At 66.4% G+C, this 112,192-nt stretch carries 108 protein-coding genes, 1 tRNA gene, 1 rRNA gene and 1 other RNA gene (1 of these 111 cut by a window edge); 41 read left to right on the forward strand and 70 right to left on the reverse strand.

What is annotated here, in order from left to right; translation table 11 throughout:
* Nucleotides 1-175: 175 nt before the first annotated feature.
* Nucleotides 176-297 (forward strand): 5S ribosomal RNA (rrf, locus tag NO978_RS13515).
* A gap of 192 nt (nt 298-489) precedes the next feature.
* On the opposite strand, the gene NO978_RS13520 is transcribed toward rrf, so the two are convergent.
* Nucleotides 490-825: a BsuPI-related putative proteinase inhibitor gene (locus NO978_RS13520; protein WP_257300124.1), complete on the reverse strand. Its 336-nt coding sequence runs from the start codon at nt 823-825 to the stop codon at nt 490-492.
* An 85-nt stretch (nt 826-910) separates the two neighbouring features.
* Here NO978_RS13520 and NO978_RS13525 point away from each other — a divergent pair, with 85 nt between their 5' ends.
* Nucleotides 911-1,570, forward strand: coding sequence for a hypothetical protein (locus NO978_RS13525; RefSeq protein ID WP_257300125.1), 660 nt, complete (start codon nt 911-913; stop codon nt 1,568-1,570).
* Here NO978_RS13525 and NO978_RS13530 read toward each other — a convergent pair whose 3' ends face one another.
* Nucleotides 1,571-4,123, reverse strand: a complete 2,553-nt coding sequence (locus tag NO978_RS13530) for an MMPL family transporter (protein ID WP_257300126.1) — start codon at nt 4,121-4,123, stop codon at nt 1,571-1,573.
* A gap of 121 nt (nt 4,124-4,244) precedes the next feature.
* Between NO978_RS13530 and NO978_RS13535 the strand changes: the two genes are divergently transcribed.
* From NO978_RS13535 to NO978_RS13545, 3 genes are all read left to right on the forward strand, one after another.
* Nucleotides 4,245-5,003 (forward strand): DUF2797 domain-containing protein, encoded by a 759-nt coding sequence (locus NO978_RS13535; protein WP_257300127.1) that lies wholly within the window; start codon nt 4,245-4,247, stop codon nt 5,001-5,003.
* A 61-nt stretch (nt 5,004-5,064) separates the two neighbouring features.
* Nucleotides 5,065-5,469 (forward strand): hypothetical protein, encoded by a 405-nt coding sequence (locus NO978_RS13540; RefSeq protein WP_257300128.1) that lies wholly within the window; start codon nt 5,065-5,067, stop codon nt 5,467-5,469.
* 85 nt (nt 5,470-5,554) lie between these two features.
* A complete protein-coding gene (locus NO978_RS13545; RefSeq protein ID WP_257300129.1) occupies nt 5,555-5,821 on the forward strand; it encodes a hypothetical protein in 267 nt (88 codons plus the stop codon).
* Here the strand turns inward: NO978_RS13545 and NO978_RS13550 are convergent.
* Together NO978_RS13550 and NO978_RS13555 are read right to left on the reverse strand one after the other, a co-directional pair.
* Nucleotides 5,803-6,903 (reverse strand): glycosyltransferase, encoded by a 1,101-nt coding sequence (locus NO978_RS13550; RefSeq protein WP_257300130.1) that lies wholly within the window; start codon nt 6,901-6,903, stop codon nt 5,803-5,805. The two genes, NO978_RS13545 and NO978_RS13550, sit on opposite strands and share 19 nt — an antisense overlap.
* Before the next feature lie 40 nt (nt 6,904-6,943).
* A complete protein-coding gene (locus tag NO978_RS13555; protein WP_257300277.1) occupies nt 6,944-8,008 on the reverse strand; it encodes a glycosyltransferase family 4 protein in 1,065 nt (354 codons plus the stop codon).
* A 94-nt stretch (nt 8,009-8,102) separates the two neighbouring features.
* Here NO978_RS13555 and NO978_RS13560 point away from each other — a divergent pair, with 94 nt between their 5' ends.
* The 3 genes from NO978_RS13560 to NO978_RS13570 all read left to right on the forward strand — a co-directional run bounded on the left by NO978_RS13560 (nt 8,103) and on the right by NO978_RS13570 (nt 9,652).
* Nucleotides 8,103-8,378, forward strand: coding sequence for a ribonuclease P protein component 4 (locus NO978_RS13560; protein ID WP_257300131.1), 276 nt, complete (start codon nt 8,103-8,105; stop codon nt 8,376-8,378).
* A 105-nt stretch (nt 8,379-8,483) separates the two neighbouring features.
* On the forward strand, nt 8,484-8,729 hold the full coding sequence (locus NO978_RS13565; protein WP_257300132.1) for a YhbY family RNA-binding protein: 246 nt from the start codon (nt 8,484-8,486) through the stop codon (nt 8,727-8,729).
* Nucleotides 8,729-9,652, forward strand: coding sequence for a mechanosensitive ion channel family protein (locus tag NO978_RS13570; RefSeq protein WP_257300133.1), 924 nt, complete (start codon nt 8,729-8,731; stop codon nt 9,650-9,652). Before NO978_RS13565 ends, NO978_RS13570 begins: the two co-directional genes overlap by 1 nt.
* Before the next feature lie 116 nt (nt 9,653-9,768).
* Here the strand turns inward: NO978_RS13570 and ffs are convergent.
* Both ffs and NO978_RS13580 read right to left on the reverse strand, forming a co-directional pair.
* An RNA gene (ffs, locus tag NO978_RS13575) (signal recognition particle sRNA) lies at nt 9,769-10,079 on the reverse strand.
* Between the two features lie 85 nt (nt 10,080-10,164).
* Nucleotides 10,165-10,590, reverse strand: a complete 426-nt coding sequence (locus tag NO978_RS13580; protein WP_257300134.1) for a hypothetical protein — start codon at nt 10,588-10,590, stop codon at nt 10,165-10,167.
* A 103-nt stretch (nt 10,591-10,693) separates the two neighbouring features.
* Between NO978_RS13580 and NO978_RS13585 the strand changes: the two genes are divergently transcribed.
* Both NO978_RS13585 and NO978_RS13590 read left to right on the forward strand, forming a co-directional pair.
* Entirely contained in the window at nt 10,694-11,059 is a 366-nt protein-coding gene (locus NO978_RS13585; RefSeq protein ID WP_257300135.1) for a DUF5798 family protein, read from the forward strand.
* 36 nt (nt 11,060-11,095) lie between these two features.
* Complete coding sequence (locus NO978_RS13590) at nt 11,096-12,076, forward strand: PLP-dependent cysteine synthase family protein (protein ID WP_257300136.1); 981 nt, start codon at nt 11,096-11,098, stop codon at nt 12,074-12,076.
* Between the two features lie 26 nt (nt 12,077-12,102).
* Here the strand turns inward: NO978_RS13590 and NO978_RS13595 are convergent, their stop codons facing one another.
* The 6 genes from NO978_RS13595 to NO978_RS13620 form a co-directional block, all read right to left on the reverse strand.
* Nucleotides 12,103-12,513, reverse strand: a complete 411-nt coding sequence (locus tag NO978_RS13595) for a CoA-binding protein (protein WP_257300137.1) — start codon at nt 12,511-12,513, stop codon at nt 12,103-12,105.
* Nucleotides 12,514-12,552: 39 nt separating this feature from the next.
* Nucleotides 12,553-13,185, reverse strand: coding sequence for a recombinase RecA (locus NO978_RS13600; protein ID WP_257300138.1), 633 nt, complete (start codon nt 13,183-13,185; stop codon nt 12,553-12,555).
* A gap of 141 nt (nt 13,186-13,326) precedes the next feature.
* Entirely contained in the window at nt 13,327-14,187 is an 861-nt protein-coding gene (locus NO978_RS13605) for a geranylgeranylglycerol-phosphate geranylgeranyltransferase (RefSeq protein ID WP_257300139.1), read from the reverse strand.
* 46 nt (nt 14,188-14,233) lie between these two features.
* Nucleotides 14,234-17,926, reverse strand: coding sequence for a VWA domain-containing protein (locus NO978_RS13610; RefSeq protein WP_257300140.1), 3,693 nt, complete (start codon nt 17,924-17,926; stop codon nt 14,234-14,236).
* A gap of 418 nt (nt 17,927-18,344) precedes the next feature.
* Nucleotides 18,345-19,337: a glutathione S-transferase family protein gene (locus tag NO978_RS13615; RefSeq protein ID WP_257300141.1), complete on the reverse strand. Its 993-nt coding sequence runs from the start codon at nt 19,335-19,337 to the stop codon at nt 18,345-18,347.
* A 72-nt stretch (nt 19,338-19,409) separates the two neighbouring features.
* Nucleotides 19,410-20,660, reverse strand: coding sequence for a hypothetical protein (locus NO978_RS13620; protein ID WP_257300142.1), 1,251 nt, complete (start codon nt 20,658-20,660; stop codon nt 19,410-19,412).
* A gap of 281 nt (nt 20,661-20,941) precedes the next feature.
* On the opposite strand from NO978_RS13620, the gene NO978_RS13625 reads away from it, so the two are divergent.
* Nucleotides 20,942-24,103 carry a methyl-accepting chemotaxis protein gene (locus tag NO978_RS13625; RefSeq protein ID WP_257300143.1) on the forward strand — a complete coding sequence of 1,054 codons (3,162 nt, stop codon included), beginning with the start codon at nt 20,942-20,944 and terminating at the stop codon, nt 24,101-24,103.
* Between the two features lie 174 nt (nt 24,104-24,277).
* Here the strand turns inward: NO978_RS13625 and NO978_RS13630 are convergent, their stop codons facing one another.
* The 9 genes from NO978_RS13630 to NO978_RS13670 all read right to left on the reverse strand — a co-directional run bounded on the left by NO978_RS13630 (nt 24,278) and on the right by NO978_RS13670 (nt 34,010).
* Entirely contained in the window at nt 24,278-25,081 is an 804-nt protein-coding gene (locus NO978_RS13630; protein WP_257300144.1) for a protein-glutamate O-methyltransferase CheR, read from the reverse strand.
* Nucleotides 25,078-25,599, reverse strand: a complete 522-nt coding sequence (locus tag NO978_RS13635) for a chemotaxis protein CheD (RefSeq protein ID WP_257300145.1) — start codon at nt 25,597-25,599, stop codon at nt 25,078-25,080. The genes NO978_RS13630 and NO978_RS13635 overlap by 4 nt, the downstream gene beginning before the upstream one ends.
* Nucleotides 25,596-26,840, reverse strand: coding sequence for a chemotaxis protein CheC (locus NO978_RS13640; protein WP_257300146.1), 1,245 nt, complete (start codon nt 26,838-26,840; stop codon nt 25,596-25,598). Before NO978_RS13640 ends, NO978_RS13635 begins: the two co-directional genes overlap by 4 nt.
* Complete coding sequence (locus NO978_RS13645; RefSeq protein ID WP_089733111.1) at nt 26,837-27,442, reverse strand: chemotaxis protein CheC; 606 nt, start codon at nt 27,440-27,442, stop codon at nt 26,837-26,839. Before NO978_RS13645 ends, NO978_RS13640 begins: the two co-directional genes overlap by 4 nt.
* Nucleotides 27,443-27,467: 25 nt before the next feature.
* A complete protein-coding gene (locus NO978_RS13650) occupies nt 27,468-30,968 on the reverse strand; it encodes an ATP-binding protein (RefSeq protein ID WP_257300148.1) in 3,501 nt (1,166 codons plus the stop codon).
* Nucleotides 30,961-32,034 (reverse strand): chemotaxis-specific protein-glutamate methyltransferase CheB, encoded by a 1,074-nt coding sequence (cheB, locus tag NO978_RS13655; protein ID WP_257300149.1) that lies wholly within the window; start codon nt 32,032-32,034, stop codon nt 30,961-30,963. Before cheB ends, NO978_RS13650 begins: the two co-directional genes overlap by 8 nt.
* A complete protein-coding gene (gene cheY / locus NO978_RS13660; RefSeq protein WP_089733104.1) occupies nt 32,031-32,393 on the reverse strand; it encodes a chemotaxis protein CheY in 363 nt (120 codons plus the stop codon). The genes cheB and cheY overlap by 4 nt, the downstream gene beginning before the upstream one ends.
* Before the next feature lie 125 nt (nt 32,394-32,518).
* Nucleotides 32,519-33,106: a chemotaxis protein CheW gene (locus NO978_RS13665; RefSeq protein ID WP_257300150.1), complete on the reverse strand. Its 588-nt coding sequence runs from the start codon at nt 33,104-33,106 to the stop codon at nt 32,519-32,521.
* Nucleotides 33,107-33,110: 4 nt separating this feature from the next.
* Nucleotides 33,111-34,010 carry a prenyltransferase gene (locus NO978_RS13670; protein WP_257300151.1) on the reverse strand — a complete coding sequence of 300 codons (900 nt, stop codon included), beginning with the start codon at nt 34,008-34,010 and terminating at the stop codon, nt 33,111-33,113.
* A gap of 148 nt (nt 34,011-34,158) precedes the next feature.
* Between NO978_RS13670 and NO978_RS13675 the strand changes: the two genes are divergently transcribed.
* From NO978_RS13675 to queC, 4 genes are all read left to right on the forward strand, one after another.
* Nucleotides 34,159-34,518 (forward strand): helix-turn-helix domain-containing protein, encoded by a 360-nt coding sequence (locus NO978_RS13675; RefSeq protein WP_257300152.1) that lies wholly within the window; start codon nt 34,159-34,161, stop codon nt 34,516-34,518.
* An 88-nt stretch (nt 34,519-34,606) separates the two neighbouring features.
* A complete protein-coding gene (locus NO978_RS13680; RefSeq protein WP_257300153.1) occupies nt 34,607-35,068 on the forward strand; it encodes a 6-pyruvoyl tetrahydropterin synthase family protein in 462 nt (153 codons plus the stop codon).
* Nucleotide 35,069: 1 nt separating this feature from the next.
* Nucleotides 35,070-35,834, forward strand: coding sequence for a 7-carboxy-7-deazaguanine synthase QueE (locus NO978_RS13685; RefSeq protein WP_257300154.1), 765 nt, complete (start codon nt 35,070-35,072; stop codon nt 35,832-35,834).
* A 17-nt stretch (nt 35,835-35,851) separates the two neighbouring features.
* The gene (gene queC, locus NO978_RS13690) at nt 35,852-36,595 is read left to right on the forward strand and encodes a 7-cyano-7-deazaguanine synthase QueC (protein ID WP_257300278.1); all 744 of its coding nucleotides are present in this window, start codon (nt 35,852-35,854) and stop codon (nt 36,593-36,595) included.
* Nucleotides 36,596-36,628: 33 nt separating this feature from the next.
* Here queC and NO978_RS13695 read toward each other — a convergent pair whose 3' ends face one another.
* The 7 genes from NO978_RS13695 to NO978_RS13725 all read right to left on the reverse strand — a co-directional run bounded on the left by NO978_RS13695 (nt 36,629) and on the right by NO978_RS13725 (nt 42,432).
* On the reverse strand, nt 36,629-36,781 hold the full coding sequence (locus NO978_RS13695) for a hypothetical protein (RefSeq protein WP_257300155.1): 153 nt from the start codon (nt 36,779-36,781) through the stop codon (nt 36,629-36,631).
* Nucleotides 36,782-36,829: 48 nt separating this feature from the next.
* Nucleotides 36,830-37,765: a DMT family transporter gene (locus NO978_RS13700; RefSeq protein ID WP_257300156.1), complete on the reverse strand. Its 936-nt coding sequence runs from the start codon at nt 37,763-37,765 to the stop codon at nt 36,830-36,832.
* An 82-nt stretch (nt 37,766-37,847) separates the two neighbouring features.
* A complete protein-coding gene (locus tag NO978_RS13705; RefSeq protein ID WP_257300157.1) occupies nt 37,848-38,408 on the reverse strand; it encodes an NAD(P)/FAD-dependent oxidoreductase in 561 nt (186 codons plus the stop codon).
* A 64-nt stretch (nt 38,409-38,472) separates the two neighbouring features.
* On the reverse strand, nt 38,473-38,955 hold the full coding sequence (locus tag NO978_RS13710) for an SRPBCC family protein (RefSeq protein WP_257300158.1): 483 nt from the start codon (nt 38,953-38,955) through the stop codon (nt 38,473-38,475).
* A 95-nt stretch (nt 38,956-39,050) separates the two neighbouring features.
* Nucleotides 39,051-39,479, reverse strand: a complete 429-nt coding sequence (gene lrpA1, locus NO978_RS13715; protein WP_257300159.1) for an HTH-type transcriptional regulator LrpA1 — start codon at nt 39,477-39,479, stop codon at nt 39,051-39,053.
* A gap of 103 nt (nt 39,480-39,582) precedes the next feature.
* Nucleotides 39,583-40,518, reverse strand: coding sequence for a thiamine pyrophosphate-dependent enzyme (locus tag NO978_RS13720; RefSeq protein WP_257300160.1), 936 nt, complete (start codon nt 40,516-40,518; stop codon nt 39,583-39,585).
* 3 nt (nt 40,519-40,521) lie between these two features.
* Nucleotides 40,522-42,432, reverse strand: coding sequence for a 2-oxoacid:acceptor oxidoreductase subunit alpha (locus tag NO978_RS13725; protein WP_257300161.1), 1,911 nt, complete (start codon nt 42,430-42,432; stop codon nt 40,522-40,524).
* A gap of 179 nt (nt 42,433-42,611) precedes the next feature.
* Between NO978_RS13725 and NO978_RS13730 the strand changes: the two genes are divergently transcribed.
* A complete protein-coding gene (locus NO978_RS13730; RefSeq protein WP_257300162.1) occupies nt 42,612-42,818 on the forward strand; it encodes a hypothetical protein in 207 nt (68 codons plus the stop codon).
* A 26-nt stretch (nt 42,819-42,844) separates the two neighbouring features.
* On the opposite strand, the gene aroC is transcribed toward NO978_RS13730, so the two are convergent.
* From aroC to aroA, 3 genes are all read right to left on the reverse strand, one after another.
* Entirely contained in the window at nt 42,845-43,990 is a 1,146-nt protein-coding gene (gene aroC / locus NO978_RS13735; protein ID WP_257300163.1) for a chorismate synthase, read from the reverse strand.
* A gap of 182 nt (nt 43,991-44,172) precedes the next feature.
* Nucleotides 44,173-45,411 carry an alkaline phosphatase family protein gene (locus NO978_RS13740; RefSeq protein WP_257300164.1) on the reverse strand — a complete coding sequence of 413 codons (1,239 nt, stop codon included), beginning with the start codon at nt 45,409-45,411 and terminating at the stop codon, nt 44,173-44,175.
* Nucleotides 45,412-45,458: 47 nt separating this feature from the next.
* Nucleotides 45,459-46,745, reverse strand: a complete 1,287-nt coding sequence (gene aroA, locus NO978_RS13745; protein WP_257300165.1) for a 3-phosphoshikimate 1-carboxyvinyltransferase — start codon at nt 46,743-46,745, stop codon at nt 45,459-45,461.
* Nucleotides 46,746-46,840: 95 nt separating this feature from the next.
* On the opposite strand from aroA, the gene NO978_RS13750 reads away from it, so the two are divergent.
* From NO978_RS13750 to NO978_RS13785, 8 genes are all read left to right on the forward strand, one after another.
* A complete protein-coding gene (locus NO978_RS13750; protein ID WP_257300166.1) occupies nt 46,841-47,263 on the forward strand; it encodes a hypothetical protein in 423 nt (140 codons plus the stop codon).
* A 75-nt stretch (nt 47,264-47,338) separates the two neighbouring features.
* Complete coding sequence (locus NO978_RS13755) at nt 47,339-48,520, forward strand: Xaa-Pro peptidase family protein (protein ID WP_257300167.1); 1,182 nt, start codon at nt 47,339-47,341, stop codon at nt 48,518-48,520.
* A 209-nt stretch (nt 48,521-48,729) separates the two neighbouring features.
* Complete coding sequence (locus tag NO978_RS13760; protein WP_257300168.1) at nt 48,730-49,488, forward strand: prephenate dehydrogenase/arogenate dehydrogenase family protein; 759 nt, start codon at nt 48,730-48,732, stop codon at nt 49,486-49,488.
* Nucleotides 49,489-49,490: 2 nt separating this feature from the next.
* Nucleotides 49,491-50,954, forward strand: a complete 1,464-nt coding sequence (locus NO978_RS13765; RefSeq protein WP_257300169.1) for a small ribosomal subunit Rsm22 family protein — start codon at nt 49,491-49,493, stop codon at nt 50,952-50,954.
* Nucleotides 50,955-51,052: 98 nt separating this feature from the next.
* Nucleotides 51,053-51,316, forward strand: coding sequence for an Htur_1727 family rSAM-partnered candidate RiPP (locus tag NO978_RS13770; protein ID WP_257300170.1), 264 nt, complete (start codon nt 51,053-51,055; stop codon nt 51,314-51,316).
* Between the two features lie 10 nt (nt 51,317-51,326).
* Entirely contained in the window at nt 51,327-52,541 is a 1,215-nt protein-coding gene (locus NO978_RS13775; protein WP_257300171.1) for a TIGR04347 family pseudo-SAM/SPASM protein, read from the forward strand.
* An 80-nt stretch (nt 52,542-52,621) separates the two neighbouring features.
* Nucleotides 52,622-53,419, forward strand: coding sequence for a 5'/3'-nucleotidase SurE (gene surE, locus NO978_RS13780; protein ID WP_257300172.1), 798 nt, complete (start codon nt 52,622-52,624; stop codon nt 53,417-53,419).
* Nucleotides 53,420-53,470: 51 nt separating this feature from the next.
* On the forward strand, nt 53,471-53,701 hold the full coding sequence (locus NO978_RS13785; RefSeq protein WP_257300173.1) for a SelT/SelW/SelH family protein: 231 nt from the start codon (nt 53,471-53,473) through the stop codon (nt 53,699-53,701).
* On the opposite strand, the gene NO978_RS13790 is transcribed toward NO978_RS13785, so the two are convergent.
* The 4 genes from NO978_RS13790 to NO978_RS13805 form a co-directional block, all read right to left on the reverse strand.
* Complete coding sequence (locus tag NO978_RS13790; protein WP_257300174.1) at nt 53,702-54,022, reverse strand: hypothetical protein; 321 nt, start codon at nt 54,020-54,022, stop codon at nt 53,702-53,704.
* 610 nt (nt 54,023-54,632) lie between these two features.
* A complete protein-coding gene (locus tag NO978_RS13795; RefSeq protein ID WP_257300175.1) occupies nt 54,633-58,157 on the reverse strand; it encodes a PKD domain-containing protein in 3,525 nt (1,174 codons plus the stop codon).
* A gap of 109 nt (nt 58,158-58,266) precedes the next feature.
* Nucleotides 58,267-59,028: a PHP domain-containing protein gene (locus NO978_RS13800; RefSeq protein ID WP_257300176.1), complete on the reverse strand. Its 762-nt coding sequence runs from the start codon at nt 59,026-59,028 to the stop codon at nt 58,267-58,269.
* 165 nt (nt 59,029-59,193) lie between these two features.
* Nucleotides 59,194-59,265 (reverse strand) — tRNA-Ala (locus NO978_RS13805).
* Between the two features lie 259 nt (nt 59,266-59,524).
* Here NO978_RS13805 and NO978_RS13810 point away from each other — a divergent pair.
* From NO978_RS13810 to NO978_RS13825, 4 genes are read left to right on the forward strand one after another with little or no spacing between them, the layout of a single operon-like run.
* Nucleotides 59,525-59,989: a 30S ribosomal protein S15 gene (locus tag NO978_RS13810; RefSeq protein WP_257300177.1), complete on the forward strand. Its 465-nt coding sequence runs from the start codon at nt 59,525-59,527 to the stop codon at nt 59,987-59,989.
* 4 nt (nt 59,990-59,993) lie between these two features.
* Nucleotides 59,994-61,160 (forward strand): exonuclease RecJ, encoded by a 1,167-nt coding sequence (locus NO978_RS13815; RefSeq protein ID WP_257300178.1) that lies wholly within the window; start codon nt 59,994-59,996, stop codon nt 61,158-61,160.
* Complete coding sequence (locus tag NO978_RS13820; protein WP_257300179.1) at nt 61,157-61,393, forward strand: KEOPS complex subunit Pcc1; 237 nt, start codon at nt 61,157-61,159, stop codon at nt 61,391-61,393. Before NO978_RS13815 ends, NO978_RS13820 begins: the two co-directional genes overlap by 4 nt.
* Nucleotides 61,390-62,043, forward strand: a complete 654-nt coding sequence (locus tag NO978_RS13825; RefSeq protein WP_257300180.1) for a 30S ribosomal protein S3ae — start codon at nt 61,390-61,392, stop codon at nt 62,041-62,043. The genes NO978_RS13820 and NO978_RS13825 overlap by 4 nt, the downstream gene beginning before the upstream one ends.
* Nucleotides 62,044-62,055: 12 nt before the next feature.
* Here the strand turns inward: NO978_RS13825 and NO978_RS13830 are convergent, their stop codons facing one another.
* From NO978_RS13830 to NO978_RS13840, 3 genes are all read right to left on the reverse strand, one after another.
* Nucleotides 62,056-62,487: a plastocyanin/azurin family copper-binding protein gene (locus NO978_RS13830; protein WP_257300181.1), complete on the reverse strand. Its 432-nt coding sequence runs from the start codon at nt 62,485-62,487 to the stop codon at nt 62,056-62,058.
* Nucleotides 62,488-62,559: 72 nt separating this feature from the next.
* Nucleotides 62,560-63,594: a methylmalonyl Co-A mutase-associated GTPase MeaB gene (gene meaB, locus NO978_RS13835; protein ID WP_257300182.1), complete on the reverse strand. Its 1,035-nt coding sequence runs from the start codon at nt 63,592-63,594 to the stop codon at nt 62,560-62,562.
* The gene (locus NO978_RS13840; RefSeq protein ID WP_257300183.1) at nt 63,591-64,007 is read right to left on the reverse strand and encodes a cobalamin B12-binding domain-containing protein; all 417 of its coding nucleotides are present in this window, start codon (nt 64,005-64,007) and stop codon (nt 63,591-63,593) included. Before NO978_RS13840 ends, meaB begins: the two co-directional genes overlap by 4 nt.
* Nucleotides 64,008-64,165: 158 nt before the next feature.
* Here NO978_RS13840 and NO978_RS13845 point away from each other — a divergent pair, with 158 nt between their 5' ends.
* Nucleotides 64,166-64,768: a DUF420 domain-containing protein gene (locus tag NO978_RS13845; protein ID WP_257300184.1), complete on the forward strand. Its 603-nt coding sequence runs from the start codon at nt 64,166-64,168 to the stop codon at nt 64,766-64,768.
* Between the two features lie 324 nt (nt 64,769-65,092).
* Nucleotides 65,093-66,793, forward strand: a complete 1,701-nt coding sequence (locus tag NO978_RS13850) for a methylmalonyl-CoA mutase family protein (protein ID WP_257300185.1) — start codon at nt 65,093-65,095, stop codon at nt 66,791-66,793.
* A 1-nt stretch (nt 66,794) separates the two neighbouring features.
* On the opposite strand, the gene NO978_RS13855 is transcribed toward NO978_RS13850, so the two are convergent.
* On the reverse strand, nt 66,795-68,186 hold the full coding sequence (locus tag NO978_RS13855) for a UDP-N-acetyl glucosamine 2-epimerase (protein WP_257300186.1): 1,392 nt from the start codon (nt 68,184-68,186) through the stop codon (nt 66,795-66,797).
* 183 nt (nt 68,187-68,369) lie between these two features.
* On the opposite strand from NO978_RS13855, the gene NO978_RS13860 reads away from it, so the two are divergent.
* Together NO978_RS13860 and acs are read left to right on the forward strand one after the other, a co-directional pair.
* The gene (locus tag NO978_RS13860) at nt 68,370-68,678 is read left to right on the forward strand and encodes a hypothetical protein (RefSeq protein ID WP_257300187.1); all 309 of its coding nucleotides are present in this window, start codon (nt 68,370-68,372) and stop codon (nt 68,676-68,678) included.
* 60 nt (nt 68,679-68,738) lie between these two features.
* Entirely contained in the window at nt 68,739-70,718 is a 1,980-nt protein-coding gene (gene acs / locus NO978_RS13865) for an acetate--CoA ligase (protein ID WP_257300188.1), read from the forward strand.
* Here the strand turns inward: acs and NO978_RS13870 are convergent.
* The 4 genes from NO978_RS13870 to NO978_RS13885 form a co-directional block, all read right to left on the reverse strand.
* Nucleotides 70,715-71,002: a cox cluster protein gene (locus NO978_RS13870; RefSeq protein WP_257300189.1), complete on the reverse strand. Its 288-nt coding sequence runs from the start codon at nt 71,000-71,002 to the stop codon at nt 70,715-70,717. The two genes, acs and NO978_RS13870, sit on opposite strands and share 4 nt — an antisense overlap.
* A 187-nt stretch (nt 71,003-71,189) precedes the next feature.
* Nucleotides 71,190-73,022: a cbb3-type cytochrome c oxidase subunit I gene (locus NO978_RS13875; protein ID WP_257300190.1), complete on the reverse strand. Its 1,833-nt coding sequence runs from the start codon at nt 73,020-73,022 to the stop codon at nt 71,190-71,192.
* A gap of 135 nt (nt 73,023-73,157) precedes the next feature.
* Nucleotides 73,158-73,535, reverse strand: a complete 378-nt coding sequence (locus NO978_RS13880) for a DUF6684 family protein (protein WP_257300191.1) — start codon at nt 73,533-73,535, stop codon at nt 73,158-73,160.
* A gap of 93 nt (nt 73,536-73,628) precedes the next feature.
* Entirely contained in the window at nt 73,629-74,045 is a 417-nt protein-coding gene (locus tag NO978_RS13885) for a cox cluster protein (RefSeq protein WP_257300192.1), read from the reverse strand.
* A 151-nt stretch (nt 74,046-74,196) separates the two neighbouring features.
* On the opposite strand from NO978_RS13885, the gene NO978_RS13890 reads away from it, so the two are divergent.
* Nucleotides 74,197-75,363, forward strand: a complete 1,167-nt coding sequence (locus NO978_RS13890; protein WP_257300193.1) for a thiolase domain-containing protein — start codon at nt 74,197-74,199, stop codon at nt 75,361-75,363.
* Nucleotides 75,360-75,746: a Zn-ribbon domain-containing OB-fold protein gene (locus NO978_RS13895; protein WP_257300194.1), complete on the forward strand. Its 387-nt coding sequence runs from the start codon at nt 75,360-75,362 to the stop codon at nt 75,744-75,746. Before NO978_RS13890 ends, NO978_RS13895 begins: the two co-directional genes overlap by 4 nt.
* Before the next feature lie 6 nt (nt 75,747-75,752).
* Here NO978_RS13895 and NO978_RS13900 read toward each other — a convergent pair whose 3' ends face one another.
* Complete coding sequence (locus NO978_RS13900; protein WP_257300195.1) at nt 75,753-76,832, reverse strand: alpha/beta fold hydrolase; 1,080 nt, start codon at nt 76,830-76,832, stop codon at nt 75,753-75,755.
* Between the two features lie 107 nt (nt 76,833-76,939).
* Here NO978_RS13900 and NO978_RS13905 point away from each other — a divergent pair, with 107 nt between their 5' ends.
* A complete protein-coding gene (locus NO978_RS13905) occupies nt 76,940-77,878 on the forward strand; it encodes an ABC transporter ATP-binding protein (protein ID WP_257300196.1) in 939 nt (312 codons plus the stop codon).
* 118 nt (nt 77,879-77,996) lie between these two features.
* On the forward strand, nt 77,997-78,770 hold the full coding sequence (locus NO978_RS13910; RefSeq protein WP_257300197.1) for an ABC transporter permease: 774 nt from the start codon (nt 77,997-77,999) through the stop codon (nt 78,768-78,770).
* On the opposite strand, the gene nucS is transcribed toward NO978_RS13910, so the two are convergent.
* The 4 genes from nucS to NO978_RS13930 all read right to left on the reverse strand — a co-directional run bounded on the left by nucS (nt 78,767) and on the right by NO978_RS13930 (nt 82,545).
* Nucleotides 78,767-79,525 carry an endonuclease NucS gene (nucS, locus tag NO978_RS13915; RefSeq protein WP_257300198.1) on the reverse strand — a complete coding sequence of 253 codons (759 nt, stop codon included), beginning with the start codon at nt 79,523-79,525 and terminating at the stop codon, nt 78,767-78,769. The two genes, NO978_RS13910 and nucS, sit on opposite strands and share 4 nt — an antisense overlap.
* A gap of 83 nt (nt 79,526-79,608) precedes the next feature.
* Entirely contained in the window at nt 79,609-80,664 is a 1,056-nt protein-coding gene (locus NO978_RS13920; protein WP_257300199.1) for a PAS domain-containing sensor histidine kinase, read from the reverse strand.
* 46 nt (nt 80,665-80,710) lie between these two features.
* Nucleotides 80,711-81,523, reverse strand: a complete 813-nt coding sequence (locus tag NO978_RS13925; protein ID WP_257300200.1) for an ABC transporter permease — start codon at nt 81,521-81,523, stop codon at nt 80,711-80,713.
* A complete protein-coding gene (locus NO978_RS13930; protein ID WP_257300201.1) occupies nt 81,520-82,545 on the reverse strand; it encodes an ABC transporter ATP-binding protein in 1,026 nt (341 codons plus the stop codon). The genes NO978_RS13925 and NO978_RS13930 overlap by 4 nt, the downstream gene beginning before the upstream one ends.
* A 110-nt stretch (nt 82,546-82,655) precedes the next feature.
* On the opposite strand from NO978_RS13930, the gene NO978_RS13935 reads away from it, so the two are divergent.
* Nucleotides 82,656-83,657, forward strand: a complete 1,002-nt coding sequence (locus tag NO978_RS13935) for a hypothetical protein (RefSeq protein ID WP_257300202.1) — start codon at nt 82,656-82,658, stop codon at nt 83,655-83,657.
* 15 nt (nt 83,658-83,672) lie between these two features.
* Here the strand turns inward: NO978_RS13935 and NO978_RS13940 are convergent, their stop codons facing one another.
* From NO978_RS13940 to NO978_RS14015, 16 genes are all read right to left on the reverse strand, one after another.
* The gene (locus NO978_RS13940) at nt 83,673-84,473 is read right to left on the reverse strand and encodes a CBS domain-containing protein (RefSeq protein ID WP_257300203.1); all 801 of its coding nucleotides are present in this window, start codon (nt 84,471-84,473) and stop codon (nt 83,673-83,675) included.
* Between the two features lie 210 nt (nt 84,474-84,683).
* Entirely contained in the window at nt 84,684-86,144 is a 1,461-nt protein-coding gene (locus NO978_RS13945) for a DHHA1 domain-containing protein (protein WP_257300204.1), read from the reverse strand.
* A 62-nt stretch (nt 86,145-86,206) separates the two neighbouring features.
* Nucleotides 86,207-87,889, reverse strand: a complete 1,683-nt coding sequence (locus tag NO978_RS13950; RefSeq protein ID WP_257300205.1) for an NADH-quinone oxidoreductase subunit N — start codon at nt 87,887-87,889, stop codon at nt 86,207-86,209.
* Nucleotides 87,889-89,454: a NuoM family protein gene (locus NO978_RS13955; protein WP_257300206.1), complete on the reverse strand. Its 1,566-nt coding sequence runs from the start codon at nt 89,452-89,454 to the stop codon at nt 87,889-87,891. The genes NO978_RS13950 and NO978_RS13955 overlap by 1 nt, the downstream gene beginning before the upstream one ends.
* Nucleotides 89,451-91,529, reverse strand: coding sequence for an NADH-quinone oxidoreductase subunit L (nuoL, locus tag NO978_RS13960; protein ID WP_257300207.1), 2,079 nt, complete (start codon nt 91,527-91,529; stop codon nt 89,451-89,453). Before nuoL ends, NO978_RS13955 begins: the two co-directional genes overlap by 4 nt.
* Nucleotides 91,530-91,531: 2 nt before the next feature.
* Nucleotides 91,532-91,837: an NADH-quinone oxidoreductase subunit NuoK gene (gene nuoK, locus NO978_RS13965; protein WP_257300208.1), complete on the reverse strand. Its 306-nt coding sequence runs from the start codon at nt 91,835-91,837 to the stop codon at nt 91,532-91,534.
* Nucleotides 91,838-92,449 (reverse strand): hypothetical protein, encoded by a 612-nt coding sequence (locus tag NO978_RS13970; RefSeq protein ID WP_257300209.1) that lies wholly within the window; start codon nt 92,447-92,449, stop codon nt 91,838-91,840.
* Nucleotides 92,446-92,715, reverse strand: coding sequence for an NADH-quinone oxidoreductase subunit J (locus tag NO978_RS13975; RefSeq protein WP_257300210.1), 270 nt, complete (start codon nt 92,713-92,715; stop codon nt 92,446-92,448). The genes NO978_RS13970 and NO978_RS13975 overlap by 4 nt, the downstream gene beginning before the upstream one ends.
* 53 nt (nt 92,716-92,768) lie before the next feature.
* Nucleotides 92,769-93,230, reverse strand: coding sequence for an NADH-quinone oxidoreductase subunit I (locus NO978_RS13980; protein ID WP_257300211.1), 462 nt, complete (start codon nt 93,228-93,230; stop codon nt 92,769-92,771).
* Entirely contained in the window at nt 93,227-94,297 is a 1,071-nt protein-coding gene (locus NO978_RS13985; protein ID WP_257300212.1) for a complex I subunit 1 family protein, read from the reverse strand. The genes NO978_RS13980 and NO978_RS13985 overlap by 4 nt, the downstream gene beginning before the upstream one ends.
* Nucleotides 94,297-95,967, reverse strand: coding sequence for an NADH-quinone oxidoreductase subunit D (locus NO978_RS13990; protein WP_257300213.1), 1,671 nt, complete (start codon nt 95,965-95,967; stop codon nt 94,297-94,299). Before NO978_RS13990 ends, NO978_RS13985 begins: the two co-directional genes overlap by 1 nt.
* Nucleotides 95,964-96,665, reverse strand: a complete 702-nt coding sequence (locus tag NO978_RS13995; protein ID WP_257300214.1) for an NADH-quinone oxidoreductase subunit B — start codon at nt 96,663-96,665, stop codon at nt 95,964-95,966. Before NO978_RS13995 ends, NO978_RS13990 begins: the two co-directional genes overlap by 4 nt.
* On the reverse strand, nt 96,662-97,072 hold the full coding sequence (locus NO978_RS14000; RefSeq protein WP_257300215.1) for an NADH-quinone oxidoreductase subunit A: 411 nt from the start codon (nt 97,070-97,072) through the stop codon (nt 96,662-96,664). Before NO978_RS14000 ends, NO978_RS13995 begins: the two co-directional genes overlap by 4 nt.
* Nucleotides 97,073-97,272: 200 nt before the next feature.
* Entirely contained in the window at nt 97,273-97,914 is a 642-nt protein-coding gene (locus NO978_RS14005) for an AIR carboxylase family protein (RefSeq protein ID WP_257300216.1), read from the reverse strand.
* 6 nt (nt 97,915-97,920) lie between these two features.
* On the reverse strand, nt 97,921-99,075 hold the full coding sequence (locus tag NO978_RS14010; RefSeq protein ID WP_257300217.1) for a 5-(carboxyamino)imidazole ribonucleotide synthase: 1,155 nt from the start codon (nt 99,073-99,075) through the stop codon (nt 97,921-97,923).
* Between the two features lie 39 nt (nt 99,076-99,114).
* Nucleotides 99,115-101,181 (reverse strand): flippase activity-associated protein Agl23, encoded by a 2,067-nt coding sequence (locus tag NO978_RS14015; RefSeq protein ID WP_257300218.1) that lies wholly within the window; start codon nt 101,179-101,181, stop codon nt 99,115-99,117.
* 218 nt (nt 101,182-101,399) lie between these two features.
* Here NO978_RS14015 and ribH point away from each other — a divergent pair, with 218 nt between their 5' ends.
* Both ribH and NO978_RS14025 read left to right on the forward strand, forming a co-directional pair.
* Nucleotides 101,400-101,801, forward strand: a complete 402-nt coding sequence (gene ribH / locus NO978_RS14020; protein WP_089732964.1) for a 6,7-dimethyl-8-ribityllumazine synthase — start codon at nt 101,400-101,402, stop codon at nt 101,799-101,801.
* Complete coding sequence (locus NO978_RS14025; protein ID WP_257300219.1) at nt 101,798-102,946, forward strand: pyridoxal phosphate-dependent aminotransferase; 1,149 nt, start codon at nt 101,798-101,800, stop codon at nt 102,944-102,946. Before ribH ends, NO978_RS14025 begins: the two co-directional genes overlap by 4 nt.
* A 45-nt stretch (nt 102,947-102,991) precedes the next feature.
* Here the strand turns inward: NO978_RS14025 and NO978_RS14030 are convergent, their stop codons facing one another.
* Genes NO978_RS14030 through NO978_RS14040 form a run of 3 tightly spaced genes read right to left on the reverse strand, consistent with a single transcriptional unit; the run spans nt 102,992 to nt 105,918 of the window.
* Nucleotides 102,992-104,920 (reverse strand): ATP-binding protein, encoded by a 1,929-nt coding sequence (locus tag NO978_RS14030; protein ID WP_257300220.1) that lies wholly within the window; start codon nt 104,918-104,920, stop codon nt 102,992-102,994.
* 54 nt (nt 104,921-104,974) lie between these two features.
* Nucleotides 104,975-105,418 carry an FAD synthase gene (locus NO978_RS14035; protein WP_257300221.1) on the reverse strand — a complete coding sequence of 148 codons (444 nt, stop codon included), beginning with the start codon at nt 105,416-105,418 and terminating at the stop codon, nt 104,975-104,977.
* A complete protein-coding gene (locus NO978_RS14040; RefSeq protein ID WP_257300222.1) occupies nt 105,415-105,918 on the reverse strand; it encodes a Mov34/MPN/PAD-1 family protein in 504 nt (167 codons plus the stop codon). Before NO978_RS14040 ends, NO978_RS14035 begins: the two co-directional genes overlap by 4 nt.
* 114 nt (nt 105,919-106,032) lie before the next feature.
* Here NO978_RS14040 and NO978_RS14045 point away from each other — a divergent pair, with 114 nt between their 5' ends.
* Nucleotides 106,033-107,937 carry a DHH family phosphoesterase gene (locus NO978_RS14045; RefSeq protein ID WP_257300223.1) on the forward strand — a complete coding sequence of 635 codons (1,905 nt, stop codon included), beginning with the start codon at nt 106,033-106,035 and terminating at the stop codon, nt 107,935-107,937.
* 19 nt (nt 107,938-107,956) lie between these two features.
* Here the strand turns inward: NO978_RS14045 and NO978_RS14050 are convergent, their stop codons facing one another.
* From NO978_RS14050 to NO978_RS14060, 3 genes are read right to left on the reverse strand one after another with little or no spacing between them, the layout of a single operon-like run.
* Nucleotides 107,957-109,627, reverse strand: a complete 1,671-nt coding sequence (locus NO978_RS14050) for a phospholipase D-like domain-containing protein (RefSeq protein WP_257300224.1) — start codon at nt 109,625-109,627, stop codon at nt 107,957-107,959.
* Nucleotides 109,628-109,665: 38 nt separating this feature from the next.
* Entirely contained in the window at nt 109,666-110,898 is a 1,233-nt protein-coding gene (locus NO978_RS14055; protein WP_257300225.1) for a HEAT repeat domain-containing protein, read from the reverse strand.
* 54 nt (nt 110,899-110,952) lie between these two features.
* Nucleotides 110,953-111,672, reverse strand: coding sequence for a protein sorting system archaetidylserine synthase (locus tag NO978_RS14060; RefSeq protein WP_257300226.1), 720 nt, complete (start codon nt 111,670-111,672; stop codon nt 110,953-110,955).
* 111 nt (nt 111,673-111,783) lie between these two features.
* On the opposite strand from NO978_RS14060, the gene NO978_RS14065 reads away from it, so the two are divergent.
* Nucleotides 111,784-112,192 carry the 5' portion of an NAD(P)/FAD-dependent oxidoreductase gene (locus NO978_RS14065; RefSeq protein WP_257300227.1) on the forward strand. The gene runs 893 nt beyond the window's last position, so the window shows 409 of its 1,302 coding nt (coding positions 1-409); its start codon is at nt 111,784-111,786; its stop codon lies beyond the right edge, outside the window.

Consider the following 112,192-nt stretch of genomic DNA (forward strand, 5'->3'; position numbering starts at 1 on the left):
GGCAACGAGGCGTTAAGCCCGCGAGCACTAACAGATCATGCCATTAGTCATACCGCATACTGGGACCACCGAACTGTACTCGGAATGGTCCAGGCGCGAACTGGATTGCGCGAACACACGAGTGTAGATGACCGATGACGGTCCGTTGCAACGGTTCGATTCCGTTGGTCGGCGTTAAGGCGGCCACAGCGGCGAGGTAACACCCGTACCCATCCCGAACACGGAAGTTAAGCTCGCCAGCGTGTCGGGGAGTACTGGAGTGCGCGAGCCTCTGGGAAACGCGATTCGCCGCCTGCCATTCATACTTCATTCACGGTTTTCGACGAGCAACAGCCCCGTAGCGAGCTGTGGGTCGTCGAGTGCAGTTAGTAATCCGATGGCTACAGCCACGTCCATAGGTCTCTTCGATAGGAGGTAAACAGACCAGGAGCGACAGCCACGTCACTCACCAGCAGTGCGCGTACACACGACCCAGCCAGCGACGCTGAGTCAGACGGAGAACTCGGCGCTGGCTTCGCAGTCGGCGTTGTTGGCGGCGAGGAACGCGGTGGCAGTGTAGCTTCCGGGTTCGGGGTCGTCCCAGCCGCAGTCGTAGGTGACGGACTCGCCGGCGTCGAGCGACGTGGACTGGAGCATCTGTGCGAACATGCGGCCCTCGGCGAACGACCAGATCTCGGTGTCGCCGTCCTCGACGACGAGCACGTCGTGGGTCTGTGCGTTCGAGAACTGGAGGTCGACGGAACCGAGGTCGTCGTTGGTGACGGTGAAAGAGAACGACACCTCGTCGGCGGACGCGTCGACGTCGAGCTGCCCGGTGAGTGTCATAGCTGGCGGTTCTGTCGGTGAGCGTATAGGCGTTCCGCCGAGTCGCCATCGTTAAAGCTGGTGTTCGCATAACCGGAAGTTGATTATGGAGTTCGACCCCGACAGGCCGCGGGGGATGTTGTCGCGCGCGGACCGCGAGTACCTCCTCGGGTTGACAGAGATGGAGCACGAGCAGTCGAAGCGCAACGCGGAGGCACGCATCCGCAAGCGGGTCACCGAGGGCATCGTGGACTTCTACCTCTTGATTCGCAATCTGGAGCGCAAGGACAGGAAGCAGATATTCGAGAAGGGGATGGACGACCCGGCGTTCCGGTACGGGCTGATCGGGATGCAGACGTTCGCCTACATGGGCATGAAGGAGACGGGAATGGAGTTCGAACACGTCCTCGAGCCCGCAATCACGCGAGCGGAGGAGGTGTACGCGGCGGAGGGGTTCGACAGCACGGTCGACGTGGATGTCACGTTCGACGTGGACGTGACTCTCAGTACGGGCCTCGATTCCGTCGCGGAGCGTCTCCGTGCTGGCGAGGCTGTCGGCCCGAACGAGTTCCTCTCGGTGATGGGTGGTGAGGGGGACGTACTGGAGGACGTCGAGGCGGTGACGCTGGACCTGAGCGCGGGCGGCATCGGGATGGAGCACGGCGAGTTCGTCGACCGGGTCGCCGCCTTCCTCGACGGCGATACGACGTGGGAGAACGAGGAACGGGTCCACATCGCCGTCGGCGACGACGTGGGCTCGACGTAGTCAGTTCGGGACCGACCGGCCCCAGAGCGCGAGCATACTCGGGAGGACGAGCACGGCGCCGACGAACGCGAAGACGATGGCGACGCCGATGACGATACCGAAGCGCTGGAGCGACGGGACGATGGCGAGCGCGAGCGTCGAGAAGCCGGCGGCGGTGGTCACCGCGCTGCCGAGGAGTGCGCCGCCGGTGCCGTCGATGGTTGCGGTGAGGGCGTCGTCGATGTCGCCGAGACGTTCGAGCTCGTCGGTGAAGCGTTCGGACATGTGGATGCTGTAGTCGACGCCGAGCCCGATGCCCAGACTGGTGATGAGCGCGGTCTGTGCGTTGAACGGAATTTCGAGCAGGTACATCACGCCGAGCACCCACGCGAGCGAGAGCACGACGGGCACGATGGTGACGGCGCCGAGGCTGGCGTAGCCGTCGAAGAGACGGTAGCCGACGACGAGCACGGCGAGCACGGCGAGCACGGTCACGACGAGCGTGAGGACGACGGTCTCGAGCAGGCCGTCTTGCACGATGGCGGTGATGACCGGCTGTCCGGTAGCGGTCGCGGTGAGCCCGTCGCCCTGGGCGGGTTCGACGGCGGTTTGCATCTCGTCCCGGACCTGCGGCACGGCAGCGCCACCCTGGATGGACACCTGCAGGCGGAGTGCCTCGTACTCGCCGGCGGCGTTGCGGGCGACGACCTGGCGGGCCTGCTCGGGTGCGGTCCGATAGAGCCCGTCGTACACCGCGCTCAGGTCCTGGTCGGGGACGCCGTCGTCGTCGGTGTCGGCCGCGGCGACCGTCGCGGCGAACGTCTCGTTCTGTGCGGCGACCGTCTGGATTGTCGCGACGGGGTCGAGGATGCGCGGTTCACCGTCGGCGAGCGTGATGACCGTCTCGCTCCCGGCGGCACGTTCGCGCACGGCGACGACCCGGTCCAATGTCCCCGGGTCGGTTACCCGCCCCTCGATGAGCAGTTCGGCGCGGCTGGTGTCGCGCTGCTGGAGGAAGTTGTCGTTGAGGAACGCGGCGTTCTGTCGGATGTTGTACTCGCCGGGCGCGAAGGGTTCGGGAAGTTGCTCCATCCAGTCCGGCGGCTGTTCGGTGAGGAAGTCGCTGCGGTCGAAGCTGGTGTCGATCTGGGTGCCGCCGTAGGCGCCGACGCCGCTGAGGAGGACGGCGACCAGAAGGATGACCACCGGTGCGCGCTTCGCGCCGACAGCCCCGAGCGAGAGGAGTCGGCCGACGACGGGAGTTCCGCCGCCGAAGGGGGCCTTTCGACGGTCCAGGCCGACGCGTTCGAGCAGGGCGTCGACCTCGACTTTGAGTGCGGGAATCAGCGCGCCGAAGACGACGAGCGTGCTGACGATGCCGGCGGCGCTGACGAGGCCGAAGTTCTGCAGGGGTGCGAGGGGGCTGACGAGGTTCGAGAGGAAGCCGATGGAAGTGGTGGCAGTCACCCAGACGAGCGCGATACCGACGCTACCGAGTGCGAGCACCATGCCGTCGCGCGCGCCGGGGTCGGGGTTGCCGTCGCGGAACTCGCGGTGGCGCATGAACACGTGGATGGCGTAGTCGATGGCGAGGCCGATGAGCAGGATGGGGACGGCGATGAGCGTCGTCCCGAAGGGGATGTCGAGCCAGCCCATGAAGCCCTGCATCCAGACGAGGACGAGTCCGATGCCGAAGATACTGAGGACGATGTCGACGAGGTCGCGGTAGGCGACGACGAGCGTGAGGATGACGAGCAGCAGCGCGACGGGGCCGATGATGGCGAAGCTGTCGCCGATGGAGCGTCCGGTCTCGTCCTCGACGATGCCGACCCCGAAGACGAACGCGTCGTCGCCGAAGCGGTCGGCCGCGAGTGCCTGCATGTCGAGCTGGGCGCTGGAGACGGACTCCGAGATACCATCACTGCCACCGGTGTCCTGGAAGGCGACGACGACGGTGGCGTTCGTGCTCGTGGTGCCGGGCTGGTAGTGCGTCGGGAGCAGCGTGAGGGGGTCCTGTCCGCCGGTGGGTACGTCGGTGTCCGGCGAGAGGACGCGCTCGACGAGCCGCTCGACCTCGGAGGCGTTGCGGGATTCCAGTGCGTCGGTCTGTGTTGTGAGATTCGGCGGCGGCCCGCCGGGTCGACCGGCCGCCGCGCGGTCCTGCTGAGCAGCCGCGATGGCGACGACGTTGGCGACGCTGACGGTGCTCGGTTCAGCGGCCAGGGTCGCAGCGACGGAGTCGTTCTCGGCGAGTGATTGCTGGAAGGCGAGTATCTCGAGCAGTGACTCCCGTGTGAGAACGTTGTCGTTCCGGACCACGACCTGCACCGTGGTTCGGTTCGCCGCGTCGGGGTCGCCGAAGTTGGCGTTCACGTAGTCGAGCTTGTCCGCGGCGACCGTCTCCGTCTGGAAGCTGTCCGTCGAGGTGGACATCTCGACCTGTCCCGCGGCGCTGCCAACGATAGCCGTCGCCACGAGCAAGACGAGTATCACGAGCTTGCTGTGCGAGATAATCCCGTCAGCGACTCGAACCGCCACAGACCCCTCCGTTCGTTCCGTTGACTCGTCGTTCACGAACGGGAGTGCCAGTGGTAGCGACAAAGCAGTTACGGTGAACCGGATACAATATAATCCATAATGGATTATACAGGGTGCGAACGACACGGCTTTAGCCCGAACGGCGTTACATCGACGCGTGCAGGTCGTCGGCTATCGGACGGAGACCACGACGGATGCACCAGCGCTGCTGCTGGCGAGCGACGGCACGGTCGAGCGAGAACCGCTCACACCGGGAGCGACGCTATCGTTCTCGCTGGGCGACCGCTGGTGTGCCGGCTCCGTCGACGGCGACGACCACTACGCCTGCGACCGAACCGGAGCACCCTACTGTGACCAGCACACGAGCCGGTGGCCGTGTGCTCGGTGTACTGGCAACTGCGACCGGCCGCTGGCGAACTGTCGCGAGGAGCACGCGGTGTATCTCGCGGCGTTCGCGCCGGACGTGTTCAAGGTCGGCGTGACGAAGTCGGGGCGCCTGGGGACGCGACTCCGGGAGCAGGGGGCCGACCGGGGGGCGCACGTCCACACGGTCTCCGACGGCCGGATCGCCCGGCAGCTGGAGGCCGAGTACGCCGAGGAGATCCCGGACCGCGTGCGCGTGGCCACGAAGGTCGCCGGGCTCCACGCGTCCGTCGACGAGGCGGCGTGGGCCGCCCTCCTCGACGGGTTCGAGGTGCTCGAGACGTTCGCGTTCGACTACGGGCTGGCCCTCGACGCGCGACCGGTGCCAGAGACGCTACTCTCCGGAACGGTCCGCGGTGTGCAGGGTCGAGTCCTCGTCCTCGACCGGGGCGGGACGACGTACGCGGTCGACCTCCGGGAGCTCGTGGGCTACGGGGTCACCCGTGAGGCGACCGACCGACGGCTCCAGTCGAGTCTCGGGTCGTTCTCGTAGGACGAGGACGTGCTCCCCCGCGAGAAAAACCCTTTTCGGGACGGAGGAAGAAGCGAACCGTATGGCAGAAGACGAGGAGACAGGCGAGGAGCCCCAGAACGGAGACGACGAGCAGAAATCCTTCCGTGAGCGCGTCGAGGAGATCCGCGAGCGCCGCGAGGAGGAGTCCGACGACGACCGACGCGAGCGCATGGAAGAGATGATGGGCGGCGGCGACGGTGGCCCGGGCGGTCCCGGTGGCCCCGGCGGCATGGGCGGCGGAATGGGTGGCGGCGGCGGCAACCCGTTCGCCCAGATGATGGGCGGCATGATGGGCGGTGGCCCGGGTGGCGGCATGGGTCCCGGCGGCCGTGACGAGGGCTCGGACAACGAGGAACTCGTCCGCGAGGTCCGCCAGCTCCGCGACGAGGTGCGCGACCAGACTCGCGCGCTCAAGCGCATCGCGGACGCCATCGAAGACGACTAACCGGATAGTTGGGTCGCGAGCAGCGCCGCGGCGCTCGTTCGTTCAGTCGGAACGCACCCGACACTTTTTACAGGCTGGACGGCTGATGGTGTGGACACAGATGTCGCTCTCGGCAGTCGCGCTGTACGTGCTGGCGAGGGAGCTCCCGGAGAGACACACCAAGGCGACGCTGTCGTTCGCCCCGGTGCTCGTCCTCGGGTCGCTCCTCCAGTTCACAACCGGCGACCCGGCGGTCCAGGGTACCGCGCTCGTGGCGGCGACGCTCGCCGGGGTAGGTGCTGCGCTGGTGGTGTCGGACGGGCTCAGAAAGCGGTTGACGTTCGCGCCGGATATCTACGAGACGTCCTCGTAGAGCGACTCCAGGCGGTCGATGGCGTGGTCGATACTGACCTCGTCGCGCCGGTCGAGACAGTTCTCCGAGAGCCGTTCGCGTTCGTCGAGCGCCCGCCGGATTCCCCGTCGGAAGCCGTCGATGTCGCCCCGTTCGAAGTGGTACCCGGTGACGTCGTCGTCGACCGTCTCGGCGAGCGCGCCGGCGTCCACACCGACGACGGGTGTGCCACAGGCGTTGGCCTCCAGCGCGACGAGGCCCTGTGTCTCGACGGGCGACGGGAACGTGAACACGTCGAGTGCGGAGTAGAAGGCTGGCATCTCGTCGCGGTCGAGGAATCCGAGGAAGCGAACGTCGGCGTCGCTGCTGCGTGCCTGCCGTTCGAGGTCGTCGCGGGCGGGGCCGTCACCGCCGAGAACGACCGTCACATCGAGGTCCTCCGCGGCAGTGATGATATCCGACAGTCGCTTCTCGTAGCCGTGCCGCCCCGTGTAACCGAGGAGCGTCCCCTCCAGGTCGTACCGCTCGCGGAACGCCGACGCGTCGACCGGGCGGAACTGCTCGATGTCGATGCCGTTCGAGAGCACCCTGACCGGCGTCTCGACGCCGACGTCGTCGACGAGCGTCCGTCGGGTCGGCTCCGACGGCGTGATGACGAGGTCTGCACGGTTGTAGAACCAGCGCTCGTAGTGTTCGCTCAGACGTCGGAGACCGCCCGTGATGCGGTCCGATGAGGCGATGTAGTTCGCGTACTCCGCGGTCGGCGTGTGGTACGACGCGACCAGCGGCTTGTCCTCGGAGCGGGCCAGCCGGAGGCTCGCGAGGCCGAGTCCGAACGCCGTGTGGGTGTGGATGATGTCGGCTTTCGTCGCCACCTCGGGCACCTGTGGTGCGCCGACGCGAAACCCCTCGTAGAACGGGAACGGGATCGAGCGGACCGGATGCTCGCTGGCCTCGGGCACGTGGTCGTCGGAGTCCGGATAGACCACGTCCATCCAGCCACCGTTGCGGTTCCAGCGGTCCCGCCAGGACTTGATAGTGTAGGTCACACCGTTTACCGTGGGCAGATAGGTATCGGTAAAGGCTGCAACCTGAAGCTCCATTATCGGCCGATTGACCCTTGAGAACTTAAATCACGTGACTTCAGTATCGGTCTCGCAGGTCCCGGTACGTTGCGGCTAGCTCCGCCCCGATCTCTTCGAGTCCGTGCGATTCCGCGGTCTCGCGGGCGTTCGTTCCGAGGCGCTCGCGAAGCGCCGGGTTCGACTCGAGGCGCTCCAGTGCCGCTTTGAACTCCGCGAAGTCCTCGCAGATGAGACAGTCGTGGCCGTCCTCGAAGTACTCGCGGAAGACGGGGATGTCACGGAGCACGCAGGCCTTCTCGCAGGCCATCGCCTCCAGCACGACGAGGCCCTGGTTCTCGACCTTCGCGGGGAAGCAGAACACGTCGCCCGCGCCGTAGGCCATCCGCTTGTCGTCGACCCAGCCGGTGAAGGTGACGTTCTCCGGCGGGTCGGTCGTCCACCGCCGCACGGTCTTCGACGCCGCTGGCCCCTCCTCGTAGGTGCCGAACCAGGTGAAGTCGTAGTCGGTGGCCTGCGCCAGCTCGCAGAACGTCGTCAGTCCTTTGCGCTCGAACACGTTCCCGACTGCGAAGACGACCATCCCGTCGAGACCGTACTCTTCGCGGGTATCCTCGCGGAACGACTCGTACCCCTGGAGCGGTTCGAGGTCGATACCGTTGGAGATCGGCTTGATCGGCGCGTCGACCGGGTACGACTCCAGAACCCCTTTCGTGTACTCGGACGGACAGAGCACGAGGTCGGCCTGGGAGTAGAAATGCTTCAGGTAGACGCCCAGCGCCGGTGCGGCCACGTTCGAGAACCGGAACGAGTCCCGGAAGTCCTCCTTCGTCACGTGGGTGTGCAGGATCAGCGGGATGTCCTGTGCCTTCGCTCGGCGCGCGAGCGCGAGCGACACCGGGCCAGCCATGTTCAGGTGCGCGACGTCGTAGTCGACGAGGAGGTCGTCGCCGTACGCCCACGACGCGAACAGCGCGTCCGGGACGGACCCGTCGGTCCACGGCGACGTGACCACGTCGATCTCGGGGGCTGCCCGCGAGAGCGCTTCGCGCTGCTGGTCTGCGGCCGTGCCCATACCGCTCCGGTGCATCTGGGACTCCAGTTCGAGGTGGCTCAGGACGCGCACTGTCGTGTCGGTCACCCGACGACAGAAAATAGGTTTCGACTCGCGACGGACAACGGTAGCCCTTTGCCGAACCGCCAGAAACCTCGTGATAGCAATGAGCGTCGCTGCGGAGCGGATCGAACGGCTCGACGACCTGGCCCGCGAGGCGACCAGCGCTGGCGACGAGGGACGGGCCCGGTACTACGTGCGCCTGGCGAAGCGTATCGCCGAGCGGAATCGGCTCTCGCTCCCGCGTCGGTTCAAGCGCTTCACCTGCGACGCCTGCGACGCGTACCTCGTACCTGGCACGAACGCGCGGGTGCGCCTGCAGGACGGCCACGTCGTGGTCACCTGTGACTGTGGAGCCCACGCGCGGTACCCGTACGAGTAGCGCCCGAACGAGCGGGAAAACGGCCCCGAGCGGCGGCGCTATCCCGGTTCTCGCGGCTGCTGGGAACAACATTCAAACCGCTGGACCGCGAAGCCGGAGCCACGAATGAGTAGAGAGGACCTTCGGAAGCAGGCGCACGATCTCGACGTGACGGTCTGGGTCGGCAAGAGCGGCATCGAATCGGTGACAGCCGAGCTGGAGGACCAGCTCAAATCGGCCGAACTGGTGAAGGCGAAGTTCCTGCGGGCGGCCCGTGGCGGCACGTCGACGGACGAACTCGCCGAAGAGCTCGCCGGACTGGTCGACGCGGAACTGATAGAGACACGAGGGAACACCGCGGTGTACCATTGATGTCCAAGGCGTTCGCGCTCTTTGCCGGACTGTTCCTGCAGGGGAACGACTACACTGGTGTCAGGGGTGTGCTCTCCGATCTGGGCGTCCCCGACGGTATCATCGGCGTCACCGCGCAGTTCACGAAGTTCGTCATCGCGTTCGTGGCGGTCTACCTGTTCGGGCGGATAGTCGTCATGCCGCTGGCGAACCGGGTAATGGACCGCCGCGGGCTCGACCGGCACGCGAAACTGCCCATCCGGAAGCTCGTCAAGTTCGTCGTCATCTTCGTGGGCATCACGGTCGCGTTCGGTTTCGCGGAGTTCGGGAACTTCCTGAGCGCGCTGGCGACCATCGGTGCAGCGGCGACGCTCGCCATCGGCTTCGCGATGCAGAACATCATCGCGAACTTCGTCTCGGGCGTCTTCATCTTCACCGACAAGCCGTTCCGCATCGGCGACTGGATCGAGTGGAACGACAACTCCGGCATCGTCGAGGACATCAGCCTCCGGGTGACTCGCGTCCGCACCTTCGACAACGAGCTGCTGACGGTACCGAACTCCCAGCTGACGAGCAACGTCGTCAAGAACCCGGTCGCGAAGGACACGCTCCGGCTGCAGTTCCTGTTCGGCATCGGCTACGACGACGACATCGACCAGGCAACCGACATCATCATCGAGGAGGCCGCGGCACACGAGGACATCCTCGCGGACCCCGAGCCGTCGGTCCGGCTGACCGAGCTCGGTGACTCATCCGTCGGCCTGAAATCGCGCATCTGGATCGAGAACCCGTCGCGCGGGGACTTCGTGAAGACCCGTGGCGAGTACGTTCAGGCGGTCAAGGAGCGGTTCGACGCGGAGGGCATCGATATCCCCTACCCGAACCGCACGCTCGGCGGGTCGCTGGAGGTCGACCAGCTGGCGAACGGGCCCGGCGACGACTGAGCGCGGCCCAGCCATCGTTTTCTGCCGACCGACGAGCTACGGGCTCGCGCACGGGAGCGGTACCAACACGACCGTTCGACAGCGTGCACGCTGATCGTGTGAGAATGCGATATGAGTAGTGGACCCCGAGGTTGCCCGGCGTTCACGGCCGGGGAATCCCGGTGGCCTCCTCCACCCCGCGACCCATCGAGCGACGGGTGTCCGACGGTGGGCTGCTCACTTCCGTGCCTGACCCAGTGCCGCCGACCAACGACGGGCGAGCGCCCCTGCGGGCATCGCCCGGCGACCGCCGTCCCCGACGGACGAGGCTTCCACGTCGGCTCCCGGGGCCCGGTCGCGTCTGACCGGACGCCCACGGGCTTCGGTCCCCGCTAAAGACCATACCGCGGGTTTCGAGCAGGGCCTAACTGCCCGACCTAGTCCACTCCACCGTAGCCGCTTGGCTCTTAAGGCCTTTTCGACTCGGTAATCGACCGGCGGCAGCGGGTTCGACGGCGAAAAGAGCGGCCGACTCAACCCCGCAGAACGCCGAGAACGTCCGCGTACCAGACGCTCGTGCCGGTGAAGACGATGCCCAGTACGAGGACGACCCACCGATGGTACGCGAGCCACGTCTCCGTCCCGATGCTCGACACCACACTCTCCTCGACGCCGGTGGCCCACAGCAACGTCAACAGTGTCGCGGCGAACCCGATGACGAGCGCTATCCCGGCGGCGAGATCCGGTTCCGTCCTGGCCTCACGGCCGGCCGCGAGGACGACGATTCCGACGAGTGCGAACAGCGTCAGGTACGTCGGCGCGACGAGCCCGTAGCCGTAGTACGTCTCCAGGGCGGCCACGCCAGACGAGGAGAGCGCGACGTACGGGGTGAACACGGCGATGACGAACCCGATTCCGGCGGCGATGCCGACCGTCGGTGGTGTCCGGACGTCTACCATGTCCGAGCCTCCGGGTGCGGACCGCATAAGCCCGACGAAGGAGACGACGGGCCGGCGCGGTGGAGGCGGAACGCACAACACCCCGGAGTGCGCATGACCGGGTATGGGACTGGGTTCGAAGGCGAAGGCGCTGCAGACCGTCGCCGAGCGCGCGGAGCAGCTCTACGCACAGCTGATGGACGTCCGGGAGCGGCTCGCCCGTATCGAGGACGACATCGACGATTCGAGCGACCGCGTGGTCCGGATCGAGAACGAACTCGAGGAACAGCGCGTCATCCTCGACGCCCTCGCCGAGGACGCGGGCCTCGATATCGAGCGGCGTATCGCCGAGGCCTCCATCACGCACGCCGAGGACGGTGGCGACGCCGCCGAGGGTGCCGACGTAGACGCGACGGCCGACGGAGGGGAGGCCACCGACCAGAGCACTGCCGCCGACGAACCGGTCGACGCCACGGCCGACGACGAGTAACAACACCTATCGGGCGGCGGCAACAATTGCCGTCCGATGACGACGCACGAACGGCCACTGGGGTCGGTACTCGACGCCGTCGGCCGGACACCGCTGGTTGAAGTGCAGGCCGCACCGGGCGAGGTGCCGGTGTACGCGAAGCTGGAATCGTTCAACCCCGGCGCGAGCGTGAAAGACCGCATCGGGAAGTACATGCTGGAGGCGATGCTCGACCGGGGCGAGCTCGAACCGGGCGGCACGATCATCGAGCCCACTGCCGGCAACACGGGTATCGGCTTCGCCCTCGCGGCAGGCCAGCTCGGCGTCGACGCCGTCTTCGTCGTCCCAGAACGCTTCTCCGTAGAGAAACAGCAGCTCATGCGCGCCCTCGGCGCGGAGGTCATCAACACTCCCACGGAGGACGGGATGGAGCGCGCTATCGACCGTGCCTACGAGCTCGCCGAGGAGCTGGACGACGCGGTCGTTCCCCAGCAGTTCGGCAACCCGCTGAACGTCGAGGCGCACTACGAGACGACCGCGCCGGAGATATACGACGCGCTCGACGGCCGGGTCGGTGCCATCGTCGCCGGCTGCGGGACCGCGGGCACGCTGATGGGCATGGCGAAGTACGGCCGCGACCAGGACCCCGACACGTACGTCGCCGCCGTCGAACCCGAGGGGTCGCTCTACAGCGAGTTCACAGGCGCAGACCCCGACGAGGACGAGTACAAGATAGAGGGTATCGGCACCCACGACATCGACACCAACGAGCTGTTCGACCCGTCACTCGTCGACGACGTCGTCCAGGTCGCAGACCAGGCGGCCCACGCGGAAGTGAGCCGCCTCGCCAGCGAGGAGGGGCAGCTGGTCGCCTCCTCGGCCGCCGCCGCGAGCATCGCCGCGCAGGGCGTCGCCGACCGCATCGCGAGCGGCGAGATCGACGCCCCGTACGACACCGTCGTGACCGTCTTCGCGGACTCCTCCGAGCGGTACCTCTCGAAGGGCATCTACCGCTCCTTCGAGGAGTGGGAGGGGTAGCGCACGACGGCAAACGCGTGCGGTGACTACCCGCGCAGGCGACTGTGCTCGACCTTGATGCACTTGTTCTGGACCACGGCGAGCCCTGCGTCCTCCGCCCGGGCGGCTGCATCGTCGTCGGCGATGCCGAGCTGTAGCCAGAGTGCCTGCACGTCATCGCGTTCCAGCACATCGTCGACGATACCGGGAACCTCCTCCGACGGCCGGAAAACGTCCACGACGTCGATGTCGCGGTCGACCTCGTCGAGTGAACCGTACGCGCGCTCACCGAGGACTTCGTCGGCGAACGGGTTGACGGGGACGACCTGGAATCCCTGTGACTGCATGTACTTCGGGACATCGTGGGCAGCCTTGCCCGGGGTGGTAGAGCAGCCAACGACAGCGATAGTGTCGAATTCGAAGATGCGTTCGAGCTCAGCGTCGGTCTGGACGGGCATGCGCCGCTAGAGGCTCGCCAGCGCCAAAAGCCTATCTCGTCACCGGGTCGCAATCCCGGCGGTGTGGAGGGTGGGCTGCTCGCCCTCGTCCTCCTCGACCTCGATGACCGCGTCGAACAGCTGCTTCAGGGTGTTCATCGTCTGGTCGTCGTGTGCAGTCGAGTCGATGACGTAGACGCCGAGTGCGTCGGCGGACTGTACTCGTCCCGTGAACACGTGTAGGAACCGGAAGACGGTCTGGAGGTCGGAGTACATCAGCAGCGTCGAGACGGAGTGGAGCAGGATGCGGTTCTTCCGATGGCCGCGCACGTCGTAGAACTCCTCCAGAAACTCGGAGAGCTTGATTCCGATGCCGGTCATGTCGACCGGTGACGACGCGTACTTGATGCGGGCGTCGTCCTTGACGTTGCCGACGCCGCGCTGCTTGGTCACGCAGTCGACGATACCGACGTCGACCTCGTCGACGTTCTCGACCCGGCTCGCGTACTCCTCGATAATCTTCTCGGCGCTGTCCTTCGTCGTCACTACGATGGACCCTTCATCCTGCGTGGACCCACTGGCAAGGATGTCGAGTGCGATCCGACGTTTCCCCGTCAGTGGCGGCCCCGCAATCAGTAGGTTCGTCCCCGGGTCCAGTTCCGCGTCCGGTAGAACGTCAGCAAGGTCATACATGGCGTGCCCTCGTCACCTGAAGCCTGCACCGCATTTTGTTGTTCGCACTACCCATTCCCTCGTATGGTAGAACGATGCGGTAACCAGCTTATAGTGTTTTTGATTATCTCACCTTTGCGAGGAACGGTGATTCCCGTGTCGCTATCCGAATGCAACAACGGCTCGGCCAACGATGAATGCACCGGCTGCGAGGAACATCCCGTACTTCAGCCGTGACTGGCTCGCGGTCGGGTTCGAGAAACTCTCGTAGGCAGCGTACGCCATCACGGCGTCCGCCGGGGCCACGGCGAGCAGATAGATCACGCTGAACGTCCCCGTGAAGTACGGGACCGGGCTCGCGAGGACGGCGAGTCCGAGTGCACCGGCTGCAACCAGCAGTGCCCGTCGCTCCCCGATGGCCACCGGGAGCGTCGTGAGCCCCTCCTCACGGTCACCGTCGATGTCCTCGACGTCCTTGATGATCTCCCGGCTGGTCGTCGAGAGGGCCGCAAGAGCGAACAGCGTCGCCGAGGTCTCGGCGTTGCCGACCGCCGCCCCGCCGAACAGGAACGTGCTGCCGCCGAGGTAGGCCACGAGCAGATTCCCGAAGCCCGGCGTGCCCTTGAAGAACGTGGTGTAGAACACCAGCGAGAGGAGGTTGAACGCGGCGATGCCGATGGCGAGGAGCGGCAGGAACACTGCGGCGGCGGCCGCCCCGACGAACAACACGACACTCCAGACGAGCGCACCCCGCGGCGAAACCGCCCCCCGCGGGATAGCGCGGTCGGGGTCGTTGATGCGGTCGATATCCCGGTCGAAGTAGTCGTTGACTGCGTTCCCCGCCGCCGCAGCCAGTATGGTGGCGGCAACGGCTCCGGCCGCGTTCGTGGCTGGGCCCGGGTCGAACACGCTCGCGCCGACCGCGACGAACGCACCGATGAACGTCAGGAGACCCGCGACCAGCGCGTTGACCGGGCGTGTGAGCTCCAGCACCCCGGCCAGCCGGTCCCTCGTCGTCGTCATACGCTCCACTCCCGAGGGGGTGGACAAAAAAGACGTGATTGTCGGCTCAGGCCGCCGGGCGGGCGCGAGCGTCCGGACCGAACACGGCCGACGGTAGGCCATCACCCCCGCCCTGAAGGGCCCCCTCGGCGGTCAACGCTCCCGTGATGTCGCCCGGTAGTACGACATTGTTGTTCGACTCGTTGCCGAGCTCGACAGTGCTCTCGTCGATGCTGATGACGTAGCTGTTGTCGTCCGTCGGGTTCGGCTCGTACGTGTCGTCGCCGACGACCTGGCTGCTACCGTCGTCACTCCCGTTGACGACCCACGGACCCTCGTTCCACGCCTCGAAGTGGAGCACGACGTAGTCCGTGTCGCCGTTCGAACTGTTCGTCCGAACGACCATGACCGCGTTGTTCTCGCCGAGGTCGAAGGTGCCGGTGCCGTCGTCGACAAGCTGCGTCCCGGTGTCGTTCTCGTACTCGTCGATGACCTGACTGAAGTTCTGTTGCTTGAACCACCCAGCGTCGAAGTTCGAGTCGTCCGGCACGTCCTCGCCGTCGACGTAAATCTCGTGGTCGGACGTGCTGTTGTCGATCTGGTCGAACGTCCCCTCAGTCCCGTTGCAGGTCACCTCGTCGTACGTCGTACTGTCGTGCGTTTGCGTGTCACCGGTGTCGGAGACGTTGGCACAGTCGTAGGTCGTCGCCTCAGCGGAGAGCATCGTTCCCACGTACTCCTCGACCTGTTCCTCGTCGACGCCAAGCGTGTCGGCGATGTTGATGGTTCTCGACGGCCGCGTTGCAGTCGTCGGATCGTTCGCGTTGCCGGACAGCGTGACGCTCTCATCGTTGATGCTCACCTCGACCGTCGTGTCCTTGTACTCGATGACGTTATTGGTCCGTTCGGTTACATTGCCAGCAATCTCGCGGAACGTCTCGTTGAGTTGATCAGAGTTATCTACTTGTGAGTAGTTCCCGCCAGTTTCGTCGGCGATGTACTCCAGTAAGTCTTCGTCGGTATCCCCGCTCAATCCGACCGTCTGAACGGAGATACTATCAGCGACCTGTCTCGCTTCATATCTGGTTGCGGACTCATCGTCTGGTTGGCCGTCAGTTAACAGTACCATCACCTTCTCGCTGTTGCTCCCACTCAGCAACTCTTGATTAGCTCTGTAGATGGCATCATTCATGGGTGTCCCGCCGGTGGAAATCGTATCGAGACTACTGTTTGCGAGATCGAACTCACCTCCTTCGGCGCTTATGTCGTGGACGACACGCGCATCGTCGAAGTAGTTGTAATTGTCACTAAACTCTACAACACCTACTCTGTCGCCACGGGTCTCGTTTAGGAAGCCGATGAACTGCTGCATTGCATCTACCCTGCGCTGCCTCGGGTCATTGCCGATCTCATACGCCCTGTAGTGGGTCCAGTTCTCAGCACTAATCGTCTCACCTGGGTACCTCCACTCCGGTCCGGAACCGGCATCTTCAGGATCGGCATAGCCGCCATTGGAAACCAACCAAACCTGTCCACCAGGAACAACTTCGGTCTCAATGTCATAACGTTGGAAGAGATGATAATCTTCGGGGGTAAGTTCCTCACCTGAATTGAATTGGTCCACGACCCCCGCGTGGCAGTGATTCCCCGTGAGGCGAGTACATTCGAGTGCTTTCCACGTCTCCCCATCAGGGACCTCCACAGTTTCGCCGCTCGGAATGTAATCTGCATCTTCCCGCGACTCCCAGTGTGACCAACCACTACTATCGAGCTCTTCACTGTCCTCAAGTCGGTAGTTAACATTGTTCGGGTCGTATCCCAATCGAGTGAGCGGATCGCCCATCGAACCAGAGTCGTCGATAACGAACACCACGTCGAGCGGCTCACGCTCGCCGACCTCACGCGTGCGCGTCCGATTGTCGGCGACCATCGAGCCGACGACGGTCAGCCGGGCGTGCGACTGGTTGACGACGAGGGCGTTCGCAGTCTCGTCCTCGTTCACGGGCTGGCAGCCGTTGACGCCCATCGCGTCGATATCGGGACAGTCGTCGTACTCCTCGGGGACGCCGCCGCTGGTGCCTTCCTCGCTGTCGGGCGTGCCATCGCCGTCCCGGTCGAACTCGGCGTTCTGGACGCTGGTGTCGAAGTGGAGTTTCACCTTCTCGTTACCCTGGCCCCCGTTCCCGGCGGTCGTGTCGATTTCGTCGACCGCCAGTGCTCCGTACACCTCCGTCTCCCCACCGATTCCGAACTTGCCGCCCGGGTTCCCCGGACCGTAGACGACTCCCGTGAACTCGCTGCCGCCGAGGAACTCTCCGGAACAGCCGGACTTGCAGTAGAACCAGAAGCCGTCGGACCGGTTCGTGTACTGGCTCCCGTTGTGGACACCGACTTTCGAGCCGTCGAGACGCAACTGGTCGCCGGACTCACCACCCACGAACATCCGGGCCTGACCATCGCCATGCACTCGGATTTCGGCACCGGAGGGGAGGTCGACGTTCCCCTCGACCGCGAAGACGATATCACCGTTGCTCGTGTCGAGGACGAGCGTCGAGTCCTTCGGGACGGAGAGGGAGTCGAGATAGAACACACCGGGAGACTCGAGCGTCTCGGTGTCGCCCATCGAGAGGTTCGTCTGGTTGTTCTCGATGACATCCGTTCGGTTGTTGTGGTTAGCGTCGGCGACCGTGTTCAGCGCGGCCTCAATCTCCTCGTCGACGTCGGGCAGCGGGGGAATGTGCGTTCCGTTGTCGGTCTCACCGTTAATCGTTCCACCACCACTGGCGGACAGTCCCGAACCGGTCGAGTTGTTGAAGTACACGTCGCCGTTGACCAGATAGTTCCCCGTGAGCTTGACGCCGTTTCCGGAGTAAATGGTCCCGTTGACATCGCTGTTCTTGATGGTCACGTTACCGTTCGTGTACACGTTTCCTTCGCCCCAGTTTGCCGGTTGGGATTCGTAGGTGCCCTGGCTGCCGTCGTAGCTGTCGATGATTCCATCCTGTTTCAAGTTGATCTTCCCAGCAGCGGACCCGGAGTAGAATCCCCCGAGAATCGCAGCGTCGTCGACAGTGAACTCGTTCGGCGAGAGGGCCTGGCCGAGCGGGACCGTGTACCGGAGGGTTTGGTTGTCGTGGTCGACTTCCTTGTCAAGCACTTCCTCCCCGAACTCGTCGTCGAGGTACCGCTCCCAAGCCTCGTAGTACGTGTTGTTCTCGAGGGTAATCGTCATCGAGCGAACCCGGTCGATGGTCGAGTTCCCAGAGACGGGGAGACAGAGCTGCTCTTCCATGCTCGGGCCGCCCGATTTGTCGACCTGCCGTGCAGTCACTTCGCCCGAGGCCGTGTTGAGGTCACCCTGCACGTTGACGACCGGGAAGTCGAGGCTCCGGATAGCTCGGCTGTCGACCTGGTCCGTCTGATAGGTCAGGTCCGGGGGTGAGACGATACTCACACCATCGCCGCTGTCACGCCACACGCCGCCGGCCTGATACGCGACGGACTGGCCCTTGTCGTTGCGGTAGACGATGGAGCTGACTTCCATCGTCGCAGTACAGGACCTATGCCCGTTCAACCGGAACGTCAGGTTCCCGTTCGGTTCGATCCGTACGTCGTCCGAGTTCCGTCCGGCCAGGTCGAACGAGGCCACGTCGTCGTCGTCCTGATACGAGAGCGTCTGGAGTCGGACGCTCGCCTCCTGCAGCGACAGCTCGGCGTTGTCGAGCTCGTTCTGCTGCTGGACCTGGTCGGTCGCAGACATACTCGCCATCAAGATGAGACCCGCTCCAACCATCACCATCCCGAAAAGAAGGACCAGCCCGACGATTGCAGAGGCTGCACGGCGCTCAGACGGACCGAAAGGGGGGGATATCGAGGACATGGTTGACTCTACTGAATTGCATGAAAACAGCGGGGCTCGCTGCATAAGTGTATCGGGCGAATCATTTATACTATCACCCTAGCTCGACCGCTTATTTTCACTTCGTTAGCTCTGAAAAGCACAGCAACGGCGGACCCTAGAAAAACGGCGGCCACAAGCTATTAATACAAATTCGAACCTCCTTCGAGAGGCCGCGAGGATTAACTAACGACTTGCGAACTGAATTAACTCGAGATCGCGGTGGAACTACAGGCGAGCAGTCTCCGAAGTGACACACTCTCGACACTCTGCCAAGGGCTTACTCTCGGAGCGCGGCCGGCACTGTGCCCGGCAGTTCGTCCCTGTCGTGGGGCGCGTCGAGCGCCGGACTGGAGCCGACGGGGACGAGCCCCTTCGGGTTGAGGTCGGTGTGGGTCGTGTAGTAGTGCTCCTTGATGTGGTCCATGTTCACTGTCTCCGCGACACCGGGGAGCTGGAACAGCTCCCGGGTGTGCCCCCAGAGGTGCTCGTAGTCGACGAGGCGGCGGACGTTACATTTGAAGTGCGTGTGATACACCTCGTCGAACCTGACGAGCGTCGTGAACAGACAGACATCAGCCAGGGTTAACTGGTCTCCCACCAGATACCGCTGGTCGGCGAGCACGTCGTTCCAGTGGTCCAGTGCGTCGAACAGGTCGGCGACAGCGTCCTCGTGCGCAGCCTGGGCGTCTGCGAAGCCAGCCCTGTAGACCCCGTTGTTGATGGGGTCGTATATCTCGTCGATGACCCGGTCGATCTCGTCGCGCAGTGCCGTCGGGTAGAGGTCGATGTCGTGTCGGCCACGGCCGGCGAAGGCGTCGGCGAACATCTTGATGATATCCTCCGACTCGTTGTTCACGATGGTCTCGGTCTCGCGGTCCCAGAGGACCGGGACCGTGACCCGGCCGGTGAACTCGGGGTCGGCCGCGGTGTACACCTCGTGGAGGTACTCTGCACCGGTGACCGTGTCGGCGGTACAGCCGTCCTTGGTAGGGGTGAACTGCCAGCCGTCTGCCTCGCGGTACGGGTCGACCACGTCCATGCTGACGACGTCTTCCAGTCCGAGCAGGCGGCGTACGACGACCGTCCGATGCGCCCACGGACACGCTCGTGACTGGTAGAGGTGGTACCGCCTCGCTTCGGGACGGAACTCCGCACCGGCCTCGTCGCGAATCCAGTCGCGGAACGTCGTCTCCTGCCTGTCGAACTCGCCGTCCTCGTTGGTACTCTCGTAGGTATCTGTCTGCCACTCGCCGTCGACGAGCATGTGCATACACTTCCTTGCACACGGCGGGGGAAAACGACTCCGCCCCCGATGTATCCTACCGCTTTCTCTCGGCGTGGGTCATCGTAGCTTCCAGTCGCCCTGGAACATCACCCGCAGGCCGGCTTCCCTCGCGAGCGTCTCGATGCGGCCCCGTCGTTCCGCGAGTGACCCCGCAGTCCAGAGGTACGGCCCGGCGTCGAGGGTCACGTACTCGTCCATCGGTTCACCGCTCGGGTGGCGCGGAACCCGGTTCAGTACGGCGTTCCCGCCGTCGTTCGGGACGTACGGGAGCGACAGGCCGGCGTCGAGGTGCTGTTGCTCGAGCAGGTAGTCGGCGGTCGCCTTCATCGTCTCCGCGACGGACGAGCCGCCGACCGCACCGATGGAGCTCCGGCCCTTGAACAGGCGGGCGACGTACTCGCCGTCGTCGCTCATCGGCGCGTGGGTCGCACCATCGACATCGTGGTCGTCGTCATCGCGTGTCACAGATCCGTCCGCGTGACCCTCGGCCCCTGTGCTCGCTGGCTCCCGACCGGCCTGCGTCGCCGCGCCGCCGGGCACCGATTCGATAGACCGTGTCTCCGACGGCGAGTCGTCAGCAGCACTGCCGTCGCCGCCGGCTGTAGACGCCGACTGCTCGTGCCGGCCGCCGGAATCGGAGGCTGTCTCCGAGGGTATCCGCGACTCGTCGGGGGCGACCGTCTCGACGACCTCGTCGACGAACGACGCCGTGGCCGTCCTGACCGGTCCGTCGGGCACGGCAGCCGCGTCCGTCCCGGCGGCCGAGTTCAGTTCAGCCACGAGAGCCTCGACGAGTTCCGTCCGGCGCTCGGCGATGCTCTCGGCCGCGGCCAGCCGTCGCTCACGGCCCCGCACGTACTCGGCGGCTCGTTCGGGTGTGAACTGCCCGAGGTCGGCAGCGTGGGACGGAAGTTCACCCAACGAGCAGGTGAAGCCGTCCTCGCCGTCCTTCTGGCGAGCCACGAAGGCGAACCGCCGACCGTTGGTCAGAATCCCCCACTCGACGTCCGCGGCTTCCATCGCGGACAGCAGCGTCTCGGCGTCCCCGGCATCCAGTGGAGACTCAGATGCCAGTGTGTCGACGAACACCGCGGGGACCCCGTCGACGAGCAAGGCGTAGTCGACGACTGCGTCGGCACCGTCGACTGCGAATGCGGCTTCGACGGCCGGCGAACGGACGTCCCAACCGAGACACTCGAGAAACGGCTCGACGAGGCGCAGCTGGGTGTTTCGCAGTCCGAGCTCCCCGCCGGCTGACGCCGCGCTCCCGGCCCGCTCGACGTACGACGCCAGTTCGTCGGCCTTCATCGTCCCCGCGTACGGCGGTCATCGGGATGTATGTTATCCCTGAAAGAACTCCGACACGGGGGTGTGTGCTATATTTTTATTCGACCGACGCAACGGCCACCAATTTAAAGACGGTTTACTTACCCCAGCGCACTCTGGTGTTTTCATGTGTGATAATCTCCGGTAGCGTTTTATATTCTAGTACCTACCGTATCGCACATATGCTGGGCCCACTCCGTCGACTCGTACCACAATTTATCCGCAAAAGTTACGCGTTGAAGTTCGGTATTGCGCTCCTTATTATGGGTCTGGCAGTCGGGGCGGTGGGGTTCGTCGCGACCGGTCAGATTACAGAGGAGGTGCAGACGAGCGTCAACGACAGGTTGGGTGACCAGGCACAACAGGAGGCACGGAACCTCCAGTCCTGGGACGAGCGTAACCTGGTGATTACACAGACGACAGCGACTGAACTCGAAGAGCCGGTGGGAAGCAACGACCGGTCGGCCGTCGAGTCGGTCTTAGACGAACGGACGACAGAACTGCAGTTCCAGCGAGGGATTCGCGACATGCACTGGGTAAGTCTCCAGAACAACAACGTGCTCGCGACCTCGCACGACCCGTACAACGGGTCCTCGCTCAGCAACATCGAGACTGCGTGGGCGAGCGAACTGAACGGTGGCAGCATGAACACCGTGCCCGAGAACGGCGCGTTCTACACCGTCTACCAGAACCACGACGGCCGGACCGTTGTCGCCTACGCCTATCCGGTGAAGGGGACCAGCGGGTCCCAGGTCATCGTCACGGCGGTCTCGGTCGCTGACTACGGCCGCACCATCCAGAACGACGAGGGCCAGGCGACGATGATCCTGACCGCGAATAACGACGTTGCGTTCGCGAACGACAGCCGTGTCGACGCTGACGGCTTCATCGGGAGCCCGTTCGGCACCGACGAAGACGTCGCGAGCCTCGCAGCCGGAGGTTCCGGCACGTTCACGACGTCACAGCCGCCGGAATCCGTCGCGGCGATGGTCGGAAGCGAGTACGGCGGCGACGAGTACGCCGTCAGCTACGCACAGGTCCCCAACCGGGACATGGTCGTGACCATCAGCTCGCCGACGAACGAGGTGTACGGCTTCGTCAACACGGTGAGCGAGTGGGGCCTGTACGCGACCATCGGTGGGATGGGAATCATCGTCGTGTTCGGGACCATCATCGGTCGGAACACCGCGGCGTCCATCGACCGGCTGACCACGAAGACCGAGCAGATGGAGGAAGGGACGCTGAACGTCGACTTCGAGACGCACCGCATCGACAACATCGGTCGACTGTACGACGGGTTCGCGTCGATGCGTGACGCCCTCCGCGAGCAGATTCAGGAGGCCCGGGATGCCCGCGAAGAGGCCGAACTCGCACGCGCCGAGGCCGAGCAGATGAACCGGCACCTGGAGCGCAAGGCCGACGAGTACAGCAGCGTCATGCAGGACGTGTCCGCGGGCGACATGACCCAGCGGATGAACTCGGAGTCCGACTCCGAGGCGATGGTCGACATCGCGACCGAGTTCAACGAGATGATCGGCGAGATCGAGGAGACCGTCGGGCAGCTCAAGAACTTCGCGAACGAGGTTGCCACGTCCTCCGAGGAGGTCACGGCCTCCAGCGAGGAGGTGCGCTCCGCGTCCGAGCAGGTCACGGAGTCCATCCAGGAGATTTCCGACGGTGCGGACCGGCAGAACGACAGCCTCCAGCGCGTCAGCCAGGAGATGTCCGGCCTGTCGACCACCATCGAGGAGATCGCGTCCTCGTCCAACGAGGTCGCCGACTTGGCCGAGCGGACCGCCGAGACCGGCCGTGACGGTCGCGAGGCCGCACAGGACGCCATCGAGCGGATGGCCCAGCTGGAGCGCGAGAGCGAGCAGGTCACCGAGCAGATCGAGCAGCTCGAGACGGAGATGGAGCAGATCGACGAACTGATCGACTTCATTTCCGAGATCGCAGAGCAGACGAACATGCTCGCCCTGAACGCGAACATCGAGGCTGCACGTTCCGGCTCCTCCGGCGAAGGGTTCTCCGTCGTCGCACAGGAGGTCAAGGACCTGGCCGAGGAGACGAAGGACGCGGCCGAGGACATCGAGCAGCGCCTCGAGCGCATCCAGTCGACCACCCAGCAGACGGTCGAGGGTGTCGAGGGTGCGTCCCAGCAAATTTCCGCGACCACCGACGCCGTCGAGGACACGGTGGACGCACTCGACGAGATTGCCGGCTACGCCGAGGACACCAACACCGGCGTGCAGGAGATCTCGGCAGCGACAGAAGAACAGGCGGCCTCCACCGAGGAGGTCGTCGCGATGGTCGACGACGCGGCGACGATCTCCGAGGAAACTACCAGCGAGGCGGAGACGGTCGCGGCAGCCGCCGAGGAGCAGACGACGGCACTCACCGAAGTGTCCAAGAGTGCGAGCGACCTCGCGAACCAGGCCTCCCGCCTGAGCGAGGCACTCGACCGCTTCGACACTGACGTGGACGCCGACATAAAGTCCGAGGACGGGAGCGCCCTGCTCGGAGACGTGGAGGCCGAGCCCGAGTCCGAGGAACCGACCATCGTCGACGACTCCGACCCTGCGGAGGCCGTCATGGAACTTTCGGACGAGGTCGACATCGACGCCACGGTGGACGACGGGGACGAATCCGGCGGTCTGGGTGACGCACCAGCGACGTTCGAGGATGACGAGCAGCCGTCCGCAGACGCCGAGTCGGACGTCTTCGACGACACCGGCAGCTTCGGTGACGACGACTCCCTCGCCGTCGACGAGGACGTCGACGCCGACGGGCTGGAACTCGACGACGCCGTGCCGGACGAGGAGCCGGCTGCCGACGCGGACTCAGCAACCGACGTGGAGACCGGGACCGGCGACGCCGATGCCGTCGACGAGGACGTGGTCGATTCGGCGGCCGACGCCGAGGACGAAGAGTCGGCCGGGAACGACATCCAGGACTTCGACCCCGACATCGAGTTCGGTGACGACGAGCCCAACGAGACGGGCATCGACGAAGCACCGGAGAGCGACGACGGGTTCGCCGCGGACGCGGACGCGGAGCGGTCGGACGATGCCGACGTGACCCCGGACGCGGAGTCGACCGTCGAGACCGAATCGACCGTCGACGACGAGACCGAGGAGATCGACAAGCAGCTCGACGAGGCACTCGGCTTCGACGAGGGCTCGTTCGACGACCTCGAGGACGAGGGCGAGGACGAGCCTGAGACGGAGACCAAGGAGGTCCCCGGAGTGGAGAACATCGACTTCGGGAGCGAAACGACCGAGACGGCCGCAACCGAAGGGGAGCCGACCGATGCAGACGCGGACGGCGACGACGCCGCAGACGACGACACCGCGGACGACGCGGACGAGGACGGTGCAGACGACATGTTCTCGTTCGCACAGACCGAGCCCGAAGAGGACGAGTAAGCCGACGACCGCGGTCGGTGGTTCCTTCTTTCGCGCACTGCATCCGTGAGTGACGACACCCGTATCTGGGCCCGGTAGCGAGACGGGTGGTAGGTCCGTCACACCGCTCGCGGTGACTCACCCGGCCTCGTGGCCGCCGCTACGGGCTGGTGAACCGGACGAAAGACGGCGTCCTCACTCGCGTTGGTAGATGCGCAGCCGCCCGTCGAGCACGTCGAACGCTGACTTGAGCTGCGGCGGAATAGTCTCGGCCTTGCCGATGACCAGATAGCCTTCGGGCCGGATCGACTGTGCGATAGTTCGGAGGATAGGTCGCTTGTACTCGTTGTCGATGTAGATGAACAGGTTCCGACAGACGACGAGGTCGAAGCCGGACTTCGGATCGTCGTTGATGAGGTCGTGCCGGGCGAAGGTGACCAGCCGCTTGACCCGGTCGGTCACCTCGAAGCGGTTGTCGTCCCGGTCGACGTACGCGTGGAAGTTCGAGAGGAAGCCGAGCTGCTCCTCGATGTCGATGGTACGGGTGCTGTGGTAGACTCCCTCCTGTGCGGTCGCGAGCGCTTCCTCGTTGATGTCGGTGCCGTACACTCGGAACTTCGACTCGTCGATGCGCGGGTCGTCGAGGATGAGCATCGCGAGCGAGTACGGCTCCCGGCCGTCGGCACACGCCGCCGACCAGACGTGGACACGGTTCTGCTCGGCCGACAGCGTCCGCAGCACCGACCGGATCCCCTCCCAGACATCCGGGTTGCGGAAGAAGCCGGTGACGTTGATCGAGAGCGCGTCGAGGAGCTCCTGTGCCTCGGTGGGGTTGTTCACGAGCAGCTCGTAGTACTCGCCGTAGTCCGACGTGTCCGTCCGTCGCATCCGCGAGGAGAGCCGCCGCTTGAGGTAGCTGTCGTTGTAATGACTCGTCGCGAACCCGATCTCGTCTTCGATGTACTGTGCGACCCGACCGAAGTCGGAGTCGTCGGTCACAGCTCCGTCACTCCACGGTCGCCGTCGGCGGTTCGGATCTGGAGCGTTCCAGTCCCGACGTCGAACTCGACGGTCCGACCGCGCTGCCCGCCGACGTCCTCGCCGATGATGGGGACGCCGAGCTTCCCGAGCTCCTCCTTTGCCGCGGCGACGTTACGGTTGCCGACGCCGTCGCCGAAGGACTCGAACTCGAACATGTCGCTGCCGCCAGCGATCTTCGCCTCGACGGAGGTGTACGCAGCACCCTTCTCGACCATCCGGCGGAGCATCGCCCGGATGGCCGTGTCGGCGTACTTGCCGGGCTGTGTGTCCGCGCCGTCTGCTGTGTCGCCGTCCGGCAGCATCACGTGCGCCAGCCCCCCGATACCGGAGTCGGGGTCGTACAGCGCGATGGCGAGACACGAGCCCAGCCCGTAGGACTTCAGCGTCTCCGTCGACTCTTTGCCCCTGACTACGAACTCCGAGATACCGACCTGGACCGGCTCGGGTGCACCGGGTTCACTGCCGTACGTCTTCATGCGTTTTCAACTTCGTCGATGGGGAAATCTGCCTTGGTCTCTGCGTCCTCGATCTTCTCGATATCGAGGTTGTTCAGTGCGCGCTCCAGGTCCGCCTCGTCCGGGATGGCGTAGATGGAGCAGTCGAACTCGCGGTCTTCGGACCTGATCACCGTGTCGAAGACGAACGCGAAGTCCTGGTTCTCGCCGAGCCCGATGATGACCGGGTCGATGACGGCCGCGCCGTAGTCGTGGATGTACTCCGGTGGCGAGTGGTCGATCGTCGTATCGAGCACGTTCGCCCAGCCGTCGATGAAGCCCGAGGCCATGATGTTCCCGAGCTCCTTGATGGCGCTCTCGCCGAGCTCGCCGAACTCGTCCTCCGGCGGGTTCGGGATGGTCGCCTCGACGACCTCCCGGGCGGAGGCCTCGTCGAAGAGGAACAGCAGGTAGCCCGACGGCGTCCCGTCGAGTTCGAAGGCGACGCCGACGAGCATCTCGTCGTCTATCTCCTGCGGGATGGCCGCGAGCGAGGCGAACTTCAGCCGCCGAATCTGCACACCGGTGTCGATGCCGGTGAGGGTCGTGATGTTCGAGGCGGCCTCGCGTGCGCCCTGCTGGGCCATCTCGTCGAAGCCAGCGAGCTTGTCGTACTCGATACCTCGACTGTCGTCGTCGGTGTGCTGCTCGAGGATGTCGGCCATCGACTCCTGCTCGGGGAACAGGTAGTGCTTGAACCCGATCTCGGTGTCGACCGCCTCGATCTGGCTCTGGAACAGCAGCGCGAGGTCGTCGTCCGTCGGAGCCTCCTCGAGGTCGCCCAGGAACGGCTCGGCGGTCTCTCCTTCGATGAACTCCGGCGTGGAGACGTCTATTGCGGTGCCGAGCACGTCGGCCCAGCCGTCGATGAAGCCCGCGTTCATGATCTGGCCGACCTCGGTCGCGGCCGACCGGCTCATGTCGTCGAACTCGTCGGCCGACGCCTCCTCGACGAGCGCGCTGACGACGCGAAGGGCGGCGTCACGCTCGAACAGGATGAGCGAGTGGCCGTCGAGCCCGCCGGAGAGTTCGACCCGGACGCCCACCTTCGGGATGCCGTCCTCGAACTCGGTCCGTATCTCGGAGCCACGCATGAAGTTGAGCTTCGTGATGCCAACTCGGGTCTCCACGTCGGTCATCCGGGTGAGCCGACCCGCCGCGAGTCCAGCACCCTCCCGCGCCATGTCGTAGAAGGTGCCGAGCGCGGTGATGTCGAGTTTCATGTGGGCCTGGCTTCGATCCCGTTGACCATCTCCACGAACTCTTCGAGGTTCGGGAAGGCGTATATCTCGGCGTCGATATCGTAGCTCGGGACGGTCAGATTGGAGTCGAAGAACAGTGCGAGGTCCTCGCCGCCGAGACCCGCTGTCCGTTCGACGATCTCACCGGCCGGTGCGTACACGAGCTGCGGTGTCGCGATGTCGATGGTTCGACCGAGCACGTCGGCCCAGCCGTCGATGAACCCCGAGGCCATCATGTTGCCCAGCTCCTCGACGGCCGAGCGCGCCATCTCGCCGGACACCTCCGACATGTCGTCGACCATGTCCGAGAGCATGAGCGCCGTTATCTTGCGGGCGCTCGCCTCCGGGAACAGGATGAGGATGTGTCCGTGCGGGGGCTCCATCAGACGGACCCTGACCCCGACGCGCTTGCCGGCGTCCATCTGGGTCTTGATGTCCTGGATGTCGATGAAGTTCGTCTTCGTCACCTCCATCTTGGCATCCTCTCCTGTCAGTTTGCTCATGTTGTCGGCGACCCCGTTGGTGCCGACCTTGGCCATCTCGTTGATGAAACTCAGCTTCCGAATGTCGACCATCAGACTCATAGCTTCCTCCAGTGTTTTCGTCCGTTCATAATGTCTTCACGTCAAGGATGTTGACTACCTCACCTTCGCCCAGTACTGTCGCACCGCTCAGCCCGGGGATACCTCCGAGGACACCCTCGAAGGGCTTCACGACGACCTCCTGCTGGCCGCGAACTTGGTCGCAGTGGACCGCCACGGGACGGACCTCGTCACGGATGCGGAGCAGCATGCCGTCGCCGTTTCTCGCCCTGCCCGGCGTTTCGAGCGCCTCGTTCAGCCGGACGAGCGGATACGTGCGGTCGCCGTCGCGGACGACTTCCTGCCCGTCCTCGACGGTGATGTCGGCCGCGGCTCCGATGTCCTGGATGTCCTTGACTGGGACACCGAACTCCTCGTCGCCGGAAGTGACGAACATCACGTCGGCGATGGCGACCGTGACCGGAAGCAGCATCCGGATCGTCGTCCCCTCACCGGGAGTGCTCTCGACCGAGACCGAGCCGTCGAGGTCGTTGACGGTGCTCTTGACGACGTCCATCCCGACACCGCGGCCGGAGACGTCGGTCACTTCCGAGGCTGTCGAGAGGCCGGGGTGGAAGATCAGTTCGTAGGCATCCTGATCCGACAGGTCGGCCGCCTCGTCCTCGGTGAGCACGTCCGCCTCGACAGCCGCATCGCGGAGTCTGTCCGGGTCGAGGCCGCGACCGTCGTCCGTGACCTCGATGGCGACCTGGTCGCGTGCGCGCTCGACCTCGAGCGTGACGTTTCCGGTACGGGGTTTGTCCACAGCCTCCCGTTCGTCGGGGGCTTCGATGCCGTGGTCCACCGCGTTCCGGACGATGTGGACCAGCGGGTCGCCGATGCGGTCCAGGATAGACCGGTCGACCTCGACGCCCTCCCCGTGCATCTCGAACTCGACGTCTTTGTCCTGTTCGCGGGAGATGTCGCGCACGATGCGCGGCAGTCGGTTCGCGACCATCTGGACGGGCACGAGGCGCACGTCCATGACGGTGTCCTGCAGCTCGCCGGTCAGGTCTTCCAGTTCGTCGAGTTCGGTGTCGAGTTCAGCGGGGTCGGCCCCCTCCTCGACGGTCCGGCGGAGCCGGACGCGACTGGTGACCAGCCCCTCGACGAGGTTGAGCAGGCGGTCGACCTGCTCGACGTCGACACGGATGGACTGTATCTCGTCGTCCGCCTCGGCGTCACCGCCCTCGTCCACGAGCGTCTGGATGTCCACGTCGACGTCGAGCGCGGACACCTCGGCACCGTCGTCGTCCGCAGCCGCAGTGGACTCGCCGGTCTCTTGCTCCGGGGCCGGGTCGAAGCCGTCCGCGCTGTCGAGGTCGGCCCCGCCGAAGTCTCCGTAGCTCTCCGTGCTCGGCTGGCTCACCGTCGCGGACTCGTCTGCGCTGGCCCCGAAGTCGCCGGTCTCGACCTCGGTGGCCGGCTCGGCTTCCGCGCCGGGCTCGTCCAGTTCGAACTGCTCGACCTCGACGCGGTCGAGGTCCCCGTCGTTCGCCGACATGCCGGCAGCGATATCCTCCCCTGCTGCGTCGGCGGGTTCGTCGAAGCCGTCGTCGGTGCTTCCTGCCTCGGTGGGTTCATCGAAGCCGTCGTCGGCGCTTCCGGCGTCGGCGAACTCGTCGTCGAAGGAGTCCTCCTCGAAGGGGTCAGCAGACGCGTCGTCGATGCCCGACGAATCGGCAGGGTCTGCGGCGTCGAGCTCGAACTCGTCGGCGTCGTCGAACTCGGTATCCGTGCCGTCGAACCCGGTGTCCGTGTCGTCGAGCGCGTCGGTCCCGAAGTCGTCGGCGGACATCGAGTCGAAGTCAGAGCCGGTGTCGTCCCCGAACTCGTCGACAGCCGACGTGGCGTCCGCCTCGTCGACAGCGTCCGCCGCCGCGGCAGTGTCTGTCCCGGGCTCCGCTTCGTCGACGGCGTCGGTGGCCGTTCCATCGGAGCCGGCATCGGTAGCAGTCGTCTCGCTCCCGGCAGTCGTGTCGGACTCCTCCGCATCGGGGGTGTCCGTGTCGACGGTGAAAGCGTCGGCGTCTGCCGTGAAAGTGTCCGTGTCAGTGTCGGCCGTGACGGCGTCGGTATCGGTGTCGGCGTCTGCCGTCACCGCATCCGTCTCGGTCGCCGCGACCGGGTCGTCCGGTTCGACCGGGGTCTCCGCCTCGCTCTCCTCGAAGCCAGCGACGTCGTCGTCGCTGACGAGGTCGTCGACGGAGACCTCGTCCTGGTCGGTCCCGACGGCGGCCTCGGTGTCGCCTCCGAAGAAGTCGTCGTCAGACTCCTCGAAGTCCTCGCCGAGGAGTTCGTCGAAGCCGACCTCCTCCTCGTCCGCGTACTCGTCGAACTCGAGCTCGTCGAGCTCGTCCTGCAGTTCGTCGAAGCCGACGGGGTCGACCTCCTGCTTGAGTTCCGCGAACGTCGCCGCCGCGTCGTCGACCTCCTCGTCGGGATCCTCGACCGGCTCGGTGTCGGCCGCCGCTTCCCCGGCGTCCTCCTCGTCGAAGGAGACGTCGAGGTCCCCACCGAACTCGTCGCCGAGAGGGTCCTCGGCCGGCTTGTCGCGGGGGTCGAGGTCGTCGCCGAGGTCGAGGTCGTCGAACGAGCCGGCGTCGCCGAGGTCGTCGAAGCCCGAGACGTCGTCCATCTCCTCGACCATCGCGTCGAGGTCGTCGTACTCGTCGAACTCGTCGAGGAGGTCGTCGACGCTCATGTCCTGTGCGGCATCGGCGTCGATCCCGCTCCCGGACCCCTCCTCGAACAGGTCGTCGAACTCGTCGTCATCGGCCTCGGGTGGCTCCGGTTCGGCCCGCGAACTCTCGTAGGCCGCCGTGACATCGTTGATTCGGGCCTGTGCGACTGGCTCGACGGGGTCGAGTGCCGCCGAGATGGCGGCCTCGCCGACGGCGCTGCCGAAGACGGCGTCGAAGGTGCCGTCGTAGTCGCCGGCGGCGATGGTCTCCGGGTCGGGAACCGTCCCGAGGAGGTCGAACGCGTCCGCGAGCGCGTCCACGACCGCACTCCCGTGCGCTACGGAGCCGGACTCGTCGACCGCGAGGCGGACGTGGAACACGTCGTGCTCCTCGTCCGAGAGGTCGTCGGCCACGGTGACCGCGTCCTCGATGGCGTCGTCGGTCGGTTCACCGATGGTGGGGACGCCCGTGGCTTCCTCCTGGACCTCGCGGACGGTCGCGATGGTCTCGGTCGGGTCGGTCCGTATCTCACCGTACGCGCGGACCTCGTCGACCATGGTCTCGAGTTCGTCGACGGCCGCGAATATCTCGTCCATCAGGTCGGCCGTGACCTCGATCCGGCCGGACCGGACGACCTCGAGGAGGTCCTCGATGGCGTGGGCCAGGTTCGAGGCGCGCTCGAAACCCATCGCACCGCTGTTGCCCTTCAGAGTGTGCGCCATCCGGAAGATGCGGTCCATAGCCGCGTCGTCCGTGGGGTCGCGCTCCAGTTCGAGCAGCGCGTTGTTCAGCTCGGTGATGTTCTCTTCGCTCTCCTGAACGAAGTCTCTCTGGTACTCATCCATGCGTCTGACCCTCCTGGGTGAACGTCGAGCAGATGCCCGCCGGGATTTCGTCGCCCGGTAGCACCTGTTCGACGCAGCCCGTCTCTATCGCCTGCTTGGGAATGCCGAACACGGGGCTCGTCTCCTCGTCCTGGGCGATAGTCGCGCCGCCGGCAGCCTTGATGGCTTCGATACCGGCCGCACCGTCTTTGCCCATCCCGGTCAGCGCGACTCCACAGAGCGGGTCTCTCACCCGGTCCGCGGCGGTCTCCATCGTCACGTCTATCGAGGGCCGAACGCCGTGGCGGCGCTCTCCCTCGGTGAGTCTGATGCGCAGTCTGCCCGCGACGTTCGAGGTGACCTCCATGTGGAAGCCCCCCTTGGCGATGACGATGTCGCCGTCGTCGACGGCCTCGCCGTCGCTCGCTTCGCGCACCTCGTAGGGCGTGAAGCGGTCGAGGCGGGCCGCGAGGCGCTCGGTGAACGACACCGGCATGTGCTGGACTATCAACACCTTCGCGTCGAGTGCGAGCGGGAGGTCCCGCACGATTCGCTCGACGAGCTTCGGCCCGCCAGTCGAGGCACCGATGACGACCGTCGGGTGGTCGACGTACTGCCGTGTCGACTCCGCCTCGGCCGCGACCGACCCGCCAGCATCGGCGACCGCGGTCCGCTCGGCCGTCGCCACCGAGGAGATATCGGCGCGCTCGACGGCCTCGCACTTCTCGACGAGTCGATCCGAGAGGCTGGCGATGTCCGGTGACACCTCACCGCTCGGCTTCGTGAGGAAGTCGACGGCACCCTCCGCCAGCGCGTCCAGTGTCGCGTCAGCACCGCTGTCCGTGTGGGCGCTGAGCATCAGAACCGGGGTCGGGTTCGTCGACATGATCTCACTGACCGCTTCGATTCCGTTCATGCCGGGCATCTGTACGTCCATGGTGACGATGTCCGGCTGGTGCTCTTCGACGGCTTTCACCGCCGCTTTCCCGTCGCTGGCGCTTTCGACCTCGTACCCGTTGTCGGCGAGGATGTTGCCGATGACAGTCCGCATGAACTGCGAGTCGTCGACAACGAGCACGCTCGTCATGCAGGTACGACGTCTTTGAGCGCCTTGCGCACGCTCGGTTCCTCGAACGGCTTCGTGACGTATCCGTCAGCGCCGGCTTTCACCGCGAGCTTCATCTTCTCGCGTTGGCCGACGGACGTACACATGATGACCCTGGAACTCGGGTCAAGCTTCTTGATGGCCGCTGTAGCCTTGATACCGTTGCATTTCGGCATCACGATGTCCATCATCACGATGTCCGGATTTTCCTCTTTGTACAGTTTGACCGCCTCTGCCCCGTTGGACGCCTCTCCGACGATGTCATACTCGTCCTCCAATATCTGACGGAGGAGGTTCCGCATAAAATGAGAGTCGTCCACGATGAGCACCCCTGTCGACATTCAGTTAGTACACCAAGCCACGTTAGACGTAGCGCGGATATAAATGCTGTTGCCCGGTTATCAGAGTCGAGAACACGGGATAAACACGCCCTTACTGCCAGTAACCGGACGTTTAGGCCGCCGAGTTACGCCGTGGCGTCCTGCCCCGACGCCTTGATGAGCCCTTTGATGTCCAGCAGACCGATACGTTCGGTCACGTCGCCATCTTCCATTCGACGGATGACTGCGTTCACGAGGGGGTGGGAGGCGTCAGCGGCCTCGACGTGGTCGTCCGGAACAATCTGTCGGAGCGGGAACACCTCGACGCCATCGACACCGTCGACCCGGATGCCGACCCCCTGCTTGTCCGCGGTTCGGTCGAAGACGATGATGCGTTGCCGCTCGAAGGGCGCGGTGTCCGCCTCGATGTCGAAGTGGACGCGTGGCTCGATGACCGCCGTAATCTCGCCACGGAGGTCGATGATGCCATCGATCGCCGGGGACGTCCGTGGGACACGCGTACGCTCGGACTCCTTGACGATGCTCTTTACAGCATCGACACTGACCGCGAAAGACTTCTCGCCGATCTGGAAGATAACGAACCGCTCCGTCTCCTCGTCCTCCTGCTCGCGGGCTGTGTCGTCGGGGTGTTCGGTCGTCGCGTCGGGCTCGAGGTCCTCGGCATCGGCCTCGACCTCGACGTCCACGAGTTCGTCGGGCAGGTCCGCAGACATGATTCTATACGCCTAATACCGCCGGTGGGTAAAAACGTTGACCCCCGCGAGCGAGGACCAGCAGCGCCCAGGTGAAGAGTTGGACCACGGCCAGCCCGACCATCGTCGCGACGCTGGGAAACGGTGACGTGACGCGGGTGAACCGGTGACTCGCGACTATCCCGGCCGGTGTCAGCAGGAGACAGCCCCAGCCGACGACCCGTGGGAGCAGGTCGACGAGCGGGAACAGACCGAACATGGCGAAGGTCGTCCCGGTCGTCAGCCAGTGCGCCCAGCGCAGCCCTGTCGTCGACCAGCGGGTCGGTAAGGTCCGCTTACCCGTCTTTTCGTCCGCCCGACGGTCGGGCCACTGCGTCGCGAGGAGGTTCGCGAACACGTAGACGGTGAACGGGAGGAACGCGAGTACGGCGACCGCGTCGAGCGGACCGCGCGCGACAGCGACTCCGAACAGCGGGAGGACGAGCCCGCCGAGCAGTGCGTTCGTGACCTCGCCAAGTCCGCGAGCGACGAGCCGCGGCCCGACGGAGTACGCCCACCCGAGGACCACGACGACCACGAGGAGTCCAACCCCGCGGGCGGTCACAGCGCCGACCGAAAGGGCGGCCCCGGTGGTCACTGTGCCGACCGCGAGTGCGGTCACAGCCGCACGGAGCGCGGTCTCGGCAGGCAACCCAGTAACCACGAGCGCACCGCTTCCGCCGGAGAACCGCGTCCGTTCGGTGATAGCATCCGTCTCGACGTCGGCGTACTCGTTCACGTAGTGGACGCTGGCAGCGAGTGGGACGAGCGCGACAGCGCCGACTGCGGTCCGGGTGAGGTCGAACGACCCACCGCGACTGGTGCCCGCGCCCACGCCGATCGCATAGACGACCAGGATGAGGAGGAGCTGTGACGGGCGTGACATTTTCCACCACGCAAACAGTCGTTCGCGCCCCGGTAATCCCACCATGGCTCCGTGTTGGTTCGTGTGACCCTAATCCTGCTGGTCACGAAGGGACTAACGACCCACTACCACAAGATTCAATCTTGATAATGAGACTATACTGTTGCAGATGTCTACTGGACGATGGGCTACCCAAGGCACTGGGGTCGACGAGCAGGAGTTGCTCGAGGCACTCGGCAACAAGTACAGCGCGGAGATACTCTGTGCGGCGCAATCCCCCGCGTCGGCACAGGAACTGAGCGACGAGATGGGAATCCCGATAGCGACCTGTTACCGTCGGATCGAGGAGCTCGTGGAGGCGGGGCTGCTCGAGTGCGAGGGCCGACAGCTCTCAGAAGAGGGTCGACGCACCAACGTCTACCGGCGTACCCTGGACGAACTCGCTGTCGACTTCTCCAAGCCGGTTCCCGCGTTCTCCTGTAAGGAACGCTCCGAGGCCAAGAACCGTATCCAGGACAAGATGGAGTGAGCCCCCGCTTGCGGTCCGTTCTCGTGTCTCTGAGTGGCGACTACGGCTGGTTCGGCAGATTCAAGTATTCTCTCAGGAATACCCGGGTATGACTGAAGTAGCCCTCGAACACGACCGTGGGAGCGTCGAGCTCGACGACACCGAGCGAACGCTCTACGTCGGTCGCGACCGGCCCATCCGACTCAGCGCCGGACATCGGATTCGACACCACGACGGGAAATGCTCGCGACCGCACGGGCACAACTACGAGGTGACCGTCCGTCTGACCGGGACGCTCACCGACGAGGGGTGGCTCGTCGACAAGGGCGACGTGACAGACGTGCTCGACGCGTTCGACCACCGGTTCCTCCTCGAAGCGGGCGACCCACTCGTCGAGGCGTTCGAGGCAGCAGGCGACGGCGACGGCGTCGTCGTCCTCGAACACCCGCCGACGGCCGAGGTGATGAGCGCGTACTTCGAGGCCGAACTGGAATCACAGCTCCCGGACACCGTGACCGACGTGGCGGTCCGGGTCGCCGAGACGACGGAGCTGTGCGGTGGCGGCTTCTGAGATGCCCGTCAGTAGCGACGTCACGCGGCCCGACGACGGTGAGGGCGACCTCCCTATCAACGAGCTGTTCTACTCTCTGCAGGGTGAAGGGAGCCTCAGCGGGGTCCCGAGCGTGTTCGTCCGGACGAGCGGCTGCAACCTCCGCTGCTGGTTCTGTGACTCCTATCACACCTCGTGGGAGCCGACTCACGCCTGGATGGGTGTCGACGATATCGTCGACGCCGTCGTCGACTACGACCACGCCGACCACGTCGTCGTCACGGGCGGCGAGCCGCTCCTCCACGAGCCCGTCGTCGACCTCCTGCACGAGCTCGACGCCCGGGGATACCACACCACCGTCGAGACGAACGGGACCATCAACCGGGACGCCCCGATCGACCTCCTCTCCGTCTCGCCGAAGCTGGCGAACAGCACCCCGACCCCCGAGCGCGACCCGACCGGCCAGGGCGAGTGGGCGGAGCGGCACGAGCGGGACCGCATCGACCTCGAGACCCTCTCCGAGCTCGTCGCGGACTACGACCACCAGCTGAAGTTCGTCGTCACGGACGAGTCCGACGTTGACGAGGTCGAGGCGCTGCTCCACCGGCTCCGCGATGTCGCCTGGGTGCCCGTCCACGACGAGAACGTGCTGCTGATGCCGGAGGGCGCGACCCGCGAGCGCCTCGCCGAGACCAGTGAGCGCGTCGCGGAGCTGGCGATGGCTCACGGCTACCGCTACACGCCGCGACTCCACGTCGACCTCTGGAACGACGCCCCCGAAACGTGACCCCATTCACCGTACACATGACCGACGACACCAGCGCAACGAGCGACCAGCACCACCCGACCGACCAGCAACGCGCCGTCGTCCTCGCCTCCGGCGGGATGGACTCCGCGACCGCGGCGTACCTCGCCGCCGACCGTGGCTACGAGGTCTGCCTGCTACACACCAGCTACGGACAGAACACCGCGAACCGCGAGTTCGAGTGCGCCGAGTCCCTCTCGAACGAACTCGACGCAGTCGTCGACTTCCTCCACGTCGAGACCGGACACCTGCAGGCGGTCGGCGGCTCCTCACTCACCGACGAGGAGATGGACGTCGCGGACGCAGACCTCGATGCCGACGAGATACCGTCGTCGTACGTCCCGTTCCGCAACGCGAACCTGCTCTCTATGGCGGTCTCCTACGCCGAGGCGAAGAGCTGCGACGCGCTCTTCATCGGCGCCCACAGCGAGGACTTCTCGGGCTACCCCGACTGCCGTCCCGGCTTCTTCGATGCCTTCCAGACCGTCGTCGACGTGGGGACGAAGCCGGAGACAGACATCGCCATCGAAGCCCCGTTCGTCGAGTGGTCGAAGACGGACATCGCCGAGCGGGGGCTCGAACTCGGGGTTCCCTACGAGCACACCTGGTCGTGCTACCGCGAGGACGCACCTGCCTGTGGCACCTGTGACGCCTGTGCGTTCCGACTCCAGGCGTTCCAGCGGCTCGACGAGCGCGACCCTATCCCGTACGAGGAGCGGCCGAGTTACGTTGAGGAGGCCTGAGATCGGTGGTTTGCTGTTCGGACGGGAGGCCGCTCAGGCCCCGGCGGGGACGGGTACCTCGACGGTTCGGTCGACCGCGAACAGCGCGAACAGCGCGAACAGACCGTACAGTGCCGGTTCGTTCGTGAACACCCCGATGACACCCAGGATGCCGAGCGCCCCGAGCTTCCGTACGTTCACTTGCATCACATGTAGTGGTGGGGTGTGTGGGTTCATAACGGGCGGGGGCGGTTCTCAGTCCGTCGGAACGTCGTCCCCGTGAGCGTCGTCCTCCTCGTCCTGTTCCCGAATCCAGACCGTGATGGCGATGCCGACCAGCGCTATCGCCCCACCGGCGACCGTCAGGACGCCGGGGACCTCCGCGAACAGCGCCAGCGCGAGCACGGCGCTCCCGAGCGGCTCCCCCAGCAGCGAGACGCTCACGACCGCGGACTCGACCCGGTCCAGCAACCAGTTGATGACGGTATGCCCGAAGATTCCGGGGCCGACCGCCATCGCCAGGAACAGCACGTACTCCCGTGGCGGATACCCGAGCAGTGCGTGGCCCTCCGCGACGACCGTCGCGAACAGTACGACTGTGCAGGCCGCGTAGACGACGGTAACGTACGGGAACAGCCGGATGCGCTGGCGGAGCGACCGACCGGCGAGCACGTAGCCCGCGGCCATCGCGGCGGCGACCACCGCGAGGACGTTCCCGAGCAGCGGGTCGGTCGCGGTCGCACTCTCTCCCGCGTCGAGGCCGATGAGTGCGGCTCCGAACACGGCGACGACGATGCCCGTGACCGTCCGTCGGGTGACGCGGTCGCGCAGGAACAGCCACGCGCCGACGGCGACGAACAGCGGCTGGGTCTGGACGAGCGTCGCGCTCGCCGCGATGGTCGTCAGGTCGATGCTCGCGAACCAGAGCGCGAAGTGGGCCGCGAGGGCGACGCCCGCGACGACCGCGAGACCCATGTCCCGGCTCGTGATGCGCCGGAAGTCACCCGGGGACCGCCGGAGCGCGACGGGTGCGACGAGACAGGTCATGAACAGGACCCGGTAGAACGCTTTCACCGAGCTCGGGGCCGCCGACAGCTCAACGAGTGGCGCGCTCGTGCTGACGGCGGCGACGGCGACTGCGAGCCCGACCACCGGGCGGGAGCCGACGTACTCGCGGACGGCGACTGACACGTCAGCCCATCCGGGGAGCCGCATCAAGGAGATTCCGGTAGCGGCGAGCCGAGCGAGTCCACCCGTCCCCCGTCGTGGGGCCCTACTCCGCGTCGGCGGGCGTGTCGAAGTCGTGGAAGTGCTCGCCCTTCTCCTTCGAGAGGACGTTCAACGCGGCCGCGGCCCCGTCACCCGCGGAGATGATCGCCTGCCACTCCTCGGCGCGGACCATCGCACCGGTGGCGTAGCAGTCCGCGACACTCGTCTCCATCGTCACGTCCACGTCGACCACGTCCTCGTCGGTGAACGCACAACCGAGGTCCTCGGCGAGGTCCCGGTCCGCGCCGGTCGCGAGGACGACGTAGTCCGCGTCGACTGCGTCGTCGGCATCCGTGGTGACGGTGAACCCGGCATCCGTCGTCTCGATGCCGGTCACCTCGACACCCTGATGCCGTTCGACGCCGAACTCGTCGACCTGTTCGCGGGCGTCCTCGACGAAGGCGGAGCCGTCCTCGGAGTCGATACCGAGGTAGTTGAACAGGTGTGCCTTGTGCATCCAGGTGCCGTCCGTGTCGTAGACGGTGGTCTCGAGTCCGTTCTTCGCGGTGAACAGTGCGGCGGACAGGCCGGCGGGGCCGCCGCCGACGACGGCGATGTGTGTCATACAGTGGTAATAGACGCCCGCGTCGCGGTTAAAGGTACGCGAGGCGGCCAGCTGGGTGGGTCTATCAGCGCTCCAGTAGCTCTTTCGTCCGGCGGTGCCGGTACCGGAACATCGGCTCGAAGCCAACCCACGCGAACGGGCCGCCGAGGTCACCCAGTCCGCCGAGCGGGAGCCGGTACTCGACGCGGTCGTCGATCACGGTGCGGTCGCCGGCGGCGTAGAAGCTGTGGGTGTGCTCCCAGTGTCGGAACGGGCCGCCACGCATCTCGTCCCGGAACAGCGCCGCACCGGCGTCCTCGGTCCGTTCCGTGATGACGGAGGTCCAGCGCTGGGCCGGCCCCACGCCGAGCGGGCGCATCGCCATCTCGATCTCCGAACCGGTCTCCAGCACCTCGGGGTCCGGTTCGCCGTCAGGCCCATGGACAGCTTCGACATCGAGATTCGCGAAGCCGGGGGTGAGCGCCTCCAGACCGGCGACGTCGGAGTGAAAATCCCAGACCGTCTGGAACGGGGCGTCGACGACAGTGCGACGCGAGTAAACGGGCATGCGTACCTGTAGGGAATCCGAGTGCAAAAGGAGCCCGGTGGCGGCACCGACGGCCTGCGTCCGACCGTGTCCCCGACGACTCCGTCCGTCGGGCGTTACTTCAGGCGTTCCTGGAGGAACGACGGGTGTGCAGCGGTAACTCCCTCGATGGAGAGCACCTCGTCGTGGATGACGTCGCCGAGCTCGTCGCCGTCCGCGGCGCGGACCTCGGCCATCAGCATGTGGTCACCGCTGGAGGTGTACAGCGACTCGACGGCGTCCAGCTCTTTGAGTGCGCGGGTGGCCTCGACGTAGCGCTCGGATGCCACGTCGATGCCGACCAGTGCGATCGACTGGCTGGAGAGCTTCTTCGGGTCGACGTCGGCCGAGTAGCCGACGATGACTCCCTCCTCCTCGAGTTGACTGATGTACTTCCGAACGGTGGGTTTCGAGACCTCGGCTCGGTCAGCGATTTCGGCATAAGAGGCCTGTGCGTCTTCCTCCAGCACAGAGAGGATACGGTCGGCCGTCGATTCGGTGCTCATACAGTAGAGTTTGCGTCGGCGGAAAAATAAGTTATGAATCCGAAAACGGGACGAATAGTTCGCAAAACGCCCCGGGCGGGCGCGGCGAAATCGGGCGACGGCGCTACTTGTGACGCTCGAGCAGGTCGTAGCTGCGCTCCCACTCGTAGTCGTCGTCGAAGTAGCGCTCGGCGAGCGGCTCCTCCGGCATCTCGCCGATGGCCTGCTTCTCCTGCTGGTAGGACGGGCTCTCGTCGTCGACGTAGTAGCGGCCGGTGAGCACCTCGCCCTCGTAGAGCTTGTTCTCCGTCTGGAACATCATCCGGGCGGCCTCCTCGCGGTCGTTGATGTCGTGGTCGTAGTCGTCGGAGTCCTGGATGTCGACGTACGGGACGTACTGCTTCGCGTCCTTGTTCCAGGTCGGGCACTGGGTGAGGAAGTCGATGTGCGCGAAGCCGTCGTACTCGATGGCCTCCTTGATGATCTCCTTGGCCTGGTTCGGGTTGACGGCCGCGGTGCGGGCGACGTAGCCCGCGCCGGCGTTGAGCGACTGCGACAGCGGCCGGATGGGTGTCTTCGCGCTCCCCGACGGCTGGGTCTTGGACTTGTGGCCCTTCGGGGAGGTTGGCGAGGTCTGGCCCTTCGTCAGGCCGAAGACCTCGTTGTTGAACACGATGTAGGTCATGTCGTGGTTCTCCCGGGCGGTGTGGATGAAGTGGTTCCCGCCGATGCCGTAGCCGTCACCGTCGCCGCCGGCGGCGACGACCTCCAGCTCCGGGTTGGCCAGCTTCGCGGCCCGTGCGACGGGCAGCGAACGGCCGTGGATGGTGTGGAAACCGTAGCTGTCGAGGTAGCTGTTCAGCTTGCCCGAGCAGCCGATACCGGTGACAGTCAGGACCTCCTCCGGGTTTCGGCCGACCTCGGGCAGGGCCTGCTTCAGCGCCTTCAGGACGCCGAAGTCACCGCAGCCCGGACACCAGGTCGGCTGGGGCTCGTTACCGGGGGTGAACTCGTCCCGGTCGATCTCTCGTTCCTCTCCGATCGCGTTGAATGCACTCATGGTCTAATCACCTGCTGCTGGTTCGAATCGCACCTGTGCTGTCGGGTCGGCCGAGTCGCCACCGAGGCGAATCTCGAAGCCCTCGACGATCTCGCCGGGCTCGAACGGGTTCCCGTTGTACTTGAGCATCGAGGTGAGCTTCGGGCCGAACCGGCCCAGCTCCTTCTGGAGCAGGCCACGGAACTGCGCCGACGCGTTCATCTCCACGACGAGCGCCTCGTCGACGCTCTCCAAGAACTCGGTCAGTTCGTCCTCGGGGAACGGCATCATGTCGGAGACGCCGATGCCCTTGACGGCGTGGCCGGCGTCGTTGAGGCGGTCGACGGCCTCTTCGACGGTCCCCTGCTGGGAGCCCCAGGTGATGATTCCGAGGTCCGCGGACTCGTCGCCGAAGTACGTCTGCTGGGAGTCGTGTTCCTCGTCGAGCTCCGTCCGGATGGACTCGAGCTTGCGCGTCCGGCGGTCCATCTGGAGGACGCGGTTGTCCGTGTCCTCGGCGATGTGGCCGGACGGCCAGTGCTCGTTGCCCGACGCGAGGTAGCGACCGCCCTTCTGCCCCGGGATGGAGCGCGGACTGACGCCGTTCTCGGTCTCGTCGGGGTCGGACTGGAAGCGCATGAACTTGCCCGACGCCTCGTGGGCGGCCTCCTTCAGCTCCTCCTCGCTGAGCGTCGAGCCGAGCGACGGGTTCGGCTCGCGGTCGAAGAAGCTCTCGTCGACGTTCTTGTTCTCGCCGGAGAGCTTCTGGTCGTAGATGAGGATGGCCGGAATCTGGTACTCGTAGGCGATGTGGAACGCCATCCGGGTCTGATCGTACGCCTCCTCGATGTTCCCGGGCGCGAAGACGACGCGCTGGGAGTCACCCTGGGAGGTGTAGAGGACGTGTTCGAGGTCGGCCTGCTCGGGCTTCGTCGGCATCCCGGTCGACGGCCCGGCTCGCATGGACTCGACGAGCACGAGCGGCGTCTCGGTCATCTCCGCGAGGCCGAGCGGCTCGGACATCAGCGCGAAGCCACCGCCGGACGACCCGGACATGGCCTTCACGCCGGCGTGGCTCGCACCGACGGCGAGCGCGGCCGCGGCGATCTCGTCCTCGACCTGCTCGGAGATGCCGCCCATCTTCGGCAGGTTCTGTGTCATGATGGTGAACACGTCGGTCCACGGCGTCATCGGGTAGCCTGCGATGAAGCGACAGCCCTCGTCGATGGCGCCGTAGGCGATTGCGTTCGACCCGGAGACGAGCACCTGCTCCTCGTCGTGCTCGCCCGAGGGGGCGCGCACGTCGTGCTCGAACTCGTACTCCTCCTGTGCCATCTCGTAGGCATCGCGCAGGATGGAGAGGTTCGCCTCGAGGACGTCCCCGGACATCGCGTCCGTCATCAGGTCCTCGATGTGGTCGAGGTCCATTTCCAGCAGCGCGGCGGTGACGCCGACGCCGGCCGTGTTCCGCATGACCTCGCGGCCGTGCTCCTTGGCCATGCCGCGGAGGTCGATGGGGAACACGTGCCAGTCGTTCTCCTCGGCGCGCTCCTCGAGGTTCAGCTCGGCCACGTCGTCGTCCTCCAGGAGCCCGGAGTCGTAGACGATGACGCCACCCTCGCGGAGTTCGTCGAGGTTCTCAGAGAGCGGTTTGATCTCCTCGTCGCCGTAGACGGCCTCCTCCTTCGGGTTCCGGGCGAACGAGTCGCCCAGCGCGAGCAGGAAGTTGTAGCCGTCACCGCGGGACTGTACCTCGTGCCCTGCCGCTCGAATCTCCACGTACGTGTGGCCACCACGGATCCGAGATGGGTAGTGGCGGTGTGTGAAGATGTCGAGCCCCGACCGCATCAGGGCCTTCGCGAAGTTCTGGCTCGTCGAGTCGATTCCGTCTCCGGAACCGCCTGCGATCCGCCAGATAAGTTCGTCATCAGTCATGCTCAATAATCACGGCCCCCTGTAAGGCCAGTGTAGTAGTGAGTTGGTCGGAGTCGGACTAAAGCCTTTGCTATACATTAGCATGGAATAATAGTGATAGACTGACGGCGCGGCCGTCGTCGCGCCGAACGCACGGTCGAACCGCACGAATTTTAATCCGGAACCGACTCCGTTCGTACATGCCAACCGACGACGAACTACCCGAGATTCCGGTCATCTGCGAGGACTGCGACACCCGGACCGCCGTCCCTTTCAGCGAGGTCGAGGACGCGGTCACCCGGCATAACGAACAGCTACACGACGGCGAACCGGGCGCAGAGGTCGACCCCGAGGTGCTCGACCAGCTGAACGATCTCGTCGCCGAGGATATGGGCCTCCTCGACTGAGACGACGACGACCGCCTGCTGGCGGTCTATTCGGGCTGGCTCGGGTGGTAGTCGGTGTCGTACTCACCGGGCTGGCCGTCCAGCCGGTCCGGGTTGATGCGCCCGCCGAGCAGCATGAAGTCCAGCAGCGTGCAGGCGAGCATCGCCTCCACGACCGGTACTGCACGCGGCGGGAGCACCGGGTCGTGCCGGCCGACGACCTGCACCTCCTTCTCCTCGCCCGTCTCCCAGTCGACCGTCGTCTGCTCCTTCGGAATCGAGGTCGGCGCGTGCCAGGTTATCTCGCCGTAGATCGGCTCGCCCGTCGTGATGCCGCCCTGGAGTCCGCCGTGGTCGTTGCCGACGGGGACCGGGTCGCCGTCCTCACCGAGTTCCCAGTCCTCGTTCCGGTCGATACCGGCGACCTCGCGGGCCTCCCGTCCCAGCCCGAACTCGAACGCCGTCGTCGCCGGAATGGACATGAACGCCTGCCCGAGCCGCGACGGGACGCCGTCGAACCGGGGCGCGCCGAGCCCGCGCGGGACACCGCGCGTCTCGAAGTAGACGCTCCCGCCGATGGAGTCGCCCGCCTCCTGGTACTCGTCGATCAGATCGCGCATCTTCTCGGCGGTCTCGGGGTGTGCACAGCGGACCTCGTTCTCCTCGGTGTGCTCGCCCAGCTCCGCCCAGGAGACCGGCGGGGACTCGATGTCGCCGATCTGGTTGACGTGCGCCCGCACCTCGACCCCCTCGGTGGCGAGTATCTTCTTGGCAATCGCGCCCGCAGCGACCCAGTTCACCGTCTCCCGCGCCGACGAGCGGCCGCCGCCACCCCAGTTCCGCGTCCCGAACTTCGCGGAGTAGGTGAAGTCGCCGTGGCTCGGCCGCGGGGCCGTGATGAACGGCTCGTACTTGCCCGACCGGGCGTCCTTGTTCTCGATGACCATCCCGATGGGCGTCCCGGTGGTGTAGCCGTCCTGGACGCCGGACTTGATGGCGACCGCGTCCGGTTCGCCGCGGCTGGTCGTGATGTGTGACTGGCCCGGCTTGCGTCGGTCCAGCTCCGCCTGTACGTCCGCCTCGTCGAGTTCGAGCCCGGCTGGACAGCCCGAGACTGTCACGCCCATCGCCTCCCCGTGGCTCTCCCCGAACGTGGTCAGCTGGAACAGACGACCGAAGCGATTGCCGTTCATGTCCCCGTCTCAGGGGCGTGGGGATTTAGGTGTTGTAGACCGCGCCAGAACTGACCGTTGAAGTACGATGCCGGGAGCAGGACCGGCGTGACCTGACCGAGACACCTGCGCGTCCAGCGGTTGTGCGACGCAGCGTGCAGGAAGCCTTGCGAGCGTCGCCTGTCAGCCTGAACGGAACTCCCTCAGAAGAGGTCGGAGATCCGAACGGCCGCAACCCCGGTCAACATCTCATCGGGATGTAACCCGCCGTGCATCCCGACCAGCTCCAGCTCCTCGGGCTCGTGGTCGCCCCACCACGTGCCGAGGTCACGGTGGGTCAACACCAGGTCACCGAGCCGGCGAAGGAAGGTCTCCGACGGCTCGACATCGCCGAACAGCTCCCGCTCCAGCGCCTCCGCCCGCGTGAACGCACGGGCGTCGAGAGAGCTGGATAGCCGGTCAGCGGTCGACTGCACACGCCCCCGTTGCAAGTGAAGCTGGACGTTGCGTGGGCTGCCCGCGTAGCGAATCGGCTCGCCGTCGGGGCCTCTCGCCAGCGCATCGACAAGTTCGGCGTCCGCGTCGAGGTCCACGTTGCGCTCGGGGTCGGTGTCGACGTGGCCGTGGTCGGCGGTCACCAGCAACAGCGTTTCCTCGCGCGTCTCGTCGTCGAGCCCGTCGAGCGCGCGCTCGACGACCTCGAACACTTCGCCGACGGTGTCACGGTACTCGTCCGAGCCGGTGCCACTGTGGTGCGCCTCGTGGTCGACGTGCGGGACGTAGCAGAAGCAGTAGGACCGACCGTCGGCAGCGTCGACCGCGGCTCGAACTTGCCCGGGCAGCTCGTCCAGCGAGCCGTAGGTGTGTGCTGTCGCCCCTTCGTAGGTCTCGTCGAACGGGACGACGTGGTGGGCCTCGACGCCCTGCTCGGCCAGTGACGGGTAGATTGCGTCCGCGTCGAACACCTCGTCCGGCCCGAGGCCGGTCGGCTCCTCGCCGGCTTTCGTCAGGAACGGGAGCGCCTCGAACGTCTCACCGGCCGCCGGGTCGTGAACGTTCCAGCCGACGACGCCGTGCTTCGCCGGGAGCGCTCCCGTGTGGAACGTCGTGATGGCAGCCGCCGTCTCGCTCGGGTAGATGGACGTAAGCGGCGTCACCCGCGCCGCCGCGGTGAGCCGGTCGAGGAACCCGTGGTGCGTGCGCTCCCGACGCCACTGCGTCCAGCCGAAGCCGTCGACGAGCACGACGAGCACCGTCTCCACGCCGTCGGTGTCGACGCCGTCGAAGGTGTCCGCTGGCAGGGACCGCCCGGCGTCCGCGCCGAGGAGCGACGCGACCGCCCCTGGCACGTTGGCGAAGCAGTAGCCGTCGTAGTCGGGAAACAGGAAGCCGTCGTCCTCGAACCGGTCCCGCAGCGACACCGCCAGATCCGTCCGGAGCATACCTCGGCAAACGAACGTCCGATAAAAAGAGTCCCGGGTCGTGTGGGTCAGCGGCGCACGGTCGCTCCGAGGCTGGCGAGGACGTCGAAGAAGCCCGGGAAGGAGACGTCGACGTGCTCGCCACCCGCTACCGTCGTCTCGCCCTCTGCGACGAGACCGGCCACCGACAGTGCCATGACGATGCGGTGGTCCTTGCGTCCGTCGACGGCTGCACCCACGAGCTCGCTGTCGTCGCCGTGGACGACGAGTTCGTCCTCGTGTTCGGTGACGCTCGCGCCGAGCTTCGTGAGCTCTTCCGCCATCGCGCTCACGCGGTCCGTCTCCTTGTAGCGGACGTGCTCGACGTTTTCGATGCGCGTCTCGCCGTCGGCGACGGCCCCGAGCGCGGCGATGGTGGGCAGGAGGTCCGGCGTGTCGCCCACGTCGACGGTGGTCCCCGAGAGGGGCGACTGCGAGACGTAGATGGTGCCTGCCTCACGGTCCCAGTCGACCGTCGCGCCCATACCCTCGACGATATCGACGATGGCCGTGTCGCCCTGTGCACTTGGAACCGCACCCTCGAGTGTGAGTCCGTCGGGGGCCGCGATGGCCCCGGCCGCGAGCAGGTACGAGAGCGAGGAGAGGTCCCCGGGGACCGCGTACTCGCCGCCCGCGTCGTACCGCTGACCGCCCTCGACCACGAACCCGGTCTCCGTTCGCTCGGCCTCGACGCCGAACGCGTCGAGCACGTCGAGCGTGATGTCGACGTACGGGGCGGACTTCAGTTCGGTCTCGAGGTCGACCCGGATTCCATCGTCGGTGTTCGCTCCGGCCATGAGCAGGGCGGTGACGTACTGCGAGGAGACGTCGCCGGGGATGGCGACGGTGCCACCGTCGATGGGGCCGGTGACGACGAGCGGAGCCTGACCGTTCCCGCGCGTGCTCTCGGCCCGTCCGCCGAGGTCGCCGATGGCGTCGAGCAGTGGGCCCTGTGGCCGGGAGCGAAGCGACTCGTCCCCGGTGAGCACGGTCGTCCCGTCCACCAGGCCGGCAGCGGCTGTGACGAGTCGCATCGTCGTCCCGCTGTTCGCACAGTCGACGACGTCAGCGGGTACCCCCGGGGACCCGTCGAAGCCTTCGACTTCCAGCCGGCTCTCGTCCGCAGCTATCTCGACCGACCCTCCGAACGCCTCGACCGCGCGAGCCGTCGCCCGCGTGTCGGCGCTGAGTAGCGGCTCCGCCACGACGGACCCCTCGGCGTAGCCTGCGGCGAGGATGGCCCGGTGCGTGTAGCTCTTCGAGGGCGGTGCCCGCGTGGTCCCGTCGACCGTCGAAGGCGAGATGGAGACGTCCATACCCGGTCGTGGGCCGGTCGTGGTATGAGCGTACCGACAGCGGTGAGATTACCGTCGGCGAACTACTCAAGTTCGACGCCACCCAGTGTGCGAACGTGAGTGAGGACGACGATCCGACGGTGATCCGCTCCCTCGCGATTCACGCGAGCGACGTACTCGCCGCGCTGGAGGCATACGAGCAGGGGACCGAGACGGTGCTCCGGGTCACACCGCCGTTCAACGGGCGGATGCGCGCCCGGCTCCACCGTATCGGTTCGGACGGGACCACCGAGGCCCGCGACGAGGAGACCGGTGCGTTCCACCTCCCCCCGCACCGGTTGGTCGACGACGACGCGCCACCCTATCCGCGGGCGGTCGACACGGAACCAGAGGGAGAGTACGACGTCGATACGCACCACGAGCGGCACGTGGCGGCGGTCGAGGAGTGGCGGGAACGTGTCACGACACATCTCGTGGACGATGTTGTGCTGCCGGCGCCCGAGGGGAACCACCGGGTCGACGTGGCGGTGCTCGGGTAGGCTGGACGATGGACGTTCCGTCCGTCGGGTTCTCCAACCGGACTGTTTTTACTCGCCGCGTGGGAGTGTCGCGGTATGGACCCGGACCTCTCAGCGCTCGACGAATTCCTCGACGAGCACGACCTCGACGGTTACGCGTTCTACGACGACGAGTCGAACTCGGACTGCTACTACCTGACCGGCTTCGGCGCGCCCGACCCGTTCTTCGCGGTCTACACACCAGACGAGACCGCGGCGCTCGTCTCGTCGCTGGAGTACGGCCGGGCGAAGAAGGAGGGTCGGCTCGATCGGGTCGCACGGCTCACGGACTACGGGCTCCAGGAGAAGCGACGCGAGCACAGCGCGGAGAAGGCGACCGAACTCGTACAGGCGGAGTTCCTCGCGGACCTCGGCTGTGACTCGGTTGCCGTCGGTCGCGACTTCCCCGTCGGGGTGGCGGACGGGCTCCGGAACCGGGACGTCGCCGTGGTACCGGACGACGAGGGCATCGTCGGCGACATCCGCGCGGTGAAGACCGACGAGGAGGTCGACAACGTCCGGACGGCCCAGCGCGCGAACGAGGCCGCGATGGCCCGGGCCGAGGAGCTCATCGCCGAGTCGACCGTCGACGAGGACGGCGTGCTCCTCCGGCCCGACGGCGAGGTGCTCACCTGCGAGTTCGTCAGACAGGAGATCGAGATCAGCCTGCTCCGGCACGACTGCGCGCTCGACGAGACCATCGTCGCCTGCGGCGAGGATGCTGCCGACCCGCACGACCGTGGCAGCGGTCCCATCCACGCGAACGAGTTCGTCATCGTCGACATCTTCCCGAAGGACAAGGCGAGCAAGTACCACTCGGACATGACCCGGACGTTCCTCAAAGGTGAGCCGTCCGAGACCCAGCGGGAGTGGTACGAGGTGACCGACGAGGCCCGACAGGCAGCGCTCGACGCCGTCGAGGCGGGAGCGACCGGCGACGCGGTGAACCAGGCGGTCATCGACGTCTATCAGGACGCCGGCTACCCGACCATCTTCACCGACCCCGGCACCGAGACCGGCTTCATCCACTCGACCGGCCACGGCGTCGGGCTCGACGTCCACGAGGGGCCGTCGATCTCCCGTGACGGCGAGGAGCTGCAGGCTGGCCACATCATCACCATCGAACCCGGGCTGTACGACCCCGCGGTGGGTGGCGTCCGCATCGAGGACATCGTCGTGGTCACCGAGGACGGCTACGAGAACCTCGTCGACTACCCGGTCGAACTCGTCGTCGACTAGCCTGGCGACCCCGGATAAACAGTTTTAAAACCTCGCTTGGGGAAATCTGGACCATGAACCTCTCCGCCATGAGCCCCGACGGCGCGTTCAACTGGCTGATGATAACCATCGGTCTGCTCGTCGTGCTGACCATCGGCCTGTTCTACTACGCGGGCTTCTTCTGAGGCCGACCGAACCCCTTTTGCCCGCCGGTTCGCTACCCGGTAGCGATGCGAACACTCGTCGTCGGGGCCGGCTCGATGGGCCGCTGGCTAGCCGACGCACTCGACGGGACGGTCGCCTTCGCCGACACGGACCCTGCTGCCGCGCGTGCGGCGGCGGCAGCCGTCGGCGGCACGACCACCGCACTCGACGACACCGACACCTACGACGTGGTCTGTCTCGCCGTGCCGATGCCAGTCGTGGCCGAGGTAATCGCCGCCCAGGCCGTCCGCGCCGAACACGCGCTGGTCGACATCACCGGTGAGATGGCGGCCCCGCTAGCTGCGATGCGGGAACACGGCGCGGCGCTGGAACGGATGAGCCTCCATCCGCTGTTCGCGCCGTCGAACGCGCCGGGGCGAATCGCTGTCGTCACCGACGAACCCGGGCCGCGAGTCGACGCCGTCCGTTCTGCACTCGCCGATGCGGGCAACGACATCTTCGAGACGACCGCCGACGAACACGACGAGGCGATGGAGACCGTCCAGGCGAGCGCCCACGCAGCGGTGCTCGCGTACGGGCTCGCCGCAGAGGCCGTCGACGAGCGGTTCCACACGCCCGTCTCGGACGACCTCCAGGCGCTCGTCGAGCAGGTGACCGACGGCGACGCACACGTCTACGCCGACATCCAGTCCCGGTTCGACGGCGCGGGGGCGGTCGCGGCGGCCGCTGACCGACTCGCCGACGCGGACCGGACCGAGTTCGAACGGCTGTACGAACGGCTACAGGAGGACGCGACCGACCAGGACGTTCACGGAGGTGCCTGACGATGGTCGACAGAGCGGCCGTCGTCTCGAACGCGAAGTACCTCCGGAACGTCCGTCCAATCGACCCCGAGGAGATCTGCGAGTACGTCACCAGTCAGCCTCACCCCGCCGTCGTCCGGCAGGTGCTCCGCGAGGAGGCCGTCGCGCTGGGACTCGTCGAGCGCGAAGACGGTACCTTCGTCCCCGTCTCCGACCGGCAGGTCGACACACCCGTCGACGTCGTCGAAGAACTCCCCGACACCTACGCCGACGCGCTCGACGACCTGCTGATGGAGCGCTACGGCTACGAGTGGGCGACCGGCGACTCCGGCGACCAGCTCCGCCGGACCATCAGACGGCTCAAGGACGACTACTACCAGCGACGGGAGGTCGAGTACGACGCGGACGTGGCCCTCGGCTACGCCATCTACCACCTGCCGGACTTCTACGCGGCGGTCCAGTACGTCCTGAACGACCTCGTCTCGAAACGCCTGCTGCCCCGGAACCTCCGCGTCTTCGATGTCGGCGCCGGCGTTGGCGGCCCCGCGCTCGGCCTCCACGACTACCTCCCCGACGACGCGCTCGTGGACTACCACGCGGTCGAACCCAGTGCCGCGACCGAGGTATTCGAGGCACTGCTCGACGAAACGGGGACGAACTTCCACACGACCGTCCACGGGACGACCGCCGAGGCGTTCGCCCCCGAGGGCGAGTACGACATCGTCCTGTTCGCGAACGTCCTCAACGAGCTTGAGGACCCGGAGGCGGTCCTCCGGCGCTACCTCGACCACGTCGCCGCCGACGGCTCGCTCCTCGCGCTCGCCCCCGCCGATCGGAACACCAGCATCGGGCTCCGCGGGCTAGAGCGGGCCGTTGCAGACGGGGTGTCGGCCGACGGCGGAGCCCAGGATGACCGTCCCACGGTGTACTCTCCGACGGTCCGCCTCTGGCCGGACGAGACTCCGACCGACCGCGGCTGGTCGTTCGACGTGCGGCCGGACGTCGCCGTTCCGGAGTTCCAGCGCCGGCTCGACGCCACGCGGAGTGACGACGCAGGCGAGGACAGCGAGCCCGCCGACGGCGAGTTCGTCAACGTCGACGTCCAGTTCTCCTACAGCGTCCTCCGTCACGACGACGAACGCCTCCTCGACGTGACACCGTCTCCGAACATCTACGCGAAGATGGCCGACATGGACGCCCACGTGTCGAACCGCATCGACCTCCTTGCGGCGAAGCTCTCCCACGACCTCTCGCCGGACGACCGCAGTTCCAACCCGCTGTTCAAGATCAGTGACGGCTCGGAGGACGACGACAACTACGCGGTCCTCGTGCGCGAAACGGCCGGGAACGCCGACCTCCCGACCGCCGACTACGGCGACCTCCTCGCGTTCGACGGCGTGCTCGCCCTCTGGAACGACGACGAGGACGCCTACAACCTCGTCGTCGACGAGGAGACCGTCGTCGACCGGATTCCGAAACCGGTCTGAGGCTGTCGGGCCACCGCCCCACCCGAACACGTCCACCCCATTCCCACGGGCTGAAAATCTGCGAGGCTGGCTTTTAAGCCGACTTCCAAGCGCCGGGTATGCCAGTGGAGGACCGACAACGCGTCAGCGACGCACCGAGAGCGACCGACGGCTCGGAGTGGGAGGTGTTCGTCCGGGAGACCAGCACCGACCCGATGCGACACGTCGGGAGCGTCACGGCGGAAACCTGGGACATCGCCTACGAGCAGGCGGCCACGCTGTTCTCGTTCACCGCCGAGGACCTCTGGCTCTGCCCTGCCGACGCGGTGCACCGCTTCACCCCCTCGACGCTGGACGAAGCCGCGACCGCCGCGGGCGACTGACCACCGAACCATGATATCAGTCTCGAAGCTCCTGTGCGGGCTCGACGCCGAAGGCGACGGCCTCCGGTACGACGCCGCCAACGAATCGGACAAGGAACAGATCTCCGAGAAGAAACAGCGTCGGCCGGTCGTCGTCTGGAACACGACGCGCGGGTGCAACCTCTACTGCGAGCACTGCTACGCGAGTGCCTGCGACAGCGGGGCCGACGGCGAGTTCTCGACCCGGGAAGGGAAACGACTGCTCGACGACCTCGCGGACTACGGTGTGCCCGTCGTCCTGTTCTCCGGTGGCGAACCCCTCGTCAGGTCCGACCTCGTCGACCTCGTCGACTACGCCGCCGACGTGGGGCTCCGGCCCGTCCTCTCGACGAACGGGACGCTCATCACCGCGGAACGCGCCCAGCAGCTCGCCGACGCAGGGCTCGCCTACGCGGGCATCTCCGTCGACGGGATGGCCGAGACGAACGACCACTTCCGCGGGCAGGACGGCGCGTTCGACGCCGCGGTTCGAGGCATCGAACACTGCCTCGACGCCGGGCTGAAGACCGGCCTCCGGTACACCATCACGCAACACAACCGCGACGACCTGCGCGACATCGTCGACCTGCTGGCCGACACCGGGCTCGACCGCTTCTGCTTCTACCACCTCGCCTACGGCGGCCGAGGCGCAGACATCTCTGACACCGATCTCTCGACGGCGGAACGGCGCGAGGCGGTCCGCGAGGTCTGTGACCTCACCCGAGCCTATCACGAGGACGGCCACGAAATAGAGACGCTCCTCGTCGGGAACTACGCCGACGCCGGCTACATCACGGAGTACGCCCGCCGCGAGATGAGCGAGGAACGCGCCCGGACTGTTCGACGGTATCTGGAGACCAACGGCGGTGACCCCGCCGGCGAGCGCGTCGCAGACATCGACTACCAGGGCAACGTCCACCTCAACCAGTTCTGGCAGTCCTACAGCCTCGGCAACGTTCGCGACCGCTCCTTCGGCGCCATCTGGGAGGACGACTCGAACCCACTCGTGAACGCGCTCCGGTCCCGCGACGACAGACTCCAGGGACGCTGCACCGACTGCCAGTACGCCGACATCTGCAAGGGTGGCTCGCCGCTCCGGTCGCTCGCGATCCACGACGACCCCTTCGCACCCGACCCGCAGTGCTACCTCACGCCGGACGAACGGGCGCCCGATACCGGCGGGCTACAGCCGACGAACGCCGACTGACCGACGGCCAGCGCCGCCCACACCGCCCTCGTGGTTCCCCGAACGGTGGCCTTTTGCCCACCCACTCCGAGCCACCTCGCATGGACGACGACCTCGACATCCTCCTCACCAACGACGACGGAATCGAGAGTCCGGGGTTCAGAGCCCTCTACGACTCGCTCTCGGAACTCGGCGACGTCACTGCCGTCGCGCCCGCGACCGACCAGAGCGCCGTCGGTCGTGCCATCTCGAGCCACGTCGATATCACCGAGCACGAACTCGGCTACGCCATCGAAGGCACCCCTACGGACTGCGTCGTCGCCGGACTCCAGGCCATCTGCACCGACCCAGACCTGGTCGTCTCCGGCTGCAACAAGGGCGCGAACCTCGGTCACTACGTTCTCGGCCGCTCCGGCACCGTCAGCGCCGCCGTCGAAGCCGCCTTCTTCGACGTTCCCGCCATCGCAGCCTCCCTGTACGTCCCCGTGGACCCGGACGAAGACCGCGAGTGGACCGACGTCGACGTCTCCGAATCGAACTACGCCGAGGCGACGCGCGCCACCACCTACCTCGTGGAGCACGCCCTCGGTGCCGGTGTGTTCGACAACGCCGACTACCTCAACCTCAACGCACCCGTCCCCGACTACTGCACCGGTGACATCGAGATCACGCGCCCGTCGCACATGTACGACATGGACGCGACGGTCGACAACGGCATCGTCTCGCTCCACGACCGCGTCTGGGAACGCATGGCCGCAGGGGAAATCCCCGACCCGGAGGGCACCGACCGCCACGCCGTCGCCGACGGACACATCAGCGTCTCCCCACTCACCGCACCACACACCACCGAACACCACGATGCACTCGACGCGCTCGCGGAGACCTACGGCTCCGACTGAGTTCTCCCACGCACCCCGTTGCTTTTCCACAGGCGGTTCGAAGCGTCACCCATGACCGACATCGAGATCGAGTACTGCGTCCCGTGTGGCTTCCTCAACCGCGCCGAAGACGTCCAGCACGTCCTCCTCTCGAGCTTCGGCGACCAGCTCGACAGCGTCACACTCCGCACGGGCGACCACGGTATCTTCACCGTCAGCGTCGACGGCCAGACCGTCTTCGACAAGAATGAAGACGAGTACGACGTCGACGAGATCGCACGGCTCGTCCGGAAACAGCTCTGACTACCGACGCCGCGAGAGCACCGACACCACGAGCAGGATTCCGACCAGCAGCACACCCGCAACCGCTGCGACCGGCTTCAGCCGCTCACGCCAGATCTCGTCGTTCTTCGACTTCACCGTCGCGTTCTGATACTGGTACTCCTCGACGTCCCGGTTCGCGTAGTCGATCTGGATCGGCTCGAACTCCCGGTCCCACACCGCCGTCTCGCCGTCGACCGTCCCCTCGAACTCGACCTGATCCGATATTCGGGACTCGTTGTGGACCCAGCCCGTGTACAGCCTGACCTCGCCGGCGACAATCATCTCGGGCTCTTCGTTCAACGGGATGAGGACTGTCCGTCGGGTCTCCTCGATTGGGACTCGACCACTGTGTCCCCCGGAATTGGTTTCGAGTGTCGTGACTCGAATGTCTGTGAGGTACTGAACGTTGGCTTCGTTTCTGACTGTGATTCTGAGTGCTGTCGTCTCTTCTCCGTCAAGGGTTGCTCTCGTAACTTCGACGTTCTCGATCTCAGGAAGTGGAACGCCATTTGAAGAGTTTAGAACTAATTCAAACCCATATGTAGTCAAGTCTCCTACAGTCCCTACTGTGAGTTGATGGCGGTCTCGAGTGGCTGCTATGGAGTTTGATAAGTTATACGAAGTATTTCGATATTCTTGCGCAGACAGATTTAGTTCCCCATTCCTGACAGTTGTTCTATCGATCCTAACGTCGAGCCAAGAACTGACAGATTCGTCATTTGGGTTATGAGCAGAGATATTTAGTACCAGATCCTCCAGATTCAAATCGATTGTATAGATGACTCCCTTTTCTGATTCGATGACACGGTCTGTGGAAGGCCCACTACTAGCAGATGAGACAGGGCCTGCTGAAACTAAAAACCCGAGTTGCACAGTTAGGGACAGGACTGTGAGAATCATTATCGTCCTTTTAATTTTCACAGGTTTCACCTTTTGAGCAGTTTGTTTTCTGACCCCTCATATATTCAATTATGTATTGAGTATCTACAGGCCCCTCATGTCTGACTTCTTCACGAAAGGTTCTCACGGTCATTACTTCAGTATCTCCAGTAACAGGGTTAAATTTTCTCTCCTTTACCTCGCCAGTTACGATCGCTATCGTTTCGATTACGTTCGACCGCTCCTCGTATTCGGAGACAACCTCAGTGGTCTCACCATGCTTTGCGACCACCCACGATTGGATTTTGTTAACCTCACCGACCCTAATTTCGTCTTGCCTAGCAAGCCGCCGTGCAATCACCAGATTCTCCGTGTTCCGATACGCTTGCCACTCCACGACCGTCTCCGACTGGCTGCGAATTGCGAAGAACCTCTCTCTGGTGGTTCGTTCCTGTGTTTCAATGGCAAATTGGTACTGCTGTATCTGCTGTGGCCCTTGGACCACCACCTCCTTTGTATGACCCGTAGGAATGTCACTGCCCGAGTGGGGATGCGTGCTCCAGTACGTTGACCGGTCCCACCAAGTTACCTCTCGGGTTCGCGTTACCTCCCGGTACTGGGTAACGGTTTCAGTGACGGTTTCGGTAACCGTCCCCTCGTAACACCCAACGATATGGTTACACCGAGTCCTTGTGCGTTCGACGGTTCGCTCAACCGTTCTTTGGAATGGCTTGCGAACCATTTCAGTGACGGTTCGGGTCCGATGGACCTGTGTCTGGTACTCGCGAAGGGTTCGGGTCTGCGCCGGAATCGTATGTTGTCTGGTCTCTCCGGTAAGGACTCCGCTTCCCGATTGGGAATCCCGCCATACGTACTCAGTCTGCTGCTTTACAACCGCTTGAGCCCTTGAACCTGCAGCATGTGTGTTTGAGTTGTTGCGGAGATACGCCGCTCGGTCTTGTCGAGACCCAAACGAGATTCGTTCGGTCTGGGTCACTTCACGTTCAGTTTTCTGCTCCAGCATTACTCCAGTTGTGCGATCGTTCTGCTCAACTGTCTCGTACCCATTTCTGAGATACACCTGTAACTCTTCAAGGTTCGAAACAGTGGCCTGCAGGGTGCCGTTCTCTCTGGTCACCCGATAGACCAAAGTCTCGACACTCACGTTCTCACGGAACTGTTGTGTCGTAGTTTGATTGTTCACTTCGACAGTGGGAAGTGTCACGTTGTCTCGAATCCGTCCAGGATTCTCCTCGTTGTAAAGTGAGACCGTCGGTTGCAAAGTTTCCTCCGAGAGCGCAGCAGCCTGTACCTCGATAATGGCACGCTGGAACTCTTGACGCTGTTCTGAGCCACTAGCCCCGGTATCATAACCTTGTGAAACTCGTTCGTCTTCTACCACACTGATGTATCTCGAATTCGAGCCGTACGATAGTCCCACACCGTAGCTATCCAAGGTCTTCGCGAAGGCCCAATCATCCGACTGTACTTCGAACCTGACCGTCTCTGTGGCGTTGAATGGGCCTTCGTCTAGTTGTTTCACCGATTCAATCTGGGGTGTGAAGAATTGCAGGAAACAACACCGACGAGCGCTGAACCCACCATTCTGGTCCTCCACTTCCAACCCTCCGAGTTCCCTCGACCTAAACTTCCCAACTTTAGGAGACTCTCCAGCTAATTCTACACTACCAGTCCAGTAATAGTCCAGTATGGTGTGGTCAGGATCAAACGAACGCGATGCATCAACGACGAATCCCCAGTTTTTAGTCTGGGGTTCTGTTCCGGCCGTCCGGGTGGTCACCACCAGAATGGGATCGCTCCGTTCTACTGTGAATTCCGAATCTCCTTGTATTAACCCAGTTTGGCTGGATTGTATATCGTATGACACGCGATATTCATCTGGGCTAGCAGCAGACCAATAGGAGTGGATTAAAAGAACATTGCCATTATCGCGTTGGATTATTTCCCTGGTTTGAACGTCCGGATGAAGTCTATCAGTACCCGGACTGAAGTCATACTCTGATTGAATAGATTCAGGATTATTCCCATTCAACCTTACTTCAACCACGTGATGCGCCGTGTACCGCTCGGGATCGAGTCGTTCGTGGTACGAATCCACGGGTGTATTCACGAAGCCCGCTCTCACGACCTCGATCTCGTTGGACGATGTGACCTCGCGCCGCAGCGTCACAGTCTGTCCACGGCCGTCGGTCGCCCGAACGACGACCTCGTGGGTCGAGTTCGGCTCGATGCCGGTACGTTCGAACTCCGACTCGACGCGGGACCCGAGCGTCGGCCGGCTCCCGGCACGGCTGGCGTGGCGTTCGTAGACGGTTCGGCCGTCGACCTCGACGACGACATCGACGAGGTTGCCGTAGTCGTCGCCGGCGGTGAACGTTCCGCTGATGCTGCCGGCGGCAGCGAGGTCGGAGAGCGCGAGCGACGGCTGTGGGTCGGCGACGACACGAGTTCGGTCGTTCGGGAAGGTCACGACGTCACTCGAACCGTCGGTGTAGTCCACGATGGCGAACAGCCGGTGGTCACCGGGCGCCCAGTCGAGACTGGTCGAGTCGCCGGCGTCGAACCGTCCGTCGCCACGGAACCAGACGACGCGCTGGAGCGCGGTCGCCGGTGGGGCGTCGTCGATCCGGTACGATGCCCGGAGCGGTTGCGAGCCGGTAACCACCTGTGGACCACGGACTGCAGGCTCGTACTGGTCGGCGAGGGTGGTGGCGTCTCCAGTGCCGTTTTCGGGGCCGCCAGGGGCCCCGGGTCCGCCCGGATTACTCGGCTCGCTGGGATTCCCGGGACCGCTCGGGTTACTCGGACCGCCCGGGTTTCCGGGACCGGGGAGCACTGGTAGGCTGCCGTTCGGCGTGGTTCCGTTCGGTGTAGTGCCGTTCCCCGGCGCTGAGACGCCGGTGACCGAGACTGGTCGCGTGTCCGAATCACTGCGGTTGGAGGCGTCGAACACGCGTGCTGAAACGGTATAGGCGCCGGGGCTGGGGAAGGTCCCCTCCAGAGTCGCGTTCTCGGCTGCGCCGTCGAGGTCACTCGTAGCGACGACGGTGCCGTCGACGCGCCACTCGATGCGGTCGAGTTCGGTACTCCCCGCCTGAGCGTCGGCGACGAATTCAGCTCCAGCGCCGGTCGTGGTGGTCGGTGGCCCGGAGAGCGAGACCGTCGGTCCGGTGCCGGTCGTCACCTCGACGAACATCGAGTCCGAGGTGCTGGCGCCGTCGTCGTCGGTGACGGTCAGTCGGACCTCGTACGTACCGGTTTCGTTCGGTTCGAAGGTGGTACGCGGGCACGTCGAACAGTCGGGCACCAACTCCGAGCCATCCGGGTGGGTGATCGTCCACTCGAAGTCGGTGACGGTTCCGTCCGGGTCGCGTGACCCGCGTCCATCGAGGAGTACGGTTCGACCGCGGGGGACGCGCTGGTCCAGTCCGGCCTCCGTAAGCGGCGCTTCGTTTGGCGCCGAGAGGGAGGGTGTCGGTCCGTCGTTCGCGGCGGCGACCGCACCGGGGAGGACGGCCTGTGTCAGGAGGAGCACGGCGACAGCATAAATTCTCATGCAATCTGTATAAAATTTAGCTGCGATGGGTTATAAACCCTAGCAACAGCTGCCAGGGTTCGCCAGTAACGTGAGAATGCGATCGTACTCAGTTTTCCGCCATGAACTCGGCGACTGCGCGGGGCCGCGGTCGAACGTACGGGAGACGAGACGTGAGCAGGTATGCGACTTTCCGGGTCGCACCGACGCCGTACTGGATGGCGCTCCGGTGGACGGGCGTCCGCATGCCGTGAACACGTGTTCGGCCCGCACGGAGGGCGTCGACGACTTGGTCGATGGCGACATCACCGACCCGTTCGACGGGGTCCTCCAGGTCCACGACAGTCACCGCACGGCCGACGTTCATGAGGTGGTGGGCGTCGCTCCCGCCGACCTCCGCGTAGCCGCGTGCTCGGGCGAACCGTCTCGCGCGACGGTTCTGGTAGCCCGTGAACAGCATCGAGTTGTAGGTCTCGATGGCGTCGCAGTCCGTGACGTTGCGCTTCCGGACGCCGTGGCGGGTCCGCTGGAACGGGTGTGGAACGACGGCCGCACCACCGAACTCACGGATTCGGTGGACAGTTTCGTCGAAGGGTTTCCCCGCTGGCGGGCGTTCCTCGACGCCGACAGCGAGGAGGTGCCCGTGTTCGGTGGACACCTCGACACCAGGGATACCGGTCAGCCCGAACTCCGGAGCGAGTTTCGCGGCCTCGCGTGACGCCTCGATACGGTCGTGGTCCGTGATGACCACACCGTCGAGACCGATGTCGGCAGCGTGTTCGAGCACGAGCTCTATCGGCTCGTGGCCGTCGTAGGACGCATCGCTGTGAACGTGGATGTCGAGTGCGATGCGGTCCGTGGTCCCGCGCATACTTCGAATGGCGTGGCGTGGCGGAGTATACTTTTCGCCTACCTGTCGAATCTGCCCGTGATGCTGGTGGACATACTCGTTGGCCCGCCGGTGCGTTCCAGTCGTCGTTCGGCCGCTGTATGCGACGATGCCGGTAGCTCGTCGTGTATCGTCGAGAAAAGGTAGTGGACTCGCCGGGATTTGAACCCGGGGCCTCTCCCATGCCAAGGGAGTGATCTACCACTGATCTACGAGCCCTCGAACGCAGTCAAACGTACACCGCGAGGTATTGATAAACCCCTCGAATCTCCGTCGGGGAGTGGGGGTCACACGCGGACGCGAGTAGCAATCCTTTTACTCGCGACGCCGAAACGACTTTTCGGGAACAGCACGGCCGCAAATCTGACTCGCCATCGACTTCGATGGCTTGGGATTGCGGAGGTGCTCCCGGTCGCCAGTGCCGACAGACTGGCGACTGGATTCGTCTCGCGCGGTCTGTTGTTCCTATCCTCAGACTATGGCACGAATGCATACCCGCCGTCGCGGGCAGTCCGGTTCGGACAAACCCGTGACGGACGAGCCGCCGGAGTGGAGCGACGTCGACGCCGAGGATATCGAATCCCGCGTCGTCGAACTGGCAGAACAGGGCTACGAGCCGTCCCAGATCGGTATGAAGCTGCGTGACGAGGGCGTCACCGGCACACCGATTCCGGACGTGAAGCTGGCCACGGGCAAGAAGCTCACCGAGATTCTCGACGAGCACGACGCTGGCTCGGAGCTGCCCGAGGACCTGTACAACCTGATGGAGCGAGCCGTGCGCCTCCGCGAGCATATGGAGGAGCACCCGCTCGACCACCAGAACAAGCGCGCCCTGCAGAACACCGAGTCGAAGGTCCGTCGCCTGGTCTCCTACTACCGTGGCGACGAGCTCGACGAGGACTTCAAGTACTCCTACGACGTAGCCGTCGAACTCCTCGAGTAACTGAATGTCGCACACGGGTCGCACAGCGGACGGGGACGCAGGGTCGGCGAGCGACGTCGCCGCCGCCCTCGCAGGCGCCCCGTTCGTCCACGTCGTGGCACGCGCCGACGGCGACAGCCTCGCAGCGGCGGGGCTGGTCGCACGGGCGCTGGCCGACGACGGGACGCCGTTCCAGGTGAGCGTCGGACGGACCGTCGCCGAGCGCACTGGGCGCGCGGGGACGGGCGACGACCGCGACGGGCGCACGCTCGTCGTCGGCGAGTCCGATGCCGACGCCGTCCACCTCGACCCGTCCGACGAGCCGGCGAGCGTGGCGGCCTGGCGACTGGCGAACGAGCTCGGCGGCGCACCCGATGCAGTGCTGGCACTGGCTGGCGCTGTCGCGGCGGGCGCGACGCCGGGCGCGGGCGCGACGGAGCGGCTGGTCGATGCCGCGGAGACGACGGGCCGCGTGGTCCGTCGTCCCGGTGTCGCCCTGCCGACCGACGACCCGACGGACGTGGCCCACTCGACGTGGCTGCACGGGCCGTTCTCGGCGGGCGTCGACGCGGCGTCGGCGCTCACCGATGCGGCCGGCGACCTCGGCGGCGACGCCGACGAGTCGGCCAGGCGTCAGTTCGCGTCGCTGGCAGCGGTCGAGACCGTCACGGACGACGGCGCGACCGACCGTGCCGGCCTCGCAGTCGAGCGGGGGCTCAGGCCGTACGCGACGCCCGATTCCCCGACCGCGTCGGTCGCCGGGCTCGCCGACCTGCTCTCGTGTACGGCCGCGACCGCACCCGGGACCGGCGTCGCGCTGGCGCTCGGGCACGACGTGGCCGATGCGGCCATCGAGGCGTGGCGGGAGACAGCCGCACGCGCCCACGAGGCGCTGGCGACGGCGACGACGGGCCGGTACGACGGCCTGTTCGTCGCTCGCGTCGACGACGACGCGCCCGCGCCGGTGGTCGCGCGACTGCTCCGGGACTTCCGGTCGCCGGAGCCGGTCGCCCTGGCGCTCGCCGACGACGCCGCGGCCGCAGCAGCGGTCGAGGACCGGGGCATCGGCGGTGCGATGGCCCGGACGGTCACGCGCACCGGCGGCAGCTACGACGGCACCGCCACGACGGGCTACGCGACCTACGCGTGCGAGACGAAGGAGTTCATCCACGCGTTCAGGGAGGTACTATGAGACGAGCGACGGTCCGGACGGAGCACGCAGACCCGCAGCTGATCGCGGCAGCGCTCCGCCCGGACAACACCGACGAGATGCAGACGACGGTCGAGGGGGACGCGGTGGTCACGCACATCGAGCGCGAGACGACCGGCGGCCTCCAGTCGACCGTCGACGACTACGTCGTGAACGTCGACGTCGCGGACAGAGTGGTACAGCACGCAGACCGACACAGCAAATCTAAACCATGAGCGAACGATCCGTTTCCCGCAAGAAACAAGAGAAGCGGTGGTACACCGTGCACGCCCCGGAGCAGTTCGACCGGGCCGAACTCGGTGACACACCCGCAGACGAACCGGAGAAGGTGCTCGACCGCACCATCGAAACCACGCTGGGCGACCTGAACGGCAACGCCAGCGAGAACAACACCAAGCTGAAGTTCAAGATCACGGACGTCGGCTCCGACGCCGCGTACACGGAGTTCGTGAAGCACGAGCTCACCCGTGACTACCTGCGCAGCCTGGTCCGCCGCGGCGCGTCGAAGATCGACGCCTACGTGACCGTGCTGACGACGGACGACTACCGCGTCCAGATCCAGCCCGTCGCGTTCACCACGAAGAAGGCCGACCACAGCCAGGAGCGCGCCATCCGCGAGACGATGGTCGACATCGTCGAGGAGGCCGCAGCGGAGCGTACGTTCGAGGAGCTCATCGACTCTGTCGTCGAGGGGCGTCTCTCGTCCGCCATCTACGGCGAGGCGAAGACCATCTACCCGCTGCGCCGCGTCGAGATCAAGAAGTCGACCCTCGAGGCCCGTCCCGAGGAAGTCGCCGCAGAGGAAGAGGCCGCAGTCGACGTCGACGAGGATGACGTCGACGTCGAGGACGACGACGAAGCGTAAGCGGTCGACGGACTACTCCGTCACGACGATTTTTCCGGTCATGCCGCCGCGTTCGTGAGGGATACAGACGTAGGCGTGCTCGCCGGGCACCTCGAACGTGTGTTCGAACGTCTCGCCGACGGGGATAGCGCCCCCGCGGCTGTTGAACCAGGCGTTGCGAGCGGCGTCTTCGTCGTCGAACTTGCCCGAGGCGAAGTAGGCAGCGTCCTCGGGGATACCCCCCTCGTAGGCGGTGACGGTGTGAGCCTTGCTGGAGGTGTTCTTCCAGACGACGCTCTCGCCGACGGCGACCTCGAACTCGCCCGGGCGGAAAGCGTTCGCCGACATGCCGATGTTACAGGCCTCGCCGCAGTTCGTTCGGGAGTTCGAGGAGAGCGCGAGACAGCCCGAGAGCCCGACTGCGGTGGCGGTGCCGACCGACGCGAGGAGTGTCCGGCGGTCCATAGCGGCGGCTAGGGAAGAGCCGGACATAGGCGTCACGGTTCGTCCAGCGAGGTGAGAACGGGCGGCGACCGGCTACTGTTCTTCGATGCAGTCGCGGATGGGTCCCATCACGTCGTCCGCGATGGTGTACGGGTCGGTGTCGCCGGCCATCACGCCGTCGACGAACGTGCCGACGCCACCCTGGTCGTCGAGTTCGTCCTCGACCAGCCCCGCCGCGTCGTCCCGCAGGAGGGTCCGGATCTCCTCGGCGACGCGCTGGCGGCGGCGGCGCGTGAGTTCGCCGGACGCCTCGAGGAACGTCCGGTGCTCGGTGAACGTCTCGACGAGGTCGACGACGCCCTCCCCATCGGTGGCGACGGTCTCCACGATGGGTGGCTTCCACGGGTCGGTGTCGGTCGGCATGTCGAGGTCCATCTCGACCTCGTCGAAGCCGTGGTGCCCGGCGTCCACCGTCGTCGAGCCCTGACCGAGGTGGACCATCTCGGTCAGCTCCTGGACCGTCCTGTCCGCGCCGTCCATGTCTGCCTTGTTGACGACGAAGATGTCCGCGATCTCGAGGATACCGGCCTTGAGCATCTGGACGTTGTCGCCCGCGCCGGGCGGGACGAGGACGGTGACGGTGTCGGCCGCGCCGACGATGTCGATCTCGTTCTGGCCCGCGCCGACGGTCTCGATGATGACCTTGTCCTTGCCGAAGGCGTCCATCGCCTTGACCGCATCTGCGGTCGCGGTCGAGAGCCCACCGAGGTTGCCGCGGGCGGACATCGACCGGAAGAACACGTCCATGTCGCCGACGTTCGACGCCATCCGGATGCGGTCGCCGAGCACCGCGCCCCCGGTGTATGGCGACGAGGGGTCGATGGCGACGACGCCGACGGTCTCGCCCTGCTCACGGTAGTGCTCGGCGAGCTTGTCGACCAGCGTGGACTTGCCCGCGCCGGGGCTCCCCGTGATGCCGATGACCTCTGCGTTGCCAGTGTGCTCGTAGAGCCCGGAGACGAGCTCGCGGTAGCCGGGGTCGCGGTTCTCGATCTTCGTGATGACCCGAGCCAGCGCGCGGTGTTTCCCCGCGAGCAGGTCGTCGAGCAGTCCCGCCGACTCGCTCATCGTTCGGGCGCGTTCTCGCGGACGTACTCGACCGTCTCCTCCATCGGGGTGCCGGGACCGAACACCTCGGCGACGCCCAGCTCCTTCAGCTCGGCCTTGTCGTCGTCGGGGATGACTCCGCCGACGAGGATGAGCGTGTCGTCGAACGCGTCGTACTCTTTCAGCCCCTCGACAATCTTCGGGACGAGCGTGTTGTGGGCACCCGAGAGGATGGAGATGCCCAGTACGTTCACGTCCTCCTGGACCGCCGCCTGGACGATCTCGTCGGGGGCCTTGTGCAGTCCGGAGTAGATGACCTCGAAGCCGGCGTCACGGAACGCCCGTGCGATGACGTGTGCGCCACGGTCGTGGCCGTCCAGCCCGACCTTGGCCACGAGACACCGAATCGACCGCTGCGACTGGTCGGTACTCATACGTCCACCTTCCGGTCGCCCGCGTTTTACTTTAACGGAACCGACGACGCCCTCGCCGCCCGTTCTTCAACTATGGCTGTAATAATTCAATGACGGTGGCATTCCCGCCGTCCGTCGGAAGCGCAAGGACGATGACACCCCACTCCTAAGCCCCGACAATGGCCACCTCAGACGTACGCGGGACGGTCCGGGAGAACGTACTGACCACGACAGTCGTCCTCTCCGCTCTCGGCTACGCGCTCGTCCTCGGCACGTTCGCCGGGCTCTTTCCCATCTATCCGGAGCTCGGCAGGGAAACGACGGACCTGCTCTCGCACGCTATCGCGGTCGTCAACACGGTCGCGACGATATCGCTCGCGCTCGGCTGGTACTGGATCCGCAACGGCGAGGTCAAAAAGCACCGGGCCGCGATGGCGACATCGTTCAGCCTCATCCTCGTGTTCCTGGTGCTCTACCTCACGAAGGTCGGCGGCGGCGGCGAGAAGGCGATGGTCGGCGCGCCCGACCTCGTCTACGGGGCGTACCTCATCATGCTCGCCATCCACATCGTACTCTCCGTGGTGTCCGTGCCGGTGGTGCTGTACGCGCTGCTGCTCGGGCTGACGCACTCGCCCGGTGAGCTCCGGGACACTGCCCACAAGCGCGTCGGCCGCATCGCCGCCGGCTCGTGGATCCTCTCGCTCACGCTCGGCGTCGTCACCTACCTCATGCTGAACCACGTCTACAGCGCCGAGATGCGGCTCGTGAGCCTCCTCGTCTGAGGATCGCCAGCTTTCCGTCGGAGCGGTGAGTGTAGCTCCGTCGATGGCGCAGGTGAAGCACCGCCATCAACCGTCTCACCGGGGCCATCATGCTCCCCGTCGCCCTCTACTACCTGCTCGCCGTGTTCGACGTGGCCGGCATCGCACCGCTCGTCGAGCCGTACTTCGAGACCGTCTTCGGCGCGTTCTGAGCCGGGAGACGGACCGGGGCGCCGCCGGCAGTCGGTGCCCGGTTGGAGACGGCGAGAGCGGGTGGCGAAGCTACTGCGCCCACCGGTGACCGGTACCGAACCATTATTGCCCGGTCCGGCAATACTTACGCCCATGTACGACGACGACGACCTCGCCGAGATCCGCGAGGGGCGTGAGGAGTGGGAGTCCGAGACGCTGGAGCCGGTACTGGACCGCTTCGGGGAGCGCAAGGACCGGTTCGCCACGGTGTCGAACATGGACGTGGACCGGCTGTACACGCCCGAGGACGTGGATGACCTGGACTACGATGAAGACCTGGGCTTCCCCGGTGAGGAGCCGTACACGCGTGGGCCGTACCCGACGATGTACCGCGGTCGAACGTGGACGATGCGGCAGTTCGCCGGCTTCGGGACCGCCGAGGAGACCAACGAGCGGTTCCACTACCTCATCGACGAGGGTCAGACGGGGCTGTCGACGGCGTTCGACATGCCGAGCCTGATGGGCAAGGACTCCGACGACCCGCTCTCTGACGGCGAGGTCGGCAAGGAGGGCGTCGCGGTCGACACGCTGCGGGACATGGAGATCCTGTTCGATGGGATCGACCTGAGCGAGATCTCGACCTCCTTCACGATTAACCCGTCCGCGCCGGTCATCTTCGCCATGTACGTCGCCCTCGCCGACCAGCGTGGCGTCCCGCGCGACGAGATCAGCGGGACCATGCAGAACGACATGCTCAAGGAGTTCATCGCACAGAAGGAGTGGGTCATCCCGCCGGAGCCGAGCCTCGACCTGGTCACCGACACCGTCGAGTTCGCCACCGAGGAGACCCCGCGTATCCACCCCATCTCCGTCTCCGGCTACCACATCCGGGAGGCCGGCTCGACGGCGGTCCAGGAGCTCGCCTTCACCCTCGCCGACGGGTTCGCGTACGTCGAGGACGCGATGGACCGCGGCCTCGACGTCGACGACTTCGCCCCGCGGCTCTCGTTCTTCTTCAACTCTCACAACTCCATCTTCGAGGAGATCGCGAAGTTCCGCGCCGCGCGACGCATCTACGCCCGGGTGATGGACGAGTGGTACGACGCCGAGAAGCCCGAATCCAAGCGCCTGAAGTTCCACACCCAGACCGCCGGCCAGTCGCTGACCGCACAGCAGCCCCTGAACAACGTGGTCCGCGTCACCATCCAGGCGCTCGCGGGCGTGATGGGCGGCACCCAGTCGCTGCACACGAACAGCTTCGACGAAGCGCTGGCGCTGCCCTCCGAGCGCGCGGTCCGGGTCGCGCTGCGCACCCAGCAGATCATCGCCGAGGAGTCCGGCGCCGCCGACATCGTCGACCCGATGGGCGGGAGCTACGCCATCGAGGCGCTCACCGACCAGGTCGAGCAGCAGGCGATGGAGTACATCGACGAGATCAGGGAGATGGGCGAGGGCTCCGTGCGCGACGGCGTGCTCGAGGGCATCGACCAGGGCTTCTTCCTCCGCGAGATCCAGGAGGCCTCCTACGAGTACCAGGAGCGCGTCGAGGCGGACGAGGAGATCGTCGTCGGGGTGAACAAGTACACCATCGAGGAGGACACCGAGCCCGAGATCCTGAAGGTCGACGAGGAGACCCAGAAGCGCCAGCTCGACCGGCTCGAGCGGGTGAAGTCCGAGCGCGACGACGAGGCCGTCGAGGCCGCACTCGACGACCTCGAGGCCGCCATCGACGCCGGGGAGAACGTCATGCCGTGCATCGTCGACGCGGTCAAGGAGTACGCGACGATGGGCGAGATAATGAAGGTGTTCGAGGCGGAGTACGGCGCGTACTCCGAGCAGATCGGGCTGGCCTGAGTTACAGGTAGTCCATCCCGGTCGTCTCGCCGAGGTCGAAGCCCGCGCGCTCGTGGGACCACTCCACGGGCTCGTCGCGGTGCTCGTCCATGAACGAGACGATCTCCTGCCCGACGTTCTCACCGTAGAGCTCCGGCCCGTCCCGCATCGTCGCCAGCAGCGCGTCGTCCTCGCAGACCCGGCGGACCGCCGTCGCCACGAACTCACCGGAGATGGGCGGCACGAGCAGGTTCGTGTTCGCCTCGAACACCGTCTCGGGGCGGTCGGTGTTGAACCGCGCAGTGAGACACGCTGCCTCCTCGATGTGGTTCAGCTCCTCCTGCATGCTGCCGGAGTCGGTGAACTCCGCCATGCACTGCCCCGATTCGAGGAACTCGTAGACGTGGGCGTGCTTCTTCCAGAGCCCGGTGAAGAGGAAATTCGCCCGTGTCTCGTCGAGTTCGAGCAGTTTCTCGCGCAGCCCCGTCGCCTCGAGCGCGTTGCGGGTCGCCGTGAGTTCGACGAAGTTGACGTTGTAGCCGTCCTCGACGAGGGAAATCACGCCCTCGACGATGGCGCGGAAGCGGCCGGGGAGCAGGTTCGCGCGCCGGTGGATGTCGACGCGGAGCCAGTCGTCCCGGGCCTCGAGTTCGGGGTAGACGTCGAAGACGCTCTCGTCCAGGTCGGCCTCGCGCTTGGCCGCGATGGCGTCGACGACGCTGTTGCCGACGACCGGCACCCGCTCTTCGGGGTATCCCTCCCGGACGAGGTGCTCGCGGTTCAGTTCGACCGGCGCGAAGTGGTAGAGCGACGCCGCGGAGCCGACGAAGGTGTCGTACTGTTCGGGGAACGGCTCGGAGCGGTCGACGTGCCAGTCGCCCTCGAACTGCGCCTCGACGAACGCGTCGACGGCGTCCGCGTCGCCGACGCCGAGGCCGTCCCGGTCGACCGCGTCGTAGTCCGGCGCCATCCCGCGCAGTCCGGCCTCGTTGTGGGCGACCTGCTGGCCGGTGGCAAAGGCCCAGGCCTGTGGGACCGTCGCGGCGGCGTGCGTGTCACCGTGGACGAGGGGGACGACCGTCGTCTCCGGGTGGTGTTCGTCGAGATAGTCGGTGAACCGGTCGACCCGGCTCGTGACTTCGGCGGTCTTCTGGGAAAGGCCGCCGCGGACCCCCAGGTCGACACCGATGTGGTCCTCGACGCCGTACTCCGCCAGCCCGTGGCCGAGCAGGTCGTCGTAGTGCTGGCCGGTGTGGAGGATGAAGCAGGGCACGCCCAGTTCGTCGGCGGCGGTGACGACTGGGGCCTGCTTGTAGAAGTCCGGCTTGGTCGCCGTCACGACGGCGATGGCGAACTCGGCGTCGGCGAGGCGGGCGTCGAGGCGGTCCTCGTGGACCGTGTACGCGTTGCTCATCGGCTACTGGTCGACGACGGAGGGCCGAGTAGCTGTTCATTTCAGTCCGGAACCCACTGCGGACGTGCGCCCCCGACCACACTCGACAGACGAAGCCTCCTCTCGACTGTGCCCTCCGTCGGTCTGCTTTCGGCGGGTTGTCTGTCGAACGATAGCTCCCCGAACAGAATCGTCGTCCCGTCGATGGCAGTCGACAACGCCGACACGGAGTCCCCCGTCGTCGCACTCGTCCTCCTTCGCGACGGATCGGTCGTCGCGGGCGTCCGGCGGACGGTGGAACGGAAAGAGAACGAGGTGCTCGGTAACTACTACGTCGACTCCGGGTGGAAAGCGACGCGAGGGGTGTACACGGACGCGGTGCAGGTCGACGACCACGACTGGCACCAGCGGACTCTCGACCCCGGACCAGGCGTCGAGGTACCCCGCGTGACGGTCCGCATCGACGAGCAGGCCGACCCGGTCGTCACGACCGTTCCCGAGAGCCGAACGTAACCGACCCCCGGCGTCGGGGGAACGCTTATCCCGTTTATGACCGTCGGTCTTCAACGAACTATGACCGACGGCACCGACGAAACCGAGGTGGAGCTCGAAGCCAGACTGGCAGAACAGGACACCTTCGAACCCTCGGACGCGTTCGTCGAGCAGGCGAACGTGTCGGACGAGGGCATCTACGAGGAGTTCGAGGAGCCGGAGGCCTGGGAGCGGGCTGCGGACCTGCTCGACTGGGAGGACGAGTACGACCAGGTACTCGACGAGGGCGACGCGCCGTTCTACGAGTGGTTCACCGGCGGGACGCTGAACGCCTCGTACAACTGCGTCGACCGCCACGTCGAGAACGGCCGGAAGAACCAGGCCGCCATCCGCTGGGAGGGCGAACTCGGCGAGACACGCACGTACACCTACCTCGACCTCTACAACGAGGTGAACGAGTTCGCGGCGGCCCTTCGCGATATGGGCGTCGAGGAGGACGACGTGGTGACGCTGTACATGCCGATGGTGCCGGAGCTACCCATTGCGATGCTGGCGTGTGCCCGCATCGGCGCGCCGCACTCGGTCGTCTTCGCCGGCTTCTCCGCCGACGCGCTCGCGACGCGGATGAACGCCGCGGACTCGGAGTATCTCGTCACCTGCGACGGCTACTACCGCCGCGGCGACGCGTTGAACCACAAGGAGAAGGCCGACGAGGGGCTGCGTGGCGTCGAGCACGACGTCGAGACCGTCGTCGTGGATCGCCTCGGCGACGAGCTCAAAGTGTTCCTCGGCGAGCACGCCCACGACTATGACGACCTGGTCGAATCCCACGCCGGCGAGCGGGTCGAACCGGTGTCACGGGACGCCGAGGACATGCTGTTCCTGATGTACACCTCCGGGACGACCGGCCAGCCGAAGGGGGTGAAACACACCACCGGCGGCTACCTGAGCTACGTGTCGTGGACGAGTCACGCGGTGCTCGACGTCAAGCCCGAAGACACGTACTGGTGTTCGGCCGACATCGGCTGGATAACCGGCCACAGCTACATCGTCTACGGGCCGCTCTCGCTCGGCACGACGACGCTCATGTACGAGGGGACGCCGGACTACCCGGAGCGCGACCGCATCTGGGAGATGGTTGACCGCTACCAGGTCGACCAGTTCTACACCGCGCCGACGGCCATCCGGGCGTTCATGAAGTGGGGGACGGAGTACCCCGAGGCCCACGACCTGTCGAGCCTGCGGCTGCTCGGCACGGTCGGCGAGCCCATCAACCCCCGGGCCTGGAAGTGGTACTACAAGCATATCGGCGACGAGTCCTGTCCCGTCGTCGATACGTGGTGGCAGACCGAGACCGGCGGCATGATGGTCACGACGCTGCCCGGCGTCGGCGAGATGAAGCCCGGCTCGGCCGGCCCGCCGCTCCCGGGTATCTCCGCTGAGGTCGTCGACGTCTCCGGCGAGCCGGTCGGGGCCGGGGAGGCGGGCTACCTCGTCGTCACCGACCCCTGGCCGGGGATGCTGCGAACGCTGTACAACAACGACGAGCGGTTCGTCTCCGAGTACTGGAGCGAGTACTCCGACCCGGACGCCGACCGCTGGGTGTACTTCCCGGAGGACGGCGCGAAGATAGACGAGGACGGCTACATCACGGTGCTGGGCCGGGTCGACGACGTACTCAACGTCTCCGGGCACCGGCTCGGGACGATGGAGATCGAGAGCGCCATCGTCGGCGTGCCCGGTGTGGCGGAGGCCGCCGTCGTCGGCGGGCACCACGACGTGAAAGGCGAGGCCGTCTACGCCTACGTCATCACCGAGGACGGCTCCGAACCGGGTGCAGCGCTACGCGAGAAGATAATCGACGGCGTCGAGGACGCAATCGGCCCGATCGCCCGCCCCGAGGCGGTCATCTTCACGCCCGAACTGCCGAAGACGCGCTCGGGCAAGATCATGCGGCGGCTGCTCGAGGATATCGCGAACGGCGAGGAGCTCGGTGACACCTCGACCCTGCGGAACCCGGACGTCGTCGACGACATCGCCTCGCGCGTCGAGGGCGACTAGCCCTCGTCGACCGACCCGTCGTCGAACCGCGAGACGAATCGGACCGCGAGGAGGAGAACGCCGAGGGTCACGCCGACCATCACGACGCCGTAGATGGCGAAGTTGAGCGGCGTCACCGCGAACTCGGCGCCCGCGAAGCTCGCCTGCTGGATGTCGCGCCCGGACTTGACGGGCAGCAACACGCCGACGGATGCACCGAAGACACCTGCGAGTGCGACGACAGCCAGGTAGATGGCGACGACGATGCGTCTGCCCCGGAACCGGTCGCTGACGGTCTCTGTCACGTGCGAGACTGGGGGCTGGCCAACGATTAGCCTTTCCCTCTGTACGCCATAGGACGCGGTATGAGCGAGAAGGAACTGATCGGACTCGTCCTCGGCAGCATCGTCACGCTGATGTTCGTTACCGGCTTCGTGCTCGTCCTGAGCTAGCGCTGGCCGTCCGGAAGAATACGAAGAAGAATCGAACCGCTCAGGCGTCGGTTTCTGCGTCCTCGGCCTCTCCACCGTCGGTGAGTGCCGTCTCGAGACGGTCGTCGAACCAGTCCCACTCGCGGGATTCGACGCCGTCCTCTTCGAGGTTCCACGGGTCGGGACCGACGCGCGGACCTTCGAGGTAGGACTGGACCATGTTCCAGAGCCAGATGATCTGGGCGACCAGCAGGATGAACGCCCCGACGGTCGCGAGGACGTGGAGCAGCTGGATGAAGTCGATGGGGCCGACCGTGATGAGGTTGTACGTCGCGTAGCGACGCGGCATGCCGGCGTAGCCCATCAGGATCATCGCGAAGAAGGTCAGGTTCGTCCCGACCATCGTGAGCCAGAAGTGGGCCTTGGCGAGCGTGACCTGGTACATCCGCCCGGTGACGAGCGGGAACCAGTAGTAGACTCCCGCGAACACGGCGAACGCGATGGCGCCCATGATGACGTAGTGGAAGTGGCCGACGACGTAGTAGGTGTCGTGCAGGATGAGGTCGACGGGGATGGAGGCGAGGAAGACGCCCGTCACACCGCCGATGATGAAGTTCCCGACGAAGCCGATACAGAACAGCATCGGCGTCGTCAGGCGAATCTTCCCGTTCCACATCGTCGTGATCCAGTTGAACGTCTTCACCGCACTCGGTATTGCGATGGCTAGTGAGACGGCCATGAACGAGGCGCGGATGCGCGGGTCGATACCCGTCGAGAACATGTGGTGAGCCCACACGCCGAACGAGAGCACGCCGATTGCCAGCGTGGAGTAGACGACGAACTTGAACCCGAACAGCTTCCGGCCCGAGAAGCGCGGGAGCACGTAGCTGATGATGCCCATCGGTGGCAAGACGAGGATGTACACCTCGGGGTGTCCGAAGAACCAGAACAGGTGTTGATAGAGGATGGTGCCACCCCCGTCGGCCGTGAAGAACGTCGTCGCGAAGTTACGGTCGAGCAGCAGCATGACCAGCGCGCTGCCCAGGAGCGGGAACGAGAACAGGATGAGCGCGGACTGCGTGAGGATGGTCCACGAGAAGATGTCGAGCTTGTCCCAGCCGACGTCGGGACCGCGCTCCGTGAAGATGGTCGCGATGAAGTTGATCGCGCCCATGGTGGCGGAGACGCCGGTGAGGTGCAGCCCGAGCAGCATCAGGTCGGTTCCTGCGTTGAGGTCGGCGATGGTCGACGCAGCGCCCCCCTGTGCGGTCTGGGAGACCGACTGTGGCGGGTACATCGTCCAGGAGGCCATCGACGGCGCGATGCTGTCGAAGAACGGCGCGATGAAGAAACCGCCCCAGATGAGCACCGCACCCGGCGGGAGCATCCAGAACGCGATGGCGTTGATGCGCGGGAACGCCATGTCGTCCGCGTCGATGAGCAGCGGGACGAGGTAGTTGGAGAAGGCGGCGAGGATGGGCGTCCCGAACAGGAACAGCATCGTGATGCCGTGGCTCGTCAGCAGGGCGTTGTAGAGGTTCTGTCCACTGCTGACGCCCATCGCGGTCGAGAGCGTCTCGGTCACGTCGATACCGGGGGTGATCAGTTCGGTCCGCATGATGATGACGGCGATGCCACCCCAGGCGAACGCGAGGACGGCGTAGACGCCGTAGAGGATGCCGATGTCCTTGTGGTCGACGGTGGTAAGCCACCGGAATATCCCGGCCGGTTTCTCAGCATGTCCGTACCCGCCCTCGCGACTGACGATGCCGGAGCCGGCACCAGCCAGCGGCGTGTACGTGCGCCAGTCCGCGGCGCGTGCCAGAAACAGCACGACCCCGAACAGGAACACAGCCATGAGGGCTGTCAGCACTATCTGTCCGCTAATATCCATGTGAGTCTCTCAGGATTACTCCCTAAAGAAAGGTTCGGGATGCTCGTCGGTTGTCCGTTTCTCGACGCAACCGATATCGGGTGACGGCACTCGCGAAGGAGGAGAGGGAGAAGACACGAGCGGTGGGTGTGGCGACTACGCTTCGTCGTCGGCAGCGTCCGTCTCCTCGCTCGTCGTCGGCGTCTCGACGGTGTCGGCCTCGTCGGTCGCGGAGTCGTCGGCGTCGACCTCGGTCTCCGGTTCGGCCGCTTCCTCGGCTGCCTCGCGGGCCTCCGTCTCGTTGGCGTCACCCTCGATGGCGACCGCTGAGAAGTACGTCAGGATCGCCAGCAGCCCGAAGGGTACGAGGATGAGCCCGATCTGGAGCAGCGAGTACGTCCCGTCCCAGCCGAATGGGCCGTACACCATCGGCAGGAACAGCACGAAGAAGAACGCCAGGATGAACAGCGGGATCATGTTCACCGTCAGGTCGAGGAACGTGTCCTTGTCGAATATCGTCCGGTCTTGCTCCATCGTTGGGGGAGGCTTCGGACGGGCGACCAAATAGGTTGTCGTTTCCGGACCGGCCGAGCGTCGAACCGGGGGCCACCGCTCTGTCGCGGTCGGTCAGCCGCCGTGTGTTGGCTGTATCTCCAGCCGGAGGCGGCCGTAGACCGAGAGCAGGAGGCCGAGGACGCCCGCGACGGCGATGGAGACCCCGCGGTACGCGATACCGTTCGGGACTCCGATGAGGTCGCCGTTCTGCATGATGCCGCCGCCGTTGGTCGCGAACAGTGCGCCGCCGACCGCGACGAAGACGACTGCGAGCCCGCCCAACGTGGGCCAGGGCTGGTCGACGTAGCCGGTCTCGGTGACGATGCCGGCGATGCCACCGATCAGGAGCAGGATGCCGAACACCGACAGCGGGAGGACGGCGAACAGCACGCCGACCTCGGAGATCGCCACCCCGAACGCGATGAGCATCGGCCAGACGCTCGCCTTCGGGCGCGGTGGCGTCGCCGTCTCGTGGGACTCGTCTGCCATGGACGTGCGTAGGGAATGGAGCTATAAACACGTCACGAAGCCCGTCCGAGACCGAGCGTTCGCGCCCGTCTCCGGCCGACCGTGGTCGCTCGTGCGCGGGTTGACGCATTAACCACGACATATTAAACCGTGTGTCGTCAACCACTGCCTGATGACCGACGTACGAATCGCCGGTGTTGGGCTGACCAAGTTCGGTGCGTCACCGGAACGGACCGGCCGGGACCTCTTCGCGGAGGCCGGGTTAGACGCGCTGGACGACGCCGGTGTCGACCAGGACGCGGTCGAGGCGTTGTTCTACGGGAATTTCATGGGGGAGCTCGCCGAACACCAGGGCCACCAGGGGCCGCTCATGGCCGAGGCCGTCGGCGTCGACGCCCCGGCAACCCGATACGAGGCAGCGTGTGCCTCCTCGGGGGTGGCAGTGGCCGAGGCGGTGAAGGACATCCGCAACGGCGAGCGAGACGTGGTGCTCGTCGGCGGCGCGGAGCGGATGACCAACCTCGGCACCGCGGGCGCGACGGAGGCGCTCGCCATCGCGGCCGACGACCTCTGGGAGGTCAAGGCCGGGATGACGTTCCCCGGGGCGTACGCACTGATGGCGAAAGCGTACTTCAGCGAGTACGGTGGCGACCAGGAGGACCTCGCCGCCATCGCGGTGAAGAACCACGAGAACGCCGTCCCGAACGAGAAGGCACAGTACCAGCGAGAAATTTCGATAGCGGACGTCGTCGAGGCACCGATGGTCGCGGAACCGCTCGGGCTGTACGACTCCTGTCCCATCTCGGACGGGGCGAGTGCGCTCGTGCTCACCTCCGAGGCCTTCGCGGAGGAGCACGACCTCGACGCGTCGGTCTCCATCACCGGGACCGGGCAGGGCGGTGACCTGATGGCGCTGCACGACCGTGACTACCTGGCTCGCTCGCCCGCGGCGGACGAGGCAGCGGCGGAGGCGTACGCGGACGCTGGCGTCTCGGCGGCCGACGTGGACGTCGCGGAGGTGCACGACTGCTTCACCATCGCCGAGGTGCTCGCGATGGAGTCGCTCGGCCTGTTCGAGGTCGGCGAGGGCATCTCTGCGGCCCGCGAGGGGAAGACGACGCGGGAGGGCGAGCTGCCGGTGAACCTCTCGGGCGGCCTGAAGGCGAAGGGGCACCCGGTCGGCGCGACCGGCGCGTCACAGCTCGCGGAGATGACCTCGCTGCTCCGGGGTGACCACCCCAACAGCGAGTACGTCGAGGGAGCGACGACCGGCATCACCCACAACGCGGGTGGCACGGTCGCGAGTGCCGTGGTCCACGTGCTGGAGGTCGAACAATGAGCGACGACGAGACCTACGACGCAGGCTACGACGACTGGCTCGACGCCGTCGAGGACGGCGAGGCGTACTACCTCGAAGGCCCCGAAGGCGACGGCTGGTTGCCGCCGCGGCGGGTCGACCCCGCGACGGGCTCGCGAGACCTGACCGAGAAGCAGCTGCCGGAGACGGGCGAGGTGGAGACGTTCACCGTCGTCCACGTCCCGACGCCCGCCTTCGAACAGGACGCACCGTTCGCAACGGCCATCGCGCGGTTCGGCCCGGCGCGGATTACCGGCATCGTCGAGGCCGACCCGTCCGACGTCGAGGTCGGCATGGCGGTCACTGTCGGCGTGATGGAGACGGAGACGACCGGCGACCGTGCCGTCGTCTTCAGGCCGCAGTAACGACGCTCAGTTCTCCGAGCCGGTGTCCTCGACGTCGATCTCGACGGTGTCGGTGTCGTATTCGGACTCGACGGCGACGTCGGGGTCCGGTTCGTGGCCGTCTGCGCGCTCGCGTTCGAGGCTCTGACGGCGTTCCTCCGCGAACACTTCGCCGCTTATCTCGGGCAGGTCGGGCTCGATGGCCTCGACGAACTTGTCGGGGTGTTCGTCGTGGGGCAGCAGTCGGGCGTAGTCGATGACGACCAGCCGCGCTCCGGTCGCGTCGGCCAGCCGTCGGCCCTCGGCGAGCGGCGTGATGTCGGTCTCGCGGCCCCAGACCAGCGTCACGGGGGCATCCAGCTCGGCGAGCGTCGACTCCAGGTCGGAGGCGGGGTCGAGGTAGCCGCTGATGAACGAGGCCGGCGCGAAGCGGGCACCCGCCTGGTGGGTAGTCTGCCACTGGTAGGACTGCTTCGAGCGGCTGTAGCCGGTCATGTCGTAGTAGCCGTGGTCGGCGCTGAAGTACTCTAGCGACGGGTTCGAGGCGATGCCGTTGAAGATGGCCTCGCCGAGCAGGGGCGACCTGACGGCCCGCTTGAGCAGCGGCTTCTTCCCGCCGGGCATCGAGGAGGCCGTCGGGCAGACGAGCACGAGCCGCGAGACGTCAGTCCGGCTGGCGGCGGTGGCGGCGTACGCGCCCGACAGCGACGACGCGATGATCTCGGGCTCGTCGGTGACGTCCTCGACGAAGTCCGTCACGAAGTCCTCGTACAGTTCGGCGGTGTAGTCGATGGGCGGCCGTTCGGAGCGGCCGAAGCCGGGCAGGTCCACGGCGACGACGTGGTAGGCCTTCGAGAGCGGGTCGAATATCTCGTTCCACTCCTGGCTGGAACCGGCGGCGTTGACGCCGTGGACGAACAGCAGGTCGGGTGCTTCGGGGTCCCCGGCCTCCGTGTACGCCACGTCCATCCCGCGCCAGCGGTAGGTTCGCTGTTCGCCCTCGAGTGCGGGTGCCAGCGGCTCGGCACGTCGCGACAGTAGCTCGTTCGTCGCTGCCACGGCACCGACCGCGATGCCCGTCGACGCGAGTGCCCTCTTGAGGTTCATACCTGAGCTTCGGTGCGCTGTAACTTAATCTTGCCGACAGTTGGAATTTTCCGATGCACGCACCGGAAGTCGGAGGGTCTTACCCGCTGGCACCCGAACGCGGGAGCATGACGGTACTCGCCACCGACGGCGTCCGGAAGACGTACGGTGAGACGACCGCGCTCGACGGCGTCTCGCTGTCGGTCGAGGCGGGCGAGGTGTTCGCACTCATCGGCCCGAACGGTGCCGGGAAGACGACGCTCGTCCGCTCGCTGACCGGGACTGTCGACCCCGACGAGGGGACGGTCGAACTGCTCGGGACGGCACCACGCGAGGCCGAGGAGGACAGGCTGGGCGTGCTGCCACAGTCGTTCTCTCCGCCCGGCAGGCTCACCGCGCGGGAGGTCGTCGCGTACTACACCGGGCTGTACGAGGACGCCCGCGACGTGGACGAGGTGATGGCGGCGGTGGGCGTCCTCGACGCGGCCGACACCTGGTACGAGAACTGCTCGGGCGGCCAGCAGCGGCGGGTCTGTCTCGGCGCCACCCTCGTCAACGACCCCGACGTGCTCTTCCTCGACGAGCCGACGACGGGCATCGACCCCGCCGGGCGGCGCACCCTCTGGGACCGCATCGAGACGTTGGCCGCGGGCGGGACGACGGTGTTCCTCACGACCCACGACATGAACGAGGCCGAGCGTCTCGCCGACCGGGTCGGGCTGCTCGCAGACGGCGACCTCGTCGCGGTCGGGACCCCCGGAGAGCTCGTCCGCGAACACGGCGGCGACAGACGGCTCACCATCACGGTCGACGGCGACCCGACCGTCGCGGCGGACGCCCTCGGACGGGAGACGACGACCGACGGCGACCGCGTCGTCGCTCGGGGCGTGGAACCGGCGGACATCGGCGGCATCGTCGATGCGCTCGACCGCGCCGCCGTCGAGTACACCGAGCTGGCCTGGGCCGAGCCGTCGCTGGAAGACGTGTACCTGGCACTCGCGGGAGAACGGTTCGAGCCGAGAGCCGGTCGGCCGGTGTCGGCGGCGGACCCGGCGACGGACGACTGAGGTCGGGCGTCGATGGCTTCGTGACCGTCGACGCCCGACCGGGTTCGGCCCGGGCGGGACATCCCCCCTGCGCGCCGAAACCGGTGGGCCTTAGCGCCCGCGGGCCCCAGCCTCGCGCATGACGACGACGAGACGCGTCCAGTCGGAGTTCGTCGCTGCCTGGCACTCCTTCCTGCGTCGGCGAGTCGCGGTCTTCTTCACCTTCTTCTTCCCGGTCCTGCTCGTCGGCATCTTCGGCGCGCTGGTCCAGACCAACCCCGCCGGCGGCGGCCTGTTCGCCGAGGACCCCGCGTACTACGTCCCCGGCTACCTCGCGGTCGTGGTGCTCCAGACGCCGCTCTCTCGGATGGGCTCGGAGGTCGCCCGTCACCGCGAGGGCAGCCGGTTCGAGAAGCTGGCGACGACGCCGCTTTCACGAGCCGAGTGGCTGCTCGCCCACACGCTGGTCAACACGGTCATCATCGCCATCGCGGGCTTCGCGCTGCTCGTGCTGACGGTCGGACTGACGGGTGCGAGCATCACGTTCTCGCCGCTGCTCCTGCTGTACGTCCCTCTCGGGGTCGTGTGCTTCTGCGGCGTCGGCGCGCTGCTCGGTGCGCTCGCCGACTCACAGGACGGCGCTATCACGGCGGCCAACGCCATCGGACTCCCGCTGCTCTTCCTCTCCGAGACGTTCGTCCCGCCGTCGATGCTTCCCGACTGGTTCCATCCGCTCGTCGCGCTCTCGCCGCTGACGTACTTCGCACACGGGCTCCGGCAGGCCATCTGGAGCGGCGCCGACGCCGGTACGGTGCTGCTGGGACTGGACGCCGTCGAGTCGCTGGCGGTGCTCGCGGTGCTCGCCGTGGCCCTCTTCGCCCTCGGTGCCCGTGCCATTCCGGTGACGGACTAGAAGAAATCCGAGAGGGTCTTCTCGCTCGACTCGCGGGTCTCCACCGCGAACTCCGACAGTTCGACGAACTCCAGGCCGTCGTCACGCAGGGCGCGTTGCACCCGGTCGCTCGCCGACGGCGCGACGAGAATGCCTCTGACGTCGGGGTTCGACTCCCTGTACAGCCCCATGTACCGCTTCAACTGGTCGACGTTGTTCAGCGTCGCCTGTCGACGCTTGACCTCGACGACCACCGGCCGGCCTTCGGCGTCCTTCCCGAAGAAGTCGATGTAGCCGTAGACGCTCTCGCGCTCGTGCTCCACCACGCGGAAGCCATCCTCGATGGCCGTCTCGGGGTTGCGCTCGATGTACTCGTGCATCTCGGCCTCGGTCCCGCGCTCCTGATACGTGGCGGTGTCGTCCGCGTCGAAGCGCGTCAGCAGGTGTGGCTCGTGGAGGTACACCCGCAGGTACTCGTTGGGGTTGGACCGGCGAGCGTACAGCAGCGCCGACCCTTCGTCCTCCTCGACCTTGATGGTCGCGCCGCCGGGCATCCAGTTCACCGGCTGGTGCCCCGAGGGCCGGTGGACCAGGAGGGTGCCGTCGGGTTTGGCGACGACCAGCCGGTCGCCGGGGCCGAGGTAGCCGCCGCTTCGCCCGTCGTACTCCACCTCACACGCCGCGAGGCAGGTGACTATCGCCCCGTCGCGCTGGCCCTCCCGGACCACGCGTTCGATCGTCTCCGGCGCCGGGTCCTCGTGCGTTTCCGTCGACACTGCAGTTCGGTACCGGAGTGGTCGTCAAAAGTCGGTCGGTTGGGCGTCGACCCGGTTCGCCCCGACGCCCCGGTGTCACCGGGCTACTCCGCAGTCGCCAGCGGTAAGCTGACGACGAAGACCGCTCCGCGCGGCTCGTTGTCCTCGATGGAGACGGTGCCCCCGAAGCCGGTGACGAGACTGTCGACGAGGAACAGCCCGATACCGGCGCCGGGGCTGTCGATGCCCTGTTCGCCACGGCCGAAGACGACCGCTTTCTGGGAGTCGGGGATACCGGGGCCGTCGTCGGCCACGCGGACGACCGCCGCGTCGTCCTCGACGGTGACGTCAACCGTGACGGTGGGGTGGTCGCGGTCGTGGTGGATGACGGCGTTGCTGAACAGGTTGTCGAACACCGAGGAGAGCATCTCGTTGCCGACGACCTCGACAGCCGGCAGCTCGCCGGTCCGTTCGAACGTCGCCGTCTCGAACTTCTTGCGGTTCTTGACGAGCTGCTCGGAGAGTACGTCGGCGAGGAGCGTCGGCCGGGTCGGGAACTCCTCGCCGCGGGTGATCGCCTCGGCGAGGTCGCGGACTTCTTTCGTGAGCCCGACCGTGTGCCGGACGGCGTCGACGATGTTATCGAACGGTTTGCGCCCCTCCGGGGCGACGTGTGGTTCCAGCTCTTCGGCCCAGCCGAGGACGACGTTCATGTCGTTCCTGATGTCGTGGCGAAGCACCCGGTTGAGCACGTCGAGCTCCTCCGAAAGCTCGGTGAGGCGCTGCTCGCGTGCCTTCTGTTCGGAGAGGTTCCGGAGGACAGCGACCGTCTTGTCGCCGTACCGGTTGAATCTGGCGTCGACAGGGACCTCTTGGCCCTCCTTGTCGAGGAGGTGGATGGTCCGGCGCTCGTTGACGGACTCTCCACCCTCGATGCGGTCGAAGGTGGCTGTGAGTCCGGCGCGGTCGTCGGGCACGACGAATTTTTCCGGGAAATCCGCCAGCGACCACCCCAGTAGTTCCTCACGGGGCCGTCCGGATACGTCCCCCACGCGGGCGTTCGCATCTATCAGTATCCGGTCGTCGTCGAAGACGTAAACCGCGTCCTGAAGAGCGTCGTGTGGCCCATCGAGGACAGGATGGTCCATCTGGCCGGCCATACCACCCGTATGCCGCTCTCGTTGTAAGAAGTGTCGGCCCCGCGAGTCAGTAGTGGCCCATCACGCCCTCGCTGCGCGCCCACCGCTGGCAGTAGGTGAACGCGGCGTAGCCGAGGCCGAGGTAGAGCGCCGCTGTGACCACGAGCACGCCGAGTTCGTCGGCGGGCAGCTCCCAGAGCGCCGTCCCGTCCTCCATCGCCCACCGGAGGAGGTAGCTCCCCTGGGCCAGCGGCAGCCACTTCAGCACCGGGTACTCCCCGACGGGGGCGGAGATGAGGCCGATGAACAGGAACTGGACCAGCTGGAACGCGTTCTCGATGCGCTTGAAGCGGATGGCCAGCCCGCCGAAGACGAAACCGACGCCGACCGCCGGCATGACGGCCAGCACGCCGAGCGGGAGCACCGTCAGCGGGTCGAGCGCGAGCGACTGGCCGGTCACCAGAAGCATGAACGCGAGCGTCACCGCACCCCAGAGGAACGCCTCGGCGAGGTTGACGGCGGTCTTCCCGAGCATCACCCGGCCGAAGCCGAACGGGGACATGAACAGCTGTTCGAGGGTCCCCCACTGGGCCTCCCGGGTCACGTTCCACGAGAGCCCCGAGTACGCCGAGATGGACATGCTCCAGAGGAGGTAACCGACGACGAGCCCGCCGATGGTGTCCTCCATGGCCGCCGGTGCGAGGGCCTGCCCGCCGAAGAACAGCACCAGGAATACGAGGAAGATGGTCCCGAACTGCGAGAGGGTGTTTACCGGGTAACGCAGCAGCAGGACGACGCGCTTGCGTGCGGACTGCCGGAGGAAGCCGAGATACCCCCGAACGCCGGTGTCGACGGTCGCCGCCTCGCCGACGGAGCTCACGCGGCGTCACCCCCGTTGGCCCGCCCGGTGACTTCGAGGAAGACGTCCTCCAGGTCGGGGTCGTGTCCGTCGACGTCCGCGAGGCTCAGACCGGCGTCGCGGAGCACGTCGAGCACGTCGTACAGCACGTCACCGTCGGCGAGGGTCACGTCGAACCGCGTACGGTCGCCGGTCTCTGTCCAGTCCGCCGCGTCGAACTCGGCGTCGAGCAGCCCCCGCGTGGCGTCGTCGACGGACTCCTCGACGGTGATGCGGTAGGCCTGCGTCTCGAACACCCCCACGAGTTCGTCGACCGGGTCGTCCGCGATGACCGACCCCTCGGAGAGGATGACGACCCGGTCACAGATGTCCTCGACGACGTCCATGTCGTGACTGGAGAGGACGATAGTGATATCCTCCTCCTCGGCGAGCCGGCGGAGCTCGCGTCGAAGTTCGAGCGACGCCTCGACGTCGAGGCCGAGTGTCGGCTCGTCGAGGAACACCACGTCGGTCCCGCGGGCGAGCGTGCAGGCCAGCGACACCTTCTGCTTCTGGCCCCGCGAGAGGTCGTTCACCGGCTCGTCGGCCTTCTCGGCGAGGTCGAAAGCGTCGAGCAGCCGGTCGTGTCGGTCCCTGGTCGCCGCGACCGAGTGCCCGCCGAGGGCGGCGAAGAACTCGAGGTTCTCCCTGACGCTGAGCCTCCAGTAGACGTTCCGTGCCCCCTCGAGCATGGCACCGACGTGTCGGTACACCGCGCGGGGCTGCTCGTGAGCGTCGATGCCGGCGATCTCGACGGTCCCGTGGTCGGGGAGCACCAGCCCGAGGAGCGACTTGATCGTCGTCGTCTTCCCCGCGCCGTTCGGGCCGAGGACACCGACGGTCGTGCCACGCTCGATGGTCAGGTCGACGTCGTCGACCGCACGCACTGCGTCCTGTCCGTCGCCGTACACCTTCGTGAGTCCCTCGACCGAGATGGCAGGCCGTCCGTCGGTCTCGTCGGCCACCGTCTCTCCGTCCCGTTCGAGCGGCGCGTTCGCGCTCATGTCACTCCGTTGTGGAACCCGCACATTAACCGTTTTCAGAACGACATTTCTGTATAGAATATTATGGTTTGGTCGAAACCCTTTCGACTTCCCGACACGGGGACCGAACCATGAGAGACGGAGAGCGAGCGGGTGGCGGTCCGGCCGACGAGTCCGTGCCTCCGGACGAGCCGGTCCCGCCCGCCGACGCGTTCGAGTTGCTCGGCCACGAGATACGGCTCGCGACCATCGAGGCCCTGGCCGAGGAGCGCCGCGAATCGTGGCTTCCACAGGGACTGGGCTTCTCGGAGCTCCGTGAGGCCGTCGGCGTCCGCGACACGGGGAAGTTCAACTACCACCTCGACCAGCTCCGGGGCTCCTTCGTGAACCAGTTCGGCGAGGAGTACGTGCTGACCAACGCCGGGTTCGAACTGGCGGGAGCGCTCCGCGCCGGGACCTTCGACCAGACCGACGGCGACGTCGAGCGTCACGCCGAACTCGACCGGACCTGCCCAATCTGCGAGGCGACGCTCGAAGCGGTGTACGAGCACGGCTACCTCCGGGTACGCTGTCCCGAGCACGACAGAATCCTGACGACTACTCTCCCACCCGCGGCGGTCCGTGGCCGGGAGATGGCGACGGTCGTCTACCTCGCGAACGCACGGACGCGCGACCAGGTCGAGCGCGTTCGCGCCGGCGGCTGTCCCCACTGCTGGGGCCGGAGTACGGTACGCGCGCCAGCGGAGCCGAGCGAAGCCTACCTCCGCGCGCTCTCGGACCGGAGCGGGAGAGACACCGAGGAGCGTGAGATCGAGTACGACCACGAGGGAGACGCGGTGCTCGCCGAATGTGCCTGCGAGGACTGCGGGATGACCTTCTGGCTCCCGGTGTCGGTCTGTGTGGCCCACCACCCCGCCGTCGTCGCCTACTACCACGACAACGGCATCGAGATGGACGGCGACTACCTCGACATGGAGCACGCGACCGGCTCGAACGGCACCGTCGTCTCGGAGGACCCGGTCCGTATCGAGGTCGAGGTACTGGTCGGGGACGCCGACGAGGCGCTCGTGCTCACGCTCGACGAGACGACCGAGGTCGTCGAGAGGGAGACAGTGCCGGCCGACTCCCGGTAGGCCCGTCCTGCGGGCTCACTGCAGTCGCTTCGTCGTCTCGACCAGCGGGTGCCGGGCGTAGTCGACGACCTGCACGTCCTCGAGCGAGCGCAGTCCCTCCTTTTCGGCCGTCTGGGCCATTCCGAGCTCCAGCGGCTCGCCAACGACGATGACGTAGGCGTCCATCTCCCTCATATCGAGCCGGTCGGCCGCCATGACGCGGTGGTGGCCGTCCGCCAGCAGCAGCGTCCCGTCGTTGTCGATGACCACCAGCGGCTCCGCGAGCCCACGCTCGAGCTCGTAACGTCGACCCTCCAGCTCGTCGGCGTAGACCTTCTTCTGCGTGGGTATGAGCCGGTCGAGCTCGACGCGCCGGCGCTCCTGGTCGAGCGTGACGCCGTGGATGTTCTCGAGGGTCCGCCGGAGCTTGCCGACCTTCTCCGGGGTCGCCCGCTCGATCTGGCTCCGGATGACGTCCGCGTTCGAGATGATGCCGACGAGGTTGCCCGCGTCGTCCACCACCGGCAACTTCTGGATGCCCGACCGCATGATGACCCGCGCCGCGTCGGTCACCTTCATCTCCGGGTGGGCGACGATGAGGTCGGTCGACATCACTTTGAATATCGGTTCCTCATCGCCGGCCAGCAGCAGGTCGCGTGCGCTCACGAACCCCTCGACTCGACGACGGTCACACACCGGAAACCCGCTGTGCTCGTCGCTCTCGTCGATGCGCTCGGCGACTTCCCTGACCGTGGCGTCCGGCGACACCGTCACCACGTCCTGGGTCATGTAGTCCCTGACGCGGGGCTTCCCGTGGTCGCTCGGCTCCTCGTCCATAGCGTCCGGTAGCCAGCCCGTGGGCAAAAACCTGCGTTCTCGTCGTCGGCCCATACGTCACTACTCGAATATGAGTGTCTCCAGCGACCGTCTCGGAAGAGCCTATCCGCGTTCGACGGCCGAATCGCACGTTTCGTGGTCGCGATGGTCGGCCTGCCAGCCGTCCCGCATTCCCTACTTGATGCCGGCAGCCGTCCCGCTCCGTGACGGTCACTCCCGGTCGTACGGGAGCCCGGAGCTCCCCCGGGGAGGCGTCACGACGTCGCTGTCGCGTGGCCGTTCGTACCACGCGTCGAAGAACCTGTCAGTGATGATGTCGCGGATGGCCTCGTCGCGTTCCGCCTCGTCCACGAACTCGCCGAAGGCTTGAGTCACCGGTATCTGCGCGCCCGCCATGTCGGCGTGCCCGCCCGCGCTGCCGATCTGGTTGAAGGCAGCCCGGAGCGTCTCACCGAGGTCCACGTCGGTCCCCCGCGCCCGGGCGGAGACGTACGTCGTATCGCCGATGAAGCCGTACACCAGCGTACAGGTGATGCCGGACATCGTCAGCAGTTTGTCCGCGGCCTGCGGGAGTGCGTCGCGGTCCGAGATGGAGCCCACACCCGTGACGATGACCGAACCACGCACCTCTCGGTTCTCGATGGCCCGGGACAGCGTGTCGAGCGTCTCGCCGTCGACGCTCGGCGACTCGATACGGTCCAGCACCGCCTCGTCGACGTACGGGAGCAGTCGTGCCGCGGCCTCGAAGTCAAGCCGCGAGGCCTCCCGCCTGAACTCGTTCGTGTCGATCTGAATCCCGTACAGCAATGCCGTCGCGACCGACTCGTCGAGCCGCACGCCGAGCCGGTGACAGTGGTCAGTCAACAGCGTACTCGTCGAGCCAACGTCCGTCCGGATATCCTGATAACGACCCTGCACCGGACCGCGTGGCGGGTGATGGTCGACGACGATGTCGACGTGGAGCTCCTCGGGCAGCTGGTCGTTGATGCTCGGCCGAGCGTGGTCGACCAGCGCGAAGCCACCGAACTGCCCGAGGTCGTCGTCCGGCCCGAGGGTCCGCAGGTCCAGGTCGAGCAGGTTCACCATCGCGCGATTCTCCTGATGCGAGATATCCCCGTAGTAGCAGGCCTCAGCGTCGGTTCCAGTCGCCTCGGCCAGCCGGCACATCGCGACGCCGCTCGCGATGGCGTCCGGGTCCGGGTTGTCGTGCATCACGACCGCGAGCGTGCCGTCGATCTCGGTGAGCACCTGCCGCAGCCGAAGGGAGTCCCCGACTGCCTCACCGGACACCCGATTGGTCGCCTCCGTCGCGACCACGGCCGTCGGATCGACGACGCTGTCGGCGACCGACCGGAGCGCTGCGGTGTCACCGTCGTGACCTGTGTACGCCAGCAAGAAAGCCTCGGGAAAGCAACGACGGGCAACCGCGGCGACGCGCTGGTTCTGGTCGGCGTCGTCGGCTGCGACGACGACCACCCCCACGTCCTCGAACGCCGCGAGCGTCTCGCGCTCGCTCGGGTCACCGACCGCCGCGTCGACCCCCTCCTCGCGCAGCGTCTTGACGCGGCTCTCGCTCGTGCAGACGGCGCGTGTCTCCCCGGTCCACTCCTCGGTGGCCTCCAGCAGTCGCTGGCCGACGGCCCCACAGCCGAGGAAGAGCCGGGTTACCATACTCCGGTGGTTCCACTCCGCGGGCTAAAACGTATCGACACGAAAGAGAACGGGCGGTCGGCCTACAGCAGGGCCGCAGCGGCCTCGATGGCCGCGTCGGACACCGGACCGAACACGCCGTACATCGCGGTCGTGACGACCGCGGCGAAGATGACGGCGGCGTAGAGGCCGACCGGACGGCTCGATATCTCGAGCGGCTTCTTGTCGTCGGGCCGCTCGTCGAACCACAGCGCCTTGACGAGCTTCGAGTAGTAGTAGAGGCTCACGGCGCTGTTGACGATGGCGACGGCGGCGAGCCAGACGAACCCGCTGTTGACGGTCGCGCCGAACAGCAGGTACTTGCTCAGGAAGCCACCGAACGGCGGCAGCCCGGCCAGCGAGAACATGAACACCGTCATCGCCACGGAGGCGACGGGTGCCTGCCGGCCGAGGCCGGTGAAGTCCTCGAAGGTACGGCCGACGTCCCAGTACTCAGCCAGCGCGATGAACAGGAACGCCCCGGTGTTCATGAACCCGTAGACGAACAGGTGCATCATCCCGCCGGCGAGGACGAACTGGCCGGCCTCGATCTTCGCGGTGGCGGTCGCGCCGCCACCGGAGAGCGCCGCCAGCGACATCAGGACGTAGCCCGCGTGCCCCACGGAGGAGTACGCGAGCATCCGCTTGACCTTGTCCTGGGTGACCGCGGCGAGGTTGCCGAGCGTCATCGTGACGACCGCGAGGATCTGGAAGACCAGCACCCAGTCAGCACCGAGGACGAGAAACTCACCTGCGGACTCGGAGACCTGCAGGAACGCCTCGGTGAACACGCGGAAGGCGATGACGAAGCCGGCTGCCTTCGACGCCGACGAGAGGAACGCGCTGATGGGTGCGGGTGCGCCCTCGTACGCCTCCGGCGCCCAGAAGTGGAACGGGACGGAGGCGGTCTTGAACGCGATACCGCCGACGACCATCACGACACCCATCCCGAGCATGCCCGTGAACTCGCCGGTGATGGCGTTCTGCACCGCCGTCAGCTGGAGCGAGCCGGTCGCGCCGTACACCAGGCTGACACCGTAGGCGAACACGGCGCTGGACAGCGCGCCGACGAGGAAGTACTTCAGCCCCGCCTCGACGCTGCCCTTGTTCTCCTTCAGGAACGCGACGAGCGCGTACGACGGCAGCGACGCGAGTTCGAGCGCGACGAACACCGTCACGAGCGAGTTCGCCGACGCCATCAGCGTCATGCCGGTCCCCGCGAGCAGCACCAGCGCGTAGTACTCCGCCTGGTAGCTGTGCTCGGCGATGTAGTTGTAGCTCGCGACGGTCACCATCGCCGTGACGCTGGCGACGATGACCGCGAAGAGCAGGCTCATCCCGTCGACGACGAGCGCGTCGCCGAACGGGTTGACCGGCTCACCATCGAAGGTGAACAGGAACGCGGCAGCGACGCCGAGTGCGCCGACCGCACCCGCCGTCGAGAGGCCCGCGATGAGCCGACGGTTCTGGGAACCCGGCTGGACGAACAGCGCGAGCGCGAACATGCCGAGCAGCGTGAAGCTGACGAACGACCAGCCGGCGGGACCCAGCCCGAGCGCGTCGGGCAGGGCGATAGCGACGCCGGCCACGGCGAGCGAACCGAGCAGCGACAGCACAGCGATGGGGCCCTTCGTCGAACGACCGATGCTGTCGACGTACAGCACGAGCAGGCCCGTCAGGCCCAGCAGGAACGCCGGTGCCAGGGTGAGCCACGTCGTGTCCGCCATCAGGCACCACCTCCGACGAGGTCCGCGACCGGTCCACTCGCCTCACGGATCATCTCGAAGAAGATGTCCGGCTGCGAACCGAGCGCGATGATCAGCACGAGCAGCACCGCGAGCGGTGCGATGTCGTGCAGCGGTGCGCGACCGACCTCGTAGTCGGTCTCGAGGCTGAACTCGCCGAACAGCGTGCGCTGCATCGCAAGCAGCAGGTAGCCAGCGACGATGACGATACCGAACATCGCCACCGCGGTGAAGGCCGGCATGAGGTTGTAGTTCGCCACGTCGAACGCGCCGGCCTGGAACGCGCCGAGGAACACGTAGAACTCGGCGGCGAACCCGGACATGAGCGGGAGGCCCATGTAGCCGAACGCGCCAGCGATGAGGATACCGACCGTGTACGGCATCTTCGAGGCCATACCGGACATATCCGTCACCATGCGCGTGTGGGTCGTGTTGTAGATGACGCCGACCGCCATGAACATCAGCCCCGAGATGAGGCCGTGGGAGACCATCTGGAACGCCGCGCCGCCGACGCCGTACAGCGTGTAGGCGGCGAGTCCGAGGATGACGTACCCCATCGACGAGACGGACGAGTACGCGACGATGCGCTTGAGGTCCGTCTGTGCCAGCGCGAGCATCGCGCCGTAGATGATGGAGATGACGGCGAACGCGGCGATGATGGGCATGTTCGCCCGGGCCACGTCCGGCAGCATCGTGAAGTTGAACCGCAACAGCGCGTAGGTCCCCATCTTCAGCAGGACACCCGCCAGCAGCACCGACACCGGGGTCGGTGCCTCGACGTGAGCGTCCGGCAGCCAGGTGTGGACCGGGACGATCGGGACCTTCACCGCGAAGCCAGCGAACAGGGCCGTGAACGCGGCGACCTTCAACGTCTCCGCGTCGACGAACGCCAGCGCGTCGGGCTGGACGTTCTCGACGACGAGCGCCTCCGCTGTCTCGGGCATCGCGAACGTCGAGACGGCGTCACCGAGCCCGAAGACGAGCGCGGTGTAGCCGACGAACATCACCAGCGAGGCGATGTTCGTGTAGACGAACATCTTGATGGCCGCGTACTTCCGGCGGGGCCCACCCCAGACACCGATGAGGAAGTACATCGGGACGAGGACGGCCTCCCAGAAGACGAACCAGACGAAGAAGTCCAGCGCCGTGAAGACGCCGAGCAGTCCGGCCTCGAGGAACAGCACGAGGCCGTAGAACTGGGACTGACGCTCGTCGATGGGCGTCCACGCGCTCACGAGTGCGAGCGTGACGAGCACGGTCGTCAGGACGACGAGCGGCATGCTGATGCCGTCGATCCCGACGAACCACTCGATGTCCGGCAGCGGGCCGAGTCCGAGCCAGGTCTCCCGGCTCGTGAACGCGGTGTCACCGCCGAGCAGCGCGTTCCCTGTTGCGTCGTACGTGGCCCACATACCCAGACTCCCGACGAGGGGGATCAGGCTCCAGGCCGTCGCCAGCTTCGCCGCGTAGCGGTCGGAGCCAGCCATGACGACGAGCGATCCGACCAGTGTGACTGCGATGAGCGCTTCTATCGTTCCATCCATCATGCGAACCACCCTCCTGTGACGCCGACGATGAGAAGCAGGGCGACGAGGCCCAGCGCGAGCAGCGCGGCGTAGTTAGTGACGATACCGGTCTGTATCCGCTTGACGTACGAGCCACCGGTGAGGCTCGTGCGGCCGACGCCGTTGACGGCACCGTCGATGATGCCCTGGTCGAACCGGTCGGCCAGCTTCGCGAGGGGCAGCGTCAGCCCCGAGGCCAGCCAGACCTGGTACTCGTCCTGGTAGTAGTTGTTGTACCAGAGCGTCTTGAGACCGCCAAGCTTGTCGGTGTGCTCCTCCGGAGTCGGGGAACGCCCGTAGAGGGCGTACGCGAGGCCGACACCGACGAGGGCCAGCCCAAGCGAGAGCCCGGCCGAGATCAGCACGGTCGTGGACTCGCTACCGAACGCCGTCGCGTCGGCAGTGTAGCCCGAAACGTCGTGGAGCACCTCCTCGTAGTGGTGTGCGGTCAGGTTACTCACCAGCTCCGTCTCGGGGTCGAGGAACTGGTGGAGGTAGTCGATGCCCTTGATCCCCAGCACCTTCTCGACGGGAACCATGTTGACGACGCCGGCGACGGTCGCAAGCGCCCCCAGCACGACGAGGGGCAGCTTGACGTTCCACCGGACCGGTTCGGGGTCCCGTGCCGTCTCGGTACGAGGCTCACCGTGGAAGGTGAGGAACACCATCCGGAAGGTGTAGAACCCCGTGAACAGCACGGCGACGAGCCCCATCGCGTACGCGACGAGGAGTATGGTGCCGGTCGTCCCGGCACTGCCGAGACCGTGGACGAGCACCTCGTAGAGGACCTCGTCCTTCGACCAGAAGCCCGCGAACGGGACGATGCCCGCGAGCGCGAGCGAGCCGGCGAGGAACGTGTAGTAGGTCACGGGCATCTTGTTCTTCAGGCCGCCCATGTCCCACATGTCCTCGTTGTGGTGCATCGCGATGATGACCGACCCCGCACCGAGGAACAGCAGCGCCTTGAAGAACGCGTGGGTCATCAGGTGGAAGGTCGCCGCGACGTATCCACCGCCACCCAGCGCGAGCATCATATACCCGTACTGGGAGATGGTGGAGTACGCGAGCACCTGCTTGATCTCCCGCTTGACGACACCCATCGTCGCTGCGAACAGTGCCGTGAACCCGCCCGTGAGCGCGATAATGGCGAGCACGGTGGGCAGCAGCGCGTAGAAGCCGTACATCCGGGCGACGAGGTAGACGCCGGCCGCGACCATCGTCGCAGCGTGGATGAGCGCGGAGACGGGCGTCGGACCCTCCATCGCGTCCGGCAGCCACGTGTGCAGCGGGAACTGCGCGGACTTGCCGATGACGCCACCGAGGACGAGCAGACCGATGATGCTGAACCACGCCTCGGGACCGAACCCGAGGAACGTCGTCACACCGTGGCCGCCTTCGGCGAGAGCCTCCTCGGCCAGCACCGGGAACGCGGTGTGGCTCTCCGTGCTGACGAAGCGGGAGGTGCCGAACGTCGCGACGATGCCGACGGTCCCGATGAGGAAGAAGTAGTCACCGAAGCGGGTGACCAGGAACGCCTTCTTCGCCGCGGATGCCGGGCCGTCCTCACGGAACCAGAAGCCGATGAGCAGGTACGAGCAGAGCCCGACCAGCTCGAAGAACATGAACGCCATCAGCAGGTTGTCCGCCATGACGAACGCGAGCATCGAGAACGTGAACAGCCCGAGTTCGGAGTAGTACCGCGGGAGTCCCGTCTCGCCCTCGTCGTTCATGTAGCCGAGGCTGAACACGTGGACGAGTAGCGCGATGAGCGAGACGATGACGAGCATCATCGCCGACAGCGGGTCGATGAAGATACCGAAGTGCAGCGGCACCTCCTCGGCCCCGGACCACGTGAACAGGTCCTGCTGGTACGTGCTTCCACCCGCGACCGTAACGAGCGCGAACAGCGAGAGCACGAGCGAGCCGGCCGTCGCGGCGATGCCCGCCGACGCCCCCTTCTTCGGCATGTAGTTGCCGAGCGCGAGGACGGCGAGGAACGACGCGAACGGGAGCGCCACGATAGCGGGCGCGATGTCGAATGCGAGTTCTCCTGCCATCGTTACCACCTCATTGTTGCGGCCTCAGCCACGTCGACGTCTTCGAAGTTGCGATACAGGACGAGGATGATACCGATACCGACGGCGACCTCCGCGGCGGCGAGCGCCATCGTGAACAGGGCGAACACCTGCCCGGTGAGGTTGCCGTAGTACTGGCTGAACGCGACGAGGTTGATGTTCGCCGCGTTGAGCATCAGCTCGACCGACATCAGGAACAGAAGCGCGTTCCGCCGGGTCAGGATACCGAACAGGCCGGTACAGAACACCGCCGCCGAGAGGATGAGATAGTAGCTCGTATCCACTGCCATTCAGTTGTCACCTCCGTCTTCCGTGCCGCCGTCTGCAGCGACCTGCCCGGCGCTGGTGCCGGGCGACTCGTCCGAGTCGCGCAGGCCGAGTGCGGCGACGACCTCGCCGCCTTCGTCGCGGCGGGCGAGGACGACCGCGCCGACCAGTGCCCCGACGAGCACCATGTCGATGATCTCGAACGCGACGAGGAACGTTTCGCCGGGTGCCGAGCGCTGGTCGCTGTCGACCGCGAACATCAGGTAGCCGATGTTCTCGGTGATGCTCGTCCGGGAGATCGCGTAGACGGTGTCGCTCTGGCCGTCACCGGTCGTATCGACCTCTCTGAAGTCCACCCCGACACCGGGGTCGTTCGCGACAGAGACGTTGGCCGTCTCCTCGCTGCCGTTGTACGCGACCGCGTACGTCTGTCCGTTCGCGGAGACGCTGCCGTAGTCGCCGGTCGGCGACTCGGACTGCAACGTCTCGTTCTGGATCGCCGTCGCGTCGTCGAAACCGACGGGGTCACCGAGCGGTGCGCCGACGAACACGACCGCCATGATGACGAACAGGGCGACCGCGATGATTCCCGGGGCCAGATGGCCGCCGAGCCGTAGTTCCGGGCGTGTTGTCATGCCTCTACCACCTCTGTCGTGTCGTCTTCACGCATGAGCATCACGGCGAACGTGATCAGGATGAGTACCCCGCCGACGTAGACCAGAATCTGCATCGCGGCGAGGAACTCTGCCTGTTGCATCACGTAGTGTACCGCGACGCTGAGTAGCGCGACGCCCAGGAAGAGTGCGGAGTGCCACACGTCTTCCACCAGGACGACGCCGACGCTACTTGCCACCGTGACGATGGCGAAGAGCGCGAAGGCGACGAGTTCTGCGAGTGCCATTGTTTGGGTTCTCCTGTCGCTGTATGTTGAAGATTTCGAGACGGCCGTACCGTCTACTGGTAATCGACCTCGCCGTCGCCCTCGCCGATCCACGCGCCGCGGTCCGGTTCGCGGGACTCGAGGGGGTCGATGTCCTTGTACCAGGGAACGCTCTTGAGCTGTTCTTTGTTGTAGACGAGGTCGTCCTTCGTGTCGCCGGTGAACTCGAAGTTCTGGGTCAGCAGGATGGCGTCCACCGGGCAGACCTCCTCACAGAGCCGGCAGTAGATGCATTGCCCGATGTGAAGGTTGTACTGCTCGCCGTTGCGCTGTGCGTCGGTTACGATGTGGATGGTGTCGTTCGGACACACGTTCTCGCACTGGCGGCACCAGATACACCGCTCCTGGCTGAACTTGTGGACGCCGCGGAACCGCGGCGAGACCTCGGGCGGTGTCTCCGGGTACTTGACGGTGAACGTCTCACCGTCCAGTGCGTGTTTCATCGTGGTCGCCATGGATTTGAGTATGCCGATCATGCAATCACCCCGACAAGAAGTGCGGTCAGCAGCAGGTTCGCGAAGGAGAGCACGAGCATCCCCTTCCAGCCGATCTCGATGAGCTGGTCGATGCGAACGCGCGGGACCGCAGAGCGTGCCCACTGGGTAAAGAGGAACACACCCCAGATCTTCGCCGTGAACCAGAGGAAGCCGATGGACTCCGGACCCGGGCCGGCAGCACCGCCCAGGAACAGCGTCGCGATGATGGCGCCCCCGAGGAAAATGTGCAGGAACTCGCCCAGGTAGATGAGGACGAAGTAGACCGAGGAGTACTCGGTCTGGTAGCCTGCGACGATCTCGGTCGGTGCCTCCGGGATGTCGAACGGGTTACGGCCGACCTCGGCGAGGTTCGCGATCATGAACAGCGCGAACGCGAACGGGTTCACGAACGCGAACCACGAGGGAATCGAGACCCCCGCGATGGTCACCAGGGTCTCCTGCTGGACGGCGACGATCTCGCTCATCTGGAGCGACTGCGTGAACAGCACGACAGACGCGCCCGTGAGGACGAGCGGGATCTCGTACGCGACGTTCTGTGCGATGGCGCGCAGCGCACCGAGCATCGAGTACTTGTTCGACGACGCGTAGCCGGCCATCGTCAGGCCGAGCGTCGCGATCGAGGCCACCGCGAAGACGTACACCAGCCCCGACTCGGGGTCGGCGAGCTGGATGTTCAGCGGGCCAAGCCCGCCCATCGGGATGACCGCGAAGCCGAGCAGCGCCGAGCCCGCGACGATGAGCGGTCCGAGGTCGTACGCTGGTCTGTCGACATCCTCGGGGATGATGAGCTCCTTCGAGAGCAGCCGGAGCGCGTCGGCCGGGATGGTCCCCAGGCCGAACGGCCCGATGCGGTTGGCCGCGATACGGTCGGTGAACGCGGCGGTGATCTTCCGCTTCGCCCACGGACCCGCGACGCCCGTGTACGCCAGCATCACGCTCCCGACGAGGAACGCGCCCACGAACGCCGCGATGCCCTGCCCGAGCACCGTGTCGGGAAGGCCGACCGCCGTCCGGATGGTCTCCGGAAGCAGCTGCTCCGTCGCCATCAGCGGTCCACCTCTCCGAGCACGATGTCGAGGCTACCGAGCGAGGCGATGAGGTCGGGGATATACTCACCCTCGGACATCTCGCCCAGCGTCTGCAGGTTCGAGAAGCACGGGCTCCGGATCTTGAATCGTCCGGGCTTGTCCGTGCCGTCCGAGCGGATGTAGATGCCGAGTTCGCCCTTCGCGGCTTCGACCGCGCGGTAGGTCTCCGCGTCCGCATCGGGCTTGAGCGTGCGGGGGACGTTGGACTGGATGGTCCGGTCGTCCTCCGGCCACTCCTCGAGCAGGTCGACACACTGCTCGATGATCTTCGCGGACTCCTCGACCTCCTGCATGCGCACGATGACGCGCGAGAAGTTGTCGCAGCCGTCCTCGGTGACGACGTCCCAGTCGAGCTCGTCGTAGTAGCCGTATGGGTCGTCGCGCCGCAGGTCGTAGTCGATGCCGGAGGCACGGGCGACCGGCCCGGTCGCGCCGTAGCTCTTGGCGACCTCAGGCTCGAGGATGCCCGTGTCGACACAGCGGAGCTGGAAGATCTCGTTGCCCGTGATGAGGTCGTGGTACTCCTCCAGCTTCGCGGGCAGCTCCTCGAGGAAGTCCCGCGTCTTCTCGAAGAACTCCTCGCGGGGCTCGGGCAGGTCCCAGGCGACCCCGCCGAGGCGGAAGTAGTTGAACATCATCCGCTGGCCGGTGAGGTCCTCCAGAATGTTCTGGATGACTTCGCGGTCGCGGAACGCGTACTGGAACGTCGCGGTGAAGTCGCCGAAGACGTCAAGCGCGAACGTCCCGAGCGCGAGCATGTGTGCGGCGATGCGGCACAGCTCGGCGGACATCGTCCGGATGACCTGTGCGTACTCCGGCACCTCGATGTCCGCGAGGTCCTCGGCCGCGCGGGCGTACGCCCACTCGTTGAGGATGCCCGCCGAGACGTAGTCCCAGCGGTCGGGGTACGGCATAATCTGGTGGCGGTAAGTGCCGTTCTGACACATCTGCTCCTCGCACCGGTGGAGGTAGCCGATGTCCGGGTCCACGTCCGCGACGGTCTCGCCGTCGAGCACCGTCTTGACGTGCAACACGCCGTGGGTCGCCGGGTGGTGCGGGCCGATGTTGAGGAACATCGTGTCCGCCTCGTCGTCCACGTGGTCGTCACGGAGCGGGTTGTCCCACTCGCTCAGCGTGACGATCTGTGGGCTGTCCTGGTCGTAGTCCTGGCCGAGCGGGTGGCCTTGCCACGTCTCGGGGAGCAGGATACGCCGCGGGTCCGGGTGGTCCTCGTAGTTGATGCCGACGAGGTCGTACGCCTCGCGCTCGTGCCAGTCGGCGGTCCGGAACACCGGCTCCGCGGACTGGCTGATCGGCTCGTCCTTCGAGGCCGGGACGACGACGCTGACCTCCTGGGTCGGGTCGTCGTACTGCTTCATGTGGTAGATGGACTCGTACCGGTCCTCGTACTCCTGGGCGGTGACACACGAGAGGTGGTCGTAACCCATGTCGTCCCGCAGTGCGGACAGCGTGTCCTGCACCTGGTCCGGCCGGACGACCACGGAGGCGTCCGCGTTGAGGTGTTCCTCGGTAGTCTGGACGGTATCGCCGAGCGTGTCGAGCACCTCGTCCTCGACGGTGACGCCGGCTTCGATCTCCGGTGTCTCCTCGGTCTCCTCGACGCTCATGGCGAATCAGCCCAGTTGTACCGCATTGCGAGGGTTTCCTCGTCGATCTGGTCGGCGAGTTTGTCGACGACCTCGTCGCGTTCCATGTCGCCGAACTGCTCGAGTTCGTACGGCTTGACGACCACGGGCGAGGACTCGCCGTTGGCGATGCGCTCCTGGAGTTTCGCGACGCCGTAGACCAGCGCCTCGGGGCGCGGCGGGCAGCCGGGGACGTGGATGTCCACCGGGATGACCTCCTCGGCACCCTTGATGACGTTGTACCCCTCCTGGAACGGCCCACCGGAGATGGTACACGAGCCCATGCCGACGACGAACTTCGGCTCGGGCATCTGGTCGTAGACGCGCTTCATCCGCGGGGCGAACTTGGAGACGATGGTCCCCGGCACGATGATGACGTCCGCCTGTCGCGGCGATGCCCGGGGGACACCCGCGTGGAAGCGGTCCAGATCGTGCTTGATCGCATACGTGTGGATCATCTCGATGCTGCAGCATGCGATACCGAACTGCAGCATGAACATCGACGACCCCCGCACCCAGTTCATGAACTTGTCGAACTTGGTGAGAATGAACGGAGAGGAGCCGAGCGCCTCACGGAGTCGCGAGTTGAAGCGGTCGTCCAGCCCCTCGCCCATCCGGGCGTCGCGTGTGTCTGTCAGCATGTCTGTACTCCCGCCGTCGATAGGGTTGTCGCTACTCATCGTTTTGCCTGTACCTGCGATTCCGAACGCGCGCTCTTGGCCCACTTCACCGCGCCGTTGTGCCAGGCCCATCCCAGACCCGCGACGAGCACGGTGACGAACACCAGCATCGGGACCAGTATGGGGCCGAGTGCTACCCCACCTTCGAGTGCAGAGCCGTAGATGACCGTCCACGGGAAGATCAGGACGGTCTCGATGTCGAAGATGGTGAACAGCAGTGCGACCATGTAGTACTGGATGTTGAAGCGGATGCGAGTCCCACCAGTCGGGATCTCACCACTCTCGTAGGTGGCGCGCTTGCTGTCTTCAGGAACGCTCGGTCTGAGCAGTGCCGAGACCGACATCATGCTGAGCGGAATCAGCACGCCGACGAGTGCGAGCGCCCCAATGGCTATCCATGGATTCATGCCGTATTCTCCGTAACATCCGGGGCTTTGAAGCGCACCCATATAAGGGTTGATTCTTGCGATTTCCCGTGGTTTGCCCCGGTTCCAGTCCCGGAAACGTTCACGGCCGAGTGGGTGCGGGTATTTTTAACTGAACCCTGGTTGCCAGGCTGCTACCGACGGGGTAATCCGAGAATAATCGAGGGCCAGCAGTGGCCTCGTCAGTCCCGCCGGTCCTTGAACGCGGGCGTCCCGAGTTCGTGGAGGTCGCGGGAGACCGCCGCCACGTCGCCCTTCAGACCCTCGTGGTAGGCCACGAGCCGCTCTCGGAGCTCGTCGTGCTCGCGGGCCAGTATCTGTGCCGCCGACAGCGCGGCGTTGAACGACTTCCCGGCGTCGACGGCGGTCAGCGGCGCACCCTGTGGCATCCCGATGACCGAGTCGACGCTCTTCTCCTGTACCGGGACCCCGACGACCGGTACCGGGTACGCGATGGATGCGGTCATGTTCGGCAGGTCGGCCGACTTCCCACCCGCGCCGGCGATAATGACGTCGATGCCGCGGTCCTCGGCGGTCTCGGCGTAGGCGTACATCAGCTCGGGCGTACGGTGTGCGGAGACGACGTACGTTTCGAACGTGAACCGCGTCGCCGGCGGGTCGTCGTAGTCGGTCACCTCGGCGAAGCCGAGCTCGTCAACCAGGGCGTCGTAGGCGCCGCCACGGCCGCTCTCCGAGCCCATCATCACGTCGAGGTCGGAGTCCGATCCCATGACGATGCCAACGTCAGGGGTGTCCTCGTCGGGTCGGTCGCGCTGTGCTTCCGCGTGCAGGTCGTCGATGAGGTCGTCGAGTTCGTCTGTCATGGGTTGCTACTCGAAGGTGAGGCCGTCCACGAGCGAGCGGGTGCTGGCGAGCAGTTCCGCCCGTGATTCGTCGTCCGTTGCGACCTGTGTGACGTGGCCCATCTTCCGGAGCGGCCGGGCCTCGTGCTTGCCGTACCAGTGCAGGTTCGCGCCGGGCGTCGCGAGCACGTCCGAGACGGTGTCGATCTGCGCCGGACGCGACTCGTCGCCGTCGGCGAGGATGTTCTTCGTTACGGTCGGCCCACGGAGGGCGGTCGCACCGAGCGGCCAGCCCACGACCGCGCGGAGGTGCTGCTCGAACTGTGAGGTGTGCGCGCCTTCGATGGACCAGTGCCCGGAGTTGTGCGGTCGGGGAGCGATCTCGTTGACGAGGATGCGCCCGTCGGTCGTCTCGAACAGTTCGATGGCGTAGACGCCGCGCCCGTCGAGGAGGTCGAGCACGTCCCGTCCCACCTGCTCGGCCTCTTCGAGTACCGACTCCGGCGAGCGTGACGGGACGACCATCTCACGCAGTATCTCCGCCTCGTGGATGTTCTCGCCGACCGGGAAGGTGGCCACCTCGCCGTCGCCCTGTGCGGCGACCACCGATATCTCGCGCTCGTAGTCGACGAACGCCTCGACCATCGCGGGTCCGCCGACGGCGTCCATCGCCGCCTCGGCGTCGTCGACGGACTCGACGGGGACGTTCCCCCGGCCGTCGTAGCCGCCCGTCCGAGCCTTCAGCATCGCCGGTGTCCCGAGCTCGTCCAGTGCCGCGCGGAGGTCGTCGGCGTCGTCGACCTGGCGGAACGGCGGCACCGGGACACCGGCGTCGGCGAGCGCCGCTTTCTGGTGGAGCTTGTCGTGGATGAGCGACAGCGTCGCCGGGTCCGGGTGGCAGGGGACGCCGGTCGCCTCGCTGACCTCGTCGAGGCGCTCCTGGTCGGCGAGCTCGATCTCGAAGGTGAGGAAATCTGACCGTTCGGCGAGGTCGCGGATGGCGTCGGCGTCGTCGAAGTCGGCGACGAGCTGGTCCGTCGCGACCTGGGCCGCCGGTGCGTCCGGCGTCGGGTCGAGGACCACGAGTTCGATACCCAGGGGGGCCGCCGCCTCCCCGAGCATCCGTCCGAGCTGGCCACCGCCGACCACGCCGACCGTCGGGCCTGGTAGGCTCGCGGGCATGTGAACGGGCCTTCCGAAGGAGCGCGCTTAACGCTTGCTCTATCGGCCGGTCGACGCGTTGACGAAGACGACCGTGTCGGTCCCGTTCACCGTCAGCTGCAGGTCGTACTGCTCGTAGCCGCCGCCGAGTTCGCGGGCGACGGTGTCCCGGTGGACCGCCCGCGCCACGATGACGGGCGGCGGGGATGTCAGCGCGGCGCGGAGCGCGGTCGCGTTCCGGGCGCTCGCCGTCTCCAGACCCTGCTGTTCGAAGTACCAGGGCAGCGGGAGACGGTTGTACCACGCCTCGTTGCGGGCGAGCTGCCGGTAGCTGTCGTTGCGCCAGCCGTACTCGTCGGTCACGGGCAGCCTGTCGGCGGCGGACTCGTCGTCCATCGCGAAGTACGCACCGTAGTAGAGTACGTCCGGGCCGCCGCCGTGGCCGGCGGTGGCGGCCGAGACCTGCGCGAGCGCCGGGTCGAGGTCCGTGCCGGGCTGGCCGGACTGGACCAGGCCGTTGTCCGGCGACGCCGGCGAGTGATACGATGTCGTGACCGCAGCGCCGACGGCCGTGCCCGCGGCACCGGTGAGGACGAGCACCGCGAGCGCGGCCGGGACGGTGCGGCGGTCAGTGACGGCGTCGCGGCCCCAGCGGTAGACCAGCGAGAGGGCGACGGCGGCGGGCATCGCGAGTGGGACCGCGACGTGGACCGCGTGCCAGGGCCCCATCCCGTACATGACGACGGGGTAGACGAGCACGCTGGCGAGGCCCCAGTAGCCACAGAAGGCGACGAGGTCCCGCGACCCGCCGTCGCGGTAGCGGTCGAGCAGGAACCCCGCGATGCCGAACACGACTGTCACGGCCGCGCCGGCGAGCAGCGTCCGCAGGAAGAACGTCGTGTATGGAAGCAGGGACTGGTCCTGCACCGAGCCGAACCAGAGCTCGCTGGCGGCGGTCCAGCTCCCGAACAGGGCCTGTTCGACGAGGTCGGCCAGCAGTAGCGGGTCGCCAGCGACCGCGTCGAGGCTCTGCCCCCGAGGAAGGTACAGCGCGGCGACGACGACCGTGAACACGACGCCGGAGAAGAGCACCGGCCCGCGCCACAGACTGAGCGTCCGTCCCGCGGCGGAGCCCCGGAGGAGCACGCCGAGCACGTACGCCCCGGCGACGAGCCACGCCACCGCGTACGTCGCCACGACGCCGTCGCCGACGAGCACCAGTATCGAGAGCGCGGCGACGCCGACGCCAACGATTGCCGGGAACGCCTCCCCCTCGTCGGGCACGACCCAGAGCGCACAGCGCAGCGCGACCAGCAGCAGCACGATGACGGCGAACCGCCCGACGCCGGGGAGCAGTGCGACCACGACCGGGTTGAGCACCGCGAACAGGAGGACCGCCTCGTCGATGCGGTCGCGGAACCAGTCCGGCGCGGCGAGTCGCCGGTCGCCGTCGCCGACCAGCGACCAGCGCTTCCAGAACAGTCGATGGTCGACGAGCAGCGCGCCCGCCCCGAGCCAGCAGGCAAGGTACACCAGCGCGTTCTCCTTCGAAGCGACGGCGAGCGCGAACGAGACGCTCGCGGCGTACAGGTAGCCCGGGTCCCGCGTGTCGAGGAGCCGGACGAGGAGCCCGACAGTGACGAACGCGAACGTCGCCACGAGCAGGTCCGACCGGGCGAACCGCGAGTAGTAGAGCAGTGCCGGGTTCACCGCGAGCAGGGCCGCGAGGCTCAGGACCTCACTCCGGCGGAGTCGCTCCCGGAACAGCCACGCCGCCAGCGGGAGCATCCCACCGAGGAGCGCCGGCAGGAGCCGGGCGACGGCGTCGCCTGCTCCCAGAACGTCAAACAACAGTCTGTTCGCGTGCGCGAGCAGCGGTCCGTGGAGGATGGGCCGATACTCCCAGACACCGGTGGCGCCGTACCGGAGGACAGCGTAGCCGTGACGGCCCTCGTCCCAGTGGGCCGTCCGTGCGCCGAGGTCGAGCAGTCTGAGGGCGGTCGCGAGAAGCGAGCAGGCGAGGACCGCCCCGAGGAGGGACCGGTCGGCCGACTCGGATTCCGTGCCGGAACCGTCGCCGGTTACGGGGCCGTCGTCGTCAGCCGAGGCTGCCGCCGCGTCTGCCATTGCTGTCGAACTGTCCACCCCTCGGGCATACGCTTTCCGTTCCTGTGTCGAGTTGTCCAGCTGTCACTCGTCTCCGGCAGGAGTGGAAACACCGCCTCGTGAGCCCTCGACTGCTCGCCGTCGCCGGTTGGCGGAGTCGACCAGCTTCGAGCCCCTCGCTACCGCTCCGCATTGTCCATAACGGTAGACCTTTGACGGACGATTCCGACGACTCTCGCATGACCTCGCTCGGACTGGTGGTCGCGGAGTTCAACGCCTCGGTCACCGAGGAGATGGAGTCGGTCGCGCGAGACGCGGCGGCCGAGGCGGACGCGACGGTCGCGGAGACCGTCCACGTCCCGGGGGTGTACGACGCCCCGCTGGCCGCAGACCGGCTGGCGCGCCGGGACGATGTCGACGCGGTCGCGGTGCTCGGTGCCATCGTCACCGGCGACACGGACCACGACCAGGTCATCGGGCACGCGACCGCCCAGAAGCTCACCGACGTGAGCCTGGACCGCGACCTCCCGGTCACGCTCGGCGTCACCGGCCCCGGTATGAGCGGTGCCGAGGCCAGGGAGCGCGTCGAGAACGCCGCGAAGGCCGTCGAGGGTGCTGTCAAACTGGTAGAACGACTATGAGCATGGATTTCGCAGCGAGAGTCGAGAGAGTCGAACCGTCCGCGACGCTGGCCATCTCCGACGCCGCCTCCGAGCTGGAGGCCGAGGGCGTCGACGTGGTGGACCTGAGCGTCGGCGAACCGGACTTCCCTACCCCGGAGAACGTCGTGCAGGCCGCGAAGGACGCGATGGACGCCGGCCACACCGGCTACGCGCCGTCGAACGGCATCCCCGAGCTGAAGGAGGCTATCGCCGCGAAGCTGGCCGACGACGGGCTCGACTACGACCCGGACCAGGTCATCGTCACGCCCGGCGGGAAGCAGGGGCTGTACGAGATCATCAACGCGCTCATCGACGACGGCGACGAGGTCGCCCTGCTCGACCCGGCGTGGGTGTCCTACGAGGCGATGGTGAAGCTCTCGGGCGGCTCGCTCACCCGCGTCGACACCGCGAAACACGACTTCTCACTCGAGCCCGCGCTCGACGACCTCGCGGCGGCGGTGTCGGACGACACCGAGCTCCTCGTCGTCAACTCGCCGGGCAACCCCCACGGTGCGGTGTACTCCCGCGAGGCGTTGGAGGGCGTGCGCGACCTCGCCGTCGAGCACGATATCCTCGTCATCTCTGACGAGATCTACAAGGAGATCACGTACGGCGCGGAGGCTATCTCGCTGGGCACGCTCGACGGGATGGGCGACCGCACCATCACGCTCAACGGCTTCTCGAAGGCGTACTCGATGACCGGCTGGCGGCTCGGCTACTTCGCCGGGCCCGAAGAACTCGTCTCCCAGGCCGGGAAGATTCACAGCCACTCGGTCTCCTCCGCGGTGAACTTCGTCCAGCACGCCGGCGTCGAGGCGCTGGAGAACTGCGACGAGGCCGTCGCGGAGATGACCGAGGCATTCGAGGCCCGCCGCGACATGCTCGTCGACCTGTTCGCCGACCACGGCGTCGACGTCGCCGTTCCCGAGGGCGCGTTCTACATGATGCTCCCGGTAGACGACGACGACGCCGCCTGGTGCCAGGGCGCCATCGACGAGGCTCACGTCGCCACGGTGCCGGGCAGTGCGTTCGGGACACCCGGCTACGCGCGGCTCTCCTACGCGGCCAGCGAGGAGCGGCTCCGCGAGGGCGTCGAACGCCTCGCCGAGCACGGCTACATCTGAGGATCGGTCCCCTTCTTCCGGCTGCCGACGACCGACAGCGACGGCTCAGACGAACTCGACGCCTGCGATCTCGAAGCAGGCCCCGCGGTCGGGCGACGGTGGGTCGACCGCTCGCACCGTCCAGCCGTGGGCGGAGGCGATGCGGTCGACGATCGCCAGCCCGAAGCCGGTGCCCGAGTCGTTCGTCGAGAAGCCGTGTTCGAACACCTCCTGGCGGTTCTCGTCCGGGATACCGGGCCCCTCGTCGACGACGCGGAACCCGGCGCGAGTTCGCGCGACGTGGACGGTCGCCGGGTGGTCGGCGCTGGAGCCGTGTTCCATCGAGTTGCGAAAGAGGTTCTCGAACAGCTGCTGGAGCCGGTCGCCGTCGGCGAGCACGCTCCCGAGGTCCGCCCCGGCGTCGAGCGTCGCGTCCCCGGTTTCGATGGAGGCCCAGGCCCGGTGGACGACAGGCTCGAGCCGTGTCGGCACGGGGTCCTCGACGACGGAACCCTGTCGAGCGAGCGCCAGCACGTCCTCGATGAGGTCCGCCATCCGGTCCAGTGCCTCGCGGGCCTCGGCGAGGCTGGCCGCCGAGTCGTCGTCGGCCGGCTCGACCATCTCGAGTGTCCCCTGTGCGACGTTCAGCGGGTTCCGGAGGTCGTGGCTGACGAAGCTCGCGAACTCGTCGAGACGTTCGTTCTTCGCCTCGAGGGCCGCCTGGTACTCGCGGCGCTCGGTGACATCGCGGGCGAGGAAGACGACCCTCCCACCGCCGTCGCCCTCGCGGTCGAGCAGCGTCGTCCGGGCCTCCCAGACGTACGTCTCGTTCTCGAACGGCACCGAGTACTCGATTGTCTGGCCCGTCCCGGTCTCGATGGTCTCCTGGACCGCCCGGACGACCTTGTCGGCAGTGTCGTGGGGCAGCAGCTCGTGGGCCGTCCGGCCGAGGAGCACCGCGGGATCCGAAAGCCCAAGCACCGGCTCGTTCGTCAGCACCTCCTCGTAGCGCCCCGTCCCGTCGTAGACGATGACGAGGTCCGGAATCGCGCCGGTGATAGCCTCGAGCCGGTTGCGGTTCAGCCGGACCGACTCCCGGTCGGCTGCCGCCTGTATCGCGTGAGCCGCGTTCGCCGCGATGTCGGTGAGCAGGTCCCGGGCCTGCTCGTCGACGTCGTCCCGTCTGGGCGAGTGAACGACGAGCGCGCCGAAACACCGGTCCTCGTACACGAGTGGTGCGACCGCGACGTCGAACGAGCCGGCGGCGCCGTCGGGCGCGAACCGAGCGTCGAGCGGGACATCCCGCGCGACCTGGGTCTCGTGCGTCGCCAGTGCGGTCGCCAGTGGGCCCTCGCCACCGGTCGCCAGCGGCAGCGTGTCGGTGTCAGATGCCTCGACACCGGCGATAGCGCGAACACCGGCCGAGTTCTCGCGGCCGGGGGCGACCCACGCGAGCGTGTATCGCGTGTCGACCAGCCGTTCACAGACGGTCCGCTCGATCTCCGTCTGGGAGGTCGCCCGGACGATTGCCGTGTTCACCTCGCGGATGAGCGTGGTGTCGACCCGGAGCCGTTCCGTCCGGACCTCGTACTCGTGGACATCGATCGCCGACTCGACGACCCACGCGAGCGTGGCCGCCGCGGACTCGTCGGTGACGCGGCAGACGCCCGACACGGGGTACGCGCCGGTGTGGACCGCTCGTTCGACCGCGCTGTCGCTCGTCGCGACGACCACGGGCTCGAACGAGCCGAGCTCGGCCTCGTCGAGCACCGCGGGGTCGTTCGCGACGAGCACGATAGCGTCCGGTCGCGCGTCCTCGGGAGGCGTGAAACATCGTCCTGCTTCCGCCTCCGCGGTCGAGCCGAGCGCGAGCTCGCGCGGTTCGACCGTGAAACCCCTGTCCCGGAGCGGGCCAGTCAGGTCGTCGTCGAGCGAGCCGCTCCGGAGCAGGCAGACCGACCTGTCCTGGCCGCAGTCCGGCCGTCCGGATGACATGCCTTCGCAGAAGGTGGCGACCCTAATGATGGTATCGGCAACCCGTCGCCCGGTTCAGCCGTCCCGCAGCTCGAGGATGCGGTCGACGATTCGGCCCGTCGAGAGGAGCTCGCCCTCGTACTTCGGCTCCCGGGCGCTCGCCCGGCGCACCTCACAGTCGATGCCCCGGCCCGCCAGCGCGTCGGCGATGGCGGATTCGTCGTGGTGCTGGTCGTGGCCGAGGACGATGCAGTCCGGGTCGATGCGCTCGATGGGCACGAAGATGTCCTCGGTGTGCCCGAGATGCGCCTCGTCGACCATCTCGAGCGCCGCGACCATGTCCCGTCGCTGGCGGTCGGGGAGGACGGGTTTCTCCTTGTGCGTGACGTTCTCCCGCCGTGCGATGATGACGTGAAGCTCGTCGCCCAGCGAGGCGGCCTCCGAGAAGTAGTGGAGGTGTCCCGGATGGAGAATATCGAACGTGCCCTGTGCGATGATGGTCGTCTGATTTGCAGTCATTTGTCTCGTCGCAGTTCCGCATCGATGTCTGCCTGTGTAAAATCGAAGAACTCCTCGTGGTCCTCGAGGTCGACGTCGAGCACCGGGAGGTCCCGGTACTCGCCCTGCTGGTCGAACGCCCGCCAGTCGTTGCGGCCGTACGGGGCACCCATGATGACGTGGACGGTGCCCGAGGTGAACGTCGCGAGGTCTTCGTCGCTCGGCCGGAGAACGCCGTTCGGGTGCGAGTGGATGCTGCCGAGCGAGCGCATGTCGTTCGGAATCATGTTCGAGTCGACCGTCGCGCTCACCGGGTTCGACCGGGTCCCGGGGATGACGAGGATGTCGGTGATGACGTAGCCCCGCTGGTCCATCCCGAGGTGCTTCGCGGGCGTCCCGCGGAGCATCCCCATGTACTCGTTGGGGTGGGTGTCCTCTGCTGACTCCAGCGCGAAGTCGATGGTGTCGCGGGCGATACCGACGACACCCTGACGCTGGAAGAGCCGGTCGAACAATCCCATGTGCCCCACTCACGCCTCGCCGGTGCTAAACGTTCCGAAAGCCGCGGTCGGCCGTCGGCGCGCGCGTTCGTCTTGACAAGGGTTATACGCGGTCGTTTCGAACTCTTGCCCAACATGACAACCGACTCCGTCGGCGACGACGCTGGCGACGGGGACGTGCCGATCGTCTACGACCTCGCGCCCGACTGCACGGTCGAAGACATCGAATCCGACACGCCCTACCTCGCCACCGTCAACGGCATCGTCGAGTACGGCATCTTCGTCGACCTCTCCGACTCTGTCTCGGGTCTCGTCCACGAATCGACCCTCGATGGCACGTACGCCGTCGACGACGAACTCGTCGTCGAGGTCGACAACGTCCGCGACGACGGCGACATCTCCTTCGAACCCGTCGAGCTCGCGGACTACCGCGTCGAGGTCGTCGACCACGACTACCGGCCGACCGCGACGACCGCGCTCGACACCAACCTCGGCGAGCAGGTCCACGTCGAGGGCATCGTCACACAGATCAAGCAGACGGGCGGCCCGACCATCTTCCAGGTCCGCGACGAGCACGGCGTCGTGCCCGCCGCCGCCTTCGAGGCCGCGGGCGTCCGCGCCTACCCGGACATCGCCGTCGACGACGTGGTCCGCGTGACCGGCGTCGTCGAGACCCGTGAGGACGCCATCCAGCTCGAGGTCGGGTCCCTCACTGGCCTCGAAGGTGACGACGCGTCCGAGGTCCGCGACCGCATCGACGACGCCACCGAGGAGTGGGCCGAACCCCACGACGTCGAGCCGCTCGTCGAGTGGGACGCCTTCGAGAAGCTCCGTGACGACATCCGCGAGGTCGCCCGCATGCTCCGCAAGACGGTCATCGAGGGCCGCCCCATCCGCGTCCGGCACCACGCCGACGGTGACGGGATGTGCGCCTCGGTGCCGGTCCAGCGCGCCCTCGAAGGCTTCATCGCCGAGGTCCATCAGGACCCGGACGCGCCGCGACACCTGTTCAAGCGCCTCCCTAGCAAGGCGCCGTTCTACGAGATGGAGGACGCGACGCGCGACCTCAACTTCGCGCTCGAGGACCGCGCGAAGCACGGCCAGAAGCTCCCGCTCGTCCTGATGCTCGACAACGGCTCGACCGAGGAGGACGTACCCGCCTACGAGACGCTGGCGCACTACGACATCCCCATCCTCGCACTCGACCACCACCACCCCGACCCGGAGGCGGTCGACCCGCTGCTCGACGCCCACGTCAACCCCTACCTCTACGACGAGGACTACCGCATCACGACCGGCATGATGTGCGTCGAGCTCGCCCGGATGATCTACCCGGACCTCACCGACGACCTGCGACACGTCCCCGCCGTCGCCGGACTCTCGGACCGATCGAAGGCCGAGGCCATGGACGACTACCTCGAACTCGCCGCCGCGGAGGGCTACGACGAGGACGACCTGCAGGACATCAGCGAGGCGCTCGACTACGGCGCGCACTGGCTCCGCTACGACTCGGGCCGCCACCTCATCGACGACGTGCTCAACATCGGCGTCGACGACGAGTCCCGGCACCGCCGGCTCGTCGACGTGCTCTCGACCCGCGCCGAGGAGGCCGTCGACGACCAGCTCGACGCCGCGATGTCACACGTCGAGCACGAGCCGCTCGACAACGGCGCACACCTCTACACCATCGACGTCGAGAACCACGCGCACCGGTTCACCTACCCCGCGCCGGGCAAGACTACCGGCGAGATACACGACCGGAAAGTCGAGGAGACGGGCGACCCCGTCATCACCATCGGGTACGGCCCCGACTTCGCCGTCCTCCGCTCCGACGGCGTCCGGCTGGACATCCCGCAGATGGTGACCGAGCTCGACGAGGAGATCGTCGGCGGCGGCGTCTCCGGCGGCGGCCACCTCGTCGTCGGCTCCATCAAGTTCGTGAAGGGTCGGCGCGAGGAGGTCATCGACTCGCTCGTCGAGAAGATGGCCGAGGCCGACCTCGACGAGGACCTCAGCAGCACCTCGCCGCTGACGGAGTAACGTCTCGCCTTCTCGCGGCTCACCCCTGGAGCTCGCCCTCGTACTCGAACTGTACCCGTCGCCAGCACACCAGCACCGCGAGCGCGGCGGCGGCGATAGCGGCTACCCAGAGCAGCCGCGGTCGGAGCACGCCGTCCCCGTCGCTCCCGCCGCGCCAGTCCGCGTCGAAGGCGTCGGCGTAGTATCGCCCGACTTCGTCGCCCGTCAGGACGACCGCGACTTCGCGGTTCTCCCGGAGCGAGTTCGTGTTCCAGTTCACGCTCCCGAGGACGACGTGGCGCTCGTCCACGACGACCCCCTTCGCGTGGAGCTTCTCGAATCGGCCGGCGGGGTCGACCAGTCTGGCTTCCACGTCCAGCCCCTCCCGCTCCGCGATGGCGTTCAGTCGGTCGACGACGCGCCCGTTCTCCGCCTCGGCGTACCACGCACTGCTCAGCAGGAACCGGACCCGCGTCCCGTTCCGGGCCGCGGCGAGAGCAGCCTGCACGAGCGGCGTGTCGACACCGTCCACGCTCATCTGCTCGATGCGGACGGCGGAGTCAGCGCCGGCGATCAGCGAGACCAGTGACGCCTCGGCGTTGTCCGGCGCGACGAGCACGGTCGTCGAATCGACCGGGACCGTACTGGCCGCGATGCGGCTCGGGTACGAACTCGTCGCGGGTTCGCAACGCACCGGGTCGACAGCCTCGCGTCGGTCGAGCCAGGGCGCGGCGTCGTGTGCCGTCCAGTCGGCGTTGAACGTCCGGTTCAGGGCACCGACCGGCTCGGAGCCGTTCAGGACGACGCCCCAGCCGCGGTTCGCGTGTCCGCCGGTTCCGGACGGCTTCCAGTTCTCGGTGAGCACGAGCGCCCGTTCGTCGGCGACGAGGTACTTCGCGTGGTGGAAGTCGTACCGGGCGGTCTCGCCGCCGAGGAGCCGCACGGAGACGCCACCGGCCCGTAGCCGGTCGAGTGCCGCGACCTCGCGTGCCGAGAGCCCGCCGACCGGTGCGTCGTCGACGAGTACCCGCACCGTTACCCCACGCTCGGCCGCGGCGAGCAGCGCGTCGGTCACCCGGTCGGACGTGAAGGTGTAGCCCGCGAGGAGGACGCGGTCGTCCGCGGCGGCGATGGCGTCCAGCGGGACCGCCGTGTCGGGCATCACGAAGGCACGGACCTGTCCCGGGCCGCCGCGCGCTGGCTCGAAGTCGGTCGCCCCGCGGGGGACCCAGCGGTCGCCGGTCCAGCGTTCGGCCGCCGGCGCGTCCTCGTAGGCCAGCGTGGCCACCCGTGAGCCGTTCCGTGTGAGTACGACCCGTTCGCCACCGTTGGCGAGCCGTGGGAACTCCCCGACCGCGACGACGCGCGCCACGGACTCGTTCACGTCGGGGGGGAGAGCGGCTGGCTTCCCGGTGAACGCGACCCGGCCCGAGACGGTGACGTTGGGGAGCCCCGCGGTTTCGTCGTCGTCGCCGACGGTCCAACCTTCGAGAGTGGTCGCGTCCGGGAACGACGCGACGACGTACTCCCCGGCGTCACCCGCTGCGACGGGATTCGGGAGCACCGCGACGAGGTGGGGTGCGTCGCTGCCGGTCTCGTTCGGCGGTGCGTCGACGTCACCGGAGGCGGCGTCCGCTCCGGCTGCGACCGCACCAGCAGTCGCTAGCAGGCAGAGGAGTACGACCGCAACGAGTGTTCTCGAACCGGACACGCGGGGTCTGGCCCCGCCTTCCTACAAGAAGGGTGCGTTCAGACCGCCTTCTTCGCTTCTTCCTGGACGAGGAAGGAGTGGTCGTCGGTGTACTCGGCGACGGCGTCGAGCGCGGTCTCGGTGCCGATGCGGTTCAGCGCCCACGCGGCGCTGGAGCGGACGGTGTCGTCCTCGTCGTTCTCGAGGACGTCCGCGAGCGGTTCGACGGCGCGGGTGTCGCCGATGAGGCCGAGGGAGCGGGCGGCCCGCGAGCGGGTCATCGCGTCCTCGGCGACGAGCTTGTTCGCGATGCCCTGGGTCGCCTCCTCGCTGCCGATCTCCCCGAGCGCACGGAAGGTCACCTTCTGGAGTTCCTTGTCGGAGTCGGCGTCGACGTACTCGACGAGCGTCTCGACGGGCTCGTCGCTGCCGATCTTGCCGAGGATGCTGATGGCCCTCTTGTCGCGGCGCTGGGCGCGCTGCATCATCGGGTCGAGCGCCTCCTCGGGCCCGAAGTTCTCGAGCGACTCGAGGCAGTGCCGCTCCATGAAGTCGGACTCGAACATCTCGAGGCCGATGAGGATCTTCTCGGCGTCCATGTCGCGCTCGAAGGTCTTGATGGCGTTCCACTCCGGCGGGAAGTCCTTGCGGTGGTCGACGACGTCGTAGAAGCCGTGGTAGTCGAGCATCTCCTTCTGGGAGAGGTCGTCCCACTCCTCGGCGTCCTCGAGGCCGGCGAGCAGCTCCTCGCTGGCCTCGAGCAGGCTCGCGATGTCTTCCGCGTCGTCGTCGGCGTCGAGCCCCATGGCTTCGACGGTGGCGGCGGCGTCCTCGAGGAACGTCTCGGCGTCCTCGATGCTGTCCGCGTCCCCGCTGACGTCGAGCAGGTCCGTCCCGAGGAAGTCGTTCACGGCGTCGAGGACGTCCGGCTCGCCGTCCTCCGTCCATCGTGTGTCGGCGACCGTGGACTGTGCCTCCTCGACGTTCGCGACGACGTCCTCGCCGTAGGGGCCGCGCTGTTCTTCGAGGTCGTCACGCGCCTCGGAGAGGTCGCTGTCGAGTGCCTCGGCGGGGTCCTCCTCGTCCTCGTCGTCCGGCTCGGGGAGTTCGGCGGCCTCGAGGTCCTCCTCGAGTGACTCGATGTCTGCCTCGACCTCGTCGAGTTCGGGCTCGGTCTCGGCGGCGTCTAGGGCCTCGCTGATGGCGTCGAGCCGTTCGCGAAGGGCCTCGACGTCCGCGACAGCGACCTCCTCGCTGCTCTCGTCGCCGGCGTCGCCCTCGTCCTCGCTCATAGGGTACCACCCGTTACCGTCACGTTCATGCGCGAGTGTCGGGCCAGCGTCTCCCTAAGCGTTTCCATACAATTTCGTGACGACCCACCCGCCGCGCCAGTAGAACAGGGGACCCGCGACGAGATAGGCCAGCCCGAGGGTGAGCAGCGCCCACGGGAACGTTCGCCCGAACTGGTACGGGATGAGCACGGCCAGCGCGTGGACGACGCCCATCAGCAGCGCGTCGCGGGCGAGCAGGTCCGGGTAGCAGATGGTCGAGACCATCAGGTAGACGAACGCGGCGGTGCCGACGAGCAGCAGTGTCGGGTCGTGGACGCCACAGAGCACCGTCGAGCCGATGATTGTCGCGGCGAGTGTCGTCGGCACGCCCTCGGTGTACTCGTCGCCAGCGTCGTAGGCCGTGTACATCCCGAGCCTGACGACGCCCATGGCGACGAACAGCGCGGGCAGTACCGCGGTCGCGGCGGTCCTCGCGGTGAGTGGGTCGAAGGAGACCGGCCACGCGGCGTCGACCGTCGCGTAGACGAGCACCGCTGGCGCGACACAGAACGTCGCCACGTCCGCCAGCGAGTCGAGGTACGGGCCGACCTGCGAGCCGCCGGCGTAGCGTGCGACGACGCCGTCCAGTCCGTCGGCGATGGCCCCGAGCAGCACGAGTCGCGCAGCGAGTTCGACGTCGCTGAAGGCGACGACGACGGCCACGAACCCGAGTGCGGCGTTGGCGGTCGTCACCGCGTCGGCGGGGCCGAGCCGACCGACGAACCGGGGGAGCATACCCACCGGTTCGCCGTCCCCGTTTTACGCTCTTTCGGTCTCGACGGGCGGTCGCACGCGGATGGTTCACCGACCCGGCTGGCTAAGGAGTCCCAGACCCAAGGATGAGCCATGCGAGTCGCCGTACTCGGTGCCGGATACGCCGGTGTCACACTCACGAAGAAGCTCGAGCGAACGCTCCCGGAGGACGTGGAGCTGGTCCTCGTCGACGATACGGGGGTCCACCTCGTCCAGCACGAGCTCCATCGGCTCGTCCGCAAGCCCTCCCTCGCCGACGTCATCACCATCCCGCTGACCGACCTCGTGGACCGTGCCGAGGTGCGCGAGCGTCGCGTCACCGGGGTCGACCGCGAGGAGCACCTCGTGCGCTTCGCCGACGGAACGACCCTGTCCTACGACGTGGCCGCGGTCTGCCTCGGCGCGGAGACCGCGTTCTACGACCTGCCGGGCGTCGAGGAGCACGCGACGCCCCTGAAACGCCTCGAACACGCCACCCGCGTTCGCGAGGAGTTCGACGCGG

This window comes from Haloarchaeobius sp. FL176 (assembly GCF_024609245.1).
GTDB lineage: Archaea > Halobacteriota > Halobacteria > Halobacteriales > Natrialbaceae > Haloarchaeobius.

What these genes read in the sequence shown, in the direction of transcription:
- NO978_RS13580 (WP_257300134.1), bottom strand. Translation starts at nt 10,590, where the DNA reads ATGGTAGACGTCCGGACACCACCGACGGTCGGCATCGCCGCCGGAATC.
- NO978_RS13615 (WP_257300141.1), bottom strand. Translation starts at nt 19,337, where the DNA reads ATGCACATGCTCGTCGACGGCGAGTGGCAGACAGATACCTACGAGAGT.
- NO978_RS13525 (WP_257300125.1), top strand. Translation starts at nt 911, where the DNA reads ATGGAGTTCGACCCCGACAGGCCGCGGGGGATGTTGTCGCGCGCGGAC.
- nuoL (WP_257300207.1), bottom strand. Translation starts at nt 91,529, where the DNA reads ATGGCAGGAGAACTCGCATTCGACATCGCGCCCGCTATCGTGGCGCTC.
- NO978_RS14010 (WP_257300217.1), bottom strand. Translation starts at nt 99,075, where the DNA reads ATGCCCGCGAGCCTACCAGGCCCGACGGTCGGCGTGGTCGGCGGTGGC.
- NO978_RS13785 (WP_257300173.1), top strand. Translation starts at nt 53,471, where the DNA reads ATGACCGACATCGAGATCGAGTACTGCGTCCCGTGTGGCTTCCTCAAC.
- NO978_RS13980 (WP_257300211.1), bottom strand. Translation starts at nt 93,230, where the DNA reads ATGATCGGCATACTCAAATCCATGGCGACCACGATGAAACACGCACTG.
- NO978_RS13985 (WP_257300212.1), bottom strand. Translation starts at nt 94,297, where the DNA reads ATGGCGACGGAGCAGCTGCTTCCGGAGACCATCCGGACGGCGGTCGGC.
- NO978_RS13935 (WP_257300202.1), top strand. Translation starts at nt 82,656, where the DNA reads ATGAGAGACGGAGAGCGAGCGGGTGGCGGTCCGGCCGACGAGTCCGTG.
- NO978_RS13520 (WP_257300124.1), bottom strand. Translation starts at nt 825, where the DNA reads ATGACACTCACCGGGCAGCTCGACGTCGACGCGTCCGCCGACGAGGTG.
- NO978_RS13755 (WP_257300167.1), top strand. Translation starts at nt 47,339, where the DNA reads ATGGACCCGGACCTCTCAGCGCTCGACGAATTCCTCGACGAGCACGAC.
- NO978_RS13680 (WP_257300153.1), top strand. Translation starts at nt 34,607, where the DNA reads ATGACTGAAGTAGCCCTCGAACACGACCGTGGGAGCGTCGAGCTCGAC.
- NO978_RS13905 (WP_257300196.1), top strand. Translation starts at nt 76,940, where the DNA reads ATGACGGTACTCGCCACCGACGGCGTCCGGAAGACGTACGGTGAGACG.
- NO978_RS13850 (WP_257300185.1), top strand. Translation starts at nt 65,093, where the DNA reads ATGTACGACGACGACGACCTCGCCGAGATCCGCGAGGGGCGTGAGGAG.
- NO978_RS13640 (WP_257300146.1), bottom strand. Translation starts at nt 26,840, where the DNA reads ATGAAACTCGACATCACCGCGCTCGGCACCTTCTACGACATGGCGCGG.
- aroA (WP_257300165.1), bottom strand. Translation starts at nt 46,745, where the DNA reads ATGGACGTCTCCATCTCGCCTTCGACGGTCGACGGGACCACGCGGGCA.
- NO978_RS13820 (WP_257300179.1), top strand. Translation starts at nt 61,157, where the DNA reads ATGAGACGAGCGACGGTCCGGACGGAGCACGCAGACCCGCAGCTGATC.
- NO978_RS13775 (WP_257300171.1), top strand. Translation starts at nt 51,327, where the DNA reads ATGATATCAGTCTCGAAGCTCCTGTGCGGGCTCGACGCCGAAGGCGAC.
- NO978_RS13945 (WP_257300204.1), bottom strand. Translation starts at nt 86,144, where the DNA reads ATGGTAACCCGGCTCTTCCTCGGCTGTGGGGCCGTCGGCCAGCGACTG.
- NO978_RS13610 (WP_257300140.1), bottom strand. Translation starts at nt 17,926, where the DNA reads ATGTCTGCGACCGACCAGGTCCAGCAGCAGAACGAGCTCGACAACGCC.
- NO978_RS13840 (WP_257300183.1), bottom strand. Translation starts at nt 64,007, where the DNA reads ATGAGTACCGACCAGTCGCAGCGGTCGATTCGGTGTCTCGTGGCCAAG.
- cheY (WP_089733104.1), bottom strand. Translation starts at nt 32,393, where the DNA reads ATGTCGACAGGGGTGCTCATCGTGGACGACTCTCATTTTATGCGGAAC.
- NO978_RS13885 (WP_257300192.1), bottom strand. Translation starts at nt 74,045, where the DNA reads ATGGCAGACGAGTCCCACGAGACGGCGACGCCACCGCGCCCGAAGGCG.
- queC (WP_257300278.1), top strand. Translation starts at nt 35,852, where the DNA reads ATGACCGACGACACCAGCGCAACGAGCGACCAGCACCACCCGACCGAC.
- NO978_RS13675 (WP_257300152.1), top strand. Translation starts at nt 34,159, where the DNA reads ATGTCTACTGGACGATGGGCTACCCAAGGCACTGGGGTCGACGAGCAG.
- NO978_RS13740 (WP_257300164.1), bottom strand. Translation starts at nt 45,411, where the DNA reads ATGCTCCGGACGGATCTGGCGGTGTCGCTGCGGGACCGGTTCGAGGAC.
- NO978_RS13845 (WP_257300184.1), top strand. Translation starts at nt 64,166, where the DNA reads ATGGCCACCTCAGACGTACGCGGGACGGTCCGGGAGAACGTACTGACC.
- NO978_RS13970 (WP_257300209.1), bottom strand. Translation starts at nt 92,449, where the DNA reads ATGACAACACGCCCGGAACTACGGCTCGGCGGCCATCTGGCCCCGGGA.
- NO978_RS14015 (WP_257300218.1), bottom strand. Translation starts at nt 101,181, where the DNA reads ATGGCAGACGCGGCGGCAGCCTCGGCTGACGACGACGGCCCCGTAACC.
- NO978_RS13950 (WP_257300205.1), bottom strand. Translation starts at nt 87,889, where the DNA reads ATGGCGGACACGACGTGGCTCACCCTGGCACCGGCGTTCCTGCTGGGC.
- cheB (WP_257300149.1), bottom strand. Translation starts at nt 32,034, where the DNA reads ATGACGAGCGTGCTCGTTGTCGACGACTCGCAGTTCATGCGGACTGTC.
- NO978_RS13890 (WP_257300193.1), top strand. Translation starts at nt 74,197, where the DNA reads ATGACCGACGTACGAATCGCCGGTGTTGGGCTGACCAAGTTCGGTGCG.
- ribH (WP_089732964.1), top strand. Translation starts at nt 101,400, where the DNA reads ATGACCTCGCTCGGACTGGTGGTCGCGGAGTTCAACGCCTCGGTCACC.
- NO978_RS13600 (WP_257300138.1), bottom strand. Translation starts at nt 13,185, where the DNA reads ATGTATGACCTTGCTGACGTTCTACCGGACGCGGAACTGGACCCGGGG.
- NO978_RS13720 (WP_257300160.1), bottom strand. Translation starts at nt 40,518, where the DNA reads ATGAGTGCATTCAACGCGATCGGAGAGGAACGAGAGATCGACCGGGAC.
- NO978_RS13545 (WP_257300129.1), top strand. Translation starts at nt 5,555, where the DNA reads ATGGTGTGGACACAGATGTCGCTCTCGGCAGTCGCGCTGTACGTGCTG.
- NO978_RS14045 (WP_257300223.1), top strand. Translation starts at nt 106,033, where the DNA reads ATGACAACCGACTCCGTCGGCGACGACGCTGGCGACGGGGACGTGCCG.
- NO978_RS14000 (WP_257300215.1), bottom strand. Translation starts at nt 97,072, where the DNA reads ATGAATCCATGGATAGCCATTGGGGCGCTCGCACTCGTCGGCGTGCTG.
- NO978_RS13560 (WP_257300131.1), top strand. Translation starts at nt 8,103, where the DNA reads ATGAGCGTCGCTGCGGAGCGGATCGAACGGCTCGACGACCTGGCCCGC.
- NO978_RS13880 (WP_257300191.1), bottom strand. Translation starts at nt 73,535, where the DNA reads ATGGAGCAAGACCGGACGATATTCGACAAGGACACGTTCCTCGACCTG.
- NO978_RS13895 (WP_257300194.1), top strand. Translation starts at nt 75,360, where the DNA reads ATGAGCGACGACGAGACCTACGACGCAGGCTACGACGACTGGCTCGAC.
- NO978_RS13590 (WP_257300136.1), top strand. Translation starts at nt 11,096, where the DNA reads ATGACGACGCACGAACGGCCACTGGGGTCGGTACTCGACGCCGTCGGC.
- NO978_RS13800 (WP_257300176.1), bottom strand. Translation starts at nt 59,028, where the DNA reads ATGCGCGGGACCACGGACCGCATCGCACTCGACATCCACGTTCACAGC.
- NO978_RS13730 (WP_257300162.1), top strand. Translation starts at nt 42,612, where the DNA reads ATGCCAACCGACGACGAACTACCCGAGATTCCGGTCATCTGCGAGGAC.
- NO978_RS13815 (WP_257300178.1), top strand. Translation starts at nt 59,994, where the DNA reads ATGTCGCACACGGGTCGCACAGCGGACGGGGACGCAGGGTCGGCGAGC.
- NO978_RS13645 (WP_089733111.1), bottom strand. Translation starts at nt 27,442, where the DNA reads ATGAGTCTGATGGTCGACATTCGGAAGCTGAGTTTCATCAACGAGATG.
- NO978_RS13990 (WP_257300213.1), bottom strand. Translation starts at nt 95,967, where the DNA reads ATGAGCGTCGAGGAGACCGAGGAGACACCGGAGATCGAAGCCGGCGTC.
- NO978_RS13620 (WP_257300142.1), bottom strand. Translation starts at nt 20,660, where the DNA reads ATGAAGGCCGACGAACTGGCGTCGTACGTCGAGCGGGCCGGGAGCGCG.
- acs (WP_257300188.1), top strand. Translation starts at nt 68,739, where the DNA reads ATGACCGACGGCACCGACGAAACCGAGGTGGAGCTCGAAGCCAGACTG.
- NO978_RS13900 (WP_257300195.1), bottom strand. Translation starts at nt 76,832, where the DNA reads ATGAACCTCAAGAGGGCACTCGCGTCGACGGGCATCGCGGTCGGTGCC.
- NO978_RS13550 (WP_257300130.1), bottom strand. Translation starts at nt 6,903, where the DNA reads ATGGAGCTTCAGGTTGCAGCCTTTACCGATACCTATCTGCCCACGGTA.
- NO978_RS14025 (WP_257300219.1), top strand. Translation starts at nt 101,798, where the DNA reads ATGAGCATGGATTTCGCAGCGAGAGTCGAGAGAGTCGAACCGTCCGCG.
- NO978_RS13910 (WP_257300197.1), top strand. Translation starts at nt 77,997, where the DNA reads ATGACGACGACGAGACGCGTCCAGTCGGAGTTCGTCGCTGCCTGGCAC.
- NO978_RS13940 (WP_257300203.1), bottom strand. Translation starts at nt 84,473, where the DNA reads ATGGACGAGGAGCCGAGCGACCACGGGAAGCCCCGCGTCAGGGACTAC.
- NO978_RS13565 (WP_257300132.1), top strand. Translation starts at nt 8,484, where the DNA reads ATGAGTAGAGAGGACCTTCGGAAGCAGGCGCACGATCTCGACGTGACG.
- NO978_RS13830 (WP_257300181.1), bottom strand. Translation starts at nt 62,487, where the DNA reads ATGGACCGCCGGACACTCCTCGCGTCGGTCGGCACCGCCACCGCAGTC.
- NO978_RS14060 (WP_257300226.1), bottom strand. Translation starts at nt 111,672, where the DNA reads ATGCTCCCCCGGTTCGTCGGTCGGCTCGGCCCCGCCGACGCGGTGACG.
- NO978_RS13605 (WP_257300139.1), bottom strand. Translation starts at nt 14,187, where the DNA reads ATGACGACGACGAGGGACCGGCTGGCCGGGGTGCTGGAGCTCACACGC.
- NO978_RS13695 (WP_257300155.1), bottom strand. Translation starts at nt 36,781, where the DNA reads ATGCAAGTGAACGTACGGAAGCTCGGGGCGCTCGGCATCCTGGGTGTC.
- NO978_RS13825 (WP_257300180.1), top strand. Translation starts at nt 61,390, where the DNA reads ATGAGCGAACGATCCGTTTCCCGCAAGAAACAAGAGAAGCGGTGGTAC.
- NO978_RS13725 (WP_257300161.1), bottom strand. Translation starts at nt 42,432, where the DNA reads ATGACTGATGACGAACTTATCTGGCGGATCGCAGGCGGTTCCGGAGAC.
- NO978_RS13855 (WP_257300186.1), bottom strand. Translation starts at nt 68,186, where the DNA reads ATGAGCAACGCGTACACGGTCCACGAGGACCGCCTCGACGCCCGCCTC.
- NO978_RS13765 (WP_257300169.1), top strand. Translation starts at nt 49,491, where the DNA reads ATGGTCGACAGAGCGGCCGTCGTCTCGAACGCGAAGTACCTCCGGAAC.
- NO978_RS13930 (WP_257300201.1), bottom strand. Translation starts at nt 82,545, where the DNA reads ATGAGCGCGAACGCGCCGCTCGAACGGGACGGAGAGACGGTGGCCGAC.
- NO978_RS13860 (WP_257300187.1), top strand. Translation starts at nt 68,370, where the DNA reads ATGGCAGTCGACAACGCCGACACGGAGTCCCCCGTCGTCGCACTCGTC.
- NO978_RS13540 (WP_257300128.1), top strand. Translation starts at nt 5,065, where the DNA reads ATGGCAGAAGACGAGGAGACAGGCGAGGAGCCCCAGAACGGAGACGAC.
- NO978_RS13670 (WP_257300151.1), bottom strand. Translation starts at nt 34,010, where the DNA reads ATGTCACGCCCGTCACAGCTCCTCCTCATCCTGGTCGTCTATGCGATC.
- NO978_RS13920 (WP_257300199.1), bottom strand. Translation starts at nt 80,664, where the DNA reads ATGGCCGGCCAGATGGACCATCCTGTCCTCGATGGGCCACACGACGCT.
- NO978_RS13595 (WP_257300137.1), bottom strand. Translation starts at nt 12,513, where the DNA reads ATGCCCGTCCAGACCGACGCTGAGCTCGAACGCATCTTCGAATTCGAC.
- lrpA1 (WP_257300159.1), bottom strand. Translation starts at nt 39,479, where the DNA reads ATGAGCACCGAATCGACGGCCGACCGTATCCTCTCTGTGCTGGAGGAA.
- aroC (WP_257300163.1), bottom strand. Translation starts at nt 43,990, where the DNA reads ATGAACGGCAATCGCTTCGGTCGTCTGTTCCAGCTGACCACGTTCGGG.
- NO978_RS14035 (WP_257300221.1), bottom strand. Translation starts at nt 105,418, where the DNA reads ATGACTGCAAATCAGACGACCATCATCGCACAGGGCACGTTCGATATT.
- nuoK (WP_257300208.1), bottom strand. Translation starts at nt 91,837, where the DNA reads ATGGCAGTGGATACGAGCTACTATCTCATCCTCTCGGCGGCGGTGTTC.
- NO978_RS14005 (WP_257300216.1), bottom strand. Translation starts at nt 97,914, where the DNA reads ATGACAGACGAACTCGACGACCTCATCGACGACCTGCACGCGGAAGCA.
- NO978_RS13685 (WP_257300154.1), top strand. Translation starts at nt 35,070, where the DNA reads ATGCCCGTCAGTAGCGACGTCACGCGGCCCGACGACGGTGAGGGCGAC.
- surE (WP_257300172.1), top strand. Translation starts at nt 52,622, where the DNA reads ATGGACGACGACCTCGACATCCTCCTCACCAACGACGACGGAATCGAG.
- NO978_RS13995 (WP_257300214.1), bottom strand. Translation starts at nt 96,665, where the DNA reads ATGAGTAGCGACAACCCTATCGACGGCGGGAGTACAGACATGCTGACA.
- NO978_RS14055 (WP_257300225.1), bottom strand. Translation starts at nt 110,898, where the DNA reads ATGAGCGAGGACGAGGGCGACGCCGGCGACGAGAGCAGCGAGGAGGTC.
- NO978_RS13625 (WP_257300143.1), top strand. Translation starts at nt 20,942, where the DNA reads ATGGGTCTGGCAGTCGGGGCGGTGGGGTTCGTCGCGACCGGTCAGATT.
- NO978_RS14030 (WP_257300220.1), bottom strand. Translation starts at nt 104,920, where the DNA reads ATGTCATCCGGACGGCCGGACTGCGGCCAGGACAGGTCGGTCTGCCTG.
- NO978_RS13585 (WP_257300135.1), top strand. Translation starts at nt 10,694, where the DNA reads ATGGGACTGGGTTCGAAGGCGAAGGCGCTGCAGACCGTCGCCGAGCGC.
- NO978_RS13770 (WP_257300170.1), top strand. Translation starts at nt 51,053, where the DNA reads ATGCCAGTGGAGGACCGACAACGCGTCAGCGACGCACCGAGAGCGACC.
- NO978_RS13810 (WP_257300177.1), top strand. Translation starts at nt 59,525, where the DNA reads ATGGCACGAATGCATACCCGCCGTCGCGGGCAGTCCGGTTCGGACAAA.
- NO978_RS13760 (WP_257300168.1), top strand. Translation starts at nt 48,730, where the DNA reads ATGCGAACACTCGTCGTCGGGGCCGGCTCGATGGGCCGCTGGCTAGCC.
- NO978_RS13705 (WP_257300157.1), bottom strand. Translation starts at nt 38,408, where the DNA reads ATGACACACATCGCCGTCGTCGGCGGCGGCCCCGCCGGCCTGTCCGCC.
- meaB (WP_257300182.1), bottom strand. Translation starts at nt 63,594, where the DNA reads ATGAGCGAGTCGGCGGGACTGCTCGACGACCTGCTCGCGGGGAAACAC.
- NO978_RS13710 (WP_257300158.1), bottom strand. Translation starts at nt 38,955, where the DNA reads ATGCCCGTTTACTCGCGTCGCACTGTCGTCGACGCCCCGTTCCAGACG.
- NO978_RS14040 (WP_257300222.1), bottom strand. Translation starts at nt 105,918, where the DNA reads ATGGGATTGTTCGACCGGCTCTTCCAGCGTCAGGGTGTCGTCGGTATC.
- NO978_RS13570 (WP_257300133.1), top strand. Translation starts at nt 8,729, where the DNA reads ATGTCCAAGGCGTTCGCGCTCTTTGCCGGACTGTTCCTGCAGGGGAAC.
- NO978_RS13875 (WP_257300190.1), bottom strand. Translation starts at nt 73,022, where the DNA reads ATGGATATTAGCGGACAGATAGTGCTGACAGCCCTCATGGCTGTGTTC.
- NO978_RS13955 (WP_257300206.1), bottom strand. Translation starts at nt 89,454, where the DNA reads ATGATGGATGGAACGATAGAAGCGCTCATCGCAGTCACACTGGTCGGA.
- NO978_RS13665 (WP_257300150.1), bottom strand. Translation starts at nt 33,106, where the DNA reads ATGTCTGCGGACCTGCCCGACGAACTCGTGGACGTCGAGGTCGAGGCC.
- NO978_RS13650 (WP_257300148.1), bottom strand. Translation starts at nt 30,968, where the DNA reads ATGGATGAGTACCAGAGAGACTTCGTTCAGGAGAGCGAAGAGAACATC.
- NO978_RS13635 (WP_257300145.1), bottom strand. Translation starts at nt 25,599, where the DNA reads ATGAAGACGTACGGCAGTGAACCCGGTGCACCCGAGCCGGTCCAGGTC.
- NO978_RS13975 (WP_257300210.1), bottom strand. Translation starts at nt 92,715, where the DNA reads ATGGCACTCGCAGAACTCGTCGCCTTCGCGCTCTTCGCCATCGTCACG.